General features: G+C 60.3%; 112 protein-coding genes, 5 tRNA genes, 1 other RNA gene and 1 pseudogene (1 of these 119 cut by a window edge). 69 read left to right on the top strand and 50 right to left on the bottom strand.

All coding sequences use genetic code 11. The features are described 5' to 3' along the window. On the top strand, nt 1-4 hold the 3' portion of the coding sequence (locus ACUY3D_RS06360; protein ID WP_420869348.1) for a TSUP family transporter. The gene continues 773 nt to the left of window position 1, outside the view; the window shows 4 of its 777 coding nt (coding positions 774-777); the start codon falls outside the window, past its left edge; the stop codon is at nt 2-4. Here ACUY3D_RS06360 and ACUY3D_RS06355 read toward each other — a convergent pair. From ACUY3D_RS06355 to ACUY3D_RS06345, 3 genes are read right to left on the bottom strand one after another with little or no spacing between them, the layout of a single operon-like run. Continuing rightward, on the bottom strand, nt 1-2,196 hold the full coding sequence (locus ACUY3D_RS06355) for an ATP-dependent RNA helicase (RefSeq protein ID WP_101736509.1): 2,196 nt from the start codon (nt 2,194-2,196) through the stop codon (nt 1-3). The two genes, ACUY3D_RS06360 and ACUY3D_RS06355, sit on opposite strands and share 4 nt — an antisense overlap. Before the next feature lie 7 nt (nt 2,197-2,203). Beyond that, a complete protein-coding gene (locus tag ACUY3D_RS06350) occupies nt 2,204-2,803 on the bottom strand; it encodes a sugar O-acetyltransferase (RefSeq protein WP_230307917.1) in 600 nt (199 codons plus the stop codon). 23 nt (nt 2,804-2,826) lie between these two features. Beyond that, nucleotides 2,827-3,969 carry a Fic family protein gene (locus tag ACUY3D_RS06345; RefSeq protein WP_070520323.1) on the bottom strand — a complete coding sequence of 381 codons (1,143 nt, stop codon included), beginning with the start codon at nt 3,967-3,969 and terminating at the stop codon, nt 2,827-2,829. A gap of 82 nt (nt 3,970-4,051) precedes the next feature. Between ACUY3D_RS06345 and ACUY3D_RS06340 the strand changes: the two genes are divergently transcribed. From ACUY3D_RS06340 to ACUY3D_RS06315, 6 genes are all read left to right on the top strand, one after another. Then, a complete protein-coding gene (locus ACUY3D_RS06340) occupies nt 4,052-4,588 on the top strand; it encodes an NADPH-dependent FMN reductase (RefSeq protein ID WP_070683127.1) in 537 nt (178 codons plus the stop codon). Between the two features lie 5 nt (nt 4,589-4,593). After that, complete coding sequence (locus tag ACUY3D_RS06335; RefSeq protein WP_070533472.1) at nt 4,594-5,286, top strand: SDR family oxidoreductase; 693 nt, start codon at nt 4,594-4,596, stop codon at nt 5,284-5,286. Nucleotides 5,287-5,366: 80 nt separating this feature from the next. Continuing rightward, the gene (locus ACUY3D_RS06330) at nt 5,367-6,014 is read left to right on the top strand and encodes a LysE family translocator (RefSeq protein WP_070564094.1); all 648 of its coding nucleotides are present in this window, start codon (nt 5,367-5,369) and stop codon (nt 6,012-6,014) included. A gap of 19 nt (nt 6,015-6,033) precedes the next feature. Then, complete coding sequence (locus ACUY3D_RS06325) at nt 6,034-6,312, top strand: RNA-binding S4 domain-containing protein (protein WP_046648682.1); 279 nt, start codon at nt 6,034-6,036, stop codon at nt 6,310-6,312. Next, nucleotides 6,312-7,016 carry a VOC family protein gene (locus ACUY3D_RS06320; protein WP_070520307.1) on the top strand — a complete coding sequence of 235 codons (705 nt, stop codon included), beginning with the start codon at nt 6,312-6,314 and terminating at the stop codon, nt 7,014-7,016. The genes ACUY3D_RS06325 and ACUY3D_RS06320 overlap by 1 nt, the downstream gene beginning before the upstream one ends. Further along, nucleotides 6,988-7,287 (top strand): MGMT family protein, encoded by a 300-nt coding sequence (locus ACUY3D_RS06315; RefSeq protein ID WP_070520303.1) that lies wholly within the window; start codon nt 6,988-6,990, stop codon nt 7,285-7,287. The genes ACUY3D_RS06320 and ACUY3D_RS06315 overlap by 29 nt, the downstream gene beginning before the upstream one ends. Nucleotides 7,288-7,334: 47 nt before the next feature. Here ACUY3D_RS06315 and ACUY3D_RS06310 read toward each other — a convergent pair whose 3' ends face one another. After that, entirely contained in the window at nt 7,335-8,642 is a 1,308-nt protein-coding gene (locus tag ACUY3D_RS06310) for an HNH endonuclease signature motif containing protein (RefSeq protein WP_257964770.1), read from the bottom strand. 277 nt (nt 8,643-8,919) lie between these two features. On the opposite strand from ACUY3D_RS06310, the gene ACUY3D_RS06305 reads away from it, so the two are divergent. Continuing rightward, nucleotides 8,920-9,693: a hypothetical protein gene (locus ACUY3D_RS06305; protein WP_101736506.1), complete on the top strand. Its 774-nt coding sequence runs from the start codon at nt 8,920-8,922 to the stop codon at nt 9,691-9,693. A gap of 101 nt (nt 9,694-9,794) precedes the next feature. After that, nucleotides 9,795-10,397 (top strand): zinc metalloprotease, encoded by a 603-nt coding sequence (locus ACUY3D_RS06300; protein ID WP_101736505.1) that lies wholly within the window; start codon nt 9,795-9,797, stop codon nt 10,395-10,397. Between the two features lies 1 nt (nt 10,398). Here ACUY3D_RS06300 and ACUY3D_RS06295 read toward each other — a convergent pair whose 3' ends face one another. Beyond that, entirely contained in the window at nt 10,399-11,241 is an 843-nt protein-coding gene (locus ACUY3D_RS06295; RefSeq protein WP_144676332.1) for a PrsW family glutamic-type intramembrane protease, read from the bottom strand. Further along, entirely contained in the window at nt 11,238-11,729 is a 492-nt protein-coding gene (locus ACUY3D_RS06290) for a hypothetical protein (RefSeq protein WP_144014649.1), read from the bottom strand. Before ACUY3D_RS06290 ends, ACUY3D_RS06295 begins: the two co-directional genes overlap by 4 nt. Nucleotides 11,730-11,771: 42 nt before the next feature. Here ACUY3D_RS06290 and ACUY3D_RS06285 point away from each other — a divergent pair, with 42 nt between their 5' ends. Then, complete coding sequence (locus tag ACUY3D_RS06285; protein ID WP_269948709.1) at nt 11,772-13,688, top strand: M13 family metallopeptidase; 1,917 nt, start codon at nt 11,772-11,774, stop codon at nt 13,686-13,688. A gap of 14 nt (nt 13,689-13,702) precedes the next feature. Next, a complete protein-coding gene (locus tag ACUY3D_RS06280) occupies nt 13,703-14,533 on the top strand; it encodes an alpha/beta hydrolase (RefSeq protein WP_269948710.1) in 831 nt (276 codons plus the stop codon). A gap of 2 nt (nt 14,534-14,535) precedes the next feature. Here the strand turns inward: ACUY3D_RS06280 and ACUY3D_RS06275 are convergent, their stop codons facing one another. From ACUY3D_RS06275 to ACUY3D_RS06255, 5 genes are all read right to left on the bottom strand, one after another. Then, on the bottom strand, nt 14,536-17,880 hold the full coding sequence (locus ACUY3D_RS06275) for an arabinosyltransferase domain-containing protein (RefSeq protein ID WP_070708106.1): 3,345 nt from the start codon (nt 17,878-17,880) through the stop codon (nt 14,536-14,538). Between the two features lie 31 nt (nt 17,881-17,911). Beyond that, a complete protein-coding gene (locus tag ACUY3D_RS06270; protein ID WP_070708107.1) occupies nt 17,912-19,864 on the bottom strand; it encodes a galactan 5-O-arabinofuranosyltransferase in 1,953 nt (650 codons plus the stop codon). Nucleotides 19,865-19,902: 38 nt separating this feature from the next. Then, nucleotides 19,903-20,661 (bottom strand): decaprenylphospho-beta-D-erythro-pentofuranosid-2-ulose 2-reductase, encoded by a 759-nt coding sequence (dprE2, locus tag ACUY3D_RS06265; RefSeq protein WP_070520274.1) that lies wholly within the window; start codon nt 20,659-20,661, stop codon nt 19,903-19,905. Between the two features lie 14 nt (nt 20,662-20,675). After that, nucleotides 20,676-22,079: a decaprenylphosphoryl-beta-D-ribose oxidase gene (dprE1, locus tag ACUY3D_RS06260; RefSeq protein ID WP_070561667.1), complete on the bottom strand. Its 1,404-nt coding sequence runs from the start codon at nt 22,077-22,079 to the stop codon at nt 20,676-20,678. Between the two features lie 148 nt (nt 22,080-22,227). Continuing rightward, nucleotides 22,228-22,506 carry a hypothetical protein gene (locus ACUY3D_RS06255; protein WP_070520269.1) on the bottom strand — a complete coding sequence of 93 codons (279 nt, stop codon included), beginning with the start codon at nt 22,504-22,506 and terminating at the stop codon, nt 22,228-22,230. Nucleotides 22,507-22,542: 36 nt separating this feature from the next. On the opposite strand from ACUY3D_RS06255, the gene ACUY3D_RS06250 reads away from it, so the two are divergent. Genes ACUY3D_RS06250 through ACUY3D_RS06235 form a run of 4 tightly spaced genes read left to right on the top strand, consistent with a single transcriptional unit; the run spans nt 22,543 to nt 24,732 of the window. Further along, nucleotides 22,543-22,965 (top strand): hypothetical protein, encoded by a 423-nt coding sequence (locus tag ACUY3D_RS06250; protein ID WP_070520265.1) that lies wholly within the window; start codon nt 22,543-22,545, stop codon nt 22,963-22,965. Nucleotides 22,966-22,985: 20 nt separating this feature from the next. Beyond that, nucleotides 22,986-23,852 (top strand): plasmid pRiA4b ORF-3 family protein, encoded by an 867-nt coding sequence (locus ACUY3D_RS06245; protein ID WP_269948711.1) that lies wholly within the window; start codon nt 22,986-22,988, stop codon nt 23,850-23,852. Between the two features lie 32 nt (nt 23,853-23,884). Next, entirely contained in the window at nt 23,885-24,274 is a 390-nt protein-coding gene (locus ACUY3D_RS06240; protein ID WP_070520260.1) for a GtrA family protein, read from the top strand. Between the two features lie 2 nt (nt 24,275-24,276). Continuing rightward, complete coding sequence (locus ACUY3D_RS06235) at nt 24,277-24,732, top strand: GtrA family protein (protein ID WP_144676344.1); 456 nt, start codon at nt 24,277-24,279, stop codon at nt 24,730-24,732. Here the strand turns inward: ACUY3D_RS06235 and glfT1 are convergent. The 3 genes from glfT1 to ACUY3D_RS06220 all read right to left on the bottom strand — a co-directional run bounded on the left by glfT1 (nt 24,729) and on the right by ACUY3D_RS06220 (nt 26,666). Next, nucleotides 24,729-25,634, bottom strand: a complete 906-nt coding sequence (gene glfT1, locus ACUY3D_RS06230) for a galactofuranosyltransferase GlfT1 (protein ID WP_154762307.1) — start codon at nt 25,632-25,634, stop codon at nt 24,729-24,731. The genes ACUY3D_RS06235 and glfT1 overlap by 4 nt on opposite strands. Before the next feature lie 60 nt (nt 25,635-25,694). Next, nucleotides 25,695-26,141, bottom strand: a complete 447-nt coding sequence (locus tag ACUY3D_RS06225; protein WP_154762308.1) for a hypothetical protein — start codon at nt 26,139-26,141, stop codon at nt 25,695-25,697. Between the two features lie 138 nt (nt 26,142-26,279). Then, on the bottom strand, nt 26,280-26,666 hold the full coding sequence (locus tag ACUY3D_RS06220; protein WP_230307919.1) for a hypothetical protein: 387 nt from the start codon (nt 26,664-26,666) through the stop codon (nt 26,280-26,282). A 278-nt stretch (nt 26,667-26,944) separates the two neighbouring features. On the opposite strand from ACUY3D_RS06220, the gene ACUY3D_RS06215 reads away from it, so the two are divergent. The 3 genes from ACUY3D_RS06215 to ACUY3D_RS06205 all read left to right on the top strand — a co-directional run bounded on the left by ACUY3D_RS06215 (nt 26,945) and on the right by ACUY3D_RS06205 (nt 28,507). Continuing rightward, the gene (locus ACUY3D_RS06215; protein WP_154762309.1) at nt 26,945-27,538 is read left to right on the top strand and encodes a GNAT family N-acetyltransferase; all 594 of its coding nucleotides are present in this window, start codon (nt 26,945-26,947) and stop codon (nt 27,536-27,538) included. A gap of 77 nt (nt 27,539-27,615) precedes the next feature. Then, nucleotides 27,616-27,840 carry a hypothetical protein gene (locus tag ACUY3D_RS06210; RefSeq protein WP_448240628.1) on the top strand — a complete coding sequence of 75 codons (225 nt, stop codon included), beginning with the start codon at nt 27,616-27,618 and terminating at the stop codon, nt 27,838-27,840. Between the two features lie 19 nt (nt 27,841-27,859). Next, nucleotides 27,860-28,507: a Fic family protein gene (locus ACUY3D_RS06205; RefSeq protein ID WP_448240627.1), complete on the top strand. Its 648-nt coding sequence runs from the start codon at nt 27,860-27,862 to the stop codon at nt 28,505-28,507. On the opposite strand, the gene wzt is transcribed toward ACUY3D_RS06205, so the two are convergent. Further along, nucleotides 28,504-29,301: a galactan export ABC transporter ATP-binding subunit Wzt/RfbE gene (gene wzt, locus ACUY3D_RS06200; RefSeq protein WP_070561654.1), complete on the bottom strand. Its 798-nt coding sequence runs from the start codon at nt 29,299-29,301 to the stop codon at nt 28,504-28,506. The two genes, ACUY3D_RS06205 and wzt, sit on opposite strands and share 4 nt — an antisense overlap. Nucleotides 29,302-29,313: 12 nt before the next feature. Further along, nucleotides 29,314-30,165, bottom strand: a complete 852-nt coding sequence (gene wzm / locus ACUY3D_RS06195) for a galactan export ABC transporter permease subunit Wzm/RfbD (RefSeq protein ID WP_144676503.1) — start codon at nt 30,163-30,165, stop codon at nt 29,314-29,316. A 196-nt stretch (nt 30,166-30,361) separates the two neighbouring features. Here wzm and ACUY3D_RS06190 point away from each other — a divergent pair, with 196 nt between their 5' ends. Further along, nucleotides 30,362-31,573, top strand: coding sequence for an aminotransferase class V-fold PLP-dependent enzyme (locus ACUY3D_RS06190; protein ID WP_070520243.1), 1,212 nt, complete (start codon nt 30,362-30,364; stop codon nt 31,571-31,573). Here ACUY3D_RS06190 and ACUY3D_RS06185 read toward each other — a convergent pair. After that, nucleotides 31,570-32,526 (bottom strand): NAD(P)H-quinone oxidoreductase, encoded by a 957-nt coding sequence (locus ACUY3D_RS06185; RefSeq protein WP_070596283.1) that lies wholly within the window; start codon nt 32,524-32,526, stop codon nt 31,570-31,572. The genes ACUY3D_RS06190 and ACUY3D_RS06185 overlap by 4 nt on opposite strands. Nucleotides 32,527-32,541: 15 nt before the next feature. Next, nucleotides 32,542-33,438 carry an NAD(P)/FAD-dependent oxidoreductase gene (locus ACUY3D_RS06180; RefSeq protein ID WP_448240625.1) on the bottom strand — a complete coding sequence of 299 codons (897 nt, stop codon included), beginning with the start codon at nt 33,436-33,438 and terminating at the stop codon, nt 32,542-32,544. Nucleotides 33,439-33,591: 153 nt separating this feature from the next. Between ACUY3D_RS06180 and ACUY3D_RS06175 the strand changes: the two genes are divergently transcribed. The 3 genes from ACUY3D_RS06175 (at nt 33,592) to ACUY3D_RS06165 (ending at nt 35,071) form a co-directional block, all read left to right on the top strand. Further along, nucleotides 33,592-33,679: transfer RNA gene (locus ACUY3D_RS06175), tRNA-Ser, on the top strand. Between the two features lie 885 nt (nt 33,680-34,564). Further along, nucleotides 34,565-34,816 carry a type II toxin-antitoxin system Phd/YefM family antitoxin gene (locus ACUY3D_RS06170; RefSeq protein WP_070818031.1) on the top strand — a complete coding sequence of 84 codons (252 nt, stop codon included), beginning with the start codon at nt 34,565-34,567 and terminating at the stop codon, nt 34,814-34,816. Continuing rightward, nucleotides 34,817-35,071, top strand: a complete 255-nt coding sequence (locus ACUY3D_RS06165; protein WP_070596290.1) for a Txe/YoeB family addiction module toxin — start codon at nt 34,817-34,819, stop codon at nt 35,069-35,071. It abuts the gene before it with no gap. Here the strand turns inward: ACUY3D_RS06165 and ACUY3D_RS06160 are convergent. Then, entirely contained in the window at nt 35,040-35,807 is a 768-nt protein-coding gene (locus ACUY3D_RS06160) for an NAD-dependent deacylase (protein WP_154762314.1), read from the bottom strand. The two genes, ACUY3D_RS06165 and ACUY3D_RS06160, sit on opposite strands and share 32 nt — an antisense overlap. A 4-nt stretch (nt 35,808-35,811) precedes the next feature. Further along, on the bottom strand, nt 35,812-36,543 hold the full coding sequence (locus ACUY3D_RS06155; protein WP_448240622.1) for a DUF1648 domain-containing protein: 732 nt from the start codon (nt 36,541-36,543) through the stop codon (nt 35,812-35,814). A 724-nt stretch (nt 36,544-37,267) separates the two neighbouring features. Here ACUY3D_RS06155 and ACUY3D_RS06150 point away from each other — a divergent pair. Then, a complete protein-coding gene (locus ACUY3D_RS06150) occupies nt 37,268-37,582 on the top strand; it encodes a DUF4288 domain-containing protein (RefSeq protein ID WP_042528787.1) in 315 nt (104 codons plus the stop codon). On the opposite strand, the gene ACUY3D_RS06145 is transcribed toward ACUY3D_RS06150, so the two are convergent. Genes ACUY3D_RS06145 through ACUY3D_RS06120 form a run of 6 tightly spaced genes read right to left on the bottom strand, consistent with a single transcriptional unit; the run spans nt 37,579 to nt 41,121 of the window. Continuing rightward, on the bottom strand, nt 37,579-37,842 hold the full coding sequence (locus ACUY3D_RS06145) for a type II toxin-antitoxin system RelE family toxin (RefSeq protein ID WP_083311434.1): 264 nt from the start codon (nt 37,840-37,842) through the stop codon (nt 37,579-37,581). The two genes, ACUY3D_RS06150 and ACUY3D_RS06145, sit on opposite strands and share 4 nt — an antisense overlap. Beyond that, the gene (gene relB, locus ACUY3D_RS06140; protein ID WP_042528789.1) at nt 37,826-38,062 is read right to left on the bottom strand and encodes a type II toxin-antitoxin system RelB family antitoxin; all 237 of its coding nucleotides are present in this window, start codon (nt 38,060-38,062) and stop codon (nt 37,826-37,828) included. The genes ACUY3D_RS06145 and relB overlap by 17 nt, the downstream gene beginning before the upstream one ends. A 33-nt stretch (nt 38,063-38,095) precedes the next feature. Beyond that, nucleotides 38,096-39,097: a ThiF family adenylyltransferase gene (locus ACUY3D_RS06135; RefSeq protein WP_448240620.1), complete on the bottom strand. Its 1,002-nt coding sequence runs from the start codon at nt 39,095-39,097 to the stop codon at nt 38,096-38,098. Beyond that, nucleotides 39,094-39,513 (bottom strand): molybdenum cofactor biosynthesis protein MoaE, encoded by a 420-nt coding sequence (locus tag ACUY3D_RS06130; protein WP_448240618.1) that lies wholly within the window; start codon nt 39,511-39,513, stop codon nt 39,094-39,096. Before ACUY3D_RS06130 ends, ACUY3D_RS06135 begins: the two co-directional genes overlap by 4 nt. Next, nucleotides 39,503-39,973 carry a MogA/MoaB family molybdenum cofactor biosynthesis protein gene (locus ACUY3D_RS06125; RefSeq protein WP_448240616.1) on the bottom strand — a complete coding sequence of 157 codons (471 nt, stop codon included), beginning with the start codon at nt 39,971-39,973 and terminating at the stop codon, nt 39,503-39,505. Before ACUY3D_RS06125 ends, ACUY3D_RS06130 begins: the two co-directional genes overlap by 11 nt. Next, on the bottom strand, nt 39,970-41,121 hold the full coding sequence (locus ACUY3D_RS06120) for a molybdopterin molybdotransferase MoeA (protein ID WP_448240614.1): 1,152 nt from the start codon (nt 41,119-41,121) through the stop codon (nt 39,970-39,972). Before ACUY3D_RS06120 ends, ACUY3D_RS06125 begins: the two co-directional genes overlap by 4 nt. 40 nt (nt 41,122-41,161) lie before the next feature. Here ACUY3D_RS06120 and ACUY3D_RS06115 point away from each other — a divergent pair, with 40 nt between their 5' ends. Further along, nucleotides 41,162-41,416, top strand: coding sequence for a MoaD/ThiS family protein (locus ACUY3D_RS06115; protein WP_070524618.1), 255 nt, complete (start codon nt 41,162-41,164; stop codon nt 41,414-41,416). Here the strand turns inward: ACUY3D_RS06115 and ACUY3D_RS06110 are convergent. Genes ACUY3D_RS06110 through ACUY3D_RS06095 form a run of 4 tightly spaced genes read right to left on the bottom strand, consistent with a single transcriptional unit; the run spans nt 41,413 to nt 45,960 of the window. Then, nucleotides 41,413-41,784 (bottom strand): phage holin family protein, encoded by a 372-nt coding sequence (locus ACUY3D_RS06110; protein ID WP_070624683.1) that lies wholly within the window; start codon nt 41,782-41,784, stop codon nt 41,413-41,415. The two genes, ACUY3D_RS06115 and ACUY3D_RS06110, sit on opposite strands and share 4 nt — an antisense overlap. Before the next feature lie 21 nt (nt 41,785-41,805). Then, a complete protein-coding gene (gene hisC / locus ACUY3D_RS06105) occupies nt 41,806-42,864 on the bottom strand; it encodes a histidinol-phosphate transaminase (protein ID WP_448240612.1) in 1,059 nt (352 codons plus the stop codon). 10 nt (nt 42,865-42,874) lie between these two features. Then, nucleotides 42,875-44,548, bottom strand: coding sequence for an alpha-keto acid decarboxylase family protein (locus ACUY3D_RS06100; RefSeq protein WP_070596316.1), 1,674 nt, complete (start codon nt 44,546-44,548; stop codon nt 42,875-42,877). 14 nt (nt 44,549-44,562) lie between these two features. Then, nucleotides 44,563-45,960, bottom strand: a complete 1,398-nt coding sequence (locus tag ACUY3D_RS06095; protein ID WP_257964769.1) for an amino acid permease — start codon at nt 45,958-45,960, stop codon at nt 44,563-44,565. Between the two features lie 113 nt (nt 45,961-46,073). Between ACUY3D_RS06095 and ACUY3D_RS06090 the strand changes: the two genes are divergently transcribed. From ACUY3D_RS06090 to ACUY3D_RS06075, 4 genes are all read left to right on the top strand, one after another. Continuing rightward, nucleotides 46,074-47,228, top strand: a complete 1,155-nt coding sequence (locus ACUY3D_RS06090) for a PucR family transcriptional regulator (protein ID WP_448240610.1) — start codon at nt 46,074-46,076, stop codon at nt 47,226-47,228. A 45-nt stretch (nt 47,229-47,273) separates the two neighbouring features. Beyond that, nucleotides 47,274-47,362, top strand: a tRNA-Ser gene (locus ACUY3D_RS06085). A gap of 137 nt (nt 47,363-47,499) precedes the next feature. Beyond that, nucleotides 47,500-47,847, top strand: coding sequence for a hypothetical protein (locus tag ACUY3D_RS06080; protein ID WP_448240609.1), 348 nt, complete (start codon nt 47,500-47,502; stop codon nt 47,845-47,847). A 284-nt stretch (nt 47,848-48,131) separates the two neighbouring features. Next, the gene (locus ACUY3D_RS06075; protein ID WP_448240607.1) at nt 48,132-48,527 is read left to right on the top strand and encodes an NUDIX hydrolase; all 396 of its coding nucleotides are present in this window, start codon (nt 48,132-48,134) and stop codon (nt 48,525-48,527) included. A gap of 579 nt (nt 48,528-49,106) precedes the next feature. On the opposite strand, the gene ACUY3D_RS06070 is transcribed toward ACUY3D_RS06075, so the two are convergent. The 4 genes from ACUY3D_RS06070 to ACUY3D_RS06055 all read right to left on the bottom strand — a co-directional run bounded on the left by ACUY3D_RS06070 (nt 49,107) and on the right by ACUY3D_RS06055 (nt 52,581). Further along, the gene (locus tag ACUY3D_RS06070; RefSeq protein ID WP_010188361.1) at nt 49,107-49,469 is read right to left on the bottom strand and encodes a DoxX family protein; all 363 of its coding nucleotides are present in this window, start codon (nt 49,467-49,469) and stop codon (nt 49,107-49,109) included. After that, nucleotides 49,466-50,041: a TetR/AcrR family transcriptional regulator gene (locus ACUY3D_RS06065; RefSeq protein WP_010188362.1), complete on the bottom strand. Its 576-nt coding sequence runs from the start codon at nt 50,039-50,041 to the stop codon at nt 49,466-49,468. The genes ACUY3D_RS06070 and ACUY3D_RS06065 overlap by 4 nt, the downstream gene beginning before the upstream one ends. Nucleotides 50,042-50,983: 942 nt before the next feature. Then, nucleotides 50,984-51,376, bottom strand: a complete 393-nt coding sequence (locus ACUY3D_RS06060) for an NUDIX hydrolase (RefSeq protein WP_070524603.1) — start codon at nt 51,374-51,376, stop codon at nt 50,984-50,986. A 20-nt stretch (nt 51,377-51,396) separates the two neighbouring features. Further along, complete coding sequence (locus ACUY3D_RS06055) at nt 51,397-52,581, bottom strand: Nramp family divalent metal transporter (protein ID WP_011272788.1); 1,185 nt, start codon at nt 52,579-52,581, stop codon at nt 51,397-51,399. Nucleotides 52,582-52,755: 174 nt separating this feature from the next. Here ACUY3D_RS06055 and ACUY3D_RS06050 point away from each other — a divergent pair, with 174 nt between their 5' ends. Both ACUY3D_RS06050 and ACUY3D_RS06045 read left to right on the top strand, forming a co-directional pair. Next, nucleotides 52,756-55,296, top strand: a complete 2,541-nt coding sequence (locus ACUY3D_RS06050) for a YhgE/Pip domain-containing protein (protein WP_070510739.1) — start codon at nt 52,756-52,758, stop codon at nt 55,294-55,296. After that, nucleotides 55,296-57,344 carry a YhgE/Pip domain-containing protein gene (locus ACUY3D_RS06045; protein ID WP_448240605.1) on the top strand — a complete coding sequence of 683 codons (2,049 nt, stop codon included), beginning with the start codon at nt 55,296-55,298 and terminating at the stop codon, nt 57,342-57,344. The genes ACUY3D_RS06050 and ACUY3D_RS06045 overlap by 1 nt, the downstream gene beginning before the upstream one ends. A 3-nt stretch (nt 57,345-57,347) precedes the next feature. Here the strand turns inward: ACUY3D_RS06045 and ACUY3D_RS06040 are convergent, their stop codons facing one another. Then, a complete protein-coding gene (locus ACUY3D_RS06040; RefSeq protein WP_154736227.1) occupies nt 57,348-58,691 on the bottom strand; it encodes an MFS transporter in 1,344 nt (447 codons plus the stop codon). Nucleotides 58,692-58,871: 180 nt separating this feature from the next. Here ACUY3D_RS06040 and ACUY3D_RS06035 point away from each other — a divergent pair, with 180 nt between their 5' ends. Genes ACUY3D_RS06035 through ACUY3D_RS06020 form a run of 4 tightly spaced genes read left to right on the top strand, consistent with a single transcriptional unit; the run spans nt 58,872 to nt 61,640 of the window. Further along, complete coding sequence (locus tag ACUY3D_RS06035) at nt 58,872-60,236, top strand: TrkH family potassium uptake protein (protein WP_269948985.1); 1,365 nt, start codon at nt 58,872-58,874, stop codon at nt 60,234-60,236. A 1-nt stretch (nt 60,237) separates the two neighbouring features. Next, on the top strand, nt 60,238-60,921 hold the full coding sequence (locus ACUY3D_RS06030) for a potassium channel family protein (protein ID WP_269948984.1): 684 nt from the start codon (nt 60,238-60,240) through the stop codon (nt 60,919-60,921). Nucleotides 60,922-60,981: 60 nt separating this feature from the next. Next, entirely contained in the window at nt 60,982-61,344 is a 363-nt protein-coding gene (locus ACUY3D_RS06025) for a YidH family protein (protein ID WP_070533393.1), read from the top strand. Then, the gene (locus tag ACUY3D_RS06020; RefSeq protein WP_269948983.1) at nt 61,341-61,640 is read left to right on the top strand and encodes a DUF202 domain-containing protein; all 300 of its coding nucleotides are present in this window, start codon (nt 61,341-61,343) and stop codon (nt 61,638-61,640) included. The genes ACUY3D_RS06025 and ACUY3D_RS06020 overlap by 4 nt, the downstream gene beginning before the upstream one ends. A gap of 126 nt (nt 61,641-61,766) precedes the next feature. On the opposite strand, the gene ACUY3D_RS06015 is transcribed toward ACUY3D_RS06020, so the two are convergent. Beyond that, entirely contained in the window at nt 61,767-62,522 is a 756-nt protein-coding gene (locus tag ACUY3D_RS06015; protein ID WP_269948982.1) for a DUF559 domain-containing protein, read from the bottom strand. A gap of 551 nt (nt 62,523-63,073) precedes the next feature. On the opposite strand from ACUY3D_RS06015, the gene ACUY3D_RS06010 reads away from it, so the two are divergent. The 3 genes from ACUY3D_RS06010 to ACUY3D_RS06000 all read left to right on the top strand — a co-directional run bounded on the left by ACUY3D_RS06010 (nt 63,074) and on the right by ACUY3D_RS06000 (nt 65,988). Next, nucleotides 63,074-64,648: an SLC13 family permease gene (locus ACUY3D_RS06010; protein WP_269948981.1), complete on the top strand. Its 1,575-nt coding sequence runs from the start codon at nt 63,074-63,076 to the stop codon at nt 64,646-64,648. 33 nt (nt 64,649-64,681) lie between these two features. After that, nucleotides 64,682-65,749, top strand: coding sequence for a GTP-binding protein (locus ACUY3D_RS06005; RefSeq protein ID WP_269948980.1), 1,068 nt, complete (start codon nt 64,682-64,684; stop codon nt 65,747-65,749). A gap of 166 nt (nt 65,750-65,915) precedes the next feature. Next, nucleotides 65,916-65,988, top strand: a tRNA-Arg gene (locus ACUY3D_RS06000). A gap of 368 nt (nt 65,989-66,356) precedes the next feature. Here ACUY3D_RS06000 and ACUY3D_RS05995 read toward each other — a convergent pair. The 5 genes from ACUY3D_RS05995 to ACUY3D_RS05975 form a co-directional block, all read right to left on the bottom strand. Continuing rightward, complete coding sequence (locus ACUY3D_RS05995; RefSeq protein ID WP_269948875.1) at nt 66,357-67,583, bottom strand: tyrosine-type recombinase/integrase; 1,227 nt, start codon at nt 67,581-67,583, stop codon at nt 66,357-66,359. A 100-nt stretch (nt 67,584-67,683) separates the two neighbouring features. Next, nucleotides 67,684-68,751 (bottom strand): RhuM family protein, encoded by a 1,068-nt coding sequence (locus tag ACUY3D_RS05990; protein ID WP_070624661.1) that lies wholly within the window; start codon nt 68,749-68,751, stop codon nt 67,684-67,686. Between the two features lie 28 nt (nt 68,752-68,779). After that, the gene (locus tag ACUY3D_RS05985) at nt 68,780-69,334 is read right to left on the bottom strand and encodes a hypothetical protein (protein ID WP_269948876.1); all 555 of its coding nucleotides are present in this window, start codon (nt 69,332-69,334) and stop codon (nt 68,780-68,782) included. Nucleotides 69,335-69,361: 27 nt separating this feature from the next. Next, a complete protein-coding gene (locus ACUY3D_RS05980; RefSeq protein ID WP_070624656.1) occupies nt 69,362-69,781 on the bottom strand; it encodes an ImmA/IrrE family metallo-endopeptidase in 420 nt (139 codons plus the stop codon). Between the two features lie 13 nt (nt 69,782-69,794). Next, on the bottom strand, nt 69,795-70,250 hold the full coding sequence (locus ACUY3D_RS05975; RefSeq protein WP_070624654.1) for a helix-turn-helix transcriptional regulator: 456 nt from the start codon (nt 70,248-70,250) through the stop codon (nt 69,795-69,797). Nucleotides 70,251-70,392: 142 nt separating this feature from the next. On the opposite strand from ACUY3D_RS05975, the gene ACUY3D_RS05970 reads away from it, so the two are divergent. After that, complete coding sequence (locus tag ACUY3D_RS05970; RefSeq protein ID WP_070624652.1) at nt 70,393-70,659, top strand: helix-turn-helix domain-containing protein; 267 nt, start codon at nt 70,393-70,395, stop codon at nt 70,657-70,659. A 228-nt stretch (nt 70,660-70,887) separates the two neighbouring features. Here the strand turns inward: ACUY3D_RS05970 and ACUY3D_RS05965 are convergent, their stop codons facing one another. After that, the gene (locus ACUY3D_RS05965; protein ID WP_141752608.1) at nt 70,888-71,535 is read right to left on the bottom strand and encodes a hypothetical protein; all 648 of its coding nucleotides are present in this window, start codon (nt 71,533-71,535) and stop codon (nt 70,888-70,890) included. Nucleotides 71,536-71,651: 116 nt separating this feature from the next. Between ACUY3D_RS05965 and ACUY3D_RS05960 the strand changes: the two genes are divergently transcribed. From ACUY3D_RS05960 to ACUY3D_RS05950, 3 genes are read left to right on the top strand one after another with little or no spacing between them, the layout of a single operon-like run. Further along, nucleotides 71,652-71,831, top strand: coding sequence for a hypothetical protein (locus ACUY3D_RS05960; protein WP_070624649.1), 180 nt, complete (start codon nt 71,652-71,654; stop codon nt 71,829-71,831). Nucleotides 71,832-71,840: 9 nt separating this feature from the next. Then, on the top strand, nt 71,841-72,176 hold the full coding sequence (locus tag ACUY3D_RS05955; RefSeq protein WP_269948877.1) for a hypothetical protein: 336 nt from the start codon (nt 71,841-71,843) through the stop codon (nt 72,174-72,176). A 59-nt stretch (nt 72,177-72,235) separates the two neighbouring features. Next, nucleotides 72,236-72,379 (top strand): hypothetical protein, encoded by a 144-nt coding sequence (locus ACUY3D_RS05950; RefSeq protein ID WP_168165081.1) that lies wholly within the window; start codon nt 72,236-72,238, stop codon nt 72,377-72,379. Here ACUY3D_RS05950 and ACUY3D_RS05945 read toward each other — a convergent pair. Continuing rightward, on the bottom strand, nt 72,376-72,624 hold the full coding sequence (locus ACUY3D_RS05945) for a hypothetical protein (RefSeq protein WP_141752607.1): 249 nt from the start codon (nt 72,622-72,624) through the stop codon (nt 72,376-72,378). The genes ACUY3D_RS05950 and ACUY3D_RS05945 overlap by 4 nt on opposite strands. Before the next feature lie 223 nt (nt 72,625-72,847). On the opposite strand from ACUY3D_RS05945, the gene ACUY3D_RS05940 reads away from it, so the two are divergent. From ACUY3D_RS05940 to ACUY3D_RS05920, 5 genes are all read left to right on the top strand, one after another. Further along, complete coding sequence (locus ACUY3D_RS05940) at nt 72,848-73,549, top strand: type 1 glutamine amidotransferase domain-containing protein (protein WP_269948878.1); 702 nt, start codon at nt 72,848-72,850, stop codon at nt 73,547-73,549. A gap of 51 nt (nt 73,550-73,600) precedes the next feature. Continuing rightward, the gene (locus tag ACUY3D_RS05935; protein ID WP_269948879.1) at nt 73,601-74,080 is read left to right on the top strand and encodes a hypothetical protein; all 480 of its coding nucleotides are present in this window, start codon (nt 73,601-73,603) and stop codon (nt 74,078-74,080) included. A gap of 116 nt (nt 74,081-74,196) precedes the next feature. Beyond that, complete coding sequence (locus tag ACUY3D_RS05930) at nt 74,197-75,102, top strand: DUF418 domain-containing protein (RefSeq protein WP_448240601.1); 906 nt, start codon at nt 74,197-74,199, stop codon at nt 75,100-75,102. Then, on the top strand, nt 75,102-76,241 hold the full coding sequence (locus ACUY3D_RS05925; protein ID WP_448240600.1) for a trypsin-like serine protease: 1,140 nt from the start codon (nt 75,102-75,104) through the stop codon (nt 76,239-76,241). Before ACUY3D_RS05930 ends, ACUY3D_RS05925 begins: the two co-directional genes overlap by 1 nt. Nucleotides 76,242-76,252: 11 nt before the next feature. Next, nucleotides 76,253-76,441, top strand: a complete 189-nt coding sequence (locus tag ACUY3D_RS05920; RefSeq protein WP_070533857.1) for a hypothetical protein — start codon at nt 76,253-76,255, stop codon at nt 76,439-76,441. A 436-nt stretch (nt 76,442-76,877) separates the two neighbouring features. Here ACUY3D_RS05920 and ACUY3D_RS05915 read toward each other — a convergent pair whose 3' ends face one another. Then, nucleotides 76,878-77,906, bottom strand: a complete 1,029-nt coding sequence (locus ACUY3D_RS05915; RefSeq protein ID WP_070562488.1) for a prephenate dehydrogenase — start codon at nt 77,904-77,906, stop codon at nt 76,878-76,880. Between the two features lie 39 nt (nt 77,907-77,945). Here ACUY3D_RS05915 and ACUY3D_RS05910 point away from each other — a divergent pair, with 39 nt between their 5' ends. The 4 genes from ACUY3D_RS05910 to ACUY3D_RS05895 all read left to right on the top strand — a co-directional run bounded on the left by ACUY3D_RS05910 (nt 77,946) and on the right by ACUY3D_RS05895 (nt 79,423). After that, complete coding sequence (locus ACUY3D_RS05910; protein ID WP_070524567.1) at nt 77,946-78,449, top strand: tRNA adenosine deaminase-associated protein; 504 nt, start codon at nt 77,946-77,948, stop codon at nt 78,447-78,449. A 34-nt stretch (nt 78,450-78,483) separates the two neighbouring features. Further along, nucleotides 78,484-78,927: a nucleoside deaminase gene (locus ACUY3D_RS05905; protein WP_070533877.1), complete on the top strand. Its 444-nt coding sequence runs from the start codon at nt 78,484-78,486 to the stop codon at nt 78,925-78,927. A gap of 116 nt (nt 78,928-79,043) precedes the next feature. Beyond that, on the top strand, nt 79,044-79,241 hold the full coding sequence (locus tag ACUY3D_RS05900; protein WP_046648854.1) for a CsbD family protein: 198 nt from the start codon (nt 79,044-79,046) through the stop codon (nt 79,239-79,241). Between the two features lie 91 nt (nt 79,242-79,332). Next, nucleotides 79,333-79,423: transfer RNA gene (locus ACUY3D_RS05895), tRNA-Ser, on the top strand. A 48-nt stretch (nt 79,424-79,471) separates the two neighbouring features. Here the strand turns inward: ACUY3D_RS05895 and ACUY3D_RS05890 are convergent. Then, the gene (locus ACUY3D_RS05890; protein ID WP_167595823.1) at nt 79,472-79,639 is read right to left on the bottom strand and encodes a hypothetical protein; all 168 of its coding nucleotides are present in this window, start codon (nt 79,637-79,639) and stop codon (nt 79,472-79,474) included. A gap of 109 nt (nt 79,640-79,748) precedes the next feature. Here ACUY3D_RS05890 and ACUY3D_RS05885 point away from each other — a divergent pair, with 109 nt between their 5' ends. From ACUY3D_RS05885 to tgt, 3 genes are all read left to right on the top strand, one after another. Further along, nucleotides 79,749-80,987, top strand: coding sequence for an MFS transporter (locus ACUY3D_RS05885; RefSeq protein ID WP_448240656.1), 1,239 nt, complete (start codon nt 79,749-79,751; stop codon nt 80,985-80,987). A gap of 154 nt (nt 80,988-81,141) precedes the next feature. Beyond that, nucleotides 81,142-83,574, top strand: coding sequence for an MMPL family transporter (locus ACUY3D_RS05880; RefSeq protein WP_070564227.1), 2,433 nt, complete (start codon nt 81,142-81,144; stop codon nt 83,572-83,574). A gap of 6 nt (nt 83,575-83,580) precedes the next feature. Next, nucleotides 83,581-84,864, top strand: coding sequence for a tRNA guanosine(34) transglycosylase Tgt (tgt, locus tag ACUY3D_RS05875; RefSeq protein WP_070533844.1), 1,284 nt, complete (start codon nt 83,581-83,583; stop codon nt 84,862-84,864). Here tgt and ACUY3D_RS05870 read toward each other — a convergent pair. From ACUY3D_RS05870 to ACUY3D_RS05860, 3 genes are all read right to left on the bottom strand, one after another. Continuing rightward, a complete protein-coding gene (locus ACUY3D_RS05870; protein WP_070564230.1) occupies nt 84,852-85,580 on the bottom strand; it encodes a sortase family protein in 729 nt (242 codons plus the stop codon). The two genes, tgt and ACUY3D_RS05870, sit on opposite strands and share 13 nt — an antisense overlap. Continuing rightward, entirely contained in the window at nt 85,573-85,737 is a 165-nt protein-coding gene (locus tag ACUY3D_RS05865) for a DUF6290 family protein (RefSeq protein ID WP_154762325.1), read from the bottom strand. Before ACUY3D_RS05865 ends, ACUY3D_RS05870 begins: the two co-directional genes overlap by 8 nt. Nucleotides 85,738-85,852: 115 nt before the next feature. Further along, the gene (locus ACUY3D_RS05860) at nt 85,853-86,587 is read right to left on the bottom strand and encodes a queuosine precursor transporter (protein WP_070564234.1); all 735 of its coding nucleotides are present in this window, start codon (nt 86,585-86,587) and stop codon (nt 85,853-85,855) included. Between the two features lie 439 nt (nt 86,588-87,026). Between ACUY3D_RS05860 and ACUY3D_RS05855 the strand changes: the two genes are divergently transcribed. The 9 genes from ACUY3D_RS05855 (at nt 87,027) to ACUY3D_RS05815 (ending at nt 103,797) form a co-directional block, all read left to right on the top strand. Next, entirely contained in the window at nt 87,027-87,662 is a 636-nt protein-coding gene (locus ACUY3D_RS05855) for a hypothetical protein (RefSeq protein ID WP_245168445.1), read from the top strand. Continuing rightward, a complete protein-coding gene (locus ACUY3D_RS05850; RefSeq protein ID WP_448240599.1) occupies nt 87,662-90,547 on the top strand; it encodes a VWA domain-containing protein in 2,886 nt (961 codons plus the stop codon). The genes ACUY3D_RS05855 and ACUY3D_RS05850 overlap by 1 nt, the downstream gene beginning before the upstream one ends. 70 nt (nt 90,548-90,617) lie before the next feature. Next, a complete protein-coding gene (locus tag ACUY3D_RS05845) occupies nt 90,618-94,283 on the top strand; it encodes a tubulin-like doman-containing protein (RefSeq protein ID WP_269948887.1) in 3,666 nt (1,221 codons plus the stop codon). Continuing rightward, complete coding sequence (locus tag ACUY3D_RS05840; RefSeq protein ID WP_269948888.1) at nt 94,283-97,120, top strand: hypothetical protein; 2,838 nt, start codon at nt 94,283-94,285, stop codon at nt 97,118-97,120. The genes ACUY3D_RS05845 and ACUY3D_RS05840 overlap by 1 nt, the downstream gene beginning before the upstream one ends. 23 nt (nt 97,121-97,143) lie before the next feature. Then, on the top strand, nt 97,144-99,579 hold the full coding sequence (locus tag ACUY3D_RS05835; RefSeq protein ID WP_448240597.1) for a SaeA-related protein: 2,436 nt from the start codon (nt 97,144-97,146) through the stop codon (nt 99,577-99,579). Nucleotides 99,580-99,581: 2 nt separating this feature from the next. Next, nucleotides 99,582-101,315, top strand: coding sequence for a GAP1-N2 domain-containing protein (locus ACUY3D_RS05830; protein ID WP_448240596.1), 1,734 nt, complete (start codon nt 99,582-99,584; stop codon nt 101,313-101,315). 18 nt (nt 101,316-101,333) lie between these two features. Next, on the top strand, nt 101,334-102,293 hold the full coding sequence (locus tag ACUY3D_RS05825; protein ID WP_448240594.1) for a hypothetical protein: 960 nt from the start codon (nt 101,334-101,336) through the stop codon (nt 102,291-102,293). Further along, nucleotides 102,293-103,303: a TRAFAC clade GTPase domain-containing protein gene (locus tag ACUY3D_RS05820; RefSeq protein ID WP_448240593.1), complete on the top strand. Its 1,011-nt coding sequence runs from the start codon at nt 102,293-102,295 to the stop codon at nt 103,301-103,303. Before ACUY3D_RS05825 ends, ACUY3D_RS05820 begins: the two co-directional genes overlap by 1 nt. Next, nucleotides 103,300-103,797 (top strand): hypothetical protein, encoded by a 498-nt coding sequence (locus ACUY3D_RS05815; protein ID WP_144676476.1) that lies wholly within the window; start codon nt 103,300-103,302, stop codon nt 103,795-103,797. Before ACUY3D_RS05820 ends, ACUY3D_RS05815 begins: the two co-directional genes overlap by 4 nt. A gap of 25 nt (nt 103,798-103,822) precedes the next feature. Here the strand turns inward: ACUY3D_RS05815 and ACUY3D_RS05810 are convergent, their stop codons facing one another. Next, nucleotides 103,823-105,154 carry a hypothetical protein gene (locus ACUY3D_RS05810; RefSeq protein ID WP_448240592.1) on the bottom strand — a complete coding sequence of 444 codons (1,332 nt, stop codon included), beginning with the start codon at nt 105,152-105,154 and terminating at the stop codon, nt 103,823-103,825. A 58-nt stretch (nt 105,155-105,212) separates the two neighbouring features. Here ACUY3D_RS05810 and gluQRS point away from each other — a divergent pair, with 58 nt between their 5' ends. The 6 genes and pseudogenes from gluQRS to ACUY3D_RS05780 all read left to right on the top strand — a co-directional run bounded on the left by gluQRS (nt 105,213) and on the right by ACUY3D_RS05780 (nt 109,890). After that, the gene (gluQRS, locus tag ACUY3D_RS05805; protein ID WP_101736527.1) at nt 105,213-106,145 is read left to right on the top strand and encodes a tRNA glutamyl-Q(34) synthetase GluQRS; all 933 of its coding nucleotides are present in this window, start codon (nt 105,213-105,215) and stop codon (nt 106,143-106,145) included. A 70-nt stretch (nt 106,146-106,215) separates the two neighbouring features. After that, nucleotides 106,216-107,787, top strand: coding sequence for a cation:proton antiporter (locus tag ACUY3D_RS05800; protein ID WP_070564255.1), 1,572 nt, complete (start codon nt 106,216-106,218; stop codon nt 107,785-107,787). Nucleotides 107,788-107,835: 48 nt separating this feature from the next. Further along, nucleotides 107,836-108,171 carry a hypothetical protein gene (locus ACUY3D_RS05795; RefSeq protein ID WP_046648840.1) on the top strand — a complete coding sequence of 112 codons (336 nt, stop codon included), beginning with the start codon at nt 107,836-107,838 and terminating at the stop codon, nt 108,169-108,171. Nucleotides 108,172-108,453: 282 nt separating this feature from the next. Next, entirely contained in the window at nt 108,454-108,819 is a 366-nt protein-coding gene (locus ACUY3D_RS05790; RefSeq protein WP_070524538.1) for a VOC family protein, read from the top strand. 216 nt (nt 108,820-109,035) lie between these two features. Continuing rightward, nucleotides 109,036-109,505 (top strand): annotated as a pseudogene (locus tag ACUY3D_RS05785) (transposase family protein); the annotation flags it as partial. A gap of 142 nt (nt 109,506-109,647) precedes the next feature. Then, nucleotides 109,648-109,890, top strand: a complete 243-nt coding sequence (locus ACUY3D_RS05780) for a hypothetical protein (protein ID WP_128081864.1) — start codon at nt 109,648-109,650, stop codon at nt 109,888-109,890. A 458-nt stretch (nt 109,891-110,348) separates the two neighbouring features. Here ACUY3D_RS05780 and ACUY3D_RS05775 read toward each other — a convergent pair. Next, nucleotides 110,349-110,437 (bottom strand) — tRNA-Ser (locus ACUY3D_RS05775). A gap of 167 nt (nt 110,438-110,604) precedes the next feature. Here ACUY3D_RS05775 and ffs point away from each other — a divergent pair. Further along, nucleotides 110,605-110,703: signal recognition particle sRNA small type (gene ffs / locus ACUY3D_RS05770), an RNA gene on the top strand. Nucleotides 110,704-110,854 lie beyond the last annotated feature (151 nt).

Below are 110,854 nucleotides of genomic sequence, written 5' to 3'. Positions count from 1 at the left end.
TTAAATCCGGTTCTTCGTCTTTGCGGTTGCTACCGCATTCCACGGGTCCTCGGGCCACGGGTGTTTGGGGTAGCGCCCGCGCATGTCGGCGCGCACCCCGGCATAGGGCCCGGACCAGAAGCTGGCCAAGTCATCGGTCACAGCAAGCGGCCGCCCGGCGGGAGACAGTAGATGGAATTGCACGCGGTGGCCGCAGTATTCGGGGGACTCCGCCAAACCAAAACACTCCTGCAACTTGATGGAAACCACCGGGCGCTCGCCGGACCAATCAATCTTTGCATCACGCCCGGACGGCACCGGCAAACGCTCCGGCGCGAGCTCGTCCAAGCGGCTGGCTTCGGGCCACGGAAGCAATCGTTGCAGCGCCGGATACATGTCTGGGCGCCCGCCAATCGCCAACTCATGCAGCTCCGGATCCAGCCACTCAAGGTTGGCATTGTCGATATCTGGCCAGGGCTCTCCGTAGGCCCGATACAGATGCCGCAGACGTTCCCGCAGGTTCTGGGCCTTCTCGCTGAAGTGGAACAAGCTTAAGCCCTGTCCGGACTTGCGCAGTGCCTCCACCGCCTCATCGCCGGAGACCTTCACTGGCGTCTCCGACAACACGATGGCACCTGCCGCACGCACGCGCACGCCGCGGACCTTGGAGCCGTCGAGAAACGCTCGCGTCTCCTCCGTGACGCCGACGATCTCGAGCGCATCCTTGTCCGCGATAGGCACTGCTTCACGAATGACGGCGTTACCGGATTGCGCCAACGACACCTCAGCCACCGCCAACCAGTCAGCTCCCTGTTCACCGTTGAGTAGCCGCGCGCGGGTACCGCTCGCTAACAAGTACTCCTTGTCACCCACGCGCTTAGCCACGAACTCTGGGAAAGCGGTAGCGACCACCACGCCTGGGTCCACCGGCCCCTTGTCGGGCACCAGGCGGGCAAGCCGCTTCGGGTCCGAATCATCCAGACGAGCAATCGTGCGTGCTGCCCCCGCACCGTACTTCAACAGTGCCGCGCCCCATCGCGGGTGCACCGGCAAAAGCGCCAACTCTTCAGTGGCATGAAGCAGATCTAGGGTGCGGTGGGCGTCGGCAAGCGCGGCCTTCGGCGGTTGATCAAGCAAGGGGAAGTCCGGTCCCGCGCCCCAACAGTCCATAAACAGCGCTGCCTGCGTGAGGTCCGCGGAAAGGATTTCTGGAATCACGTGCGGAGAAAAGTGCTGGTAATCCTCCTGCGAATAGCAACGGACGACGGTACCCGGCGCCTCACGCCCGGCACGTCCAGCGCGCTGATCGGCGCTGCTTTTCGACGTCGACACCGTCACCAACCCACTCATCCCGCGCTGCGCATCCCGCTTGGGAACGCGGGACAATCCAGCATCGATGACGGTGCGCACGCCCGGCACGGTCAGCGAGGACTCCGCAATAGACGTCGCCACCACGATGCGCTGTTCTCGCGTATACAGGGCCGCGTCCTGCTCCTGCGTGGTTTGGCGGCCGTGGAGTGGGAAAACGTTGTGGCCGCTCAAGGCATCACACACCAGGTTGACCTCGCGCACACCCGGCACAAAGACCAGAGTGGACTCGTGCTGCCGCGCGGCAACCTTGGCCACGCTTTTCCAAAAGTCTCGATCGCCCGCGGCACGTCCCGGAATCGGTTCATAGGAAATGTCGAGCGGGTACGTTACGGCCTCGGTGGAATGGATCGGCGCCCCTCCCATGAGCTGGGAGAAGCGAGAGGCGTCGACAGTCGCGGACATGGCAATGACCCGGAAATCATCGCGGAGCTGAGCCAACTCCAAGCACATGCCCAGCACCAGATCGGTATCGAGCTGGCGTTCATGCACCTCGTCGATGGCTACGGAATCAACACCAGTGAGTTCCGGATCCCGCAACAGTCGGCGTAACAAAACACCTGGGGTAACAAACTCGACGTCCGCGCCTTTGCGGGAATCACCGCGCACCGCATAGCCGATGCGCTGGCCTGACAACTCCTGCAAGCGGTTGGCCGCGGCACGCACCGCCACGCGGCGTGGTGCGGTGACGAGAACCTTGCCGTTTGCCTGGTTCGCCAACGCCGGCGGAACGAGCGTGGTCTTACCCGTGCCGGGCGGGGCCTGGACGACGACGTGGCCTTCGGAAGGAAGCGAATCAATAGTCTCTAGGACGGGGAGTCCTTTGCCGATCGCCTTGAGATCAAACATCGAGATCCTAGCGCTCCCACCTATCTTCGTTGTCCTCCAGCTTGCGCACCACACGTCCCGGTGAGCCCAAGACCAGCGAGTTATCCGGGATATCCTTAGTCACCAGCGTGCCCGCTCCCACGACGCAGTTCTTGCCGATTGTCACGCCCGGCAGCACAGTGACATTGGCACCAAACCACGTGTTATCGCCGACGCTGATAGGTTTCGCAATCTCCCAACCTTCTGCTCGCATCTCATGGTCGTTGACAGGATGCCCCACGGTAATAAGCGAGCAGTTCGGACCGATCATGACGTGATTTCCGAGGGTTACAGGCGCCTGCGCCAGGATCGTCGCGCCAAAGTTGATGAAGACGCCCTTTCCGATGGTCACATTGCAGCCATACTCCAAGTTGAGCGGGACGTGCAGCCCGGGAACCTCGGACTCGGGCGAAAGCAGCTCTCGCAAGATCTCCTTCGCGCGCTCTGGGTTGGTGTTGTGCAGCTCATTGAGCTCCTTGACCAGCAGGAAGCCGCGTCGATGTTCGGCGCTGACCTCCTCGTTGACACCGGGCATGAACCACTGCCCGCTGGTCATGCGCTCAAAGGATCCTTCGTCTGGGTGATGCATGTCAGCCATCCTATTCCCTCGTCTTAGTCTCGAGTCAGAACATCGAGAGCGGCACGGTGAAGGAAAACCTTGGAGCGGCCTTGTTGGATTTCTTCGAGGATTCCTAAATCTACGAGATGTGCCAGCCACGCGCTGGCAGTTTGGCGTTTGACGAAGCCCATCTCTACCACGTCAGTAATGCGTACATAGGGCTTGATAAGAATGAGCTCGGCCATCTCGAGGGGATGGTTAATCACGCCCGCAGAACGTATTCGTTGCGCAGTGTTTTCCTGGATAGCCCGAAGCTGGGTAATCATCGAGGAGGCGTCGGCAGCCGCTGCGTGAACGCCGCGGATCATAAAGAGAAGCCAGTCTTGCCATGCTCCCTTGGCTGTAACAGCGTTGAGATAGCGATAGTAGTCTGCTTTGTTGTCGACGATATACCCGGACAGGTATAAAACCGGCAGCTCAAGAAGATCTTCTTGAATGAGGTAGAGGACGTTAAGGATTCGTCCAGTGCGCCCATTGCCATCGTAGAAAGGATGGATTGCTTCAAATTGATAGTGAAGCAGTGCCATCTTTACGAGGGAATCAACGTCGTGGCTGCAATATATATAGTCCTCCCACGCTGCGAGATGGCCCTCGATAATCTCCTTTCCTTCAGGTGGGGTGTAGAGCCGCTCCTTCGTTACAGGGTTACCGATAAATGTGCCCGGAAGTGAACGCACCTCGGCCTGAGTATCTAGAAGGGTGCTGCATACGATTTTTGCCGTCTTCTCGGATAGAGGTCGCTGCGATAGCGAGGAAAGTCCAGCGTGGAGCGCGGCGTTATAGCGAAGAGCCTCCTTGGTGGCAGGAGTCGGCTCAGCATCGACGTGCCACGCCGCACGGAAGAGCTCGTCATTCGTGGTGACGATGTTCTCAATCTCGGAGGAAGCACGAGCCTCACGCAGTGGAATCGTTGAGGTGATGATCTCCGGGTTGGGAATGAGCTGGCAGGCCGTACGCAGTTCAGCCAGTTTTTCCTTAGCATCGATGATGGCCTTAAGCACGGGAACGGTTTCCACCACTTCTGCTGGTGGGAGGGGCGGAAGCCCATTGTAGGGGGTGTCCGGGCTATAGGTTGGCATGGTAAAAGAATAGACATGTTGAGCGGATATGTCGATTTTTTCTAGAATTTTCGACATATCTGGGTGACTTGTCGATTGCGTCGACATATCGGCGTACCCTCAGACGTTGACGCGTTAACAAATTAAGAAAGGTACTTTAATGGCGAAAATCGGCATCATCCTCGGCTCTACCCGCGACGACCGCGCCGGGCTGGCCATCGCCCAGTGGGTCACCGACCTCGCTCAGGGCCGCGACGTGGACTACGAGCTCATTGACCTCAAGGCTTTCGATGTCCCGATCCTCACCACCTCTGTCATTCCTATGGCGGCAAACAAAAACTACGAGGACCCGAATGTGCAGGCCTGGTCCGATGCTATCGATTCCTGCGATGCCTTTATCTTCGTCACCCCGGAGTACAACCACTCCGTGCCGGGCGCGTTCAAGAACGCCGTTGATTCCCTCGGTGCCGAGTGGGTAGGCAAGCCGATTGCTTACGTGGGCTACAGCTTCAGCGGCGGCATCCGCGCGGTAGAGGCGTGGCGCCTTATCATGGCGAACTTCTCCATGCCGCAGCTGCGCACTCAGTTGGATATCTCGCTAAATACCGACATGAAGGATGGCACCTTCACCCCGGCTGATTTCAAGAGTGGAATCGTCGAAAACATCTGCGCCGAGCTGGAAGAAGCCCTATCCTAGGGCGCATGGAAAAAGTGGCAGTCGTTACAGGAGCGTCTTCGGGGATTGGGGAGGCGTCGGCAAGAGCGTTGGCGGCTGACGGCTGGCGTGTCGTCGTCGGCGCGCGGCGCGTCGAGCGCCTTGAGGCCCTCGCGAACGACATCGGCGGCGAGGCATATGCCCTCGACGTAACCTCGGACGAGTCCGTGGCCGAGTTCGTTTCCCACCTCGACCGCATTGACCTCTTGGTCAACAACGCCGGTGGCGCTAAGGGCCTGGAGCCCCTCGTGGACACCACCATCGAGGATTGGCAGTGGATGTATGACGTCAACGTCCTTGGCACCGTTCGGATGATCCAGGCTCTCATGCCGAAGCTGCGGGGCGGGCTCATTATCAACATGGGATCCGTGGCCGGGTGGAACGTCTACGAGGGCGGTTCCGGTTACAACGCCGCCAAGCATGGCGTCCGCGTGATTTCTCGTGCACTGCGTATTGAAGAGCACGGCGTTCGCGTTACCGAACTTGACCCGGGCCGTGTAGCCACGGAGGAGTTTTCCCTCAATCGTTTTCGGGGTGACGCCAAACGTGCCGCACAAGTTTATGACGGCGAGCTCAACCTCACCGCAGAAGACATCGCTGAGGCAGTGCGTTGGGTGGCGTCCCTGCCGGAGCACGTCAACATTGACACCATGACTATTAAGCCGCGTACGCAAAGCTAATTTACCTGTTTCGCTGCAGGTGAGACGCCTCTTATAGTGGCATGTGTTAGTGAAAACGCATGTGAGTATGGGGGTGTTAGGTGGCTTTCAGCGCCATAGTGGCCTTGATGGGTGTGTGGTTCGCGGCGATGGCTTCGCCGGGGCCAGATGTGGTTCAGATTATTCGTTTGGGTGCGCGTTCCACGCGTGCAGCGGTGTGGGCCGCAATAGGTAGCACGACTGGCTTGATGATATGGACCGTTGCTTCGCTGGCGGGGCTTACCGCGCTGATTTCGGCCCATCCTGAAATCCTTGTGGCGCTGCAGATTGCCGGCGGTAGCTATCTGCTATGGATGGCATTTTCTGCAATAAGCAGCGGCATTAAAGAGCGTCGTGCTCCAGCAACCATGAATCCTCAACCGCGCGGGTTCACCCCGGACGGCATAATCAGACTCGGCACGGCGTACCGCATGGGCCTGGTCAGCGATCTTTCTAATCCCAAGGTGCTCATCTTCTTCGGCGCTATCTTCGCCAACTTCATCGATCCGGGCATGGGCTTGAGCGCGAATGCCACGGTTGGTTCTGTGCTGATTATTGAAAGCCTCATTATTTTTGTCGGCGTTGCGTTGTGCACCCGTGCGGTGGCGAAGTGGATGGCAAAGAACTCCGCCGGGGTAGATATCTTCAGCGGAGTCGTGTTTGCCCTGCTTGGCGTCATCATTCTGGCAGAGGGAATTCTTGCGCTTTGAGCTGGGTATGCTGGTCAACATGCTAGAAGTCTCAATTAAGGGAGAATCAATTAAGCTCGGTCAGTTCCTCAAACTGGCTTCCTTGGTCGCGACCGGGGGTGAGGCCAAAGAACTCATCGAGCAGGGTCAGGTCACCGTCAATGGGGAAGTAACTAAGCAGCGCGGAGCAACGCTGGCGCTTGGCGACGTCATCTGCGTCTCCGACACTTGCGCCCGCGTCGTCGAAGACGACGACGATTATTTTGATGAGGCTACCGCCGATGATGACTTCGACCCGGAGAAGTGGAGGAACCTTTAATGCCCGCTTTTGAAGCTGAAGTAGGAATGCCCTACTGGATTACTCTGGCCAGTTCTGATGTGAAGGCCTCCGAGAAGTTTTACTCGGCCGTGCTGGGCTGGGAATTCGAAGATGGCATCGCCCGTCTTCAAGGTCTGCCGATTGCAGAAATTGTTCCGGGCCAGGACACCTGGGCTACCTATTTCCTCTCCCGCGACTTGGAAGCCGATTGCGCCCGAGTAGAACAACTCGGCGGAAAAATCCTCGCTTTAGGTGCCCCGCTGGCGCTCGTACTCGACAAGTCCGGTGCCATGTTTGGCTTGACGCAGCCGGAGCTCGACCGCTTCGTCGCCGGCGGTGAGCCTGGCACCCCGGTGTGGCACGAGCTGACGGTCTCGGAGGATTTTCACTCAGCGCTGGACTTTTATGGTGAGCTCTTCGATTGGGAAATCCGTGGTGATGAGCATTATGCAGTTGCGGAGGAAGAAGGCGCTGCCTTCGCTGGGTTCTGGCATGCGGAAGGTTTGCCGAGTTTCTGGCAAACATACTTGGGTGTGCGGGACATCGACCAAGCAGCGAAGGCTGTTGTGGAGAATGGCGGGCAGGTTATCCGCGAGCCCCACGACTCACCATTCGGCCGATTGTGCCTGATTGAGGATTCCACGGGTGCGACGCTTACCTTGTGCGAGGTCGAGGATGCCCCCGAAGAACCCATCGAGCTCTAGGGTTGCGGAGGTCGTTCTCCGCATTCCGCCTGGCAACGTCTCCACCTACGGAGAGATCGCCAAAGTCGTAGGGGTCGGTGCGCGGTATGTGGGCTGGGTGATGTCGAAAAGCGCGGATCTGCCCTGGTGGCGGGTGGTCAACAGTACGGGCCGCGCCCATACCCCCGCCGCCCAAGCCCAGTGGGATGCCGAAGGTATTCCACACCGCGGCGACAGTGTGGTGCTCGCTGAATGCGGGCTGGATGCGGCGGACCTCAATTACCTCCTCTAAGCCGAGCACCAATGTGTTTCGTCGTTTTAAGCGACGAACCTAGTTATCTAGAAGGGGATTTCTTCATCTCCCTTGCCATAAGCGGTCTTCTTATTTGTGTTTGCTTGCTGTTCTTGGTCTAGCTCGGCTTTCAGCTCCTGAGCTTCCCGGTGCTTCCTAGCGCGGTAACCTTCAATATCTTGCGCAACGCTTCGCGCCCAGCGCTTGTTCTTTGGTGCTAGTGGCCCGGAAGGTTCCGTGATTGCCCAGGTTCCATCCTCAAAGAGCCAGACCACATCCCCGGTATCGGGGTCCAAAAAATAGAACGCCCGCCCATCGGTCTTCATGTTGTGGTGATGCTGGCACAACGCCACCATGTTGTCCGGATGCGTTGGCCCACCATCGGCGTAGTTAATACGGTGGTCTAACTGACACAGCCACGCCGGCATTCCGCAGCCAGCTGCACGGCATGTGCCATCGCGCCCTTCAACATATTTGCGAACCAACGTGGCTGGTCCGTAGCCATTAGTGGCTTCTGGCTTGGTGCTCAAGTCCCTTTTCGTTACGGCTTGTGCTGGGATTTTCTCTACCTGCCAGCCGTGCCCTTCTACATATACTGGCGCGTCTTCGACGTCACTCGCTTGATAAGTGTGGAGCACTACTCGGGCAGCTTCTGGTTCTACCTTTCCAGTCGTTAAAAGGATTAGTGCTTCTGCCATCGAGACTTCATGCTTTTCAGCAGCTGCCTTAATGGCCTCATGGATGATGATTCCAACGCTGCTATCCACCTCTAGTTCTATGGTGGCGCGTTGGTCGCGGGTGAGAATGGAATATCGATTCTTTGTGCGTTTATCCTCCACTGCGATGGAGTCGTCATGGACCTTGACAAGGTCACGCATGCGACGACGAATCTGCGACGTGGTGGGAAATACCTGATTTGGCTTCGTAGGTGTAAGCCAACGGGCCAACGCAGCGTCAATGGCGGCCACTACCTCAGTGGAAGGTTGGCCGAGTTTAGCCATGACCTGGTCGATGGCAATCAAGGCGGGTAAGTCCAGCAAAAAATCTGCATCTTGCAGGGCCTTGAGCTGGGGTAGCTCTTTCAATCGGTAAATCCCCATGATTATGCGAGCAACCGCCCCGGCCGCTTTGCCGGTCTTTAGCCCAAGGCGCATGCACGCTGTATCTGAGTCCTCGTCCAAGGCGGGAAGGATGCTAGACCAAAATTCGTAGTCTGCTTGGCGTATGGCTTTACCTCTCATGCAGACCGGGTCGTTCGGATTGGAATGAGAAAAATAGGAAACAACGGTTTCTGTAGCGGAAGACAATTCAACCCCCTCTTTTGTTAGAGATATTGAGAAGGACCGAACCCCCACTGTCCGAATCCCTTTTCGAAAAATGAGTTTATTCTGTACCGTTTGGAAAGTCTATACCCTGGCGGAAAGTTGTGATTAGAGAGGTGAATGTGCCTATTGATATTGCATTTACCCAGCCTTCCGCCGCTTTGAGCTTCGTTGGGAGGGGCTTGTTGGGTAAGAAGCTAATAAAATTACTGTTCGAACCCTAGCGTGGGGACGGGTGCGCGCTGAATCCCTTGGGCAGCGGCGCTTATGTACCAATCAAGCCTGTTGAAGCTGTGGCTTGAGTTAATCTATGAAAGTGCTTAAACTCCGCTCCCTTATTGCTGGTCTTGCGCTAGCGACCGTCGCTGCGCCATCCGCCCAGGCCCTGACGTTTGATCCTGGGAAGGTTCCGCCACGCACTCAAATGACCGTGCGCTATGCCGACGGAAACTCGGTTTCCACTGGAAATGGCCACGAGTCTCGTCCTGCGCTATCCCTCGCGAAGCTGTACCTAGGAATGTGGGTCCTGAAATATGGCGCGCCGGAGGATAAAGCGCGGGTGGAAAACATGGTTCGCTTCTCTGAGGATGGCACCGCTAGCGATCTGGAGCGGAAGTATCCGCAGGCCATACCTTCCATCATCGGGGAATATCGCTTGGGGGAGACCCATCACAACGGTTACTGGGGCAATACCACGACGTCGACGGAGGATCTCGCTCGCTTTATTGGGGTGATATTTGGCGACCCAGTTGCTGCACCGCTCATGAAAGGTATGGCGACGGCAGCGCCTGTGGCATTCGACGGATATCGTCAGGACTTCGGCACCGCGCGGATTCCAGGCATTATCGGAACGAAATTTGGGTGGTCAGATGACCGGCAGGTGCATGCGAGCGCCTCTTTCGGTCCTGGGTATAGTGTGGCGGCAAATACCTATGGATCTCCCGCGGATCTCACCGCAGATGTGCTCGGTGCGGTGGAGGTACAGCCGCAAGCGCCGAACTTGCCGACGCCCCCTCAGGACCTGCGCGATAGGGCGTGTGCGGAGCTGAAGCGCGCTGTGCCTAGTTCATCGCACGTGTGCTGATTGGCCACGGGTTTAGCTAAGTTTTACCTTTGCGGAAACTGAGAAATTAATATATTCTCGGCTACCAAATAAGCGGTTACTAACCCGAAAGGTAATTCCCTATGCGTAAGGCCCTGTCCATCGCGGCCATTGCTGTTGTGGCTTTGACCGTTGCCCCGTCAGCTTCGGCGAAGAGCGACCAAACTCGTTCGCTCATTTCCCCTGCTACATGCGCCTCCATCACTAAGTTGGCAAACGAAGGAAAGCCGGTTCCGGATCCGTCGATTCTGCACGATGCTGATTCCGTTCCTTCCTACTTCAAGAGCGGCGTGCTCAAGTACAAGGTGGCGGATAACTTCCCCTACCGCGAGCAGCTCGATGCCGCGGTAGCTGAGTGGAACGATGCTCTCGACGGCAAGGCTTCTCTGAAGGAAGTAGCGCCGTCCGAGGCCGATGATGACACCATCGCCATCATCTATAAGCCGGAGCCGAATGGTTACGTCCAGGGTACGGCCTACCCGGACCACGGGATGCTCTTCATCAAGGCGGCCACCGCTCAGTACCCAGAGGCGCTTCAGGGAACCATCGCTCACGAGCTCGGCCACATGATGGGGGCGGGCCACTCCTGCGCCCACGCCCTCATGGCCGGCGCAAACCAGAACCCCATTTCCTATCACGTAACTCCGCTTGACGCCGTGGCTGTCCTGCAGGGGCAGTTTGACTAATTCAGCGCAGGCTGGCTGAGCCGGGCGAGTGCGAGTAGGTATCGTCCGCCTTGGCTAGGCGGTGGGCGCGAAGCCCCAGGGTGATGACGATGGGGTAGAGAATGAGCGCGACCACGATGTACTGCGTGACCAGCTGCCATGTCTCATCCCACATGTAGTTCCACGCGAAGTGGAGACAGAAGGAAACAAAAAGCGCGCCCACGCCCACTCCGAGGCGCCACCACCACGTTTTGTGGGCGGCGTAAATGGCCCAGCCGATGCCAAAGCCTGCGATGGCCGTCAGTGACATGTGTAGGCCTGGGCCCGCCACAAGGCGGAGCCCCCACATCTGTAGCATGCCAATCCAATCAGACGTCGGGTGCATGACGGCGCCGAGAGAGGCGTAGAGGACGTTCTCAAAGACCTCGAAACCCCAGCCCACAAGCGCGCCGACGATGAAACCATGCCAAGGGCGGTTGAGCTGGCGGAAACTGAGTAATACAAAAACCACGCCCAGCGCCTTGGCGAACTCCTCCGGATAAGCTCCGGACCATGACATCATGGATTCTTCCCATCCCACGCCCTTGGTGAGGGAGCTGAACGGAAGTGCTGATAGGAGCGCCAAAGACACCGCGGTGCCGGCTCCCCACAGCACGCTGGCTGTGGCCCATCCCTTGGCAGGTCGCGCCCACATCGGGCTGAGGTGCCACAGATACAGCCCCAGCACCAAGAAAGCAAAGCCGATCAACAGGCTTATTAGGCCCGGCAGCGGGGCAACGAGGAAAGCACCAAACAGATTGATCAGAGCTGCAGGCAGGCAGATACCAATGATGACCCACAGCGCCACGCGGAAGATCTTGCTCACTTGAAGGCCTCCATAAACTGATCGGCGATTTCTTCTGGGTTTCCGTCTGAAAAGACGAGCTCGTAGTTGAGATCGTCCTTGGCCACGCTAAAGGCAACGACCGGGATGTATGTATACGTTCGCAGTACGAGGATGCCGTCTTGGTTTTCTACTTCTTCTTTCGGCATCGACCCGAAGGTCGTGGCGCGCACAGCTCGGCGCAGGGCCAGCTCGTCATCGTCGACATCAGAGGTGAGGTAGGCCTCGACCAAGGTATCGCCGCAATCCCACGCCTGGTTGGCCACGGAATCGTAGTTCACGCTGCATTCGACGCCGTCGATAGGCAGACGCCACTCAGGATCGTCGAGGACAACAGGCTCGGTTTCAGGATCGTGGTCCGGCAGCGCCAGGCTGAGGACGGCGGGCGTGCCGAGCACGAGGAGGGTCACCCCAAGCACAGCGAAAAACGGCCCCGTCATCTTCGCTGGCGGGAAACGATAAGAAGTCATGCACACCACACTAACGGGTACATCTGACATAGAGTGAAGTGCATGAAGGATCTGTATCAGTTTGTTAATGGCCCCTGGATCGAGTCCCACGTTATTCCCGATGACCGCGGTGTTGACGGGACTTTTCACGCGCTTCGCGACGAAGCCGAGGAACTCGTCCATGACATCGTTAAGGAAGACGAAGGCCGTCCGGGGATCGTGTATTCCTCCCACATGGACGTTGAGGGAGTGAACGCTGCGGGAACGGCGCCTTTGGCCGAAGATTTGGACAAGCTGGTGGCGGCGGACCCGGAAGAGCTGGCGCACAACCTGGGCGTGCTGGAGCGCGAGGGCGTCGGCGCCCCGGTTACCTTCTGGGTAGAAAAGGACTCCGGCTCCGAGGAGGCAGTGGCCTACATTATCCAGTCCGGCCTGGGCCTTCCAGATGAGGCTTATTACCGCGAGGAAGCCCACGCGGAGACGCTTGAGGCCTACGAGAAGCACGTCGCAGCGATGCTTGGATTCCTGGATCCGGCTCGCCTCTTCGGGCTGGGCGCGGAAGCGGCCGCTACGCGCATCGTGAATCTGGAAAAGGAAATTGCTGCAGGGCATTGGGATGTCGTGGCCTCGCGTGATGCGGTGAAGACGTATAACCCGGTGGACGTCGCCAAGCTGCCCAGCATCACCCGCGCCATCCTGAACGGTGGGGCACTGCCGGAGCACCGCGCGGTGGCCATGATGCCGTCGTATTTTGAGCACCTGGAGGGTCTGTTTACCGCCGGCCGCATGGCGGATTGGCAGCTGTGGGCCACGTGGCACATTCTGCTGTCGCGCGCGCCGTACCTTACTGAGGAGATCGGTAGGAAGAATTTCGAGTTCTACGGAACCAAGCTTTCCGGCGCTACCGAGCAGCGTGACCGCTGGAAGCGCGCCGTGGGCCTGGCAGAGAACATGGTGGGCCAGGAGATTGGCAAGGTCTTCGTGGACAAGCACTTCCCTCCATCCTCGAAGTCCGAGATGGATGAGCTGGTGGGGTACCTTACCTCCGCGTACCGCGAGAGGATTTCGCAGCTGGAGTGGATGACCCCGGCCACTCGTGAGCGCGCGCTGGAGAAGCTCTTGCAGTTCAAGGCCAAGATTGGTTATCCGGAGACCTGGCGTGACTATTCCGACCTAGAGTTTTCACCCAAGGGTGCGGACCTGGTGGCCAATGTGCGCGCAGGCAGCGCGTGGAGCCACGATTATGAGCTGGCCAAGATTGGCAAGCCGGCCGACCGCGACGAGTGGTTCGCAACCCCGCAGACGGTCAATGCCTTCTACAACCCAGTAGTTAATGACATCACCTTCCCGGCGGCGATTCTGCGCCCGCCGTTCTACAACCCGGACGCGGACGCGGCGGAGAACTTCGGTGCCATCGGCGCGGTGATTGGCCACGAGATTGGGCATGGCTTTGATGATCAGGGCTCGCAGTATGACGGCCAGGGCAACCTCAACTCCTGGTGGACGGATGAGGACCGCGCGGCCTTCGAGAAGCTGACCGCGAAGCTGGTGGACCAGTTCCAAGGGCAGGTGCCGAAGGTGCTGGAAGGCACCGATTCCGCAGGCGTCAACGGCAGTTTCACCCTGGGTGAGAACATCGGTGACCTGGGTGGACTGGGGATTGCTGTGGTGGCCTACAAGAACTACTGCGCCGACAAGGGCTTGGACATCAACGGCCAGGTCGCGCCCTTTGAGGCAGAGGGCGCTGAGCCGGAATTGGCAAAGCACGAGTACACCGGTCTGCAGCGCTTCTTCCTGGCGTGGGCGCGCGTGTGGCGCACTGCTATTCGTCCGGAGATGGCCACGCAGTACTTGGCCATTGACCCGCACTCGCCGGCGGAGTTCCGCTGCAACATCATCGCCGAGAACATCGACGAATTCTACGAGGCTTTTGATGTCGAGGGTGGACTGGTCCCAGAGGAGCGCGTCACCATCTGGTAGTACCCTTGGGGGCCATGAGTGAGTGGAATATCGGCGGCCAGGATCGCCAGCTAAGTCCAGAACAACAGCTCGAGCAGCTCTCCTCCTACATGGAGGTGCACTACCCGCTGCCGGATTTCCGCCCGCCGTGGGCCGGTGGAGGTTCGCCGGAGGCGGACCGCTATTGCGCGCTGCTGCCGGACCGTATCGTGCAGGCCTCCATGATGGTGCTGGGATCCGCGGTGGATCACTCGCTGCCCGGCACCGTTTTTACGGAAGGCGTGAGCGTTGAAGGCTCTGAGGTTGGAGCGATTTTTAGACCGTCCGAGCCGAATGGTCGCTGGGCGGTGTCGCTGCACTCCGGCGGCTGGTGGCGCGGTGACGGCAAGGCGCTAGAAATGCAATGGCGGCCCGAAGTTGCTGCCGCAGCGCAGTTGTCGGGCACGACGATCATTGATGTCGATTATCCGTTGGCGCCGGAGCACACCGTGGCGGAGATGGTTCAGTCGGTTCAGGCGGCCGTCGATTATGCGCGCGACCATAGGGCCAACCGCGTGACGGTGTGGGGATATTCCTCCGGTGGGGCGCTCGCAGCGCTGGTGCCTGCCGACGCCCTCCTCCTCACCTTCCCCGACTTTGGCGCGCTGGCCAAGCTGCCGGAGGAGATCCGTGGTGACTACGTCCTCGACGAGGCGGCGCTGCCAGCGGCATATTCCGACATCTTGGTCCAGACCGCGGCGCAGGACGAGATTGCTGAGCGCGTGGAGATCCCCGGTGCACAGACTGCGGAGTACGTGTCCATGCACCGTATTTCGACCCCGGCCGTGGCGCGTCAGCGCATTAAAGATTCGGCCGAGTTCCTGTAGTTCTACTGTTCGCCCTCGGGGCGAATCTTCATCTCGGAGTTCTTCCACAGGCCGGAGCGCTGGATGATTTCCTGGTCGATGTCCGCCTCGAGCGGGGCCTCGCCGCGGGAGTTGGTGCGCAGCTCATACTTTTCAATGGAGCCCCAGTCGCGCGCCCAATCGTTGTTGAGGTAGCTCGGGATCTCATAGGAGTAGTTCACTGCCTCCGCGGTTGCCAGCGCACCACCACCGGAGAAGGACTGGAAGTCCGTGAGGGAGGTTTGTGCGGCGGCGTCGGGAAGAATGCGGAACTGCGGGATCTCGGTCACGCCGGCGTAGTGGTCGAAGGTGCGCTGGCAGGGGAACTGCAGGGCCACGGACCAGTCGAGGAGCGCCGGGGTAGAGGAATCGAACTGGGAGTTGATGGTGGCAAGCTCCGGGACGCGCGGCGGTGTAAACGCCATCCAATCGTCCTCATCGGTGGAATCATCGACCGCGACGAGGCGCACAACGTTGGCCTCCTCTGGGAGCTCGTCTAGAGCAATGCGGAGGTTGCGCCATTTGGGGGTCGCGCCGACGTCGGAAAGCTCGGCCTCACCCTTGTTGGTGACCTTGCCATCCTTGAGCGTTCCGTACTCCAGGGTGAGCTCGGTGCCCTCCTGCTCCACTCCGTTGACGTCGTGGTGGTAAATCTTGCCGGCGGCAGCGACCGAGAGGACGGGGGTGTTTTCGCCAGGTTCCGGCAAGTTATACCACTGCGTGGTGATGGTGGCGGTCGAGCGCTGCGATTCATCGTAGGAGCCCATGACCGGGACCTTCCGGTAATCCAAGTTGAACGGCAGGTGCATCTCGGAGCCGTTGACACCCAGGGTTCCGCGCACGCCGCCGGCGGAGGAGTCGGTGACCTCGGTTGCCTTTTCCTCGGATTCGGTGAGATCCTTCTGTTCATTGGACGTCGCCGAGTCCTCACCGGTGGTGTTGGCAATAGCGCCTACCGACGCCGAGTTGAGGTTCTCCGGCTCAATATCTTCCTTGATCATATTGGGGCCGAAACCGAAGTTGTCCTCCTTCTTGTCAACGAGCGAGTCCTGGAATTCGCCCTCGACCGGAGTGAGGAAGGATTCATTGGTGTTGGTCTCCACCATGGTGGAATCCGCCAGCGAGCAGGTATCGCCGCGCAGGGAAGTCAGGTTGCCCTTGCCCACGGAGTAGGAATCCGCCTGGGCCACGTAGCCCTTGGCAAAGGAGGCACACGAGAAGGCCACGATGATAATGCAGGCCGCCGCAATCGGTGCGGACATGACACCCGCCCAGCGCGAGACCTTGGCGGCATTGGCGGCCTCGAATTCCTCGAGGGTGCCGGCGGTTTCGGCCTTGTTCTTGCGATAGCTGTGAACCAGGGACTGGTAGAGGCCAATCGCCAGGACCACCATGGCGATGGCCAGCACCACGGTGTTGGCCTCGATGCCCTTGAACTGCACGGTGCGGTCCCACCACGGGATGCCGAAGGAGGATACGTACCACCAGGCGTTCCAGCCGCCCAGGGAGATGGCCAGGAGGAAGATCACCGCGGCGATGGAGAAGGTCCGGGCACGCGGGGAGCGCATGGCAATCTGGGAAAGAACTACCGAGCCGAGCGCGGCGATGACGCCGGCGACACCGGCGTAAATGCCGAAGTGGTGCGTCCACTTCGTCGGCGTGAACATGAGGAAGAAGGCCGAGAGCGCCATGATGGCCAGCAGGCGCTTGGTGGGATCTGCCTCCGCACCGACGACGCGGTGGTCCTTGATGAAGGCATAGATGATGAGCGCCAAGCAGAAGAGCATGGTGAACATTGCAAAGCGGCGCGTCAGGGAGCCGTCCACGGAGGGCTCGAAGAGCGTGGAGTAGCGCACGAACTCCGAGTACCACGGCAGGGACGGGCCGACCGCGGAACGCACGCGAGTGGATTCGAGGACCGACGCTAGCGTTTGGTCCCCGAAGGCAGCGACCATGACAGCGGTGCCACAGGCAAGGAACGGGGCGATGAGAGCTGTCCAGCCGATCTGGGGAGCGCGCTTACCCATGATGCGGAACAGGGCGGGCAGGCAGACCAGGAAGATGCCCACTGCGGTGAGGCCGGTGGGGCCAGCGGCCAGGGTGATGGTGGCGATGATGGTGCCCACCGCTGCCGGAAGGAGGCGCTGGGTGGAGATGGCGCGCTCGAAAGAGGCCCACGTCAGCATGACGCCGAGGGCCACGATGGGCTCGGGGCGGATGCCGTTGTTATAGGGCAGCCAGAAAGCCAGGAACATGAACGCGGCGGTCCAGTGCGCCAGGCGGCGCTCGTTGACGCGAGCGCCGAAGCGCGGAAGCATCTCGCGCGACAAGATAAACCAGATGATGAGCGCTGAGATAAGCGCAGGCAGGCGCACGATGATAGACGCGCTGGAGAATTGCGCCAGCCATGCCACGAGGTCGTAGTACGGCGCACCGAACGGGGCCTCGGGGACGCCGTACCAGCGGTAGTAGTTCGCCATATAGGTCGCGTGATCGGAAACGCGTCCCATGGTGAGGATGAAGCCATCATCGGAGGTATTAGCACCGAAGATGTACCACCAGCCGAGAACAGCCGCCACGACGCCATCGAGCGGGCGGATCTGCTTCCAGGTTTCGGGCATGAAGCCACGGCGTTTGCCATCGAGGCGGTCGATTCGCCACAGGCAGACCAGGCTGATGACCACCATGGTCAGGCCCAGCCACATGGCGATGAGCTTGAGCGGTGTCGGGGAGGAGGTGAAGCGGGAGTTGATCTCCACGTGGATGCGGAGGTCGTCGCCAAGCTCGGCGAGGGCTTCCGGGGAATCGTCGATCTCGGTATAAACGCCGGTGACCTGAGGGCGGAGATCCTCCTCGGAGGTCTCTTTGTGCTTGCCCAAGGAGACGGTGGTGCCGTCACCGGTGGATTGGATGCGGAGCGTGGAGTCCTCAGGCAGCTTCGCCACCTGCTCGGCCGTGAGAGAGAAAATGACCTCATCGAGGCTGGTCACCGAGAGACCATCCTCGCCGGCGCGGACAAACATGCCGCGGTTGGAGGCCTTCTTGGACTCTGGGGGCACGGTGCCGTAAAGCAGGTCCTGGCCATCGCGCAGCTTATCGACGGCCTTCAGAGGGATCTCTGCATCGATCTCCTCCGGCGCCACCGAGATGAGCGGGGCGTTGATGGACTGCAGGGAGTCCTGCTGGGGCCAATCGAAGGAAGATTGGGTTTGGTTCACCGGCAGCAGCGGCGTGGCCACAAAGCACAGGAAACCGATGAATCCAGCGATGATGGCGGTGATCCGCAGGGACTGCGGTGCTCGCAGTGAAGAGGTATTCCGATCTGACACGGCGATCAGTCTACGTCACCGCCATGGCTTATTAAGATCTGGCCGCGACGACGAAGGGACCAATCTGTTTAGTGGTCCAGCCCTCTTCAAAGACCTCCGGGTTGAAGAACACCGCGCGGTAGCGCACGTTGGGCTGATTGGGGTAAATGTCTTCTGCCAAGTGCGTCTTGTATCCATCCCCGGGTTCTTCGATATCACCGCGGAAGATGAGCACGTCTGGGCCGCGCCACGGTGAGGACTCGAGGGAATGCGAGAATTCCTTCGGAGTCTGGTCCCAGGAATTGGAAGCCCACTCTTCAATCTGCAGGTTACGGGTGCTGAACTCTCCCAACGGGTTGGCATAGTTGCTGGTGAAGGCGTTAAATCCGTAGTAGGGGTTGTAGGCCATGAAGAGCTTTTCGTCCGTGAGGACGACGGTGTCGTCGGCCGCGTAGCCCTGGGCGTCGATGAACTCACGGATCTTTCCGTAATTAGCGGAAGAATCGCTGGTGTAGCGGTCCGCGCGCTCCCCGTAGCCGTCGGTATCGGTATAAGCGTGATCCAAGGCGGTCACGTTCGTCGCGGGGATCTGCTGCGCATAGTAAATACCGCCCAGCCCCATGATGATGGCAAAGACCAGGGTCACGCGCTTGCTGGTGGTCTCAGTAATGCCCGCCGGGTAGAGCGTGGGCAGGCCCATGAGGCGGACGTCGGCCAGCGCGAGAATGCCCGCCGTGGCGAAGAGCACCGCGACCATCAGCTCTAGGCGGAAGCCCAACAGCGTGCTGCCGGCAAGAGTCATGACCATGGAAGCCAAAGTCCACAGGTAGGTACCGACGAGCGCGGTGCCCATAGCTCGGATTTCGGGTTCGTCAACGCGCAGGATGAGATAAATAAGGCCAATAAGGCTGAGGGCGCCGATGACGGACAAGGAGAGGAAGGGCGCCGGGATTTGGGTGCCCTCCTCCGGCAGGTAGTGCTGCGCGGTGGATTCTAGCGGGGCGGTGGCGTGCAGGACGGCGTGCAGATATGGTGCCCAAGCAATCGCGGCGATGGCCAGGGAGCCGGCCGCGATGGCCGCGAGGCGCACGAGGGGAGTCCACGTACGATCGGCCACGCACGTGACGAGTGCAATGAGGCTGACGATGGTAAGCGCCACGGCTCCCGTGTACAGCGTGTAGAAGCAGGCGGAGATTCCGAGGTAGATGGCGATTGCGGCGGCGGAGAACCACGAGGAGCTGTAGAAAGCGTGCGAACACAGGACAGCTACCGCTGGTACGCCCATTGCGATGACCGCGGAATACGGTTCTTCAGCGCCGATGGTCAGGGTCACCGCTGTGGTGGTCAAGGCAATGGCGGTGGCCACAGGTAGGGAACCGGCAAGCCGCTGCCACAGAGGAACCAGGATGCACCCGGCTACGGCCAGGGAGATGAGGCTCCAGGGTTGGTAGACCTCCCAGCCGGGCATGTTGAGGATGTTGGCCAGCCGCCCGCCCAACCAGAACCAGCCCAACGGGTAGAAGGTGGGCAGGCCTTCGTAGTTCATGTCCGCATAGGAGCTGGCTTCCGTGACGCGGGTGAGGAACTGGGTGCGGAACACCTGATCGACCTGGACGCCGTCGAGCCAGAGGCGCGAGGCCGAAAGGGGCAGGCCGATGCTGGTTAGCGTGAGTAGCGCTGGGGAGATGTAGCACAGGGCGGTGGTCAGCCACGTCCGCCACCGGGGCCGCGGCGAGCTGCCAATGACCCACCACACGCATAACGCGCCCACCAGGAGGACGGTGAGCGCAGTTCCCGCAGTGCTCAGCGCACGGGTCACCATCGACGTACTGAACGCCGGGAGGGAGACCGTCTTAAAGGCAAAGAAGCCAAGAAGCGTGACAAGGCCGCCACCTAGAGCGGCGGCGGCGATACCCACGAGGGTGGCGCGACGCGATAGGCGGTCGACGTCATATTCCATGGTGGGGGACACGGCGGGAGACGACATGGTGGGAGACTCAGTCATGTAAGTAGTTTCCCACACGCCGTGGACTTAGCGGAACTTTAGAAAGGCAGCTTCCGGAAGATCGCCTGCGGGATGAACTTGAATCCCAAGGACACGTACTCAAACAGCGGGTGCACGAAGATGGACTGCTTACCGTCCAGGACCGCCTTGACGGTGGCCTTGGCCACGTCGGATACGTTGACGGTCAGTGGCGCTTCGCCGGCTTCCGCCGACATCTTGGTGCGGACCTGGCCCGGGCGGACCACGAGCACGTTGGCGCCGGAGCCGCGCAGGGCCTCACCGAGGTTGATGAAGAAGCCGTCCACGCCGGCCTTGGAGGCGCCGTAGACAAAGTTGGAGCGGCGCACGCGCATGCCGGCGACGGAGGAGATCGCCACGATGGTGCCGTGGCCCTGCTCCTTGAACTTCTGGCCGAGCAAGACGCCAAGGGAGACCGGTGCGGTGTAGTTGGTCTGGGCGGAGGCGACGGCCTTGGCCTGGTCCTGCCACAGTTCTTCCTGGTCACCGAGGGTGCCGAAGGCGATGATGGCGACGTCGACATCGCCGCGCTCAAAGGCGCGCTTGACGACGTCCCCGTGGCCCTCGAAGTCAGTCGCGTCAAAGTCGATGACCTCGACGTCGCCGCCGCGGGACTCGATGGTCGCGCGGGCATCCGCGATGCGCGGGGAGTCGGCGCGTGCCGCGAGGGTGACCTTGGCCGGGCCGCGCTCGAGGAATTCTTCGACGATGCCCAGGCCGATTTCGGAGGTGCCGCCGAGAAGGAGGATGTGTTGTGCTTGGCCTACTGCATTCAGCATGAGGTGATTCCTTTCTAGTGCAGCTCGAGGCGGCGGGACATATCGGAAGCGAAGACGCCGGTCGGGTCGATGTCGTTGCGGGTCTTGAGCCAGCCCTCGAGGCCCGGGTACATCTTGTGGAAGTTCTCCGCCGAGGTGCGGGACTCCTTGGCCAGGTAGAGGCGGCCGCCGAATTCCATGACGCGCTTATCCAGATCGTCGAGGAAGGCGCCCAGGCCCGGCTTGATGGGGAAATCCACGCAGACATTCCAGCCTGGCATCGGGTAGGACAGCGGGGCCTTGTTGCCGGGGCCGAAGAGCTTGAACACGTTGAGCGCGGAGTAGTGGCCGGAGCGCTGCATGTCCCGGATGATTTCCTTGAAGGGCTCGACGGCGTCGGTCGGCACCACGAACTGGTACTGCAGGAAGCCGTTGGAACCGTAGCCACGGTTCCACTCGCCGATGAGATCCAGCGGCTGGTAGAACTGCGTGAGGTTCTTGACCTGGTTACGCGCCGGGGCGCCCATGAGGTAGTAGGCCTCACCGATAGCCATGAGGGAGAGCTTGTTCATGGTGAAGTTCGGGAAGATATCCGGAACCGTCATCAGCTGCGGAGCATTGAACTTCAGCGGGTCCTTCGCCAGCTTCGGGGCGAGCTCCTCGAGCTGCTCCAAGGTGGCCAAAGAGCCGCGCGAAATGGTGGAGCGGCCCAGCTTCGGCTCCGGGGAGATGACGTCGAACCACGCGGAGGAGTACGTGTAGTTGTGCTCCGAGCCATCGGAGTGGAAGGCCACGGTCTCATCGAGGTTATCGGTGCGGTCGGTATCCGCGATGAAGTAGGCGGTTTCCGTCTTGGTCATCTTGATCTGCGCGCGCAGGATGATGCCGGTCAGGCCCATGCCGCCGACGGTGGCCCAGAACAGTTCGCTGTTCTCACCTTCCGGTTCCAGGTGGAGGACGCGGCCGTCGGCGACGAGCAGCTCCATGGAGGTGACGTGGTTACCAAAGGAACCGGCGGAGTGGTGGTTCTTGCCGTGGATGTCCGGGCCGATAGCGCCGCCGATGGTGACCTGGCGGGTACCCGGCAGGACAGGAACCCACAGGCCGTAGGGCAGAGCGGCCTTCATGAGCTGGTCAAGGGTGACGCCACCGTCGACGTCGACAATGCCCGACTCCGGATCGATGGAGTGGATCTTGTTGAGGGGTTGCATGTCGATGACGAGGCCACCGGCGTTTTGCGCGGGGTCACCGTAGGAACGGCCCATACCGCGGGCGATGACGCCGCGGCGCAGGTGGGCGGGCTTATCAGCGTTGTCCTCAGCCACCTGGGCGACGGCAGTCTTGATGACGTCGACGTCTGGGGTGGACAAAACGTGGGCGGTTGTCGCCGCCGTGCGGCCCCAACCGTGGAGGGACTTCTCAGTAGTATGCAGTTCCATCTCTTACTCTTTGATTCGATGTGATGGGTCGGTTCTCTACCCTACCTAGGTGACAGTGCCTGTGGCGTGAGTGAAAACGTGAGATTAGGTACAAAAGCCAAGTAAACGGAACATGTGTACTGTCCGGTTATGTGGTTTTAGTTCGGAATTAGTACAGATCCATAATCTCGCGGATCTCTTCCGGCAGCTCTTCCTGGGAGGTGATCTCCGGGCCGTCATACTCACGGAGGATCTCGTAGACTCTTGCCCTTGAGACGGAATCGAGGATGGGGAGTTCCTCGGCGATGAGCCGCGTCATGAAACCATTGAGCGGCAGCGAGGTGTGTTCGGTGGCCAGATAGTGGCCGTGGCGTTTGTCTTCCTCGGCGCGCTCATCTTGCGCTGCTCGCTGGGCCGGGGTGAGGTGCTCTTTTTTGGAGGAGTACATGCACGGTAGCCTACCGCCCGCCTAAAGTGGGGCGGTATGACTTCTCCCAAGCAAGACAATTATGCGCTGGATGACACCCTTGCCGGACGCATCACCCAGGCTGCGGCCGTGGGCATCATGACCGCGTTCCCTGACTGGATCAAGAATAAGACTGCGCTCGTTTTCGCCTACGTGCTGTCCTTCCTCGGATTCGGCGCGCTCGTGGCTATCACTAATGCAGAGAGCCATGAGGACCGCCCGGAGCCGGAGACCCCCGACGTTCCCGTGTGGGCCATCCCAGTTGCCTTCGCCATTCTTGTGCTGGGTGGATGGATCACTGTGAAGACTGAGCAAAGCGTGGTCCGGTTTATTCGCCGCCGTGGGGCGGCAAAACCCTGGACGGTATGGGGAGGAATTAGTGCTGCCATCGTCCTCATCCTTAGCGAGCTTGAAGCACGCGAGCTCACCGCGCGTAACTAAAAATGCGTATGGTGGGGCACATGAGCTCACAGGTCACAGATTTGGCGCAGGTCCGCGCCAATCGTGGTGAAACCCTCCTGTGCCAGGTATCCAATGTTCGCGCAGAAGCAGAGGTTCACCGCCAGATCGGTTTCTCTGACGCGCTCACGTTGGAAGAGCTCCACCACATTCTTGAAATCTGCTTCGGGCTGCCGCAAGAGGATTCACCGTGGCACTTCTTTGAGCACACAGATGCCCGCGGCCAGCGCATCGATCCGAGCCACACCGTGCGCGAATTCTTGAGCCGCGAAGGCGAGCAGGTTGATTACGCCTGGGGGCTGTGGGACTTCGAAATCGTTGTGGTGGAGACCTACCCGCGCGATAGCGGGACGCCGGAAGCCCTGTGCGTGGGCGGTTCCGGTTCTTTCCAGACTCCCTTTGATCTCACCGCCGTGAATGCGGAGCTCACGGGCCAGGAAACCATCGATGAGGTGTTGGATCTTGTCATTAGTCCCGTCCGCGCGCTGATTGAGAGAACCCGTCTCTACGACTTCGTTCCGCTCCTCCAAGCACTGGATCTGAAGCGGGATGTAAGCATTGATGCTCAGGCGTACCGCCAGCTGCGCACCTTGCCGCGCGAGGTGACGAACGAGGGCAAGGATGCTTTCTGGTCCATGGCTCTAGCGCTGTCCTGCATGGGCGGGCGCGAATTGACCGATTCCGTAGCGGAAACGTCCATGGCCGCTCTGGGGTGGGTCGATGATGATGGTGAGGAGCTGCGCGGCCCGGAAATTCGGGAGCTGTGCTCGGCTTCGCTGAGGGTTTTGTCATCCCTGGGCGCCTATGGCGAAGACGCCGTCGCGCCCGTAGACCGCCTGGACATTTACCGCGCCCTTGTCCGCGGGTAGAGTATTTCGCCGTGACTGAACCTACTTCTAGCATGAAGACCCAGCTCGTGCGCTTTGTGTCCGTTGGTGTTTTCACCGCGGCGATTGATTACGGCCTGACCCTCTTCCTTACTTATTTGGGTCTGCATCGTTCCCTGGCGAAGGCGATCGGTTGGGTCTTCGGCACCATCGCCGCCTATGTGGCGAATGCCCGGTGGACTTTTGGTGCTCAGGTTTCCGGCCGCACCGCCGGTGCCGTGGGCTTGCTGTACCTGTCCACCTTTGCAGTACAGAATTTCCTGTATTGGGTGCTCAACGCCCCACTGATCAGCTTGGGCTTTGAAGGCGCTGTCAAGGACACCATCGCCTTCGTCATCGCGCAGGGCGTGGCCACGGTGACCAACTTCGCCATTCAGCGCGCATTTATTTTTAAGGGCAAGTAACCATGCCTGATCGCGCCGAACGCCTTTCACAGTCGAATTCCCTGCAGGCGCAGGGCGCGAAGTTCGCGATCACGGGAGCCATTGCCGCGCTTATCGACGTCTCCCTGACCTGGCTCTTTCAAATTGGTTTAGGGTTATTCGGCGATGTGGCCTCAAGGACCGTTGGCTTTGCCGCCGGCACCTTCGTGGCTTATTTATTGAATCGACGGTGGACCTTCAACGCGCGGGCATCGAAGCGCCGCTTTGCTGCCGTGTTTGCCACCTACGCCATGACCTATGCGATCAACATTCTGTTGTATCGCTGGGCCTTCCCCTTTTTCGACCACACGCTGGACTGGCCTTCGTCCTGGGCGCTGGCAGTGGCTTTCGTGATTGCCCAGGGCACAGCAACGCTGATCAATTTCTTTGTGCAGCGGTGGGTGATTTTCCGCAGCACGCGCAAGTCTTTTGAGTTTTAGGGCCGGCGGAAATCTTCCTTACGGCCGCGGTTGTGCAGGCGCAGCCACTCCATAAAGCCCTTCACGTCATGCTGCTGAACTAGGAAGAACCAACCAAAGCGCGCGAATTCCTGGGGAAGAAGCTTGCGCATACCGCGTTGCCACAGCAGGTAGCCGCGGTTGCGGTAGGTAAAGAAACGCTTGAACTCGCCCTCCGGGTATTGCGTGTGCATCTTGCCGCCGAGGATGGGCTTGAACTCATCGGAGCCGTCTGGGTGTAGGTAGCTGGTGGTCAGCGCGGTGCCGAAACTCAAGCCTGAGTTGACCAGGCGGCGGTGGTACTCCACCTCATCGCCGCGGATGAATAGGCGGTAGTCCGGCACGCCGATGATTTCCATGGCCTCGGCGGAGATGAGTGCGCCGTTGAACAGGGAGGCGATGCCAGGGAGAAAATCACCCTCCAGCTCGCTCATGTAGCGGCGCCACACCAGGCCCTGGCGCAGGGGAAAGGCAAGCTTGGCGGGCTCGTTGATGTTGCACACGGCGGGGGAGACTTCGTGGAGGTTATTCTTATCGGCGACTCGGTAGAGCTCCTCCAGCACCTGGTGGTCGGCGGGGCGGCCGTCGTCATCGGCGCACCACACCGCATCCGCGCCGAGGGCCAACGCCGTCAGGAAGCCCAACGCGAAGCCTCCCGCACCGCCGAGGTTGGTTTCGGAAGGCACGTAGACGCCGCACTCGCCGGCCAGTTCGTGGAGGAGATCCTCTACTGCCTGCTCCGCACCGTTATCGACCACGATGACCCACTGCACCGGGTGTGTCTGGTTCACCACCTGCTCAAGGGAGGCGCGTAGCAGCTCCACGCGCTGGTGGGTGACGATCACAGCGGCCGTCGTTCCGGCCTGGGACAAGGTGGCAGTCATGGGTTCTATTGTGCCACCCGCATGTGGCGCTCAGGTGCGTGACATGGAGGTGGCAAAGGTTTAGGCGTTGAAGCCCGGAACCTTGATGAAGCCGGAGTTCACAGCATTGACGACGCCAGCAATGAGGCCCAGCACAATCGCGGCGATGGAGGTGCCAACGAGGATCTCAGCGGTGGTGCCCACCGGGTATTCCTTGGCGGTGTCATTCTTCAGGGAAGACATGGCAACATCCTTGGCGGAGCCGGCAGTCTCTAGGCCTTCCTTGATTTCTTCAAGGGTGCTGCTGCCTTCCTTGCTGCTGATAGCCTCAGCGCCCTTCTCGATGCCGTAATCCACGGAGGAGGCGAAGCCGTCACCACCGACGGCTTCCTTGAGTCCTTGCTTCAGGATGTAGCCAAACACCTCGCCCTCTGAGACCTCGGAGGAACCCTTCTCGGCGGCGGTAGCCGGGGCGATGGACAGGGACAGTGCAGTGGCGGCGGCAACGCCAGCGGCGAAACGCTTCATGGAGGTTCTCCTTAAGAGAAAAGTAGAGGCAGTGATAGCAAAGATAGTGATGAAGAAAAGGTACGCGATAATGCAAAAGCCCCAGCCCACAACGGACTGGAGCTAGAAGTTCAAAGCTAAAAGCTTGATGCGTTCAGATTAGAACGGAAGGGAAACGCCCGGGATGAGACCGTTCTGAACTGCGGTGTAAGCAGCGCCGAGGACGGCTACTGCAACGCCGGTTCCCCAAAGAATGTCGAAAGTGGTGCCTAGCTTCCAGCCGTTCGCCGCGTCAGACTTGAAGGAACTGAATAGTGGCGAGCGGTTTCCGTCAGCCTTGCTGTTCTCAGCGATCTCCTCTACGGAGGAAGTCATGCCGTCCTGACCAGCTGCTTCTTTCACGATGCTTCCGACAATGTAGCCAGTAGTGTAGGAGTCGTTGGAAGAACCATTCTGAGCATTCGGGTCACCGGCAGCAGAGGCAACACCAGTGGACAGGGACAGTGCGGTAGCAGCGGCAACAACGCCGGCGGCGATACGCTTCATGATAGGGCTCCTTAGAGTTAAGAGAGAACAGTGCCTGTGATTCAGGCTCTCGAAAATTATAGATTGAAAAGAACTGAGAAAAAGAAGAAATCGGAAAAGTTTCTATCATTATTCACCCATACAGGGGTATGCATTCTTCCAGCGCATGGGCCTAATGGAGGGTTTTGGCACAGGGCTAGATGCTTTTGATCGCAAAGCAATCGTGATCTTTTGCGGTCTAGAATTCGCTTTATTATCGCAGGTTATTGTAAGGATGCCGCACAAAGTACAGTGAACTCATGACCGTGAGAAGCGTTGAAGAAATGTGGGCTCCTTTTAGGCTTTCCATCCACGTAGGTGAGCTGACCCTGCGGGTGCTGCGTGATGATGACATCGCGGCCATCTATGGCGTTAGCGCTGCTGAGATTTTTGGGGAACCGCTTCCGGAGTACACGTTCCCGTGGCTGAGGCAGAAGCCTGACCCGAGCTTCCGGTGGGCGCACCGCGCGCAGATGTCCCCAGAAGAATGGTCTCTCGACTTCGGAGTGCACTTAGGCGGTGAGGTCATCGGCTCGGTGGATCTGCGGGCGAAGGATTTTTCCGAAAACCGCGAGGTGAAAACAGGATCCTGGATTTACCATCGCCTCCAAGGCCGCGGAATTGGTACGCAGATCCGCCATGCCGTTGCGGTTTTCTGTTTTGATTACCTCGGTGCACGCCGGTTGCGCTCTGAGTGGGAGCCAGGCAATGAGGCTTCCCAGGCAGTATCGCGAAAGCTGGGCTACACCATCGACGGCAACACGGCGGTGTTGTATGCGGAGGATTACCGGCCGGGGTCGGACGTAACGGTGGCCGGAATGAGCGAGGAGTTGCGCGAGCTTTTGAGGTTTTAGCTTCGCATATCGATGGATCTTTCCGTGAAAACGTGAACCTTCCTACTCTATTTCACGGAAACTTGTAGAATATTTGCATGCTCAACGCGCGGACCACCTCAAAAATCGACGCTCTTCTTGATCAGTATGCGGCGTTGCGGGAGGACGCCCCCGAGGCCGTCGCGGAGATTGCACGCGCAGAAGTGGCGGAGTCAGTGTATAACTCGAACGCCATTGAGAATTCCACGCTGACCTTGGAAGACACCGAGAACATCCTGTCAGGGTTTACTGCTGGGCCGCATGATTTGCGGGAAGCTTTTTAAGGCTAAAAACCTGGCGGATGTGACTGAGGAGCTTATTCGGGGCGTCGGTAAGCTCGATGCAAACCTCATTCTGCGATTGCATGGCATGTTGCTTCGCGGCATCAATGACGACTGGGCGGGGCGCTTTCGTCGAAGGGGGGAGTGGGCTCGCGTGGGCGCTCATATGGGGGCCAACTCTGAATACGTGGACAGGCTGGTGGACACAGCCATTGCCGAATACTACGAGGACACCAGCTTCTTTGTTGACCGAATCGCGCGGTTTCATGCGGAATTTGAAACCATCCATCCTTTTTCAGATGGCAATGGGCGCATCGGGCGCGTCATTATCAATCAACAGCTCTTGGAGCTAGGGGCGCCGCCCATCATCATTCCGAACAAGGGAAAAGAGCGCCATTATTACCCTGTGTTCCGTGGCTACCCAGTTAGTGGGGACTGCTCTGCGCTGAGCACGCTCATCGCGCAGCAACTCATCGAGTCCCTACACAAGCGCATAACGCTCATGACCGCGCCGAAGGTGATTCGCCTATCGGAATGGGCAAAGGCTAATGGCGTTTCTGGGTCCGCGGCCGCCAATAAGGCGGCGCGGGGTACCATCCCGGCCTTCCGACAGCGCGGAACGTGGATGATTGATGCGCAGTATGGCAGTGACAACAAACGCAGTGGCTAGGCGTTCTCCTCGTTGTCGAAGCGCTTGCGCAAGTCCCGCACGTACTGGCCCACCTCAGGGCCTTCGTACTCGCCGACGACCTCGGAGACCTCGCCCACCGAGCGAATCTGGCCGTGGTCGATCCACAGGGCGGTATCGCACAGCTGGGCCAGGAAGTCATTGGAGTGGGAGGCAAAGACCAGGATGCCGGAGCGCTTCACCAGGTCCTGAAGACGGACGCGGGCCTTGGCCATGAAGGCGGCGTCGACGGCGCCAATGCCTTCGTCGAGAAGCAGGATCTCCGGCTCAATGGAGGTCACCACGCCCAGCGCTAGGCGCACGCGCATACCGGTGGAGTAGGTGCGTAGCGGCATGGAGAGGTAATCACCCAGCTCAGAGAATTCCGCGATCTCATCCATCTTGGCCTTCATCTGCTTGATGGTCTGGCCCAGGAAGAGGCCGCGGATGATGATGTTGTCGTAGCCGGAGACCTCCGGGTCCATGCCCACGCCGAGGTCGAAGACGGGGGCCACGCGCCCGCGGACATCGGCGGCGCCGCGGGTGGGCTCGTAGATGCCGGAGAGCAGGCGCAGCAAGGTTGTTTTGCCCGCGCCGTTGTGGCCAACGAGGCCGACGCGATCGCCCTCGCGCAGGTGGAGGTTGATGTCCTTGAGTGCTTCCACCATGACCACGTTCTGGTCATTCTTGCCAATGGAGCCACCGGCCGTGGAGAGCATCGCCTTCTTGAGAGAGCGGGACTTGGCATCAAAGATGGGAAAGTCCACGCAAGCGTTATACGTATCAATGGAAACCATGGACGATCCTTTCTAGACCCAGTAGGAGACGCGGAAGCGCCACTGGCGCATGGCCAGGCCGGCGATGAGCAGGCCGGCGACGGTGCAGGCGATGACGATGAGCCAGTGATAACCGGCGACAGGCTCGCCAATCATGGGGGCGCGGATGATCTCCATGTAGTGATACAGCGGGTTGATCTCGGCGATGCGCGCGCGGCTGGCCACGGCACCTCCCTGATCCTTCAGGGTGTTGGTCATCCACACGATAGGCGTGACGTAGAAGAGCAGCTGGGTTAGAGCCTCCAGCAGCGGGGCAACGTCACGGAAGCGGGTGGCAATGATGCCGAAGAACATGGCCACCCACACGCCGTTCACCAGGAAGAGTGCCAGTGCCGGGATGAACAGGAAGAACTCCCAGCCCAAGTGGCGCGGGAAGATAAGAATGAGCAGCAGCCAGATGATGAGGTTGTGGCCCAAGAAGAGGGTTTGCCGCCAGACCAAGCGGTAGACGTGCACCGACAGTGGCGCGGGCAGCTGTTTGATTAGGCCCTCGTTGTCGATGAAGACCGTCGAGCCTTCTTTGATGGCGCCCGAAATGAAGTTCCACATAATCAGGCCCACGGTCACGTGGGGCAGGAACTCCGCCACGGGGATCTGGAAGAGCATGGAGTACAGCAGGCCAAGCGCCGCGGCCATCACGCCGGTCGCGATGGTGATCCAGAACGGACCCAGCACCGAGCGGCGGTAGCGCTGCTTGATGTCTTGGATGCCCAGCTTGAACCACAGCTCGCGCTGGCGAGCGCCTTGCAGGAGATCGGCGAAGGCCGCCGACATGGTCATGGAACGCGAGGCCGGCTCCTCGCCGGGTGCAGGCGCGGAGGTCATGCGGGCGACGTCGTCACGCAGGTTTTTCTTGTCTTGCACGCCCTTCACCCTAGCGCGCACGTCCCACAAACACCTACACACACGCCCGTAACCTGGGAAAACACGGGCGAGCTGGGAAAACCGAGGGTTAGGAAAGATTCAGGTGGGGCGTATAGAGTAGGGGGCGTTCATCCGCATCGGAAGGAAGGGTTGAAGCATGACGGAACAGTATGACGTCGCCAGCGTGCGAGGTCTTTACACTGGTCTGTCCGATGGTTGGACCTACCTGAACGCGCATGCCGCGCCGCAGATTGCGGAGCGCGTGGCCTCTGGTGTTGCCCGTTCTTTCCGCATGTCCGCCACGGTGAAGCCGCTGGAGGACGCCGTGGGTGCGCACTCGGCGCACAACGATCCGGGGGAGCTCCACGCGGCAGACATGTATGCCTCCGCGCGCCGGGCGGTGGCGGATCTCACGGGTGCCACGGCGGAACGGGTCATCCTGGGCCCGTCCTTGCCGGTGCTTTACCAGTCCTTGGGCGTTGCACTGCGCCCGCTGCTGCGCCGCCAGTCTTCGGTGGTGCTCTCCCGCTTTGATTCGCCGGAGATGACACGCGCGTTTGAGCACGTGGGTGCTGATATTCGGTGGGCGCAGCCGGATTTGGGTACGGGCGAGCTCCCAGCCTTCCAGTACGCCGATCTGGTTGATGGCTCGACGCGATTCGTCGCTTTTTCCGCCGCGCACGAGCTGCTGGGCACGGTCACGCCGGCCTCGGACATAGTTGATGCGGTCCATGAGCGTTCGCGCGCATGGGCGCTTGTCGACGTCTCATCGATCGCCCCCTACCGTCTCCTCGACTTTGATGCGATTGGGGCAGACATTCTTGGTGTGGATGTGGGCGCGCTGGGTGGCCCGCAGATGGCGGCGCTGGTCTTCCGCGATACCGCGATGTTCCGCCGCCTCGATGAGATTGTCGTTGGTCCGGTCTCCGCGGGCTTGGCGGGTGGCGTTGGGCCCTTGGTGGATCATCTGGCAGAACTTGCCGGCGGGGAGCGCGGTTCGCGCCGCGTGCGCCTGACGCGTTCGATGGAAGCCCTCGCGGGTTACATGGAGGATCTCACGGGGGATCTCTATAGCTTGTTGGGCACGCTGCCGGCCGTTCACATCCTGGGCGTGACGGGTGAGGCGGCTGCCGACGCCTCCGATGATCGCCTCCCGCGCCTGACCTTCGCCGTGCGCGACGTGCCTGCGGATGTGATCCACCGCCGGCTCTTCGACAATGGCTTGGTTACTACCATCGCCCCGCACACCCCGCTGCTCACGGAGATGGGCGTGGAAGAGGTCGGCGGTGCCGTCACGGTCTCGTTGAGTCCGTTTAGCACGTACCACGACGTTGAGCACTTGACCCGCGTGGTCGCGTCCCTGGCTTAGACCTCGAGGACAAGCTTGCCCGTGACCTCGCCGGAGTCGAGGGCTTGGTGGGCTTCGGAGGCGTCGGCAAGCGCGTAGGTAGCGTGCAAATGGTGCTTGACGCTGCCGTTCTCCAGCCAAGGCCAGACGTTCTTAACGGTATCCGCAACGATGGCGGCCTTGCCCTCCAGCGAGCGGGAGCGCAGCGTGGTGCCCTGCAGGGTCAGGCGCTTGTTAAGGAGGATGCCCATGTTGAGCTCGGCCTTTGTGCCGCCCTGCATGCCGATGGTGACCATGTGGCCGCCCTTAGCTAGCGCGATGAGGTTCTTTTTGAGGTACTTCGCACCCATGATGTCGAGGATGACATCGCACTGGTTCTTCAGTTCCTCGGCGAAGTCCTGCTCGTTGTAGTTGATGAGGATATCCGCGCCGAGTTCCTTGCAGGTCTCGAGCTTTTCGTCCGAGCCAGCCGTCACCGCGACGGTGGCGCCGAGGTTTTTCGCCACCTGGATGGCGAAGGTGCCAATGCCGCCCGCGCCGCCGTGGATGAGGATGGTCTGGCCCTTATTTAGTTTCGCCTCCATCGCGATGTTCGACCACACGGTGCAGGCCACCTCGATGACGGATGCGGCCTCGGCAAAGGAATAGCCGCTGGGGATGGGCAGCAGCTGGCCTTGCGGTACGGCGACGTATTCGGCGTAGCCGCCGCCGGCCAGCAGTGCGCCGACCTTGGATCCAACCTCGATGTCGGTGTCGCCTGCGTCGACGACTTCGCCTGCGACTTCGAGGCCGATAATCTCCGAAGCGCCCGGCGGCGGCGGGTAGTGCCCGCGGGCCTGGAGCAGATCGGCGCGGTTTACGCCGGCGGCTTTGACTTTAACGAGGACTTCGCCGTCTTGGAGTTGTGGTTTATTGGTCTCCCCCAACTCCAGCGAGTGTGGGTCTTCCAGATTGGTCTGAATGATGGCTTTCATGCCACACCACCGTACTTAAGTCCAATCATCCTCGACGAGAAACGCGTTGACCGCGATGGCTGCGGCGTTGGCCTCGCCCATCGCTACCGCCACCTGTGCTGGAGGGTTAACCACGTTGCCCACGGCCCAGATGCGCGGGTGGCTGGTGACACCGGCTGGGCCCACCTTGATGAGGCTTCCGCCCATCGCAGCCGGCGGGCTGCGGCGCTCAAGGTTGAGGTCAGTGAGGAACTCATCGTGTGGGCGGGGAATGGGCATGTAAAACAGCGCATCGACGGCATGTTCGCTGTCTCCAACCAGGACCTTTCCATCTTGGAAGGAGGTGACGGGGCCGTCGACAAGCGCAATGCCCCGCCGAGTCAGGTCCGCGCGCTGCTCCTCGGTGAGCTCCATGCCGTTGGTGAAGAAGGTGATGTCCTTGGACCACTGGCGCAGGAGTGCCGCATGGTGCAGGGAGAACTCGCCGATGCAGAGAACGCCGAGCTTCTTGTCCGCCACCTCGAACCCGTGGCAATAAGGACAGTGAAGGACTGTATCTCCCCAGTTTTCTTCGAGGCCCGGGATGTTTGGATGTACGTCGTCCACGCCGCTGGCGACGATGATGGAGCGGGCCGCGACGGTCTCCCCGTTGCTCAACGTGGCGGTGAGCGTGCGGTCATTATCGGTAACGGAATCTACGGTGGCGTTCGCGATTGTTACGCCGTAGCTGCGCAGCTGCTCTTTGCCGCGCTCCTGGAACTCAAGGGGTGGCGTGCCCTCGAGGGCGATGACACCGTGGATTTCGTGGGCGAAGCGGTTGCGGGGAGTGGCGGAATCAACAACGAGGACACTGCGGCGGGCGCGGACCATGACCAGCGCTGCCTGAAGGCCGGCTGCGCCACCGCCGATGATGAGGGAATCGACTGTCTGCATGGGCCCGAGTAAACCAGAGCAAGGTGCGTGCGGCAATGGTTTTCGGTAGGTTGTGTCGGGCGCTTTGCACAACGTGATGAGGCGAATTCTTCTCCCGCGGCGGAGTCTAGTACTCTGAACGTGTCGCGCGCGGTGCATGCTGACGCGTGACGAGGAGGCGTGGCAGAGCGGCCGAATGCACTGGTCTTGAAAACCAGCGTGGGGAAACTCACCGCGGGTTCAAATCCCGCCGCCTCCGCCAAAAGCTTTCGTATTTTTAGCAGTGGCGCTGGGCTATTCTAGTTCCATGGCCAATCGGCAAATATTCCTCCGCCCAGAGTACAGCCACCCAAGCTCGCTGTGGCCGTCTAAAGAACTCATAGTTTCTGGGGCCAATAGAATCGGATTCTATCTTCCTGAAGACTTAGGAATTGAGTCCGATCTGGGACGCGAAATCCTTGAGTGGACGGAGGAGTTTCAGCAGAATTTCCTCGAGAAACCCGATAGCTTTCGCCAGCGTCCGCGTTGGAAGGACCAATTCGATAGATTTCGATGGTACGACGCGGGATGGCGTATTACTCACCAATTAAGGGAGCTTTTTCCATCGGTACAGATTGTTCCCCAGTTCGCTCAATTCGTTTTCTCCGTTAATGAGCGAAGAGAAAATGTAGGGAAGAAGCCCTTATGCCTCCCCGGAGAACAACTCACAGGGTTTGTATCCATTAGGGATGTGAGGAATGACGATTAAGCGAAGTTATCGCTCTACGGCGTCAGGCATTGTCTCCGTTGTTCATCGCTGCAGTCACCCAGCTCAGAACGCATCCCACTAGTAGGAACCCGCTGATCTGCAGGTGGGTGGCCCAGTTTCCGCCGCTAGGCAAGGCGAGAAAAATTGAAAATGCAACTGCGGCAAGGCAGTGGATGGCTAACCGGCTATGTGCGCCTAGACGTCGTTGTGGCCAGGCTTTCCCGATGGCCCAGCTCACTGCTGTGAGAATGACATAAAAGACGATTCCCGCTAAGGCTCCTGGAACAAGGTAGAGCATGGATTCATCTCCTTTGGAGGAGGAAAAGATTGTAGCGACGAACAGAGCACCTTACAAGTGTTCTGGTACCGTATTGTTGTACCACAACGTGGAGGTTGGACATGTCGATTAGTGCTTCGGAAGCTCGCCGTACTCTTTTCCCCCTGATTGAGAAGGTAAATCAGGATAGGGATGCCGTAGAGATCGTGTCCCGCAATGGGAACGCTGTCTTGATGTCAGCGGACGACTATTCGGCGTGGGTGGAGACTGCTTACCTTTTCCGATCTCCAGCTAATGCCCGCCGGCTATTGGAGTCTTACGAGCAAGCGCTTAATGGAAAAGCGGAAGAACACGACATCAATCTGGATGCGTAAATGCTTTTGTCATGGACCCCGCACGCGTGGGATGACTACCTGTACTGGGAGCGCAAGGATCGGAAAGTCCTCAAGCGGGTCAACCAACTCTTGAAGGACATGATGCGGGACCCTTTTGAAGGAATCGGAAAACCGGAACCGTTAAAGTACGGAATTCCGAATGCGTGGTCGCGGCGAATCACGGACGAGCACAGGATTGTCTATCTAGTCGAAGACGGCGAGCTTAGGATCCTGCAGGCTCGCTATCACTACTGATTCGCCCCGCCAAGATGCGAGGTAGCGCCTCCGCTGCGGTGGCGGTGACCACCACGCTGGCAAGCGGCGAGAGGTCGGTGGGCTGCGGGGTGACTTCCACGATCGGGATGCCGCGTGCGTGGGCAATCTGTGGCAGGCCGGCGGCGGGGTAGACCACGCCGGAGGTACCCACGATGAGCAGCGCGTCCGCGGTGGACATGCGGCGCTCGGCCTCAGCCCATTCGTCGTCGGGCAGGGCCTCGCCGAACCACACCACGCCCGGGCGCACGAGCCCGCCGCACACGGGGCACTCGGGTGGCGTGATGCTCTCGACCGGTTCGTTCGGCAGTGCAATGTCCTCGTCATAAGGCGTATCGCAGTCGGTGCAGCGGAAGGAGAACAAGGAGCCGTGTAGGTGAACCACGTCTTGGCTTCCTGCACGCTCGTGCAGGTTATCGATGTTCTGTGTGGTCACCGTCATGCCGCGTGCGGCAGCAATCGCGCGGTGCCCGGCGTTGGGCTCGGCCCGCTGCGCAAGCTGTGCGCGCCACAGATACCAGGCGAACATGGGCTTTGGCTCGGTTCGCCATGCGCTTATCGACGCCATCGCCACCGGATCCACATTCTCCCAAATCCCCGTCTGCGCATCGCGGTACGTGGTGATGCCGCTATCCGCGCTCATGCCCGCGCCGGTGAACACCTCGACGTGGGTGGCATCAGAAAGAATCGAGTGTGCGCGCTCAAACAGGTGCTCCATATGCCTAGAGTACGTCGATGAGCACGCAGAATGCTATGGATGCAGTGAGGGCGATGCCCATGCGCCACAGGTAGCGCCGGCCCGGTTCGTGCGCGGTGTTGATCTGCAGCTTCGATGGATTCGTGGGGAAGACTGCCATGCACATGGGGTCTGTGGGCTCGTTGTAGACGCCCATGCCACCGGCAAAGCGAAGCTCTTCGTTGCGAACCTGTTCATCATGGTCGGTGGGTATGGCTTTCACGGCTTTTGCGGATGTCAGCGTTAACCGGACGCCCTGGATCATGACGAACACGGTGAAGGCTATCCACGCGACCACGAGGAGAAAGCCTGAGAATGGGATATCCGGAATGACGGTGCAGACCGCAGTGAGGCACACACAGGCCGTCATGGTGAGGACCGTCTGGGCAATGAACGTGGAGGTCTTTCCAGTGAGCAGCTCCGCGCGCTGTGCCGTGGCCTCGGAGAACGGAAGAGCTGACTCTGCCGGAACATCCATTGTTTTTCGTGCCAGCGAGATCGGCGGCACGCACAGCGGCAGCGCAATGGCGAACACAACGCCGATCCACACGAGGACCGTTGCGTTGAGGAAGGACTTCGGTTCGAAGCGGTCCGGATTGCCCGAGCCATCGAAGTGGACCGGGATGGGATCGGGGACCGAGTCCCAGCGCAGCAGTATGTACACCAGCGTGAGAGCACACACCACAGTGGTAGCGACGTAATACTGGCGGCTTCTCATGCCAGTGAGTTTACAAGGTGACCGGTTGTTGACTGCGCTGCGGGAGTCGTTCTCGTACATGGTTCCAGTCGAAAGGTTCGCTTGGGGGCAAGTAAACCATCTGCGCCTAGGTAGATGGTTCGTTTGGGGGGAAACAAACCATCTGACTAGAACCTTGTGAAGGGAACCCTTTGTGGGGCAAGTAGTTCGGACTCTTGGGGGTTGATTGGTCGCTGAAGGGAGCTGTAAATGGTCCCTTCAAATTGGTCTCTTTACTTTGGTCCTTTCACTGAGCAAAAGGACCATCTGGGCACAAGAAACTGGCTGTAAAAGGTCCTTTTGCAGTGAGTAGGGACCAGAGTATGGGGACCAAACTAAAAGGACCATGTGGCAGGGGCGTAGAGAAGGTGGAGCCGCCAGCTGTTGGGGTAGAGAATCTCACGGCCAGTGGCGTGAAGCTAGTCGGCCACGCCCTGCTCGGCCTCTAGGTCATCCAGAGAGATGGTCTTTAGGTCGCCACGGCGGGCGGCAGTGGCCTCGGACTCGAGCTCGGAGATGTGCTCTTGCCAGGCGTCGATGCCGCCGCGCAGCGAGTAGACGTTGCTGAAGCCGTGGGTGCGGAATGGGTCTTCATTGGTAATGAGCTTAAAGGGCGACCGGGTGAGTTTTCCGCGTTACATGGTCTGGGTGAGCAGGTAGAGTCGAGTCCAAGCTGACCAAGAACCGGAAAGGACAGTAGCCGGCAATGGAACCTTATGTTGGAATTGTCGTGATGGAGCTTGCTAAAAAGTCCAGTTCATCTGCCCAAAGCTTCTTCCGCGAGGACTTTTATATTGTGTATGCGGAGTCGGACGAGAAGGCTCGAGAACGCGTTGAAGCGATGGCGAACGAGCAGGCCGATGGTGAGGACGTGAAGGTACGGCACATCGTGGATGTCGCGCCAGCCCTCTATGGTTATGTAGACCGCGATTGTGATCTCTACTCGCGGCACTTTGCGAACCTGGAGGACTACGAGCGTTTCGAGATGAAGCTCGGCGGAACCGACCCGCTGGCTGATTAATCGTAGACTTCGCGTCGGTGACCTAAGTCAACAACGGTGACCGTGACTGTGTTTTCGTATATTGCCGCGATAACGCGGTAGTCCCCGACTCGCCAGCGCCACAGGCCGGATTTATCCCCCACGAGACCCTTGCCGCGCGAGCGCGGGTCTTCGAGTTCTGCCACTTCGCGAAGAAACCTGCTGACTCTCTTCTGCGTTGGCTTGTCTAACTTTCGGAAGGCTTTCGCACCGCGCGGCGTGAAGCTAATTCTCCACGCCACATTCAGCCTCTAGGTCTTCAAGAGAAATGGTCTCTAGCTCGCCACGGCGTGCGGCCTCGGCCTCGGCTTCGAGCGCATAGACGTATTCCAACTGGTCCAAGTAAGCGTCAAGTGCCTTTCGGAGGTAAAACGCGCCAGAACGTCCAGTCTTGGACGCCAAAGAGTCAAGGCGCTCCTTTTGCTCTGCGTCAATACGCAAACTGATAACTGAACTACTCATGTAAACATGATTACACGAGGTGAAGTCCCATGTCTAGACCCCATCGCGATGAGATTCCTGCCAGGCGTCGATGCCGCCGCGCAGCGAGTAGACGTTGCTGAAGCCGCGGGCGCGCAGGGCTTCGACGGCCTGGGCGGAGCGCAGGCCGCTGGCGCAGTAGAGGACGGCGAGGTCGGCGGGGTCTAGGGGCGGGTTGTGGCCGGCGAGGATCTCATCGAGCGGGAGATGCTGCGAGCCGGGGATGAGGGAGGCGGCGCGCTCGGGGGAGGTGCGGACGTCGATAAGCGTGGCGTCCTCCGGGATGACGCGGATGTCCGTGGGGTTGTCGGGGCGCGCCGGGATGGCGCCGTTCGCGCGCACGGGGATGTATTCCCAGGTCCCGGCGAGGGAATCGTAGTAGCCCAGCGTGCCGATGAGCGGGGTGCCGATGCCCGTGAGGAGCTTGAGCGCCTCCACCGCTAGGGCGGAGCCGGCCACGCCGACGACCGGTCCCAGCACGCCGGCCTGCGAGCAGGAGGGCACCTGCGGATCGGTGGGGAAGAGGTCCTCGTAGACCGGGCCGTGGCCAGCGTGGAAGACGGTGAGCTGCGCGTCGTAGCCCAGAAGCGAGGCCCACACGTGCGGAATGCCCAGCTCATGGGCGGCCCAGGAGGCAAGGTGACGGGAGTAGAAGTTATCGGTTCCGTCGATGATGAGGTCAGCGCCGCGCAGCTGGTCTAAGGCGGTATCGGGCGTGAGGCGTGAGAACTGCTCGACGGTGCACTCCGGGTTGAGGGCGTTCAAGGCCGCAGCGGCGGATTCGGTCTTGGGCTGGCCCACGGTTGCTGTGCTGTGGATGACTTGGCGGTGCAGGTTGGAGAGGGAGACGGTGTCGTCGTCGAAAAGCAGGATGCGTCCCACACCGGCCCCGGCCAGGTAGAGCAGGGCAGGCGATCCCAGGCCGCCGGCGCCGATGACGGCGACGGTGGAAGAGCGAAGCCGTTCCTGTGTAGAGGTTCCCCACAGGGTTTCCTGGCGTGCGTAGCGTGAACTCATTCCAGGCCTACCCACGTGGTGGTGTCATCGGTGTGGAGCTGTTCTTTCCAGATGGGGACTTCTGCCTTGACGCGGTCGGCGCAGGTCGACGCCGCTTCGAAGGCGTCCTTGCGGTGCGCGGAGGCGGCGGCGACGATGAATGCGGATTCGCCGATTTCTAGTGCTCCAGTGCGGTGCGCGCACCAGAGGCGGACGGCAGGGAAGGCGGCGGCGACCTCGCCGGCGACGCGTTCGATTTCCTGTTGGGCGGTTGGATGCGCGGTGTAGGTCAGGAGTTTCACACCCCGGCCGGAATCGTGGTTGCGCACGATGCCGTCGAATAAAACGACAGCACCTGTTTCCGCGGTGGCGATGTCGGGGGCCGTGATGGGCTCAGCGCTGATGTGCGCGCCGAGGAGACCGAAATCAGTGCTCATTGATGCCTTCCAGCTGGTTGATGATGTGGTTAAGAACTGGTTCGAGGACCGCGCAGCCGTCCTTGGCCGCACCCGTGGAGCCGGGCAGGGCCATGGCGAAAGTGGACCCGGTGACTCCGGCAACCGTGCGGGAGAGCGCCGCGGTGGGGATGGCCGCCGAGTGCGCGTAGAAGGCGTGGGCCAGGCCGGGCAGTTCGCGGTCAAGATGTGGGGTGAGTGCTTCGACGGTGCGGTCATCCGGCGTGATGCCCGTGCCGCCGGAGGTGAGGATTACGGAGGGTGCATCGGCGAAGGCAGTGGTAAGCGCAGAGTCGATGTCGGCGTCCGCGACGACAAGGGGCTGCGGGGTATCGAAGCCCTGCTCACGCAGGAAGTTCACCAGGATAGGGCCGGAGCGGTCCTCGTACTCGCCGGCGGCGGCGCGGGTGGAGGCAACGATAACGAGTGCGCGTCGGGTCATGAGAGTGGGAACACCTCCACGAGGTCGCCGGCTGAAAGCTGCGTGTTAGCCGGGATACGGATGAGGGCAGTAGCACCGATGGCCTGGGACATCAGGTGGGAGCTGGTGCCGCCGAGGAAGGAGGCTTGGGCGATGCCGTCGGAGATGCTGATGGTTCCACGTCGGAATTGCTCGCGGTTGTTGAGGCCTTCGGCGGGCTCAGTAAGGTGTGCTCTAAATGGAGCGGGAGCGTGGCCGATAACGGGCGCTAAGTAGAGGCGGAAACTCACCAGCGTGGAGATGGGGTTGCCCGGGAAACAGACAACGGGGACCTCCCCCAAACGCGACAGACCCTGCGGGCCGCCGGGCTGCTGCGCCACGTGGCCGAACCAGCCGTCCTCTTCGAAGATCTGGCGGATTACCTCAAACTTTCCGTGGGAGATGCCGCCGGAGGTGACGATGACATCGGGGCGGTGGGTAATGACTGCTTCGGCGAGGTCCGCGCGAAGGGCAGAAGGATTGTCGTTTGTGCGCACGAAGCCGGCTACCTCGATGCCATACTGCGCGGCCAAGGCCGCGAGCATCGGTGCATTGGAATCGGGGATGGTGGCCTCGCCCGCGCCACCGATTTCCGCACCACCGGTGCAGATGAGGATGCGGGCGGGCGCGAAGGTGAGGACCTCGGTGAGGCCCTGGGAGGCGAGGGTGGCGATGGAGGGGGCGTCGAGAAGCGCGTGCTCGTTGATGAGGGTCGTGCCTGCCTGGACATCGGAGCCCGCGCGGCGGATGAACTGTTCGGGGGCTGCCGGCACGGTGACCGTGGCGCCCTCTTCCGGGAAGTGCGGGGGCTCGCAGTGCTCGACGGGGACGATGGTGGCAGTGCCCTCAGGGACCTTCGCGCCGGTCATGATGGGGAGGGCGGTGCCTTGCGGGAGTGAGCCTGGGGGATCACCCGCCGCGATGGTGCGGCCGACGGTGAAGGCGCCGCCGTGTGTAGTCGGAAGCGCATAGCCATCCATCTGTGAATTATCGAAAGGTGGAAGGTTGTGCTCCGCGCGGTACGTCGCAGCGGCGCGGCGGCCGAAGGCGCTGCTCAGGGGTGTGGACACCACCCGGGGCTGCGGAAGGGCCGCGCGGACGGCGGCGAGGTGTTCCTCATAGGTGCGCATCGAGTTCCTTCCTGTCACGGAGGCTGGCATAGTGGCAACCATGGTTGATATACACTACTTTGCCGCAGCCCGCGCCGCCGCAGGGCGCGCGCAAGACACGGCGCAGGCGGCGACCTTGGGGGAGCTGTTGGACGTGTTGCGTGCTCGTCATACCGGCAGCACCGAGGCCGGCATGAGCTTTGCGGAGGTGCTGGAGCGCTGCACCTTCCTGGTGGATGGCGCGAGCGCAAAGGAAGACGCCGTGCTTGCCGACGCCTCCCGCGTCGATGTCCTCCCGCCTTTTGCTGGGGGTTAATTGCGGACCCGCAGAGGGCTGGTGAAGAAGTTCACCACGCTGGAGACAATCGCAAGCACAATCGCGCCGATGATGGCAGCACCCCAGCCGTCGATGACGAGTGAGTCCATGAGCGCGCTGACGAGGAGCAGGACCGCGCCGTTGATGACGAGCGCGAAGAGGCCCAGTGTCAGGCAAGTCAGCGGTGCGCCGAGAAAGCGGAGAATCGGGGTGACGACCTCGTTGACGATGATGAAGACCGCCGCGATGAGCAGGAAATTCTGGGTGGTCGCAGGAACGATGTCGATTCCGGGGACAATCGCTACCACGGCCCAGAAGGCCACCGCGACGGCAATGACGTTGAGTGCAAAATTGATAAATGTCTTCACAACTGCACTCTAACGCGGAAACTAGCCCTCTGCACCGAAGGCCGCGTCCCACGCCTTGAGCAGCGTTTTAGTTTCCTCCGCCGTGGTGACGGTGATGCGCACGCCCTCGGGGAAGGCACGGACCAGGACGTCATTCTCCGCGAGCTGTGCGGCGACCTCCTGCGGGGAGCCCAGCTTCGCAATGCTGTCGGCGGCGAACCAGATGTGGTTGGCCTGGGACTCCGGAACGCCAAAGTCCGCGAAGTGCTTAACCAGGCGGTCGCGCTGCTCAACGGTCTCATCGGTGCGCTCACGCAGCTCCTTCTGAGCGGCCAGCGAGGCCGCTGCACCAACCTGCGCCACCGAGTTCACGGAGAAGGGGATGGCCACCTTGCTCAGTGCCTCGATGATCTCGGCGTTGCCGAAGGCATAGCCCAAACGGATGCCGGCCAGGCCATAGGCCTTGGAGAAGGTGCGCAGGCCAATGACGTTGTCGTGGGTGTGGACATAGTCGGTGGCCAGCGGGACGGCATCGTTGCGGTTGTATTCGATGTAGGCCTCATCGAGCGCCACGATGACGTCCTTCGGGACCTTGGCCAGGAAGGCGTCGAACTCCTCCTTGGTGATGATGGAACCGGTGGGGTTATTCGGGTTGCATACGAAGATCAGGCGGGTCTTGTCCGTGATGGCAGCCGCCATGGCCTCCAAGTCCACGCGGTGGTCCGCGGTGAGCGGAACCTTGACCGGGGTGGCGCCCACGACCTGCGCGAAGATGGGATAAGCCTCAAAGGAGCGCCAGGGGAAGACAATCTCATCACCGGGCACCGAGGTGATCTGCACCAGCTGCTGGCAAATGGCGGAGGAACCCGCGCCGGTGGTGACCTGCTCAGGGCTAACGCCAAGGTTTTCGGCGAGTGCCTTGCGGATTTCCACCGCACCCATATCCGGGTAGCGGTTAACGTGCGCGACGGCAGTCTCCATGGCCTTGAGCGCGCCGGGCAGCGGCTCCTGGGTTGCCTCATTGGAGGAGAGCTTCAAGGCGTGCTCGGCATTCTTGCCGGGGACGTAGACGGGCAGGGAGGAAAGGTCTGGTCGAATCATGTTCTCCACCTTAGGCGTTGCGGGGGCCGCGGGGCCCGAAGTCGAAATCTGCAGTTTGCGGGCCGAAGGCCTGAAGTCCCTTCGGCGCGTCGAAAGCGTCGAGGCGCACCTCAAGGAAGGCGCCGCGCTCCGGGTGGGCGGCGATATCCTCCAGGGCCTTGGCCAATTCGCCTTCGGTCGAGGCCACGTAGGACTCCATCGTGGTGTCCTTCATGAACACCTTCGGCAGCGCTGTGTAATCCCACATTTGGATCTCGTTGTACTCGCGCTCCATGCCCAGGATGTAGCGCTCGATGGTGTAGCCATCGTTGTTGACCAGCACGATGATGGGCTTGAGGTCCTGGCGCACGATGGTGGAGAGCTCCTGGGCGGTGAGCTGGAAGGAGCCATCACCGATGAAGAGGACGTGGCGGCGCTCCGGGTTAGCCAGCTGCGAGCCCAGCACGCATGGCAGGGTAAAGCCGATGGAACCCCAGATGGTGGAGTTAATGTACTGCACGCCCTCGGGCATGCGCTGCTGGCCCAAACCGATATTGGAGGTGCCGGCCTCGGCGATGACCACGTCATCTTCCTGGATGAAGCCGAGCATCTGCGGCCAGATGCGCTCCTGGGTCAGCGGGGCATCCGGGTTCGGCTCGAAGGGCTCGGGTTCGAAAGCCGCGCTTGTCGATGCCCCGGCTTCCGGGATGCGGTCGAGGAGGACGTCGAGAAGCTCCAGCGTATTAATGCCCACGAAGTATTCGCCGTCAGCGTTGAGGTGCTGGTCGCCGAAGTTATAGACGCGGGCATCGGCCAGGTTGTGGGTGAAGGAGCCGGAGTTGACCTCGATGAAGCGCGGGTTTGTGGTGACCAGGAAGTCGGATTTTTCGATGCGCTCCTGCACGCCCGGCGCCGAGGCCGCGCCGTTATAGGTGCCGATGAAGAGCGGGTGGCGCTCGGACAAGATGGCCTTGCCGGAGGAGAGCTGGGAGTAGGGCAGCTGGGCCTTGTCGATGATGGCGCGGAATTTCTCAGTGAAACCGTGGCGGTTGGTGTCCTGGTCGATGAGGATGATCGGGTCCTTGGCCTTCGCGAGGTGCTCCAGCACGTAATCCGCAGCGGCGTTCAGGCGCTCCGGATCGGAGGGGGCGAGCTCGGTGGAGAAAGGCTCGTCGGGGACCTCGATGCTCAGGTGCGTGATATCGGAAGGAATCTGGATGTGCACCGGGCGCTTCTCGCGCAGGCAGGTGTGCAGGGCACGGTCGAATTCCTCGACCACGTTCATGGGGGACACACGCGTGGCCACCTCGGTGAAGGGTGCAAAGGAATCCAGCATGTTGGCAAAGTCGCCGTCGGCAAGCGAGTGGTGCAGGTTCCAGCGGAACTCGGTCGCATACTGCGGCGGCGCGCCCGCCAGCGACACCAGCGGGACGTGCTCGGCACGTGCACCCGCGATGCCGTTGAGGGCGGAAAGCTCGCCCACGCCATAGGTGGTGAGCAGGCAGCCCACGCCTTTCTGGCGGGCATAGCCGTCGGCGGCATAAGCGGCGTTGAGCTCGTTGCAAGCGCCGACGAAGCGGATGCCCTCGGAGGCCTCGATCTGCTCGAGGAAGCTCAGGTTGAAGTCACCGGGCACACCGATGATTTCAGTAATGCCGATGGCCTTGAGGCGGTCCAGGATGAAATCACCAATGGTGGTCTGCATGATGAGGGTCCTTTCTATTTATTTCGGGCGTCGTGGCGCTTCTTGCCCAGCCAGATGAGGGCCAAGGCCACAATCCAACAGGGTAGGACAATGGCGCCGGTGCGGTAGTCCGGCAGCATGAACATCAAAACGATGACGAGAGCGAAGAAGGCCAAGCACAGGTAGTTGGCGATGGGGTAGAGGGGTGCGCGGAAGGCGGCGTTCGGGCAGCGCTTGCGGAAGTTCAGGTGTGCTACGGCAATGGCGGACCAGGAGATGAGCTCCGCGCCGACGATGATGGCGAGGAGAACGATCAGGATCTTGCCCTCGAAGAGGAAGTTAAGTAGCACGGCCGAGCCCATGAGCAGGGCGTTGAAAAGCAGAGCGCGAACCGGCACGCCCTTGGCGCTGACGGAATTGAAGAAGGGCGGGGCTTGGCCGCCGCGGGAGAGATCCCGCAACATACGCGCGCCGGAGAAGGTCATGGTGTTGAACACGGAGACGGCAGCGACGAGCACGATGAGGTTAAGGCCCGTGGCCGCGGCACTAATTCCCAGGGTGCTCAGCGCGCGCACGAAGGGCGAGGTGGAGGTATCGAGCTCATTCCACGGGGCGAGCAGCACGATGATGCCGATGCCGCCGACGTAGAAGATGAGAATGCGCCAGATCACGTTGTTGATGGCCTTGGGCAGGCTCTTGGCGGGATCTTGGGCCTCGCCCGCGGCGGTACCGATGGAGATGATGCCACCGAAGGAGAAAATCACCGCGACGAGGGAGAAGAGCACACCGGCGGCACCGTTAGGGAAGAAGCCTCCGTGCTCGGTGATATTGCTCAAGCCGAGGGCGGGCTCCGGGGTAAGGCCGAAGACGATGGCCGCGCCGACGACGATCATGAGGATGAGTGCGACGACCTTGATGAGGGAGAGCCAGAACTCCGCCTCGGCGAAGGCGCCGACGTGCACCAGGTTGATGGCGGTGACGATGACGAGCGCGACGAGGGCGGTGAGCCAGTGCGGGATGCCGGGGAACCAGAAGTCCATGATGGTGCCCGCGGCGGTGAGCTCCACCATGCCGACGACGATGGTGGTAAACCACCAGTTCCAGCCGGTAACAAAGCCGGCGATGGGCCCGATGTATTCGCGGGCGTAGGCGCTGAAGGAGCCGGCGACGGGGTGCTCCACGGCCATCTCACCGAGCATGCGCATGATGAGGAAGATGATGAAGCCGCCGATGGCGTAGGCGGCGATAACGCCGGGACCAGCCTCCTGGATGGAGGCACCGGAGCCCAAGAAGAGGCCCGTGCCGATGCATGAGCCGAAGGCGATCATTTGCAGGTGGCGCGATTTCATGCCGCGCTGCAGGCCGTCGTCTGCACTGGTGTTATCGCTGGCGACAACGTCCTGTGCCCTGACGGAATTGTTGGTTGTGGTCATGTAGACGCCCTTCATGAACGTATATGTGTGACGTGGGTCATTTAGCTGTAGGAGATTATTGCGCAGCACAGTTTTGTTTGTCACTAGACAATATTCGGAAGTATCTTTGACATATGTCAAAAGTGACACCCCCGCAGCTGACGAGCATCCAGGATATCGTCGACGAATGCGCCCAGATCCTGCAGCGCTCCGTTGAGGTGACCACCCCCGCCATCGCGGTGATTGCGGCTAGTGCGCAAATCGGTGCCATCGATAAGAACCGGGCGGCCTCTATTCTTAATCGCACCCCGCCCCCGGAGCCCATCCCGTGGATGCTCAGCTTCGGCATCCAGGAGGCGACCCTACCGGTGCGCCTGCCTGCTAATCCGCGTTATGACATGCTGCCCCGCGTGGTCATTCCCTTGCGTCACGAGGACAGGCTGGTGGGCTACCTGTGGATCATCGATGAGCCCGCGCTGGGCGACGCCCCCTTGGCCCGCCTGGACTCTTTGCTTGCGCCCCTTGCCAGGCTTATCGACGAACGCGATGCTCCCCTCGCCGCCCGCGCCCAACAGCTCGGGGAGCTGGCCCGCGAGGTGCTCACCGGTGTTCCGGCCGCGCTGGCGGGTGCCCGGGAGCGCGATCTCCTGCCCTCCGATGGTGAGCTGACCGTGCATCGCGTGCTGGTGGAAGGCGACCAGCGTGCGGTGGCCGTGGAACTTGCCCGCCCGTTGGTGCGCCGGCCTTTCTTGGTTGCGGATTCCCACGATTCCCTCGTGCTCGTTGAGTGCTGCCGCGATGGCAAGGACACCGAGGCCCTCATGGAGGAGCTGCAGAGTGCCGCGCTTGTTGCCGGCGCTGAGGTTGTGGCGCGCGGCTCAGCGCCGACGGCCCCGCAGGCGCGACTCATGGCGGACGTGGCCAAACTCTGCGGCCAGGATTCGCTGCGCTGGGAGGAGGCCGGTGCGTGGCGGCTGCTGCGCGGGTGGGAGCTGACCCAAGCAACGGTGGTGGAGATGAGCCCGGATGCCGCCGTGCTTCTCGACGACCCTCGCAACTCCTACTGGCAGACCCTGCTGACCTACTTTGAGCATTCCCGCAACGTCTCTGCGACCGCCGCTGCACTCTACATTCACCGCGCCACGCTGCACTATCGCCTCGACCGCGTCCGTGAGATTCTCGGGCCCGGCGTGCTGGATGATGGCTGGCGCTGCGCGGCTCTCTACGTTGCCCTTAAGCTGCATGCGGCGCTTCAGGGAAAGAATAGGGAAGCCCCATTTTGTCCCTAGGGGAAGCGCTCAGGTAGAGTGATGGACGATTCATTGCGAATCGCTGGAGACGTGCCAGAGCGGCCGAATGGGGCTCCCTGCTAAGGAGTTGACTTACTTGCGTAGGTCCGGAGGTTCAAATCCTCTCGTCTCCGCAAACTACAGAACCCGAGTCATCGTTTCACCGGTGGCTCGGGATTTTACGTTTTCAGTTCCTTCGTATGCCGACAGCCCGTGAGCAGGGAACTTAGAATGAAGGCGCTGACCTTAATCTGTGCTGGCTGGGAGCGTCATGGAGTTACTAAAAGAGCCAATTTGGGATGTGGAAAGTAACGCGAACATCGATCCCGATGAGAGCTTTGTTCGAATTAGGCTGCATGAAGTCAGCGTTGTAGCTGAATTTACTATTGCCGAGCTGTGTAGTTTCTTTGGAATTAACGGTTTCGATTGCTTGCAGCGACAATTCAAGGCTTGGTATGGCTTGAACGCTTTCGCGTGGGATTCAAAAGGTAAAGTTCACTGTGAACAGATCCCTTTCTCCGAATATTTTGCTCTTTCCAAAATTCATGAGTGCTATTCCCCGCAGCCACTTCCCGAAGCAACGAACGGTGTAGTGAGGTGGGGGATGAAAAAGAAGTAATTATCGGGCGAATGTGCTTGATGGCGAAATGGGGGCAGGGTGGTTCCGAAGAATTATTGGTCACCTAGTTCAGCACTTACGTCCTGTGGCTGCGAGGCACTCTAAAACCGGAAGGGCCGCTTTAGCGCAAGCTTCTTCTGTAGGATACCCATTCGTGCTTTCGGTAATATTGGTAACGGGAATTTGCTCAGCTACAGATTTTTTGTCCCCAAAAGTATTCAATAACGTGATCTAAGGAGAAAAATGATCGACTCTCAAACTGGATGGTTTTTGTTCACGCTAGTGTGAAGGTTATTCCAGTCCTCGGCGGTAAGGTGCTATTGGGGCTTAATCCTAGGGGGGATTGGGAGCTACTCGGAGGCTGGCCGGACAGGGGAGACTTATCGCTTCGCGAGACAGCTCAGCGCGAGTTGAAAGAAGAGGCAAATTTAGAGACTCTCCCCGATACCCTAGTAGATGCGTTTCTTCTAAGAGATCCGAAAGTGGAAAATCCGGTTGCGATTATCGCATATGGGGTCACCGTGTCATTGAATGAAGGGATTGATATTAGTGAAAGCATCGAGCATGAAAAGCTAGGTTTATTTGGAAAGGATGAGATTTCGGGTTTGCAAAATTTCTTGCCGGAATATAAGACCGTGATTTTGAAATATCTGGAGATGGGTGGAAATAACAAAAGCTAGTCAATATAAACAGAGGCTCGACAGAGATCCTTCCGAAGGTCTTAAGCGAAAGCTATCGGCTGATGAGGTGATGAAGTTGACGAACGAACTTGGAGACTGGCGTTCGTTTACTGCAGTCCCAGAGAAAATTAGAGAGTATTCTGAGGAACCAAGTTTTCGTGCTGCGTTGTCTGCCTTTTCAGATATGGATAGTGGAAATAAGCGTCAAACTTTACAGGGGATTTGCCAAGTTACCATTGAGCCTGATGGCAGAGTTTTAGGTGCCTGTTGCCACAACATCCAGGAGCTCAATTGTTTCATGCCGATTCAGAGCACTACTTAGCCACTGTTGAGCGGGTTCATGTTGTGGTGCTGCGGAGTGGAAGGCATGAACGAGAATGTTGACATCAGGAATGATCATCGAGCGCCGCCCACACGGCTTCCTTGTCGCTGAGATCAACTAGAGCTGGTCCGCCGCAATCGAAGGAGGGGAGGTTTATCGTGGTGCACATACCTTTAGGGTAAAAAGCATCAAGTCATCAATCAAGGGGTGCAATGATGCATCTGCCTTCAGGAAGCCGTGAAAGGTTGACTGGTGTCTTAATTCAGTGCGAGCGTCAGGATCAGTACTCCGATGGAGAGTGCGAGCATGCCTAAGCAGTTGATCCAGAATGCGCTACCGAGGAAGTGGGCGCGGACATGGGCTGCTGCGGCTGCGCAGAAGTATGCGATGACGCCAACCATGGTTGCAATTCCTACGCCGGGGAACCAGAGGCCGGCAATGAGTCCTGCGGCGGCGAGATACTTGATGACAATGAGCGCCCACCACCAGTCCTTGGGGAGTTTGACGCCGCTGAGGCAGGCTTCGATAAAGGGGACTGGTTTGAGGGAGAGGGCGGCGTCGCCAAGCAGGATGGCAGCCAGTAGCAGGGAGGGCCAAGCGGGGGAGGATTCTAGGATCATTGGGTTACTCCGAATGCGGTGTTGAGGCGTTCGATGGATGAGGCGGCTTGGGAGGTGAGTTGTTCGGTGTCGTAGAGGCCCGCGGCCCACCCGATGAGAAAGCCGAGGTAGACGTTGTATAGCAGGTTGGAGTACTCGGCTGCATCGTCACTGTTGAGTCTGGAGCCAAGGCGCAGGGTGATTTCATCGGTCAGGAGTGTTTTGAGCGCGGTGAGTGCTTCGCCTTGATTTCCTTGTTGGATGAGTGCCGCGCCGAACGCACGGGAGAGTTCTTCGTGGCCGGTGAACATCTGGAGGAATGGCTTGAGGACATCGAGGAGGCTATCGGATTGCCCCCGAATCTCGTCGTGGAGCTCTGAAATGTGTTGGCCAATGGTGCGGATGAGCAGCGTTTGTTTGTCGCCGACTCCCATGACGGTTCCCACGCTGACGCCAGCCTCGGATGCGATGGTCCGGATGCTGGTGGTGGCGTAGCCCTGGGTGAGGAAGAGATCGTAGGCGGTGGCCAGGACCTTGCTGTCGGTGCCAGCTTTGGCGGCCGAACGCGATGGGTGAACGTGTTCAGTGAACATGTTCAAAAGGGTAGCTCTTGATGGCTTCGGGGTCAATGACGCCGAAGTGTTGACAGTTGGCGCTAGGCCAGCGCGGGGAAGACGCGGTCGCGCAACAGATGCGCAAGTTCGCGGTCGGGTGCAGCTGGGTTGACCCAGGCGGTGTCGCCGATTTCGGCGGCGGCGTGGGGCTCGTCGGTGGTGACGGTGCGTGTGCAGGTGAAGATGGTGCCGACAATGACAGAAGCAGCAGGTAGGCCGAAGCCTAAAGGAGGCTAAATGTCAGCAGGGCGAATTGCGGCAAGATACGCCCTCTTGCGGGCTCTCGCAAGGATTTTTGGGGAAGTGTATACGTTCGTCTACGGTTTCCATTTTTTGCTTCCAAATTTGTCTACCACATGTAACTCTAGGGGGTGTCCGAGTTCTCGGCCATCTTCTCGCGAAAGGGATAAGGGCATGTATTGCCCCAAGAAATGTGCGCCTCTGGTAGTGCTGATTGCGGCAGTATCAGTTCTCGCTCCAGTTAAAGCACTTCCTCAGCGGGTTGGTTTTTGAAAACTATCGTTGCACTAAATGGCGAAGGTTTTAGGGTAGCGTGCTTGGAATTTCGCCATATGGACGTTGCTGAACTGTCTGGAGAGCAGTCAAAGAGAATCTACCGGTTAGGGAGAATAATTTATGTGGAAAAAATCTTGGCCACTATTGGCGTTATTCTGATGACGCTTTCCGTTTATGTTCAATAGCCGTATGCTGTCACGATTGCTCTAGCAGTTTTGGTCATTGTCCTTGTGTTTCTTCCCAGCGGGAAGAAGTAAATGCCTGAGTAGGGGTGGGTATTTCAGCGGACCTGCCTCTGTCTTATTTTGATGAGCCGAGAAAATGGGCGCGGAGGTGCGCTGCTACAGATGCGTAGAAACAGGCGATGCGGCCTGTGGCTTCGAGATGCAATTTACGAAAACGTACCTACCCAGCCAGCGCGGGGAAGACGCGGTCACGCAACAGGTGCGCAAGCTCGCGGTCGGGTGCTGTTGGGTTGACCCAGGCGGTGTCCCCGATTTCGGCGGCGGCGTGGGGTTCGTCGGTGGTGACGGTGCGGGTGTAGGTGAAGATGGTGCCGACGACGACCTCGCCCGGTTCGTTGGCGGCGGGAGCGTCGAAGGTGCCGAGTTTGTTGAGGCTCTCGGCGTCGAGGGTGAGGCCTACTTCTTCGGCAACTTCGCGCAGGGCGGCGTCGACAAGCGCCTCGCCCGCCTCGGGCTTGCCGCCGGGCAGTTGGTACTTGGTGGAGGACTTCTTGCGCACGGTAAGCACGTGGCCTTGTGGGTTGCGGATGACGACGGCTGCTACTTCAATCATGGCTGCTGATTGTAGGCGGCCTAGAGCAGCGGCAGGAGCACGAGGGCGAGATTGAGTGCGATGACCAGCGCGGCAAGCGTCCAGCCCACGGCCATAGACCAGGGTTTCGCGGCGAACTCACCCATGACGTCCCGGGAGCCGGCATAGCGGAAAAGCGGGATGATGGCGAAGGGGATGCCCAGGGAAAGAAGTGCCTGGCTGACCACCAGTGCCATAGTGGGGTCGACCCCGCAGCCGATGATGACCAGCGCCGGGATGAGCGTGACCAGGCGGCGGACTAGTAGGGGGACCTTGATGTGAAGCAGGCCGTCCATGATTTCGGAGCCGGCGTAGGCGCCCACTGACGTCGAGGCGAGGCCGCTGGCCAGCAGGCCGATGGCGAAGAGAACGCCGGCCAGCGGGCCGAGGTGGCTGGCAATCGCCGTGTGGGCCCCGGAGATGGTCTCTGTGCCGTCCACGCCGTAGAGGGCCGAGCCCGCCAGGACCAGCAGGCCCACGTTGACGAGCCCGGCGATGGACAGCGCCACGGCGATGTCCGCGCGGGTGCCGGCCAGCACGTGGGGGATTTCCAGGTCGGGGTAGCGCTGCTTGGTCAGGGAGGAGTGTAGGTAAATGGCGTGCGGCATGACGGTGGCGCCCAACATGGAGGCGGCCAGCAGGATGCTGTCCTTGCCCTCTAGGCGGGGGATGAGGCCGCCGGCCACGTCGGCGGGGTCGGGCGGGGCGATGGCGAGGCCGGCAAGGAAGCCGATGCAGATGACCAGGAGCAGGCCGATGACAAGCCCCTCGAACCACTGGTTCTTCTTCTGGAAGATGAGGAGAATGATGGAGACCGCGCCGATGATGAGCGCGCCCGCGAACAGGGGGAGGTTGAAGAGGAGTTGCAGGGCAATGGCGCCGCCGATGACTTCGGCGAGGTCGGTGGCCGCGGCGATGAGCTCGGCCTGGGCCCACATGCCTAGGCGCGCGCGGCGGGAGAGACGCTCGCCCATGATTTCCGGCAGGGAGCGGTGGGTGACTAGGCCCAGTTTGGCGGAGTGGTACTGGATGAACATGGCCATGAGGTTGGCCACGACGAGTACCCACACCAGGAGGTAGCCGTAGTGGGAGCCGGCGCTGATGTTGGCGGCTACGTTGCCGGGGTCGACGTAAGCCACTGCAGCAACGAAGGCGGGGCCGGTGAGGCTGATTAAGGTCTTACGCATAGGCATCTCCATACCAAAAGTTCAACTACTTGAAGTCTAGTTTTCATCGCCATATGTTCAAGCCAGGGGTTTGATCCGGCAAACCATGTTAAAGTTTATTTGTTAATTATTTAAATTACTTTATGTATTTTGGCTGGTTAGAGACAGGGAGGTGCAACGGGTACACTGCCTTCAGTGCGCCAAAGTTGGAAGATTTTTATCAGAGATGTAGCCAGGCTTGGCCGCGTCCCCAGGGCGTGGATCATTCTCATCGGGCTCGTCATCACCCCCGCGTTGTATTCATGGGTGAACATCGCGGCTTTTCGTGACCCTTATGGCCATACCAACAACATCAAGGTGGCCGTGGTCAACGAGGATAAGGGTGCTAACAATGAGCTGACGGGGAAGATAGATGTCGGCAGTGAGGTCATTGAGAAACTCAAAAAGAATGACCAGCTAGGCTGGCAATTCCTCGAGCGCGACGAAGCCGAGAAAGCCCTTTTAGAAGGAGACGTGTATGCCTCGGTGACGATTCCGGAGGACTTTAGCGAGAACCTCGTGAGCATGCTCGACGGGAAGTTCACGCAGCCGCAGCTGGTTTACCGCGTCAACGAGAAGAACAACGCCATCGCCGTGAAGATCACGGATACCGGTGCCAAAGGTCTGGACAAGCAGATTACGGCAGCCTTCAAGGAGCAGGTGGCCACGGTTGCGGCGGAAAACGTTAAGGACACCGGTACCGACTTCGAGCGAAAAATCACGCGCGCGATGAACAACACCAGCTCCGCGTTCGGGGAGACCGCGCAGGAGATTGACGGCAACCGCGAGAACCTTGCGCGGATCCAGGGAAAGCTTGACGCCGCTGCTGATTCCACGTTGGGAGCTAAGTCTACGGTGGCCAATGTGAGTGCTGCGCTGGGCGACGCCCAAACAGCCCTCGCCGAGGTCTCCTCCCTAGTCGAGCAGGCCCAAGGGGGCATCGGTGACTTCACCGACCAGACCACAGGTGCCTTCGTCAGTGGCGCAAGTGCGGTGGCGGACGGTACCGCCCAGGCGCAGGAATCCATTGCGGATGTCACAGCTGGCCTGAACCAGGCCGGTGACCGTTTCGATTACGCCACGCAGCGAGCGAACACTGCCATTGACGCGAGCGCAGAATCGATTGCGCAGCTTAAAGCCCTGCGCGATTCCGCAACGCTCTCACCGCAGGTGGCCAAGGAAATTGATGACGCGATCCAGCGCCTTGATGAGGGTAATGAATCCAACCGCCAGTTGGTGGGAAACCTCAGCGCGCTGAGCAAGGATACTCAGACCGCGGCGGACAATGTGCAGGCTAGTGCGGAGGCCATCAACCAGGCAGCGGCCGATACTAAGGCCACCTCGCAAACGCTGCGCGATACCGTGACGACGGCCGTGCCGGAGATCAACCGCGCCATGAGCAGCCTGAGCTCCACGGCGAGTGCTTTGAGCTCCACCCTGGAAGCCCAGAAGGGCACCATGCAGGAGGCAGACGGTCTCCTAGATGGTGTGGCCCAGCAGCTGCGGGCCACGAAGGACACCTTGTCCGATTTCGATGCCAACCTCCTTGCCCTACAGGACAGTTTGCGCGCTATGCAGGGTGATGTGGGTTCGCTGCGTGCTGCGATGAACTCCAAAGTCGTTCAAGATGTCACCGGGCTGGATGCGGAAGAAATCGGTAAGTTCTTTGCCGAGCCCATCGAGCTGAAGACCGAAACCGTGTACCCGGTGGACAGCTACGGCTCCGCCATGGCGGCGCTGTTTACCAACCTCTCCCTGTGGATCGGCGCCTTTGTCCTCATGGTTATCTTCCGGGTCGAGGTGGATAAGGAAGGATTCCACCGCGTCACGGTGGGCCAGGCCTACCTAGGCCGCTTCCTCCTCATGGCCTTGATGGTCATCATCCAGGCCATCACGGTGACCGTCGGTGACCTGCTCATCGGCGTGCAGACCGTGAACGCGCCTGCCTTCATCCTGACGGGCGTGCTCGTGGGGCTGGCCTACTTGAGCATTATCTATGGGTTGTCGACGTCGCTGGGGCACCTCGGCCGCGGCCTCTGCGTGGTCTTTGTCATTATCCAGATTCCGGGTGCTTCGGGCCTGTACCCGATTGAGCTGTTGCCCAACTTCTTCCACACCATCTACCCACTACTGCCATTCACGTACGGCATCGATGCCATGCGTGAAACCATCGGTGGGTTCTACGGCAACCACTATTTCAAGAACATGGGCGTGCTTGCCTTCATGTTCATTCTGTTCTTCGTCTTCGGCCTGTTGCTGCGTAAGGCTTTGGCGCACTTCAACGTCATCTTTAACCGCGAGCTGCGGGATACCGAGCTCTTTGACTATGAAAATGTGCAGGTTGTCGGCTCCGGCTACCGCATCGCGGACGTCATCCAGGCGTTGGATAGCCGCAGTGGTCTGAAGAAAGATTTGGACCGCCGCGCGCATGACTGGGGCTACTGGCTCAAGCTGGTGGCCATCGCCGGTGTTATCGGAGTGGTGATCCTCATCGTCGTCTCGGGTCTCTTGCCCGACCAGAAGCCGCTGCTTCTGGCTATTTGGACGGCATGGTGCTTCCTCATCATTATCGCCGCGGTCACCCTGGACTACCTACGCATCAGTCTGAAGCAGTCCGCAGAGCTGGTGACGTTGGATGAGGATGACATCAAACATCCGGCTCGCATCGGGGCCGACTCCACGGAGGGGGATAACTAATGCGTGGAACACTCGATCTTTTCGTCAACGACATGCGCACCGCATGCCGCAACGTGATGAGCACGGTGATGCTCGTGGGCCTCGTCGTTATCCCGATGCTGTTCACCTGGTTTAACGTTCTGGCCAGCTGGGATCCCTTCGATAACACCAGCCAGCTCAAGGTGGCGGTGGCTAGCAAGGACACCGGCTATAAAAGCGATCTGTTGCCGGTGCCCATCAACGTCGGCGACCAGGTGCTCAATGAGCTACGTGCAAACGAGCAGCTGGATTGGGTTGTGACGACTTCCGATGAGGCGATTGAAGGTACCAAGTCCGGTGAGTATTACGCAGCCATCGTGCTGCCGGAAGATTTCAGTACCGACATGATGAACTTCTACACGGATGGATCCAAGCCCGCCGACTTGTCCTTCTATACGAATGAGAAGAAGAATGCGCTGGCGCCGAAGATCACTGGTCAGGGTGCAGAAGGCGTGTCGGCTCAGGTGGCCGAGGCCTTCACCACGACGGTCGGTGACGTCTCCTTCGATCTGGTCACCTCACTCTCCGACTTCTTGAGCCAGGGCGATACCAAGGCTGTGTTGGACCGGATGCAGGCGCGCGCGGATGGTGTGCAGACCCAGCTGGACATGGCCGCGCGTACCGCGCGTTCCCTCGCGGGCCTGGTGGATACCGCGGTTCCGCTCATGGAAAGCGCCCAGCGCATTGCGGACTCGGCAGACCTGGAGCTGCCGGAGATCCAGTCTTCCTCACTCAATGTTTCCACCGACGCCCTGCAGCAATCCCTCGATGCCACCAGCGCCAGTTATGACGTGGTACGCCAACGCATTGATGCGCTTTACGACGACGCCTCCGCCTCCCGCGCCGACCGTGTCGCCACGCTCAATACCTTAGCCGGCCAGGTAGAAGGCACGATTACCCAGTACCAGAACCTGCACGGACACATCGAGGCCTTGCCGCTTCCTGCGGGGGATAAGGAGAAGGCGCTCAGCCGTATCGAGGAGGCCATCGACGCGCAGCGCACTCTCCACGCGCGCCTTACAGCAACCGCTAACGCTCCCGAACCCACGAAGCCGGATCTCTCCAGCATCGATGATGCGAAGAAGTCAGTGGAGGGAATCTCCACCTCTGGCCTGCGTGAATCCCTGCGCGCGTTGCAGGATTCCTTGGGCCAGGTGAGCGCGGATCTGGATACCGCGAAGGCCCCCGTCACCATTGATTCCTCTTCTTTGACGGACGCGCGGGATGCGGTGCAGAAGCTCGCCTCCGGTCTGCAGGACAAGGCCAACAAGTTCGCTGACCTGAAGAAAGACATCGACTCCGCTGCGGCGTCCGGTGACTTGAAGAAGTTGGCGGACATCATCGGTTCCGATCCGGATGCCTTGGCGCATGCGATTGCGGCGCCGGTGGACGTCGACAGGCAAGCGGTCTACCCGGTCAAGAGCTTCGGCGCCGGCATGACGCCGATGTACACGGCGCTGGCGCTGTGGGTTGGTGCGCTGCTGACTGCGGTGAGCGTGCGCACGGATGTGGTGGATAAGGATACATATTCGCCGATGCAGCGCTTCTTCGGCCGCTTCGGAATGTTCGCCGCGGTTGGCCTCGTGCAGTCGACGATGCTGATTCTAGGCCTCATCTTCTTCGTGGGCATTGAGCCCGCGCACCCGATTCTCATGCTGTTGGCGGGCTGGGTTAGCTCGCTCATCTTTATGCTGATTTGCTACACCTTCGTGGTCTCCTTCGCCAACGCGGGCAAGGCCCTAGCGGTGCTCATGCTGGTGGTCCAAGTATCGTCGTCGGGCGGTGCCTACCCCTTGCAGGTGCTCCCGGACTGGTTCCAGAACATTAGCCCGTGGTTGCCGGCGACCTATACCATCCGTGCTTTCCGCGCGGCCATCGCCGGCACTTACCACGGTGATTACTGGCTGGCGTTGCTGTGCCTGCTGCTCTTTGCCGTACCGATGCTTGTTCTGGGCGTGGTCTTCCACAAGCCGTTGGAGAAGTTCACCAACGGCTGGGTGGAGACCTTGGACAAGACCAAGCTGATGTAGCGCCTATTTCTTGGCGTAGGCGCTGCTTTCGGGGTTGTCGATTGTGGAGTGAGTGCGGCTGTCGTGCAGGAAGAGCATGGCAACCACACCCAGCGCCGCCATGACAGTGACATAAATGGGGAAGGCGTTGGCGTGGCCGGCGTTCTTCAGCCCTAGAGCGACGTATTCGGCCGAACCGCCGAAAAGCGAGTTGCCCACGGCATAGGTGAATCCCACGCCGAGACCGCGGATGTAGGTGGGGAACATCTCGGCTTTGAGAATTCCGGAGATAGAGGTGTAGCCGCTTTCGAAGACGAAGATGAGGATGATGACCGCGCCGGCGCCAATCAAAGTGGATTGGGCTTCTAGCAGCATGAAGGCGGGGATGGTGCCGACGGTGGATGCCACACCGAAAATGAGGATGGTGTTCTTGCGGCCGATCTTGTCAGAAAGCAAGCCTGTCAGCGGTTGCAGGATCATAAAGACGAAGAGGCATACTGTCATCGTCCGGGCAACGTCGCCTTTGGCAAAGCCGCCCGTATTGATGAGGAACTTCTGCATGTATGTGGTGTAGGTGTAGAAGGTCAGCGAGCCGATTGCGGTAATACCGAGGACGACCCAGAACGAGCGAGGATGCTGCATGAGCTGGCGAAGGGTTCCGGCGCCCTCCTCACTGCGTTCAGTGCTCGACGTCGTTTCTTCAAGGCCATTGCGCAGCCAGAGGCTCACCACAGCGGCGAGTGCACCAATTACGAAAGGCAGGCGCCACCACCCATTTGTGATTGCTTCTTCTCCCAGCGTGGAGGTCATGATGACGGCGAGGAGGCTGGCCAGCAACTGTCCGCCGATGAGCGTGACGTATTGGAAGGAGGAGTAGAAGCCGCGTCGTCCGGAGGATGCAATCTCCGACATGTAAGTGGCCGTTGCTCCGTACTCACCACCCACGGAGAGTCCCTGGATGCAGCGCACGATGAGCATCAGCACTGGGGCCCAGGCGCCAACGGTCGCCGCGGTGGGCAAGGCCGCAAAGAGGAGGGAGCCGGCGCACATCATGATGATGGCGATCAGCATTGAGCGCTTGCGGCCATAGCGGTCGGCGATGCGCCCGAAGATGTAACCGCCGATAGGGCGCATGAGGAACCCGACAAAGAAGACGCCCGCAGACTTCATGAGCGCACCGGTTTCACCAGTGCCGCTGAAGAACTGGTCTGCAAAATAGACGCTGAAGAAGGCGTAGATATAAAAATCAAACCATTCCACAAGGTTGCCGCTGGATGCGGCGAGAATAGCCTTGATGGTTGGCCATTCGATTCTTGGTTTGGCAGCTTCAGCGCCGTCCGCCGTGTGTGTGGTCGCTTTATGATCCATGGTGGCCTCGCTTTCGTATCCGGGTAAAGGGCCGATTCGTTCCTAATATCTGTCGTTCGATTGTCTAATGGGAAACTACCTTTCGGGCAGTTATTACAAAAGATATAACTATAAAATTGCCGGCGAATTCACAGGGAATGGGGGTGATTTAAGAGGGCGCGAAGCGTAGTGTGAACCGCTGTGAAACGCGGTCATTTCCTGGGCCCGGCTCGGCTCACCGCCGTGGGCTTTATCTTGCTCATCCTCGTGGGAACGCTGCTGCTGATGCTGCCGATTTCCGCCAATGTTCCGCAGTGGACCCCGTTCCTGCCGGCGCTGTTTACGGCGACCTCGGCGGTCTCTTTGACGGGTCTGGTGGTGGAGGACACCGGCACCTACTGGACCTCCTTCGGCCAAGCGGTCATCATCGCGCTTATCCAGTTGGGCGGCCTTGGCATCATGAGTTTGGCGTCGCTGTCGGGCATGCTGTTGACCGGCCGTATCAGCTTCAAAGCCCGCCGGACCATGGCTGCGGAAGGCCGCGCCGTGGCCTCCGGCGGCATTCGCCGCGCGCTCTTGCTTACCGTGGTCATGACCCTGATCTGCGAGGCCATCGTCGCCGTGTTCATCGGCGTGCGCCTAGCCACCGAGCATGGTGTAGCACCTGGGCGTGCAGCGTGGGAAGGAGTGTTTCATGCCATTTCGGCCTTCAATAACGCAGGGTTTAGTACCTATTCAGACAGCGTTATCTCCTTCGCTGCTGATGGCTGGATTCTTCTTCCCCTTGCCTTCGCCCTGATCATCGGTGGCTTGGGTTATCCCATGCTGGCGGAGTTCGTGCGACGGGCCCGCGCACGGCTAACGCGCTGGCGCGGCGGCACGCCCCGCATTCACCGCATGTCCATGACCGCCCGGATGACGCTGGGCGCCACAGCGTTTTTGTTGCTTAGTGGCACCGTGGTCTTCTTCCTCTCTGAGGGCTCCGGTGTGCTGAACGGGATGCCGTTGGGCCAGAAGCTCATCAACGCCTTCTTCATGAGCGCTTCGCCCCGGACGGCAGGTTTTAACGCTATTGATTACGGTGAGGCGCACCCGTTGACGTTGATGGTGACGGACATCTTGATGTTTATCGGCGGTGGCTCCGCCGGTACTGCGGGCGGCATCAAGGTCACCACCACATGCGTTCTGGGCGCCGCGATGATCTCGGAATTCTTGGGCCGGGAGGACACCTCCATCGGGCACCGGCGCCTGCCGCTGTCCACCTTCCGCCAAGCCCTCGCGCTCACGGCCGCCGGAATGGTGGTCGTGGCCCTCGGCGTGGCAACGCTGCGCATCTGGGACCCCGAGTTCACCGCGGACCAGGTCACATTCGAAGTCATGTCTGCCTTCGCCACCGTGGGTTTGTCCACGGGTATTACCGCAAGTTTGTCCGCACCATCACAGCTCATGCTGTGCCTCATCATGTACGTTGGCCGCGTAGGCCCCACCACCTTCGTGGCGGCACTGGCCGCCCGGACTATTAGCCTGCGCTACCGCTACCCAGAAGAAAGGCCGTTCATTGGCTAACATGTTCAGCGCCCTGCGGCGCGAGAAGACGTCCATCAATATTCCGCCGGTCGTCGTCATTGGCATGGGGCGGTTCGGTTCTTCCCTGGCCCGTGAATTGATGGAGCATGGCGTGGAGGTTCTTGGCATCGATGCCGAGGAGAAGCACGTGCGCGAGCACGCCGCGTACCTCACCGAGGCGGTGACCGCCGATACTACCGACGCCGAGGCCCTTCGCCAGCTCGGCGTCGATGAGGTAGAGCGCGTGGTCGTGGCCATCGGTTCGGATCTGGAGGATTCCATCCTTACCGCCTCCAACCTCGTGGAGCTCGGGGTGAGCGATATCTGGGCCAAGGCCGATTCAGATGCTCATGCCCGCATCCTGCGCCAACTCGGAGTGCACCACGTGATTCGCCCAGAGCGCGATACGGGCCGCCGCGTGGCGCACTTGTTGGGCGGGCGTTTTGAGGATTTCGCGGAGATCGCCACCGATTATGGCGTGACGGCGATGACCCCGCCGGCGTCGATAAGCAAGGGCCCTCTCAACCTCCACCAGGTGTGGGAGGAGCACAACGTCCAGCTCATCTCCCGCTGTCAGGGGCCTGGCCAGTGGCGCCCGCTTGACGACGGCACCGAGCTCACCCACCGCGACCTCATCGTCGTCGCCGGTAGTCCTGCAGATCTTGAGGCCTTCTCGCAGTCCTAGGCGCCGCGCGTGGGGTGCCTCGTACTGTGGAGTGAGGCGTGGGGCGCTACAGTGGCGCCTATGACGAAGGCACGTTTCCCGGGCTCGGTGTATGGAACAGGGGAGGAACCCGACCCGCGCTTCAGCATGGCTAATGAGCGCACGTTCTTGGCCTGGATCCGCACGTCCTTGGCCTTTATCGCCGGTGGCGTGGCGCTGGAGACCTTCGAGTTGCCGCTGAACACCACGCTGACTCGCGTCGTCTCCGTCATCATGCTGATCGTGGCCATCGTCCTGCCGGCGGTGGCGTGGTTTCACTGGGGTGCCTCCGAGCGCGCGATGCGCCATGCGCGTCCGCTCCCGGCAAGCCCGGCGTTGGCGTTGATTGTTGGCGTGGTGATCCTTATTGGCCTGATGATTCTGGTGGGCGAGCTGCTAGCGTGAGCGAGCTTTTTGATCCTGGCCTCCAACCCGAGCGCACCCGCTTAGCCTGGCAGCGCACGGGTCTAGCCGGCCTCATCGCGGGTTTGCTCGTCGTGCGTTCCGTTGCGCCATGGGCCGCCGTGATTGTTGGAGTAGTGGTGGCTGTGGTGTTGTGGTTGGCTACCGCCAAGCTTCGCGACGCCGATGAGATCCTCGCCCGGGCCGAATCACCCGCCCTGCCCGGGGCCCCGGCGCTTGCCGCCGTTGCGCTGGGAACGATGCTCCTCGGAGCGGTTGCTTTCTTCGCGCTGTGGTAGCTCGGCTTAGACTTCCACAACCGCAAACCCCCAGACCTCGATCCCGAAACTCCCTGGTGGGCGGTGGGGCGTCGGCAAGCGCTTGGCAGCGCCCACCTGCAGGTTGCGGGATCGAGGTCTGGGGATCTAGCGGAGGTTCCTAGGGCCAGCAGCTAAGTGCCGTGCGATGGTGTTAATGAAGTCGTCTGGAGCTTCGCGCAATTCTTGGGGTGAGAAGCGTAAGACGACAAAGCCCTGGTTGAGGAGTGCCTTTTGGCGTTGGTGCTCGGCCCGAATCACCTCATCCAGCTCGTTCTCGTATTTCACGTTGCCGTCGATCTCAATGAGGAGCCAGTCATTGATCGCGAGGTCGGCGTAGTACTGATTGACTCGGTATTGGGCGCGCAGGCTGCGAACCGCGGGAAGGTCCGCGTCGAGGATAAGAGCCCGCGCGTAGGACTCCCAGGGGGATTCGGAGCTGTTGACGCTATGTTCCACGGCCCGGCGTGCATTCGCGACTCCTTTCACGCGGCCCATGTCGCCGAGCACCCAGTTGAGGGTGTCCTTTGATACCCGTCGTGACCTTACGTAGTCTGCGGCGACGAGTCCTTCGAGGAACCCATCGAATCGTGCGATGTCAATCGCCGTACGTGCGAGAGAAGTGACCCGAATGCCGTGGACTTCTGTGACTTGATTGTTGAGTTTCGTTTGCTTGTAGCGGAAGTACTGACGCTTGGACCTTTGGGGAACGGAGTTTGAGGGGACTGTCGCGAAATACTCGCTCGGCGTTGTGAGCGTAGGGATGCCGTGGATACGAGCAGCCGCCTTGCCCAACAGGGTTGCCCGCGGTGCGGCACGCGCATGGGCATAGACCTCAGCGGTCTCCCGCTCCCAGGGCTTCAAGTGCAGCCATCGGTGCAGGGGAATGACATAGCACCACGCGAGCTTATGGAATTTCCTCGCGTGAATTTTGCCCCACCGGGGGTCGTCGTTGGTGAGCGTGCGCAGATCGACCATATGGGTGTCTATGTAGTGAAAGATGCCTAGGTTGTTCATGGCTTACTTTTAGCGCATTGGCGTGGATCGCGCGCGGCGAGCGGTATGCAGCGCTAAAGCCCCAGACCTCGAGCCCGAAACTCCCTGGTGGGTGGTGGGGCGTCGGCAAGCGCTTGGCGACGCCCACCTGCAGGTTGCGGGATCGAGGTCTGGGGATCTGTGGAGGAGGGGGAATTGGGCGGGGAGTGCCCACAGATTGGTGAGCAAACTTTGCAGTTGTTCTGCAATAGAGTTTGCTAACAGGGGTGATTTTATGGCGCTAGCGGGGGTAATGATCGGAAAGTGTTTGTTGGCAGTCTGTGACCTCGATAACCTGAAGTTGTAGGCCCATTCGGCGATCCTAATAACTCTCTCTCGGCTGAATGGGGGGCTGGTTAACCAGGAAAAGGAGGGGGCAGATGACTACCCCGCAAACTCACGTCTCAACATCGCACACGGAGGGCGAAGACGACCACGGCGTTGATACGCGCGAATGGCGTCGCATGGCTATTGGCCTTATCCTCGGGCTCGTTTTGGCTGCTCTCGTGTGGTTTATTTTCCCGAGCAACGCCGTCGATACGGTGCTGCAATCGCCTGGCGCTAAGGATGACACGGAATACACCCAGAGCGCGCTGCGCGCCGTAGCGGCCGTGACCATTCTCATGGGTGTGTGGTGGATGACGGAGGCCATCCCGCTGGCCGCCACCGCGCTTTTGCCGCTGGTCATCTTCCCGCTGGCCGGTGTGGGCAGCATTAAGGATGTGGGCGCGCCCTATGCCTCATCCACCATCTTCTTGTTCATGGGTGGCTTCCTCATCGCCCTGGCCCTGCAGCGCTGGAACTTGCACCGCCGCATGGCGCTATTCGTGGTCAAGGTCGTCGGTACCTCGCCCAAGCAGCTGATCCTCGGCTTCATGCTGGCCACCGGCTTTTTGTCCATGTGGGTGTCCAACACCGCTACCGCAGTGGTCATGCTGCCGATTGGTATTTCCGTGCTTTCGCTGACTGCCGACGCCGTCGGTGGCATGGCTAACCAGAAGAAGTTCGCCACCGCGCTCATGCTGGGTATTGCGTACGCGGCGTCGATTGGCTCGCTCGGCACCCTCATCGGCACCCCGCCGAATACCCTGCTGATGGGCTACATGAAGGAAACTCACGGCATCGTCCTCGGCTTTGGCAAGTGGATGATGGTGGGCATGCCGCTGGCATTCATCTTCCTGTTCATTGCCTGGTTCATGCTGATTACCGTGTTCAAGCCGGAGATGGACAAGATTCCAGGCGGCCGCGAGCTCATTGATTCCGAGATTGAAAAGCTTGGCCCATGGACCGGCCCGCAGGTCATGACGGGCATCATCTTCCTGGGCGCGGCCTTGGCATGGGTTATCATCCCGTTCTTCGTGGATAAGGAATCGAACTACGATGACGCCATCGTGGGTATCGCTGCTGGCCTGCTGCTGTTCATCATCCCGGCCGATGCAAAGACCGGTGTGCGCCTTCTGGACTGGAAGACTGCAAATGAAATGCCGTGGGATGTTCTCCTGCTCTTCGGCGGCGGCCTGTCTCTGTCCTCGATGTTCAACAAGTCCGGCCTGTCCCTATGGATTGGTGAGATGGCCAAGGGGCTGGGTGGTCTGCCGACCATCCTGCTGATCGCTTCGGTGGCCCTGCTTGTGCTCTTCCTGACGGAGATCACCTCCAACACTGCAACGGCTGCGACCTTCCTGCCGATTATGGGCGGCGTGGCCGTGGGTATCGGCCTGACCCAGAATGGCGACATCAACGTTCTGTTGCTCACCATCCCGGTGGCGCTGGCCGCAACCTGTGCCTTCATGCTGCCGGTGGCGACCCCGCCGAACGCTATCGCCTATGGCTCCGGCTACGTCAAGATCGGCGACATGATCAAGGGCGGCATCGGCCTCAACCTCATTGGCTGCGTGCTCATCACCATCACCGTTTACCTCCTTGCCGTTCCGGTCTTTGGGTTGGTCCTGTAACCTTCCAATAATGAAAAACGTTATCATTATGGGATGGCTACACCCGTTACCGTGCTGTCCGGATTTTTAGGCAGCGGAAAGACCACCCTTCTCAACCACCTGCTTGCTAACCGCGAGGGGCGCAAGCTGGCGGTTGTTGTCAATGACTTCTCCGAGGTCAACATCGATGCCGCCCTCGTCGCCGGCGAGGGCCATCTTGAACGCGGTGAGGACCGCTTCGTCGAGCTCTCCAACGGCTGCATTTGTTGCACGTTGCGCGAGGACCTTATCGAGTCCGTCGGCAAGCTGGCCCGTTCCGGCCGCTTCGACCAGATTGTTATCGAGTCCACCGGCATCTCTGAGCCCATGCCTGTTGCCGCCACTTTCGAGTGGGAGTTTGAAGATGGCACCACGCTTGCCGACGTCGCCCCGATCGACACCATGGTCTCCCTTGTGGACGCCTCTACGTTCCTTTTCCAATTGCGCCGCGGCTGCAGCTTGGTTTCTGAGAATATTGAGGCCACACCCGGCGACGACCGGACCATTGCCGATTTGCTCGTGGACCAAGTCGAGTTCGCCGATCTCATCCTCATCACCAAGACCGACCTGGTGGAGGCCTCCGAAACCGAGCGTGTCATCGCCACCGTGCGTGCCATGAACCCCCGCGCCCGCGTCGTGCCGGTGACCAACGGTGTCATTGATCCCGCGTTGGTTCTCGACGCCCACCTTTACGACGCCGCCACCGCCGCGACCTACCATGGCTACGCGGAGGAGCTGGCTAACCCGCACACCCCCGAAACCGAGGAATATGGCATTTCTTCGGTGGTCTTCCGCGCTGACCGTCCTTTCAACCGCGAGCGCCTGCTCAAGGCCTTGCGTGCTAGCACCGGCCTCGTGCGTTCGAAGGGCTATTGCTGGATTGATACCGATCTGCGCGTGGCCCACGCCTGGCAGCAGGCTGGTCCCAACCTGCAGATCATGCCGGCCTCCATGTGGGCGGCCAATGGCGTCACTCCCGGCACCGAGCTCGTGCTCATTGGCGTCGACTTCGACCACGAGTCCACTCTGCAGGCTTTCCGTGACGCCGTGCTTTCCGACGCCGAAGTGGCCACCCTCGTCTAGCCTCTCCTTAAGGTGAACACGGGGTGAATTGCTATGCCCATTTCTTGGGTAGAAAACATGCATTGACATCGGGATTTGTCAGTTTTCTGGAGTGTGGGTATAGTTATTCCTCGTTGCACAGCAGAGCACAAACGCTCCGGCGTCAAGCACTGCAAACCAACGGACTGCGCCCGTAGCTCAACGGATAGAGCATCTGACTACGGATCAGAAGGTTGGGGGTTCGAATCCCTCCGGGCGCACAAACTAAACCCCCAGGTTAAGCCATTAAAACCAGGCTAGAGCCTGGGGGTTTATTCGTATTTCTGGGGACTCCCCACATGTTGCGAGTTGTTGCAGGTCATTGGTTCGCGTTAATTCTGTGTGTGAACGAAATGTGATCGCCATGTGAACGGCTGATCGCCGCCATAATCACGGGGCATCACGGTCACCCGTAGGGTTATTTACAGGTGTTGACCGCAGGTCCAATCCTTTCTAGGGAATAGGGAAACATGGTTCGCGCATAGCCATGGGGCCCGCGGCCAACGCCAGGACTCAACATCATCCGCACACGCATAAACCCCGCCAAGTCGCTGACTTCTTGGCGGGGTTTATGTGTGGGCGCGCCGGGCTACACGACGCGGAACATCGAGCGCCGGCGCTCGGCCTCCGAGGCGTCTTTCATCCGCTCGCTTATCGCCCTGGACTCGCGCTCCGCGGCCATCTTCGACTCGATGGCGTCGGGAATCGCGTCCAGGCCTTCCTCCCACAGGTGCGCGTAGGTATCCAGGGGCATAGCCGCCGAGGCGTGGCCAAGCATGAGCTGGACCGTCTTCACGTCGGCGCCCGCGGCGATGGCCAGGGACGCCGCGGTGTGCCGCAGCTCGTAGGTATCCAGCCCCTCGATTCCCGTGTACTGCAGCATGTTGAACCAGACGGTCCTCCAGCGTGACGTGGTCCACACGTGGCCACGCTCGTCGGGCACCAGCCACGCCTCGGGGTCCTTGCCCTCGGCCGCGGCCATGAGCTCGCGCAGCAGCGACCCACCGATGGGCACGTCGCGGTGCTTGCGCGTCTTGGTCTGGTCCGGGCGCCCCAGGTCGTCCACGTCGCGGCGAATCATCAAGCGCGCGCGGTCGTAGTCCAGGTCCTTAACCTTCAACGCCTTCGCCTCGCCCGGCCGCAGGCCCGTCATGACGAGCACCCGCAGTAGCAGCCGCGCGGCATCCGTCGGCGCCGCATCCATGAGCGCGTCCACCTCGTGGACTTTCAAGTAGCGCCGCTCCGACGGCCCCGGCTTCTTGGCCACGGCCTTCTCCAACGGATTCGACGCCACCGCGCCGCGCTCCTTGGCCAAGTCCATGAGCCCACGCATGACCACGCCCACCTTGTACTTCTGCGCGTCCCCGAGCAGCCGCGGCTCCTGGCCGTCCTTGACCGTCTTGGTATTCACCAACGTCGCGATCCACGCCGTCACCGTCGAACGCTGCACCGAAGCACACGCCTCACCGCCCCACGTCGGCCGCACATGGGTCTGCCACACCGACAGGTAGTCGCGCCGCGTCTTCTCGGAGATACCGGCCTTCGAGGCGTACCAAGGCTCCCACAGGTCCTCGAAGGTGATCGCCTTCTTCTCCTTGGTGATCCAGGTCCCTTCGTCCTGGCCCACCTCCACCCGCGAGCGATGCAACTCCGCGGCATCCTGGGTCACAAACGACTCCGAGGTCCACTCACCGGCTTCTTGCCAGCGCACCTGCCAACGCTTGCCGACGCCCCACCGCGCACTCGGCACCTTCTTCGGCGCGCCGGGGCTTTTGTCGGGGTTCTTCTTTGTCCAGAGGTCCACAATGTAGGCCATGGGATAGACTTCTTCCTTGTCAGGGCGAATCGCTTAGCGGTTCACCTGTCTGGGGCCTCTCTCCCGTCTGTCGCCAAACTTGCCGGGGGAGGGGCCTAATTTATTGATCTAGTGTGCGAGGTTGCAGACGTGCGCGGTCTCTGAGAATTCGGGACTCGATATGTTTGAGCTCATCGATAATCTGTGATTCGATCGCATCATTTTCTTTTGCACGTCGCCGTGAGTCGTAGATTGTGTACCGCTCGCCTGCGAGCCGCTTAGCCTCTGTCATACTGATTCGTCCACGGTCTTGAAGAGGCTCGTATTCATTGAATGCAATAAAGTCATCTGTTTTCTGCATCCAGTCTGCAAGGCGAACTACTTTCCGTCGCTTAGCCTGGCTTTCGGCGTAGTCGAGGAATTGGCTAACTAGGAGGTTCAAGTTTTCCAGCTCATCTGGAAGCAGGTAATTCTTGGCGGAAGTAATGTCGCCCTTGCGTACCTTTTTGCCTCTAAAGGATGTAAGTCCGAGGTTGTCTGCGTGGGGGTCGCATCTTGTTGCAATGATTTCTGAGGCAGTAAGACCTGTAATCGCGTAATGCAACTTATTTTGAATAGCTGCGAAGAACGTTTTTGATTTTTCGGACTTGGGATCGTAGTCCTCGGCGAGCGAAAAAAGCTCCCGAACTTCGGCATAAAAGCGCCGCTCGGACGACCGGATGTCCCGGATTCGCTCAAGTAACTCGTCGAAGTAATCGGCCCCGCGAGGATCCTTGAGCTTTTCGTCATTGAGGACGAAGCCCTTGATTAGGTATTCCTTGAGTACGGATGTCGCCCAGGTTCTGAATTGGATTCCTCGTGGTCCACGGACTCGGTAGCCAACCGCGATTATGGCATCGAGATTGTAGTGATTGAGAAGGCGAGTTATGTCGCGGTCCCCCTCAGATTGAACTCTTTCAAATTTTGTAAGAGTTCGGTCCCTGGTTATTTCACCTTCTTCGTAGATGTTCCTGAGGTGTCTACTGATTGTGGCCACACTGACATCGAAAAGCAATGCCATTTCTTCCTGTGTCATCCAGACCGTTCCCTCGCGAAGACGGAGATGAACTTCTGTGCGCTCATCTTCCGTCGTGTAGACGACAAACTCGCCTAGAGCATCTTCTTCACGTTGGACTGGGGGATTAGTCATGATTGTCTCCAACTCCTTTTTCTTTGGTCTAGCAGGGGCCGTATTCAGACGGGAATCGCTGGCACAGCGGCGGCAACTGTTGGTCTGGGCCGTACCCGTCGCCGCTGTTGGGGTCGTAGGTGGGCGTGTTGGTCATGGGGATATCGACGCCGCCGTTGCAGGCGGGGTACTCGGGGTGCGCGGCGCACATCTCGGCCTCGTTGGCGTAGGTCGGCGCGCTGTCGATGCCGGCATTTCCTTCGGCCTCGGCCGCTGCGGCGCCGCCCATCTGCTGCCAGCACCAGTCGGAGTAGGCGGTTGTGCCATCGGACCACAGCGCGGGACCTGGCGTGCCTTCGAGGCACTGGACTACGTAGGGTTCTTCGTCGGCTGCTGCGGTGGTTGCTTGCGCGTTCGACTCGGGTGCCTTCGTGCTCGTCGCTGCTGCGCTCGTGGAGGTCGGCGTGGCCGACGTGCTGGACGTGGCGGCCGCCGAGGTTGAGGTGGTCGCGCTCGTGGAGGTAGCCGGGGTGCTGTCGCCAGAGTTTGAACATCCGGCCACGAGTAGCGCGGCCGTGGCGATGGAGGCGAATAGCTTCTTCATGGGTGGTTCCTTGTGATTGCTGAGAGGTTAGAGAATCATGCAGCTGTATGGGCTGTGGGTTGGGATTCGGCCGGCTTCGTAGAGTTGCATCCAGATTCGTAATAGTCGTGGGGTAATTCCTAGCTCGGCGGCGATGGCGCTTGGTGCTCCGCCGTTGTCTGCGGCGGCGTCTTCGACTAGGTCGACGTCGATAAGTTTCCGTGCGGCCCATTCATCTGCGAGGCGTTCGGCCCGCGCGGTGGAGCAATCATCACCGTTGGCCGCGTGGCCAAGCTCGTGGCCGATGGCGCACGTGCGAGTGGCAGGGTCCAGCCCCGTTCTCACGATGATGGTTCGGGTGGCCTGGTGGTAACAGGCGTTGTACCTGGCGTCGAGCTTGCCTGTCTCTACTAGCTCGACACCTGCCTGGGCTAGCAGGTCGTGTAGGCGCTCCTCTATAGGGGACATAGGGGATTCCTTTCTAGGGCTGGTGTTCCTCTAGTGGCTCCGTTGCCTCCTGGGCGGCTACGGGTTCGAGGCCAGCATTGATTCGGTCGATTAGGTCATCCTTGCCACGGTCGTCCAAATCGTAGACCTTGCTCTGGACATTCCCTTTAGCATCGGAGCCGTGAACCAATCGGTGCAGGACTTCATCGGTCAATTGGTGGTCGTTTGCTTCTGTTAGAAGCACACCTCCGACCCTTACCTGTCGTAGCTTGGCCTCGTCCTCGGAAATCAAGCCGGACTCTACGAGGGCTTCCAACACATTCGCGCCGTAAGCCCGAGCGAGTTTCACAGCGAACTCTGGGTCGGCCTTGGCGCCTTTCTTCCATCGCGAGAACGCCGACTTGTCGAACCGGGCCTTCTCGGCCGCGTCCTTGAACGAGTCATTCCCGATTAGTTGAGTTACGTACTTCCACCAGCGAGTTTCTTCCATAACGTAAACACTAATTGCGCACGCGCAATTGTGCAAGTAGTGGGCCAATGCAACTTACAGTTGCGCATAAACTTCCAACGGTGTAAGTGCAGTTGTGTTCGAGCAATCAATGGTTGTAGCAACACATACTAGGAGGTGAAAAGTGGAAACTATCAACACTGTCCGAGTGAACCAAGAGTGGCTCGAAGCTCAGATAAAGGAAAACGGCGGTGCCTCAAACTTCGCCAAAATCCTCGGAGTTACCCCCTCAACCGTTAGCCGACAGCTCAACATGAAGGCCGAGGCGAGCCCCCGATTCATCGGCGCGGTGCTTGCCAAAATCGCGGTCCCGTTCGTTGACGCCTTCGATGTTACTGAGGAATCCGTCCGCGTTCACCGCTCGCGCATCGTCAAGACGGTCGCCGTTTAGGCGCGCCGGGCCCATGAAGTGATTGGAAGTTAGAAAACAATGAGCACTAACAATAAGAAAGCCCCCGTCGGGGCAACGCCAGGGGAAACCGCTCGAAAGATCGTGCTGAATGTGGAAACGGCAGAGGCCGTATTAGCTCGCCGTGAACGAGAGCAGGGAACTACGTGCTCCACGCAGGTGAAAGTTGCTAATGATTCGGACGAGTTCACGAATCCTTGGGAGCTGTCTTTAGACGAGACTCATTACGCAGTCCGGGTGCTCAATGATGCGCTCGAGCTGCTTGCCGAGCGGAGTGCGCCACTGGATAGTCACGGTGACGTCGAACTTGAGCGGGAAATGTATCGGGGCAATGCCTACCGAGAAACTGGGGCCGAGGCCGGTGGCGGCGAGTTTAGCTTGTCGCGCTCGGTAAGCCTGCTGTTCGGCGTCGAATTCCGCTTTGTTGCGGCGGAGCTTTTCGAGAAGTTCCGGCAGCGAGATGCGGATGTCCTCGCCGGGGGCCAGGTCGACGGTCGGGTGCGTGAGGTGCTCCCCGTCTACGACAACCGTGGCGACGACGTTCAGGGCTTTATCTTGGCCCGTGTTGGTGAGCCGGCAGGTGCTCGGGTCTACCCAGTCGTCCTTCCAGCTCACGTTATTGACTTCAGTGTCGCGAGCCTCGGCCCTGCTGCTTATCGCATTCGCTTCCTCTGCGAGCTCACGCGCATCTACCGCGATGCTGTTGGACTCCTTAGCGACAGCGAGGGATTCCACCGCCTTTTGCTCACTTCGCTGGGCAATCTCGTTAGCGCGCTTCGAATCCAACTTGGACCAAGCTGCCAAGCCAACGCCGACCAGCCCAGTGACACCACTTAGCACGGTGAATAACGAACTCACATCCATAAGCAAAGAATACCCACCACCTAGCTAGGGAAAACACCTAGCGCAGTGGACCACCACATGCTCCTACGGCAGGGGATACCGCAGGAGCACCAACCTCTAGGGAAACCACCATGAAATTCGATACCACCCGCGACTGCGGCTTGGGCATGCGTACGCCGGCCATCTCGTTCGCTGCACTATTCCACCGCCACACCGGTCGCGACTACGAGCCCGCACCACGCGACTACCGCGGCCGCCACCACAAGCCCACCGAGGACCAGGCCCAGCGCCCCGTCCTGCTTATCCGATAGGAGACCACCATGCCGCTATTGAAATCTGCCGACGTTGACGAAGAAAGGAAAGGAGCCCACAAGATGGATGCCTTGAGTTGGGAGGAGCTGCAGTCGCGCTCGATCCGCGACATGATGCGCAGCGGTATTGATGTGCGTTGTCGCACTGAGTTTGGTTTCGAGCCGGGCTGGCAAGACCAGGCGGAATGCTTCACCGAAATGATTATTGACGGCATTTACGGACAGGGATATCGGACAGCGCGTGAAGTGCCGTCTGAGGCCTTCGCATCGCTGGTTATGTCGAGTTGTATGAGCTTGACCGCGGCCCAAAAAGCTGTGTTGGAACAGGCCCTGCTGGTGCCGTAGCGGATAGCAACTCTCCTGTGGCAGGGGATACCGCAGGAGGGAATCAAGAGAGGAAAACTATGAGTAATCACGAAGAAACCTCCGGCGCTGCAACGCCGGAGGAACTGGCTGAAAAGTCGATCGCCTTCTCCAAAGCAGCCATCGAATACGCAAAGAAAATAATCGAAGAACTGCAGAAAATTGGCGACGACGAGCCTGGTTAGAACGGCTTTTCTCCGTACTTCTGCTCAAACGCAGTAACTGCGGCGTTGAGAGCATCTTCGGCAGAGCTGTGTGTGGTCTTGGCTTGCTGGTAGAACTCTTCAGCCTTGTCGAACTTCTCGGCGGCTGCCTTCTTGGATGCCTCGGCCTGATCCAGGTTGAAACGGGCCTTACTGACAGAGATAGCCGCCTGGTCAAACATCGACTTCGCCAGCTGCAATTGGGCTCGTTCTTGTTCCTTACTCATCTTCACTTCACCTCACTTTCCAGGGAAATGTCCCTGCAGAAAGTGAACCACATTGTTAACCCCACAGCAGTGGAAAATCAGCACAAAACGAAAGGAGCCCCGGATGTGCCCCGGAGCCTTAACCGGGCGTTCCGCAGTCGCGCTCCCGCACTAACGGCGCAGATTCGAGTTTTCTGACATAGTGGGGCGCCTAAGCAAAACCGTGATGTGAAGGAGATTAAGAATGACTAGCGTATTGTTCGTCGTCAGTGCGGCAGATGGCTGGACCCAGAAGGACGGTTCTGTTCACCCGACTGGGTACTGGGCCGAAGAACTTGCCGTTCCACACCGCCTGTTTAGCAATGCCGGCTGGGAAATCACCGTGGCAACCCCCAACGCAGTCGCTCCGACGCTGGATGAGATGAGCCTTGGTGAAGGAGCCGGTGACCCCGCGGAGCTTCAGAACATTCGTTCATACCTTGAGTCCATCAAGGAGGAGCTCGATAATCCAAGGGCCCTAGCGGATGTTAACGAGGAAGACTATGACTTGGTCTTTTACCCGGGTGGCCACGGCCCTATGGAGGACTTGGCAGTCGACGCCGTCTCTGGTGCATTGTTGAAGCGGCGCCTTGCGTCCGGCGCGCCCCTCGCACTGCTGTGCCATGCGCCGGCCGCAATCCTGGCGGCCAAGAACGATGACGGCACCAACGCCTTCGCCGGCAAGCAGGTGACTGGCTTCTCCAACACGGAGGAAGAGTCCACCGGGCTCGCAGAGAACGCGAAGTGGCTTCTGGAAGATGAGCTCGTTGATGCTGGCATGAAGTACGGCAAGGCTGCTGAAGACTGGAGCTCCCATGTTGTGGTGGACGGCAATCTGTACACCGGCCAGAACCCGCAGTCTTCGGCCGATCTGGCTAAGCGTCTATTGGAGGACCTGGGTAAGTAATTACTAGAGGATCGCACGGTGGGCCCGCCGGTGGCGGATATAATGATGCCCATGATTCAAGCGATTCTCTCCGCTATCCTGCTTTTCATTTCCTCCCTCTTCTCGGGTGCAGGCTCCTCGGAGCTGCCGGGAAGCTCAGGCATAACGGAAGCTGGATCCTCACAGCGCAACATTATTACCAGCACGCCCGCAGGCCTGGTCACCGCCAATGCACAGCAGATGGACTTCGTGGAGAATTCTGAGTGGAAGTCCGCGGAACAGCCGGAATCTTTTTATGTGAACTTCAGGGATCAGGTCATGGAGTTCTCCTGCGATATCGCCGGTTTCCACTTTGAAAGCAATGAGGCTGGTCAGATAGATATCACGTGGGATTTGATATCGGATCACGTCTGCTTTGGCCCACAATCGGACGGGGCCATCATGAAACTTCTTGCGAGCCCAGTAATGGTGAAGGTGGATCCTGCTGCCTCCGTAACGCCGCAGCGCATCTACCTTGTGAACGGGGACCAAGCCATCACGCTCATTCGCTGAGACGCATATCACGCAGCGCTGAGTGAAATGCAGAGTTGAAAACGAACACAAATAAAAAGACCGGCTAGAGCCACTGGTCGGTCTTTAAACGTTTTCAACTGCAAGGAGATGAATAGGTGTCAGCGCGCGCCCGAATAGTGGGCCTCGATATTGCTCGTTCCTTGGCCATCATCGGGATGATTATTCTGCACATGGCCAATCTGGTCTGGGGCGCCAAAGTGGTGCTCTCTGGGCTGCCGGCGGCGGGCTTTGCCATCATTGCAGGTACCACGATGATGATTCTTGCCCGCGACTACTCGCTGCGGGTCTTCCTCAAGCTGGTCGCCCGCGGCCTGATAGTCATGCTCATCGGCGTGGCCTTGCTTCCCGTGGGCGGTGAGATTCAGGTGGTGCTCGTCGTGATGGGCGCAGCCATGGCTCTCACCGCGTGGGTGCCGCCGCTCGCCACTGGCTGGAAGGTCCTGTTCTTCGCGCTGGCCACCGCGGGCGCCACGGTGCTCTACGCTCCCTATACCCTCCCGCAGGTTTACCCCCTCGTGGCATTCCTGGCGTACATGGTGGCAGGCATGCTGCTTTACGACGTCTACCTCACCCGCCCCACCCGCACCCAGATCGTCACGAGCGCGGTGGCCGTCGTCGTTACCGGCATCGGCCTGTGGCAGCGCTTTAACCCTGACATCGCCGGCTGGCTGCGCTTTACCGGGCATACAGGTGTGCTCGGTGAAATCCTTCTCTCCGTGGCGGTCACTGCGGTGGTGCTGCATCTGTGCCTGATCATCGGCCGCCAGCTGCCGCGCTTGACCTTCCCCTTCGCGGCATTGGGCTCGATGTCGTTAACCATCTATATCCTGCACATTCTCACCGCACGCTACTGGCAAGCACACGTCTCGCTGCACAACACCATGGCGGCACTGGGCTTTGTGCTCGCGTTCCTGCTGCTGAGCGCGCTGTGGAAGAAGTTCTGTGGAAAGGGTCCGGCCGAGAGGGTCGTGGCTTGGGCAATCAAGGAGGTGGCCGCGTAATGGTGGCACGAAAGATAACTGCTGTTGTGGCCAGCGCTCTGGTCGTGGGGCTAGGCGCTGCGCCGGCCATGGCCTTGGAATTCGCCCAGCCCGCACCTCACTCGGAGGAAAGCGCTGCCGTGGCTGCGCTGCGTATGGGCAAGATCGGAAACTTCGGCGATTGCACCGGCACGCTGGTGGCTGAGCAGTGGGTGCTGACCGCCCGCCACTGCTTGGAGTCCGTCAACAACGAGGGCTCGCAGGCCCGCTTTGGCCAGGGCAAGGAAACCCGTGTGTATGACGTGGACTCCTGGGCTGTTTCGCCGACTATCGACGCCGGCCTCATGCACCTGACCGAGCCCGTCGAGGGCGTCAAGCCCGCCAAGCTCGCGGATGCGGTCCCCACCGCCGGCGAGAAGGGGCACTTCTACGGCTGGAGCAGCAGCTCCCGCATGGCCCGCAAAGGCCAGCTACCGATAGCCGAGATGGAAGTAGGCGAACTGCTCTCCGGCGGCACCCCGCCGGCAAGCCCAGATGAATCCGGCGAGAAGATGACGCCGGTGGCTCCGGGCGAAATGGCGACTGCTCCGGGTGATTCCGGGGCCATGGCTCCTGGTGACATGGCAGTGCCTGCTCCCGGTGGAATGGTCGCTCCCGCCCCTGGTTCGTCCGACGCGCCCCAGGTAATGAAGGGCGGCGACATGCCAGAGATCGCCGTTGGACCCGACGGCGCGGAAAGCATTCCCGCCGGTGAGCTTGGGGGAGTGGGCCCGATGATTGCGGCTGCCATCATGGACGTGAAGTCCCTTAATGGTGAGGGCATGCAGGGCGGCGACTCGGGCGGGCCGTTCTTCGTAGGCGGTCGCCTCGTCGGCGTGGCCACGGCGGGAACGTCGAACGCGGATCCGGATCTGCCTTCCCCAACAGCGGCGATTACGTCCGTGGTCGAAGTCCGCGATTGGATCGAGGACGTCACCAGCGGCCGCGATAACGACGGCGTCCTCAACGCTGATAATTCCCCGAAACCGCCGGCAACGATGCAGGTCAGCGCGCCCGTCGCGTGGCCAGCAGGCATTGCTGCGGTAGTGGGCCTCATTGCGATAGCCATCTTTTCGCGATTGATTCGTCGCAAGTCTGGTGCTGGGAGGCGGACCAACTAGGCTGTTTCTTCATGAAGGAGAAACTCGTTCCGTGTCTGATTGCCGGTGCCATCCTTGGTGTGGTGCTGTGGCTGGCCTCCGGCATGCTGTGGTTGTTGCCGGTGGGCCTCGTGGTAGGCCTAGCGGGTTACCCGCTGCTTGGCATCACACGCGATGAGTCCCAAGCCCGCAAGCGCCGTGACGACACCTTCCGCGACTAAGCGTCCCGCACCGCCCCACGCCACCGCACTACGCCGCCCGACGCCGCCACGCACGCTCCCCACGGTCGGTCGCTAGATGGCACCCCACAAACCGTCACCAAATGGCGCCCCAGAAAAGGCATCCGCTAGAAGGCATCTTTGGGGCCAAAAACGCCATCTGCACGCCCCAAAAGGCGTTTTCAGGCGAGAAGACGCCTTTTGACAGACGCCATCTGCAAGATGCCTTTTGAAAACTGACCCATGCCCAGCAGCACGCAAAAGGCTTCACTCAGAAGTCCCTAGTCAAAAGGTTCCTCTGGGGGCAAGTAAACCATCTTTAACCAGGTAGAAGGTTCGTTTGGGGGCAAAGAAACCTTTTGACTGGAACCAGGTGAGGGGAACCCGTTGAGAACCGCCTGCTAGAGCAGAAGGTCAGGGCTGGAAGCTCGCCAACGGGTTAGAAAATTTCGATGCGTCCGCCCAAAGACTCCGTTTGGCGCAGCTGTGCCACCCAGTTCGGCGCACCCGGGTGCATGCGCAAGACCGGGCGGGAGGAGATCTTCACCGGGGAGACCGATTCCTTGCGAGCACCGGAGCGGGCTTCGATGCGGGTGCGGGCGCGGAAGCCAGCGTCGGCAAGCGCGGCGATGGAAGGCTGATCCGAGGCCAGCGATTCGCGCGCATCCTGCAGCAACTCAAGGGCTTCGTCGAGGGCCTGGACCAGCGCAGTCGAGTTGGTCTCGCACATCTGGCGCACCAGGTCCGGGCGAGTACCCGCCACGCGGGTGCCGTCCTTGAAGGAGCCAGCCGCCAAGGATTGGGCCAGGATGCCGCCATTATCGCCGACCACCGCGAGGGTCTCCGCCAACACGTGCGGCAGGTGCGAGATGCGGGCGACCGCGGCATCGTGGTTAGCCACGCGCACCGGAACTGCCTCCGCGTGAACCATCTGGGTCATGCGGACCACGTCCGCAAAAATGTTCTCCCACTCGGCGGGGATGCGCTCGCCGCGCGCCTCGCACTCGGCGGCATAGTCATAGGTGATAACCCAGGCAGCGCGGTTGAACAGCCCGGTGTGGGAGTTCTCCCAGCCGGACTTGGAGGTCCCGGCCATGGGGTGGCCGCCCACATAGCGCGACTCCATGTTGCGCTGCACAATGAGCTGGCGCACCTCGGTCTTGACCGAGACCACGTCCGTCAAGCCGCAGCTCGGGGCGTGTTCCTGAATGGAGTCGAGGACCGAGGCAACCGCATCCATGGGCACCGCGACGACGATAAGAGCGTTGTCTTCCTCTGCCCGGTGCAGGATGGCCGGCAGATCATCGGTGACGTCGTAGCCCTGTTTAATGGCCGTTCGGGCACCAGAGGTGGAGTGGTTGTAGCCGTACACGGAATGGCGTGCAGCAGCTAGGTCACGCAGGAGGGAACCTCCAATGAGACCGAGGCCGATAATGCAGACGGGGCGTTGAACATCTTGAGAACTCACGGTGACAATTGTGGCACAACCCGACTAATCTGACGAGGTATGAGCCACGACGATCTGTCCTTTGCCATCACCGTTGCCAGTGCCGAAGGCGGCTGGGTGATTCGCCCTTTCAAGGATGACTTCACCGACGTCAACACCTCCATCAAAGCGGTGCGCAACCTGCGTTCCGAGGGGGCGGCATTCGCGCTGCTGTGCGTGGAAGATGATTATTTCGTCGTCGTGCGCCCGGTTCCGGGGGATGTGCGCATGCTGCTTTCCGACGCCACCTACGCCTCCGAAGACGACTTCGCCGCGGATTTCCTGGACTTGCGCGATATCGATATCCCGGATTTGGACGAGGACGAGTGGGAGGACGCCGACCCCTACGGTGACGGCGATTTCGATATCTTCGCTGACCTCGGCCTCGATGAGAACCAGTTGGGCTACATCATCGATAACGATGAGGACTGGCCTTCTGACATGCTCCTGCGCATCGCCGGCGAGCTGGGCTTTGGCGATGAGCTAGAGGATTTCATCGACGGCCTTGACTCGGATGATTCTTAAACCAGCGGAGGGGCTGGTGCGCGCGGAGGCCCGCATGCGCCGCGCCTTAGAGGTCGCGCGCACGACGCCGGCGGGGGATATCCCTGTGGGTGCCGTGCTTTACGACGCCTCCGGAAAAGAACTCGCCACCGGCGTTAACCGCCGCGAGCAGCTAAATGACCCCACCGCACACGCAGAGGTGGAAGCCATCCGCCAAGCGGTGCGTGTGCATGGCGATGGTTGGCGTCTGGAGGGCTGCGAGCTGGTTGTCACCCTGGAGCCCTGCGCGATGTGCGCGGGCGCGATCCAGGCTTCCCGGGTGTCCTCGGTGGTCTTTGGTGCTTATGAACCGAAGACGGGGGCGTGTGGATCGCTTGTCGACGTCCTCCGTGCCCCCGGCGCCCTCCACGTTCCCGAGGTACGCGGCGGTGTGCTGGAGGAGGAGTGCGCGGAGCTGCTCACGGGCTTCTTCGGGGGTCTTCGCGGCAGCGGCGCTTAGCCCCTGAGCGGGTTAGTGGCCCCGGAGCCGCCTTCCAGTTCGGGTGTAGGCTTGGTGGCCCACGTGAGAGAAGTAGAGAGTCCCACGTGAGAGAAGTAGAGAGTAAGGAGAAAACCATGGGTGATTTCGAGAACAAGAAGGACGAGTTCGTTGGCAAGGCTAAGGAAGCCGCTGGCGGCCTGACCGATAACGAGAAGCTGGAGAACGAGGGCAAGGCCGACCAGGTCACCTCCGAGGCTAAGCAGAAGGCTTCCGACGCCGTTGAGGGCGTCAAGGATAAGGCCAACGAGGTTATCGGTAACCTCAAGGACTAATTCCTAGCCTCATCTAGCTGAATCGCTGTCCGCGCCGCGTGGTGTGGGCAGCGATTTTGTCGCTCGGGATGACTCCCGTAATCTGGAACGCGGTGGCGTGTCCGAGCGGCCGAAGGTGATCGCCTCGAAAGCGATTGTTGGGTAACCCCCAACCGCGGGTTCAAATCCCGCCGCCACCGCCAGATCCGGCACTCCAGTTTTTAGCTCTGGGGTGCCGGTCTTTTTGTGTTTTAGAAGCCGGCCCGCCCTCTATCAACATCTCTTTGGAAATCTAGCGCGGCTTGGCGTGCCTCGGGGTCGTGGTCTTCCGTGCGTTTGTGAATCCGCCGGCTCATCATGCCTGCTGGGATAGAAATGAGAAGGATGGCCGCGATGGCAACGATGACGAAAGTAGACATGGGGGTCTCCTAGAGCACTTCAGCGGATAAAACTCTGGTGGGGCAGGGGGTGTCCTGACTCTCTATGCGGGAATACTATGATGTGTAACACTATAAGACGTTGAGGTTGATGAATAGTCTTTCTTTCAGATCTACGTTCTCGCTCGTCTTCGCAGCCGCTGTCGTTTCCGGGTTAGGTGACGGCCTCATCCCGATTGCTTTTGCGCTTCAGGCACACCGAGTAGATCCGTCGGGGCGCGGCTTGACGGTGGTGCTTATCGCGCTGTGGGCGGGCCGCTTCGTCAGTTCTTTAGTGGTCCGAAAGCTGCCGCCACCTCACCGGCCAGTGGCCTGGATGCAGGGTAGTGATGTCGTTCGGATGTTGGCGCAGTGGGGACTCGTGGCGTGGGTGGTTGCTCGCGGCGATTCTATTGCTGCGTTCGCGCTCTCAAGCTGTGTGTACGGTTGTGCCTCGTCATTCTTTGGGCCAGCAAGGTTTAGCCTCTTGTCGCAGCTGTTTTCCGATGAGCAGCGCACCCGCGTCAACGGAACCCTGTCGATGCTTGGTGATGTGCTGTTTATCGCCGGCCCCCTCATCGGTACAGCGGCAGTGCTCACCTTGGGATTTAACACGGTATTGCTTATCGACGGCGCCACTTTCCTCGTGGCCATGCTCTTTGTTCTTCCGTTTCTCTCAGTACGCAGCGAACCAGCAGGAGAAAGCTCTAATAGCGCAGCGGCTGAACCAGGACCGGACAGTGCAGGTTCATCGACTTCGAACAAACCTCTTGCGTCCCCAACGCTTCCGAGCTGGGTGCGGGTAGGACTCGGTACTTGGCTGGTCGCGGCAGTGGTCAACGGCTTCCTGGGAAGTGCTGGACCTACATGGATTATGAATACTTTCGACGAAAAGTCGTGGGGATTTATGGCAACTGCGCTTGCGGTCGGTTCGCCGCTTGGCTCAGCCGCAACAATTCTGAAGGCATTAGATCGGGTGCGTTTTAGCACCTTGCAAATCCTGATGCTGATTCTTCTGGCCGGGCAGATCCTGGCTTTGGCATTCTCCTCTGTCTTCGTGCTCATCGCAGCAGTTGGTGCCGCTGCGTCCTTGATGATGACTGCTGCAGGAATTGCGTGGGATTCACTCGGGCAGTCTTTGGGGGATGATGGTCTGGTGCATCAGTTCGCTACAAAGGATCAGCTGGTCTTTACCGCCGGTACCCCGCTTGGAATGATTCTTTTCGCAGTTCTTTCTTCTCATCCTGGTGTTGCGGCGGTTGCCTTGGCAGTTGCGTTGGTAGTTGCAGCAGTTGCGTCGTTCTTGCCCGTGGCGCGTTCGCCGCGAACTGCAGATATGGCTCAGGCGTAGCGGAGATTGCTTAACTCTCGGCCACGTGGTGGTGCTTTGCTGGGGCGCGTGATGTCGTTAGGGCTTCACAGCCCAACTGGTTAAACTGGTGCACATTCGTGTCCACCACCAAAGCTTCCGCGAGCAATAATCGCGCATGTGAAGGGGAATTTCCGTGGCAAAGCTGCTTTACCACCTAGGCCGCTGGTCTTACATCAATCGATGGAAGGTCATCATCGCCTGGATCTTCATCGTGGCGGCCGCGGGCGGAGCGACCTTGAGCTTGATGAAGCCGATGACCACGGAGTACTCCATCAGCGGCACGCCCGCTATTGATGCCACCCGCCGTGCGGTGGAGCTCTTCCCGGAGAACGGTAACCCGGCCAATGCGCCGTCGGTCAACCTCGTCTTCAAGGCCCCGGAAGGGCAGAAGCTCAGCGATCCGCAGAATAAAGAAGCTGTCGAGGATGTGGTGCACCACATTGCTGAGGGCTTGGACATCCCGGAGGGCAGCCAGCAGCGCTGGGGTAACCCGCTTGAGGTATCGCCAGCACTTCAGCAGCAGGTCATCGAGCAGTTCACCTCCATGGGTTTGCCGGAGGAGACCGCGCGGGCGGATGCCGACAACCTGGCCATGGTCAATGCCGATGAGACGATTGCCTACACCACCTTCGACTTTGATGCGGAAAGCCCCTATTCGGTGGACCCCGCGGATAAAGACGTGGTCCATGAGGCCATGGATATCGGCCGCGCGGCGGGGCTGGAAGTAGAGGCCGGCGGCGCGGGCTTCGGTGATGAGATCCAGGTCAATTCGATTTCTGAGGTCATCGGCCTGGCCGTGGCGTTTATCGTCCTGATTATTACCTTCGGTTCGCTGGCCTCCGCGGGCATGCCACTTATCTCTGCGGTCGTGGGCGTGGGCCTGGGTGCGATGGGTGTCATGATCGCTACCCACTGGATTGAGCTCAACAACCTCACCCCGGTGCTGGCCGTCATGATTGGCCTGGCCGTGGGCATCGACTATGCGCTGTTCATCATGTCGCGCTACCGGCAGGAGCGCTCCCGCATGGATGGGCCGGATGCCGCCGGCATGGCCGTTGGCACGGCGGGTTCCTCGGTTGTCTTTGCCGGCGCGACGGTCTTCATCGCGCTCTTCGCGCTGCTCGTGGCGCGCATTAGCTTCCTCACCGCCATGGGCCTGGCCGCTGCGGGCACGGTCTTCATGGCAGTGCTCGTCGCGCTGACCTTGGTGCCCGCGATGCTGGGCCTGCTCGGTGATAAGGCCTTCGCCGGGCGCATCCCCGGCGTGGCCGGCAACCCCACGAAGCGCCGCCCGCGCCGCACGAAAGCAACGATGGGCAACCGTTGGGTGCGCACGGTGCAGCGCGCCCCTGGCATCGTCATGGCCTTGGTGGTGCTCGGCCTCGGAGCTTTGACCGCCCCGGTCCTGCACATGGAGCTGGCCCTGCCAGCGGATACCACCTCCAACCCGGATACCACCCAGCGCAAGGCGGCGGACCTGCTCTCCGAAGGCTTTGGCCCCGGCATCAACGGCCCCTTCCTGGTGATCGTGGATGGCGCCAATGCCAACCCGGAATCCGCGGCGCTACAGCCCTATATCCAGGGCCAAGAAGGCGAAGAAGATGAGCAGAAGAAGGCCGCGCTTTCCTCCTTCATCTATTCCGTACAGCGCCTGAACCAGGTGGGCGGCGTTAAGCACGCCCAGCTCGTCGGCGTGAGCAAAGACATGAAGTCCGCGCAGATCATGGTCAGCCCCACCACTGCACCGACGGATGAGGCCACGATCGGCACCGCCTCCGCCTTGCGCACGGCTAGCGCGGAGCTGGAGGATGCCACCGGCGCCGAGATCGGCATGACGGGCCTGACCGCGGTGCAGCTCGATATCACCGAGCGCCTTGAAGGGGCCATGGGGCCATACCTCGCCATCGTGGTGGGCCTGGCCATTATCTTGCTCTTGGCGGTGTTCCGCTCCATCTTGGTCCCGTTGGTCGCGGGCCTGGGCTTCCTGCTTTCCGTCGGCGGCGCTTTCGGCCTGACCGTGCTTGTGTGGCAGGACGGCCTCACCGGCCTGGTGCCCGCGCCGGGCCCGCTGATTTCCTTCATGCCCATCTTCCTCATCGGCGTGACCTTCGGCCTGGCCATGGACTATCAGGTCTTCCTGGTCACCCGCATGCGCGAGCATTTCTCCCGCTTCCCGCAGGGCAGCGGCGGGCAGTACAGCAAGTACAACGCCAACGACGAGGCCACCATCGCCGGCTTTACCGCCGGTGCCCGCGTGGTCACCGCCGCGGCCATCATCATGATTTCCGTCTTCGTGGCGTTTATCAGCCAGCCCCTGCCCTTCATCCAGATTTTCGGCTTCGCGCTGGCGGCGGGCGTGCTTTTCGATGCCTTCTTAGTCCGCATGTCGCTTGTCCCCGCCACGATGTTCCTCATGGGTCACACCACCTGGTGGATGCCGAAGTGGCTGGACAAGCTGATCCCGCAGCTGGACATCGAGGGCACCGCACTCGAGGAAGAATGGGAGCGCAAACACGCGGCAGCATCCCGTGAAGCAGAGGATAAGGCAGCGCAGCCCGTAGAATAGTTCCCTATGACTCACCCTAAGCCGCAGCTTGAGACCGATCTTTCCTTCGACGTGAAGAAGGAGCTGGACTTGAGCGGTCCAGCACAACCGGGAAAGCACGGCCGCACCGGCGTTATCCATACCCCGCACGGTGATATCCAAACCCCGGCCTTCATCCCGGTGGCCACCAAGGCCACGGTGAAAACGCTGACCCCGGAACAGATCCGGGCCACCGGCGCCCAAGCCATCCTGTCCAACGCCTATCACCTTTACCTGCAGCCGGGCCACGACATCGTGGATGAGGCCGGTGGCGTGGCTACCTTCGAGAACTGGCACGGGCCGACCTATACCGACTCGGGCGGATTCCAGGTCATGTCCCTGGGCGTGGGGTTCAAGAAGGTCCTGGCCATGGACGTGGCGGAGCTGACGGATTCTGATATCCGTGCGGCGAAGAAGGAACGCATGGCACAAGTGGATGAGGACGGTGTGGACTTTAAGTCCGTCATCGACGGCTCCTCCCACCGCTTTACCCCGGAGGTCTCCATGCAGATTCAGCATGGCCTGGGCGCGGACATCATGTTTGCCTTCGATGAGCTCACCACCCTGGTGGATACCCGCACGTACCAGGAGGAATCCGTGGAGCGCACGCGCCGCTGGGCGCAGCGCTGCCTGGATGAGCACGACCGCTTGACGCTTGCTCGCGGTCCGCAGAAGCCGCGCCAGTCCCTGTGGGGCGTGGTGCAGGGTGCGCAATATGAGGACCTGCGACGCCAGGCCGCGCGCGGGCTGGTGGAGCTTTCCGATCGCGCCGAGGCGAATGGCCGTCGCGGCTTCGGAGGCTTCGGCATCGGTGGCGCGTTGGAGAAGGAGAATCTGGGAACGATTGTGGGCTGGGTGTGCGATGAGCTGCCCGTCGATAAGCCCCGGCACCTGCTGGGCATTTCCGAGCCGGATGATTTGTTCACCGCGGTGGAGGCGGGTGCGGATACCTTCGACTGCGTGGCGCCGACCCGCCTGGCGCGCCGCGGTGGCGTCTACACCCTCGATGGACGCCTCAACCTCACTAATGCGCGTTTCAAGCGCGACTTTGCTGGCGTGGACGAGGAATTCGGCGGTTACGTCTCGGAGAACTATTCCCGTGCCTACATCCACCACCTGCTCAAGGCCAAGGAATTCCTAGCGGGCACGCTGTGCACCATCCACAACCTGGAGTTCATGATCCGCTTGGTGGATAACATCCGGGCGTCGATCGACGGCGGCTATTACGAGGCCTACCGCGATGAATTCCTGGGGCGCTATTACGCCAAGTGACCGGTGACGATGACGTTGTACTCCAAGTCAGTAGCGCCGTCGACAGCGCAGGCAATGAGTACGATGCGCCCGGGAACCTCGGTATTCATCAGGTCCGCGTCGCTTCCTAGCTGTTCCTTGCCCACCAGGAAAGCGTTATCGACAACCCATTCGCGCCCGGCACCACCCTCAGAGGTCATGCGGATGTGGGAGCCGTTGAGGATGGGCGTCGCAAAGCGCTGCACGTGCGCCCCGTCGAGGCCCTCCACAGTGGTGGGGTTGCTCAGGTCCACGTCGGCGGTGACCACCTCGGAGAAGGGGTTGAACACCAGTTTCTGCTGGCCCCAGGCATGGCCCAAGACGTAGGTGGTGCCCTGTTCTGCTGTGGCGGGTGACTCACCCCAGTCTTGCACCCAGCGCACCATGGTCTCCTGTGGCCCAGCGGGGTTGAGGGGCAGGACGAAGGGCATCGAGTCATAGGTCGCGCCCGTGATGGTGGCCGGGCCATCCATCTCAAACGTGCCGGTCAGTGCGGGTGCTGGGCCCTCATTGAGCGGGGGAGGGGTGGGCGCTGCGCTTGGCGACGCCTTACTGCTCACCGTCGTCGTTTCCGGTGCCGCGTGGCTCGTCGTTGCGGACGACGTGGTGACTTCCTCTGTACCCGAGCACGCCACAAGGTTGAAGGCTGTGGCCAGGCCAAGGATGGGGAGGAGGGAAGTTTGTAGATGCTTATGCATCGTCGATGTCCTTTAAGACCTCATCAAGATTAAACCGCTCGCCAGAATCCTCTGCCATTGCTGTGCGCAGTTCCTGAAGGTCGTAGTAGTCTTCGACCCGTTCCAAAAGTGCTGCACGGGCTGAAGCAGATTTCGGACGGCCTTCACATGCAGCCATTTATTCTCCTTTGCTCTTGTGAATGCATCGTATTACGCAAGTTGGGTGAAGGGAAGAGAGAAATAGACCCCCTCAGCACAGTGCGTGCCAAGGGGGAATTCGGGACGGGTCGCTGCTACTTAGACGGCGCTGTCGTAGGGGTGTCGGCCTCGGCGATAGGTGCGTAATCCTCGCGGCGCTTAACCCAGGAGATAACCAGCGTGGTCAGCGGAAGCATGATGACCTCGCAGGCGGTCTTCCAGAGGAAGCCCACGATGACGTAGTTCAGGAAGCCACTGAAGGAATCGATGCCGATGACGGGCGCTGCGATGGCGCAGAACAGCAGAGTATCGCCGAATTCGCCGACGACGGTGGAAGCAACAAGGCGGCCAATGAGGCCCTTTTCGCCGGTGCGGGCCTTCATCTTCACCAAGGTGAAGGAATTGAGCAGCTGGCCCACGAGGTATCCGGCCAGGGAGGCGGCGAGAATCTGCGGCACGAGGCCGAGGGTTGCTTCGAAAGCTTCTTGGCCTTCGTAGAAGTCAGCCGCGGGCAGCCAAATCGCAATGTAGAAGGAAACCGCGGCCAAAAGAGCCATGGCAAAACCGATATAAACGGCGCGGCGGGTGGATTTGAAGCCGTAGCATTCGGAGAGGACATCGCCCACGATGTAGGCGAGAGGGAAGAGGAAGAAGGCACCATCGGTGATGAGTGGGCCGAGTTGGACGCCCTTCGTGGCGTTGATGTTCGAGATGAGGAAGGTAACGACGAACACCGAGACCAGCCACGGGTACAAAGTGGAATGTACCGGGATGAATCGGATGCTCTCGCCACCGTTTGTGGTGGTTGCGGTTGCCGATTGAGTTGTCATGGCACAGCATTTTTCCACGAAACTAGGGGAACTAGAAATAGGGAGTTTAATTCGGTTCACGCGGGGAGCACTCCCTTGCCCGGCGGTTCCTTGGGAAAAGGCAGCGGAACGGGTTGTTTCTTTGCCGTGGTTCCAGCGCTTCGCCCATCAAAATCTGCAAACTGGGCAGAAAAAATGCACGTAGTATGGCATTCTTTTGCTTGCAGTGTTTTCGTGTTCCCTGAACGTTTCCTGTCTATTGTGCCGCGGTGCGTGCTCGAAGAGATTCGGGGCGTTCGAAGTCCGAGGTTCGTGACGGGCATGTCGTGTCAGGGGGTGCGGCTACCTTGGTTTCTAGTCCTTAGAGCTTTCCGGCTGATCTGCTACCTTCTGCGTCTCTAGATGGGGGAGGCACCAGGTTTGCCGGTGGCCCAACTTCGTACAAGGGAAGGTCATCGATATGACGTTTGGTTCCCCAGGCTCCTCACCACAGTTTGGCGGGCGCCCGCCCCAAGGTGCTAGCCAGCCAGGTGCAGGATCCGCGCCTAGTTCTGGCTCCGGGTTTGGATCGCCCACTGGGGCTGGGGGCTTCGGCGGTTTTGGCGCCCCGAATCCTTCCCAGAATCCTGCGCAGAAGCCCTCTCCGGGTTTTAACTCCGGTTCGAGCGCGGGCGGCTCCTTTGGCGCGCCGGGCTCGCCGGATGGTTTCGGTGATTCCTCGCCCGCGCCGGATTACCGCCGTCAGGTGGCAACACCGACGAGCCCAACGAAGGGGCCGTGGCCGATGCTCATTGCCGCTGGCGTATCCGCGGTCATCGCGCTGATCCTGTTGATTCTTGCGCCGCTGCTTGCCGCTCCGACGGAGGGCCTTTTCTTTGGCCTGGCAATCGGGGGATGGCTCTTGGCTGGAATCGTGTCCTTCATCCTCTTGGGCCTGTACACGCTGAAGAACACGCAGCGCCAGGCTGAGACCTTTTATATTGAGGATACGACGCAAACCTTGCTCTACCGCGTCATTATGGGTGGAAGCTTTGTTCTTGTCATTGTCGCTGCGGTGGAAATCGCCTTCTACGTAGGAAAGGCGGTTGGCGCCTAATGAAGAAACTCACTCGTGCACTTGCCCTATCCGCGGCGGTGACAATCGCTGGATTCGGTGGCAGCTTAGGCGCGGTAGCGCAGGATGCTCCGCCGCCTCCGGAAGCTCCTGAGGCCCCAGAAGCCCCAGAAGCTCAGCCGGAAGAGCACCCTGAGGGAATCGGTTCCGAATCCTCGCTCTCTGAGGTTTCGCAGAAGAACCTGTCCGATTTCGGCTCCTGTATTGCCAGCGAGAAGTCTGCGGACCTGCTTTTTGTTCTTGACCAATCAGCGTCGTTGGTGGGCTATGAAGGCTCTCAGCCGACGGACGCCGATGCCTTCCGCGTCGATGCCACGGGGGACATCGTCAAGCAGCTGGCTAACCTCGGGGAAGATAACGGCGCAGACATCAACGTGAAACTCGCCGGCTTTGGTTCTGACTATTACAGCGATCCGGCCGAGTACGGCGGGTGGACCAATGTCTCCGGAAACGGTGATGCCCTGCAGAGCGAATTGGACAAGTTCCGCAAGGAGGACCGCGTAGCGGACCTCGAAACCAACTACGGCGCAGCTTATAAAGGCGCGTTGAAGGAACTGGCGTCTCACCAAGGAAGTAGCTGCCGCGGCATCGTGTTCTTTACCGATGGCAAGTACTACACCGACGCCGAGGCCAACGATCTCCAGGGTGCACAGGACAAGCTGTGTGAGGTCAATTCCTCTGTCACCGCCTTCCGTAACTCCAATATCCGCCTCTTTAACGTGGGACTCGTTCCGGCGGCGGAAGCCCAGGACCAGGTCCGCCAGCTCACCCGCATGGCGGAGGGTGAAGACTGCGGCCAGGGTGCCCCGAACGGTGCATTCTTCGACGCGGGTGAGGACCCGGCAGCGCTGTTCGCGGCCTTCCGTAACCTCATCCCCACCTCGGGTGGCGTGACCAAGGACGGCAACTTCAAAGACCAGTTTGATTTCGTCCTCGATGACTCCGTATCCCCTGTGCGTTTGTCGGCGGTACCGAAGAACTCGGTGGGTGAGGACGATCTCATCCCAACTCTGACTGGCCCCGATGGCGAAACCGTGGAACTCAAGCCGGATACCACGAAGGTTGCCGGTGCGAAGGTCTCCGTGACGGAGAACAACAAGCTGCCGGGCATGGTCGATATCGCGATGGAAAAGGACGGCGATTCCTGGGCAGGAGCGTGGACTTTTGGCTACAAGGTGGCTGAGGGGACCGAAGGCGAGTACCTCGCATCCGTTGTCATGGTGCCGGGCCTTAACCTGGACCTCAAGACGGAAGATGGCGCCAAGGTAGAAGGCGGCATCAACTCTGACCAGGTTTTGAAGGGACAGTTGGTTGATGGCCACGGCGAGCCCCGTGCGCTGGAGGGCCAGGGAACCCTCCATGCGGAGTTCGTGCCGGAGGATGGTTCCCCGGTTACCCTCGTGGACAATGCCCCCATCACCGATGGGCAACCAGTAGACATTCCGCTGGAGAAGGTGGAAAACGCAGCATCCGGTCAGCTCGTGACCCGCGTGGAAATCACCACTAAGGACACAGGTGAGCGCCCGGGTTCGAAGCTGGACCCCATCAACGCGGAAACGCCGCTGACGGTTACCCCGGTCAATATGCCGACGGTGGGCTCGGCGCAGACGATCACCATGACGGAGAAAGAAGTTACTGTCGACGTCCCGGTGACCGGCCCCGGCAAGGTGTGGGTAGCAGACCAGACCGTGGATTCCGCTGACGGGATGCTGCCCTCGGGAGTTCCTGCCGTTGCGGTGAGCTCCAAGCACAACTCGGAGGATTCCGCGCTGGAGCTCTCCAGGGACGAAAAGGCGACCATCCCGGTGACGTTGAGCGTTGAAGAGATGGCGGACGGCCCGCTGCGCGTGGATCCGGTGATCAACCTGCAGTCTGCTGAGGATAACCAGCAAATGGAGCTGCCGCTGACGCTGCAGGGTTCCATGACTGCGCCACTGAGCAAGTCCGCTTTCGGCCTCTCCTTTGTCCTCGCGGTGTTGCTTGCACTGCTGATTCCGCTGGCCATCTTGTACCTCATGAAGTGGGTTAGCGGCCGTATTCCGGAAAAGCCCCGAATGTTTGCGAAGACCATCCCGGTACGCCGCGAGGGTGCTAACCTCGTGCGAACCGACAATGGCCGCCCGTTCGCGGTGTCCAAGGAGGAGTTCCAGGGCGCTGTTCCGGTAGAGACCACCGGACGCTCTGCTCGCTTGGGCAGCAACGATGTCAAGGTAAAGATGGGGCTGAGCCCGTTTACCGCCGCCCACGTGGAGGTCCAGCGCGATGGCACCATTTCCGGCAAGGGCAAGAAGTCCGGCTGCCGGGCAGTTCTGCCGCTTGCGGTGCAGAACACGTGGTTCTTCGTGGGCAACGAGAAGGACCGCGATTCCGGTGAGATTGTCATGACCATCGATACGCTGGCCCAGGCCAGCGCGTATGACGAGATGTCGAAGGAGATCAGCCGCCAGGCCCTGCAACTCTTTGGCCAGGTCGAATTCCCTGCCGAGAAGCCCGACAAGGCACAGACACCGCCGCAGTCCGGCCAACCGGGGCAGCCGGTCCAGCAGAACCAGCCTGGCTCCCAGCCGCCGAGCGGTCCGCCGCCGCAACGTGGACCGCAGCAGGGTGCTCCGCAACCTGGTGGATTCGGCCAGTCCCAGCCTTCCGGCCCGTCACTTCACGGCCAGCAAGGGCGTGCGAACGGGCCGGGACGCCCCGGCTTCGGCGGAACGCCAAATGTTGGCGGTGGCACCGGGTTTGGCGGTGGCACTGGCTTTGGTGGGGACTCTGGCTTTGGGCAACCAGGCCAGCAGCGCCCGGGTAATCCTGGTAACCCTGGTACCAACGGCGGCTGGCCCCCAAGCCCGGGATTCGGCTCCCAGGGCTAAGCCGGTAGAGCAGTACACAACAGCCATAAACAGCACAGAAGCGAACCTCCCCTTCGAAAGGTAGTTAAAGATGAAGAAGTTCCTCGTCGTCGGTTGCGGTGGCTCCGGCGCCAAGACACTGGCGTTCATGATGGATCAGCTCAAGGCCGAGCTGCGAAGCATTGACCCGGACATGACCGAGCTGCCCAAGGCATGGCAGTTCGTCAACATCGACGTGCCGCTCGAAGAGGAGGCTGGACCGCAGAAGCTGCCGAATGTTACCCAGAACGGTGGTCACTACGTAGGCATTGGTGCCCGCCAGAACTACAACTCCTTCGACGAAGGCGTGTCCAGCACCTTGGGGCGCGCTGGCAAGCTCGGTGAGATTGCAACGTGGGCCACCCGCAATCCTTCCACCAACGACGTGAAGCTGGCTGACGGTGCCGGCCAGTACCGCGCGATTGGCCGTATGCTGACGCTGCCGAATCTCAAGAAGATCCGCCAGTCCCTCAAGGAAGCGGTGGATGAGATGTTCACGCAGGAGGCGATCCAGGAGCTCAACCGCCTTAACTACAAACAGACCAAGCTGGATTCTGATACCGGTGATTCCCAGCCGGTTGTCCTCGTTGTCTCCTCCATGGCGGGTGGCGCGGGCGCCTCGATGTTCTTGGACGTGTGCCGCGTGCTCACCACCATCCCGAACGTGAACCCGCAGGGCACTCTCATCTTCATGTACACCCCGGAGATCTTCGCCGATAACAAGGCGGATGACATGGCCGGCGCGTGGCCGAACTCGCTGGCCATGTTCGGTGAGGTTGTTGCCGCGCAGATGGGTAATTCCTATGAGCATGACCGCGCCATCTTCGAGGCTTTTGACATGGGCACCCCGCCGGAGGGGCAGACCTTTGGCCGTATTTTCCCCATTGGTTCCAAGATGGGCACCACCAGCGCTCGCTTCGGCGATGGTTCCGCCATGTCCATCTACCGCGGCCTGGGCCGCGCGTTGGCGGGGCTGATGGCTTCCACCAAGGCCAGCGATAACCTTGTGTCTTACGCGCTGACCAATACTCCGGCCGGTGACGGCGGCCGCCGCTTCTTCGGCTGGGATCGCCCAGACGGAACGCCGTGGGGGCGCCTGCCCTGGGGTTCGCTGGGTTATGCCCAGGTTTCGATGGGCCGCGACCGCTTTGCCGAATACTCTTCCCAGCGTCTTGCCCGCAGCGCCTTCGAGCGCCTCTTCAACGGGCACCTCGACCCGCAGAACCCCGAGGCCGGCGAGATGCAGATTGCTAAGAAGTTGGAAGAGCGGCTGCCCAAGGCCTTTAGCTCTATGACGCTTGAGCCCTCCTGGGCACAAGGCGGCCAGATTGATAGCGGCAGCGTGTGGAATTGGCTCAACAGCGTCTTTGGCGGCCAGGCCCAGCAGGCCGCGGATAGTGCTGCGAAGCACCTGCAGAACTTCATTCCGGTGGGCCAGGGCCGTAACGTCAACGAATGGCGTGAAGAGTTCGAGGGCAACATGGCCGATCCTCGCAATGAACAGGCCATCGCATCTGTGCTGAACAATGCCGCCTATGACATTGTTTACCGCTACGCCAACTTCTTCAGCGATGGTGTCCTCGCCACCGTGGAGTCGGAGCTCGCTGCGGTGGGCGTGCCCTATGTGCGCGAGATGCTCTCCAAGATCACGGACGTGCTCACCAACTCCGACCGCCTCCTGCCGCGCCTGTCTGAGTACTCCGGCTACTACCAGAACACCCGCGTGCTGGCGAAGCCAGAAGGCGCGGACCCTATCCTCAGCCCGTTGACCGGCAAGGGCCAGATGACGGACCCGACTCCTACGGTCAATGCTCTGATGGGCCTGTACTTCAACCAGTTCTACAGCTACGCCCTCATGGCCATTGCTCACCTGCTCAAGGATGTCCTGCAGGACTACGCCGATGAGAACCTCTTCCACCTCAAGCGCGAGCTGGGAGATGCCCACGCGGTGCTGGAGAAGGCAGTGTCGAAGCGCCCGGAGACGAACAAGCTGGCCGACGTCCGCACTGACGAAGTCAACTCGTGGCCAACGGAGCTCGATGAGGTCGTGGAAACCCGCTTTAAGGGCGCCGAGAACGAAATCATGCTGACCGACGTCAACAGCTTCATCTCGGACTACCGTGACCAGATGCTGCGTACCATCCAGGGACAGCAGTCCACCTCGGATGTCACCAACTACGAGCAGGCTTATCCTTTTGCGGTTCGTGCGGTCATCCGCGGTGAATGGGAATCACTCGATGCGGCCCAGGCGCCGAATGACACCCTGGCCCCGCAGAAGCGCACCAATGATGCTTACTCCAACCGTGCTGGCTGGGTGTCCAAGTACCTCTCGCGCCACCCGCAAAGCGGTGAATCCCGCGAATCCCAGCGCGCGCACTACCGCGCCAAGATTCGCCCAACTGATTTGCTGGAGCGCTCGCGCCAGTGGATTAATCGCCGTGATTATGAGTTCCAGAAGTTCAACTCGGTGGATCTGCGCCGCTACCTCACCCTTACCCCGGATATCAACGAGGTCGAGCACGCGCAGCGTCAGCGCCGGTTCGTCGAGGCATTCCAGCTTGCGCTGAGCTATGCCCGCCCCTTGGCTGCCGTCAACGATGACATGGTTCAGCGTATCCACGGCAAGTCCGTGCAGTACACCTACTCCTTCTCCGATATCCCGTTTGCGGAGCTGGGCTCTGCGGAGACCGGCATCGCCTCCCAGCTGGAGTCGGTGCTCAGCCGCCCGGAGATTGACGGGCCTTCCACGGTGGCTCTGCGCAACTCGCTGAACATGTCGGACCATGTGCAGCACATCGAGATCTTCGGTTCCTACCCCAACTACTCGCCGATCGTCTTCTCCTCCATGTTTAACTACATCGCCAAGGACATCGAGAAGCAGGATAATTTCGACGGTTCCTGGTGGTCGGAGCGCCGCACCCGACCGCTGCCAGCAGCCCTGCCGCTGACGAAGACGGAGCGCCAGGCCATGGTGGCCGGCTGGATCATCGGACGCATTACCGGCCGCGTTTACATCTCCAACGCCGATGCAGCCAACGCAGCGGCCCACATCTTCGATGACACGGATGGCGGCGTGAATGGATGGGTTGATTTCCCAGATCCGCTGCTTATCTCGCCGCGCCGCATGATCAAGAAGTCTGACTGGATGCCTTCGGTTCTGGAGTCCATCTTCATCGCCTACGCGAAGGTGCAGGAAACCGGACACTATGGTTTTGCCTCTTCGCTCTACCCATACCAGCTGTTGCGCGGGCTTTTCGACGACGGCCTAGACTTCGCCCACTCCGGTGCGTCCACGCACCCGGTGGTCCACCGCCTCGCGCAGTTCTTGGCATCCGGTGAAGCCCCGAACCGTGGTGTTATGGGTACCTCCATCCAGGACCGCTACGAATCCTTCGTGGAGGAGCTGGATAAGTTCGCCCGCGGCGCAGATCACTTCGTGCCGGGCCACACCAACTCCTTGCCGGGACAGGGACGTAAGGAAAAGCCCTTTGCGGAGGTACGCTCCCGCGAAGTCGCCTCGCATACGCCGTACTACCGTGACTTGGCGCTAGACGTCATCGAGATGGTCCCGGTCATCCGCAACTACCTGAATCAGGCCAAAACGGTGGCGGAGAACCCCGTCGCCCAGCCTGCCCCGCAGGTGCGCAGCTCCGATTCTGGCTTTGGCCAGGACCTCGCTCCGGAATTCAACCTCAACGACCTGGATGACACCTTCTAATGACGAACGTAATTATTTTCGGACACGGCGCCACCGCGGATGACATCCGCTCCCGCCTTTGTGACTTGCGTGCGGTCGGCCTGCTGCAGGACTTCCTCTGGATCGACTATGCCCACCCCACGAGCGGAGCTGTTGTGCGCTCCTTTACGGAGGAGGGCACGGCGCGCTTGTCGACGCTCGACGAGGCCCTCCGCAGCTTCAGCGGGGACGTCCTCCTCGCCACGATTGACCCGATGGATGCGGAACAACCGCAGGACGTCGACAAGCTCACGGAGTGGGTCGGGGCCGTCGACCAGCGCCTGATTCAGGCCTCCAACCTGCGCGTGCGCCTGTTGTTGTCAGCCCTTCCGCGCGAGAGCGTGGACATCGCGCCGCTGCAGGGCTGGAGCAACCTCGTGCTCTCCCCAGAAGAGGGCGGGACCCCAGCCTCCTCGCGCATTCGCCCGATCAAGCGCACCGCAGATGGCTTCGAGCTTGCCCAGTTCGCAGCCCCGGCCGTAGCCAGCATCTTTGGTTTATGGCGCGGGATGCCCGAACCGGCCGTGTTGGATCCAGAAACTCATCGCGTCATCGAAACAGGCGACCGGCAGCGCTTCCGTCTGGTGCGCGCCTTCCACCGCACCATCGATGCCAGTGATATCGAGGACAAGGTCAGGAAGGCCGTTTTCGATCCCAGTCAGCGCTTGCCGCAGCCGCAGGTCAATAACATTTCGCGCGCCGTGCACTACGCCAATCCGGAACAGCTGACGGATCAGTGCGCTCAGATGTTCATCAACCAGGAGATTTCCCCGTTGGTGAGCGCTCCGACCGCTTATGAGGAGCTGCAATCTCACAAGGTCAGCGGCTGGGCGGCGCTGAAGGATAATCTGCGCCTGTACTGGTCTACTGTGGTGGGCAAGCCGCAGGATTGGGTCGAGGGCCAGCGCGGTGCGATGAACAAGAACGCCGCCACCTTCCTGCAGAAGATGCTCTATGGCCAAGACTCCAGCGTGGAGGTTGTCTTGGCTGGGCACTCCGGCAAGGGCAGTGGCGCAACGAGCGTCGACGAGCTGCGCCAAGCCAGTGAGCACACCATGCGAGTCGCCCGGGAGCAGCACTTTTCCTTGGGCCAGGAACCGCAGCTCTCGCGCACGTGGGAGGCCTACCACGACTACGCACTGGGGCTTGTCGACGGTTCCTGGCGCGACAGCATCGATACCAAGGGCCTGCGCAATAACCAGGGCAACATGTACATCGTGCAGTACGGTGGCCAGTCCGTGCAGGATGTCAGCGCTTCTTTTGAGGGCTTCCATCCGCTCATGACCAGCACGTTGGGCTATACGCACGAGTCCCAAGCAACCGTCGCGCCTTTCGATCCGGTAGGCGCTGAGCGTTTTGCCGCCGACATCGAGTACACCAGCCAGCAGACCCGCAATGAAGCGGTCAGCCGCAAGAAGCACGAGTTTGCCTCCTGGCGAGCGAAGAACAGCACCACCTTCGCGTGGAAGGTAGGCCAGGGCCTCTGGGATAAGCTGGGGCACGCCCAGCAGAAGTACCGCGACGCGCACGCCAAGGCGCGCGAGCTGCAAGAACTGGCCAATAGTTTCCAAGCGCGTGATTTCAACGCGGAGAACAAAGCACTGACCCGGAAGCTGCGCACGATGTGGATCGTCCTCTTCGTGGTGCTTGCCCTGATGACCTACATGGTGGCTGGCCGCTATAACCCGGACTTGCCGCTGGGTGAGTACCTGCAGTGGTTCGACTGGCCGTGGTACGTCGTGGGCATCATCGTGGTTGTTCTTCTTTTCCTCGTGTGTTCTTGGGCGGTCTTTACCAAGGCACAGCGTGAGATCTTCGACTACGTGCAGCGGCGAAAGCTGCTGAACCGCAACCAAGAGATCGCCGCGCAGAATCTGGCCACGGCCTCTGCGGAGATCTCCCGCATCTCCAACGCCTATAACCAGTTCCTGAGCTGGTCGGCGCTGCTGGGCCGCGCGATTTACGCGCCCTTTGGGCGTAAGGAAACGTCGAGCGATCACCTGCGGACGCCGCAGTCGGGTCTTCCGGAGAATGCCCGCATTGCCCAGGCCGTGCTCAACCGTGACGATGCCGTGCGCATGACGGATGAAATCCGCTCCCATATTTTCCAAGCGGAGTGGGCACACCGTTCGCTTAAGTCACTGCTCGATGACATGAATGACACCTTTGAGCGCAACCGCACCGGCCACTCGGCTGTGGCCCTCAATGAGATGTGGGGAATGGCTGGCCTCGGCTCCAGCACTGCGTTGGATAACCTGTCCCGCAGCCTTGACCACCCCTACATGCAGGACCGCGATCACAAGCAGCAGGAATGGCAGAAGGTCATCACGGATCCGCGCATGACCCGCAGCCTGCAGCAATACCTCAGCCGTGTCACCTTCCGCGAGGAAGGCGGCAGTCGCGTTCAGAGCACCGCCGAGTTCCTCGACGGCATGAACCAGGAAAAGGGAGCCCTCCAGGCTTTTAGCTCCACTGCGCTCACTAATGCTGGCGGCGCTGAAGGGTATACCGAAATCGATGGCTCCCGCACGCGCATCGTCGAGGTAGACAGCCAGACCGCGCTGACCAGCCAGCTTTCGCGCTCTGTGACGGTGGTGCAGTACGGAAAGATCACTGACTTCAAGTACCTGATTCCCGACGCGGCGTCGAATGCCCCGTCCTTTGTGAATCCTGCGGATCTTTCACTCGACGACCTAGATGACATGGACCACATGGGCTTTAGATCGCCGGTGCAGGGAGATAACCAAGGGCCGACTACGCAGCCGCCGTTTGGTCGGCCGGAGGCACCGGACCTCTCAGACCTCGACGAAACTTTCTGACGAGACCTCCTTAAGGAACGTTGATGACACACAACCCGAAACCTTCGATCACGGATATGCCGCTGAGCGAGCTTAAGTCCCTGCACCAGCTCAAGCGCGTGAACGCCGATGATGTGCGCGCGGCCGTATCGGCGCCGTTTAGGCAGTTCGCCGAACAGATTGCCGCCGCGTATAACGGCGAAGAGGTGGCCCACCCAGAGCTGAGCGCACAGGCGCGCAACGCCGCAGTGGCCCAGGAAGAACGTGCCGCGCAGGAACGTGCCGCGCAAGAACGCGCGGCACAGGAAAAGGTAGCGCAGGAACGTGCGGCACAGGAAAAGGCAGCGCGAGCCGAAGAACAAGCCCGCCAGCGGGAACAGGCACAACGTGCCGCTGCAGCTAGTACCGCAGCAGGTGGCGTGGCGCAGGCAGGCTCCGCGCCTCAACCAGAACCGGCACAGCCAGCGGCACAGCCGCATGATTTCTTTGCCGAGTGGGAGGCACTGCAGGCCGAGGAAGAACAGAAGACCCAGGTCAACGAAGAGGACTACATCACTATCCCGGGCTTTGGGATTAAGGCGGAGTATCAGTTCCGCCAAGACCCGAACTGGGAAGCTCCCGGCATCGAATTTGAAGTTGAGGTGCCGCAAGAGGACGCGCTGGCGCAGGATTCTCACGAGGACTTTGGCTATGGCATCGAACCAGAACCGGAGCCGGAGGACAACGACCTTCGCCATCCGGTGCGCCTGTGGTGGCCCGAGCTTGAGCACTCGCCGGATGAGGTGGTGTTCTACCGGGTAGTCGCCGATGATTCAGAAATGGTGGCCTCCCCGGATGCCGGTGACACCCTCGTTTACACAAAAGGAACTGCCTACCGTGACCACACCCCGGGCGAGGCAGGTCTGCGCCACTACGCGGTGTGGGCGTATAAGGGACGGGATCTTCGCGAGCTCATCAATAGCCAACCGGTATTCATGGGAGACACGGGCGTGGTCTTCCCACCGGTGAACGTCCAGGTATCCACCATCAAGGGAGCCATCCAGGTGTCCTGGGACCTGCTACCGGGGCACTCGAGCGCCATGGTTTATGCCTGCCGGGACAGCGAGAAGGAAAAGCTCTCCCCGCGCTTCGAACAAGACGTGGATAGCAGCGGGCGCAAGGCCACCATTCCGGTGCAGGAAGCCGGGCAGACCGTCGTCATCTCGTTGCTGGGCCAAGCGGAGTTCCACGGCGCTACCGAGCAGAGCCAGGACGAAGTTGCCGTCCAGCGCTCCGTGAAACTTGCCAGCGAGCTGGAGAAGCTGGAGCTCTCACGCTGTGAGCGCCGCAGCGAATACGGACAAGACAGCATCGAAGTTGATTGGTACTCGCCCAAGACCGGCGAGGTAAAGATCTATCTGACACCCAACGCCCCGCAGGCGGACCTTCGCACGTCCGCGGTGCCAAAGACGTACGTCGAAAGTGCGCTATCGAGCGCCATCAGTGAGACCCGTGGAGTGTCTGAACCGGGCTCTTTCCAAACCACCACGGTGCCGTGGCCGCCGGATTGGTACGAGGTCTACATCACCCCGGTGAACTTTAACGACGCGGATGCCTGGGTGGGCGAATCCAAAGTGCTGCAGCGCGTGCAGTCCATTGAGGATGACCAGTTCCGTCTCATCGAGCGCGTGGACAGCCAGCTCATTACATTTGATTGGCCGAAGGGCGCGACGGCAGTGGAGTACTCCACTAATCGCGAGCACGATCAGATCCGCGAGGAGGATTACGACCTTCAAGGAGGAATCCGCCTGCACCTCGATCAGCACGGCGATACCGTGCGCCTGAAGCCTTATGCAGTCTTCGCGGGCAAACGCACTGAGGGCGATGAACGCGTGATTCAGTACGAGGGCCTGCGCCCAGTTACCTATGACTTCGAGGTTGATTACGCTCAGGGCCAGATCGGGGTGTTCCTCTGGAGCTTGGGCAATGGCGACAAGCGCCAGTTCTCCTGCCAGGTGGTCTACCGTGCTGACCGCCTGCCACTCTTCCCCGAAGACGGCGAGGCACTCGGCATTGTGGAGACCAACCTGCAGAGCACCACACACGTGGCTCAAGGACTGGGCCCGATGCGCGGGCAGTACCCAGATTTCACGGTGTCAGTTGGCGAGCGAATTCAACGTAGGGGATTCATCCGTCTGTTCGCCGTCGAGGGCTTTGATAGCCAGGTCGATACCTCTTTCGACAGTTTCGGCGGTGAGGACGTCTTTAGTAGTTTCTCGGAGAGCTACAGCGATGCCTCCTCCACGTTGAGTGCATTGGATAAAGCCGTGGTGGTGGAAGGCGATGTGTCTTACAAGTTGATGCTGCCCCCACCCGTGCAGAACCAAGCTCCCAGCTATGACCCGCAGTACGGCCAACAAGGATATGAGCCCAACGCTTATGACCAGCACAACTATGGCCAGGATTATTCTCAAGACCAGTACTTCCAAGGAGGCCAGTAGTTATGGGCGGTGCCTTTAGCTATGCATCTTTTTCCCGCGCCAATGGCCGTGCCGGTGGTTGGGGAGTGGGTCAGAAGGCCGGCGATATTACCCAGGAGGAGCTGGCTGAGCTGGTGTCCTTCGTGCCGACTTCGCTCAACAACGGCACGACGATACCGGATTTCCCTTCTGCCCAGCAGCGCGCGGAGCTGGTCCGCCGCACAGCGGTTTTTGCTCTCACTCCTGAGGCGGAAAAGTGGGTCACTATGGTCTCCGTCCCCGCAGGCCTAGATGCGACAGGCCGCGGCGGAAACGTCTTCACCTACACGTCCATTTCGCGCACGGGCACTCCGCCGGCGCCGGCGACGGTCCTGTTTTCTCCCGATATCCCAGCGCCTTTTTCCATCTACGAGGTGGACAAAGTCCAGATTCCGGCCAAGATCTCGGCGCGCGGTCCGTTGCACTCGGATGTGTTGCTGGAGGAGTTTCTGGATGGCGAATTCCGCTATCCAGAGAAGCTGCCCGCACCGTTCAAAGCCGTGACCCCGAACCCGAACCCCACCTTCAACCGTGCGTTGGTCACCGCCATGGCGAAGGTTTTGAATTCCCGCAACGGCCTGGTCATTCTCGTGGCCCCTGATAACCAGGCAGCGCTGTGGATCGCCGCCACCGCCCGCGAGGTGGGGGAGGATGGTTTCGGATTCTCCACTTTTGAGAAGGCCGCCGCCATCAACGAGTTTCCGCTGAGTACGTCCACCATGCTCGTGGTACCGCCCAGCGAGAAGCAGCGTCTTAAGGAAACCGCGATCCCCGGCAATCCAGTCGTGTTTGCACTTGATGAGGCCCTGCCCGATGTCAGCGCGTACGAAGCACGTGCTGCGGAAGAAACTGAGGCCGTGGCCCCGGAGTCGCAGCACGAGCAGGCCGAGCAGCGCACGGGTGCAGCACAGGAACCGGAAGAGAGCGCTGCAACAGCCAGCAAGCCTGAGAAGAGTGCAGCACTCAGCTTCGACGACTCCTGGGGCGAAGACCCAGCTGATTTTGGAGCGCCTATCCCAGACGCCTCGCCTTTTGCGGCCCCGGGTCATGGCCCTGCGGGTATTCCGCCGAATCCCCTCGATACCCCCGCGCCGAGTACGTCGCAGGAGAACCCTTTCGCCACGACAGTAGAAACGGCGCCGTCGCCAAGTGCAGAAGCCGCACCAGCAGCTGAAGAAGCACATCCGCTGCCGGCAGCGGCATCGGGTGGCAACGCCAATGTTCCTGGGCTCAGCGCCGAGGAATGGCATAGGCTCAAGGATTTCGATCCGCGCTGGTGGATCGAGCACTTAGATACCAACCGCGGACGCGCCATCCAGTTGGCTTACCTCGACAGAAACTCGTTGGGTGAGGGGCTGGACAAGTTACTGATGTCCGCAATCGTTGCCTCTTGGGTGTTCTATTTCCCGCGGGACTTCAACCTCCTGGCAGAGGATGCGCTGCGGCTCTGGGAGGACCGCGAGCTCGAGCACATCGCGCACCTCACCGCAATGCACTTTGCGGGAACATTCGTGCCGGAGCATTGCGAGCGCTATGCCACGGGGCGCGTCGCCATGTTGCTGGACCGCACGACACAGTTGCTCGCGGAGCGCTCGGCGCGCGCGCAGCAGCAACCCGCCCCATCGCACTTTGCACAGCACACAGCGTGGCAGCACCGTGGAGCAGCTCACGGAGGACTAGGCGAACACGGTCGAAACACGGGATTCCACGGAAGGTAAGAGAAGGGAAGAAGCGTCATGGCTAAATACACACTGCGGGACGGAGAGTCCCGCCGCATCGGCTCAGACGGCATCCTGCGCGTTGAAGCCTTCGAGATGGGAACTGGCGGCGCCTCGATGGAGCTGGCGATTATGGGAGAAGGCGTTGATGCCGTGCGCGTCCACGACCTCTCCATCATGGTGCACTCCCTGCCTGAGCGCGCCACCATCGTCGTGCGCCCCAAGCGGAATGGGACCTTCGGCCTGCGCAGCGAGGTCCGCCTGACGGTAAGCAACGCCGGTGATTCGGTGACGTTCCCGCGCGTGCTTATCGACGCCGCCGAGGACTCCGCCGAACGCCTCGCCGAGGTCACCCCGGAATCTGGGAGCTACCTCTTGGAAGCATTCGGCACGACCGAGGGCACCGGAATCACAGATTCCGCCCGCGAGGTGCGCTCCAAGATGCGCCGCGCGGAGCTGGATGTCGCTGGCCTCGATGATGTCACCGTGGTCATCGATGGCTCTGCCTCCATGCAGGTCAACGTCACTCCGAAGATCATTGAAGCGGCCGCTAAGTACATCGATGCGCTCTCCGATGCTTTCCGGCACTTCCGCGCCACTGACGGGCAGGACAGCATCGAGACCCATAAGGTGGATGAGCTCACCCGTTTCATCGCGGGTGTGATTGATAGTGGAGCGGAGCGCGTAGGCCAGCGGCCGTGGCGCTTGCCGCCTCTCACCTCAACGTCCTCGCTGGTCATCTACGTCACCGATTCTCCCGTGGCCTCCATGCTGGAGACCCAGGTGCCCACCGTTGTGCTCATCACCAGTGCCATCGGCCGCCAGGAGCTCGAGCTCGCGCGCATCAACGGGACTCCGGCTCATGTGGCGTATGCGGTGATCGACGGGGACGTCGTCAAGCAGCTCGAATCCGGCGCCAACACTGAGCTTTCGGAATTGACTGACCGCGTCACCGCCATGCTGAAAGAGAGGAACTAATGAGCCAGGCACGTTGCCCGTGGACCTTTAAACCGCTCGAGGATGGTGTGACGGTGAGTCCGTACACCAACCGGGAGTTGCCGCAGGGATGGACCGACGCCGTGACACATTGCGTGGCCATGGCGGGCGCGCGTAACTCCGGTAAGTCGCTGTACACCGCGGTGATGATCAAGCAGCTCAAGCAGCTGGCGCACAAACACAACCGCTCCGTGCAAGCGGCGGATGAATCCACCCGGGAGCGCTACGCGGAGGTGTATGAGAAGCCGCTCTTTGAGGAGATGCGGGCCATGGATCCCACGCCGAGCGCGGTGGCTACCGACGCCTACCAGCGTGATCCGCTGATTTTTGAGCTCGGCAAGTGGCCCGATGAACAGGGCTTTGAGCGAATGAATTTCTTGGTCTTCCGCGACGTTGCGGGCGAGGACCTGGAGAACCCGCCGGAGAACGAAGCCGACCGCGAAAACCTTGCGTTCTTCTCCCACGCGGATTTGGTGATCTTCCTCTTTGACCCGCTGCGCGTGCAGCAGATTCAGGACTTTATCCACGGGCTGATCCCCAATATTGGTGAGCTCGGTGCGGATTCCTTGCGGGTCCTGGATAACCTGCTGGCGTTGCTCGACACGGATACTCCGCCGCCGCTGGCCGTGACAATCTCGAAGTTCGACACGGTTCAGAAACTTGAGCAGGTGGATGACGTGCGCTGGAAGAAGCTCATGGCCAACCGCGGCTCCGCCTTCCGCCGGGATACCGGGTGGAATTTCCGCGATTCGGACCGCTGGATGGTTCACCTCGAAGCCGAATCGTTGTTGCGCTTCTTGGGTGCCAACGACCTCATCAACAAGATCTATTCGGCAGCGCCGAGTGGCGGTAGTTTCTTCGTGACCTCCGCGTTGGGTGAGGCCCCGACGGGCCGCCAGCTAGCCCGCAGCGGCATTGCGCCCTATCGCGTTCTGGATCCTATTCGCTGGTTGCTGAGTCAACGCGGCGTCTTTGCTGAGGATGTGTCATGACCTTCGGCAACCCGCAGTCTCCAGGAACCCCACAGCCGGGCTCGCCTGCCGCACCCGCGCCGGACTATCGCTATGGACAGGTCAGCGACACCGTCCGCCAGGCCCGCCGCGCGGCCGATATGAAGGCGCAATGGGCACCGTGGCCGTTGAAGATCGCAGCGGTGCTGGAGGTCTTCATCACGAGCTACACCGTCTACAACATCTGCCGGCTCATCGCCTTTGAAAACAGCCCGGCGGCGGTAACCCGCACGGACCAGCTTTCCACCGAGCTGGGCGTGTTACTTGCCGTACTGGTTCTCTTGGTGTGTGCCCTCACCACCTATGTGCTGCATGCACAGCAGTCCGCGCGAGTTGCGTTGACCGTTATCAGCGCCATCGTGGTGCTGCTCATTCCGGCAAGTTGGGTCATGCCCGCGTCGATCGCTTCGGCGGTGGTCATTGTGCTGCTGTGGCTACCGGCGAACCGGCAGTGGTTCGGCGGCCAGGCGCGATGAGGCTAGGCCTCGTGCATCGCGGGGCCTAGGCCTTCTTGCGTAGCTCCTCGAGCGCGCGGACATTGTGGGCCTTTTCAAACAGGTTGTACGCCAAGAAGTACATGCTGCGAGCGAGGTCGGCCTTGCCGGTGGAGGCGTGGCGATCACCTAGGAGCTCGGCGACTTCCGCGAGGGCGTTGTGCTCCGAAGGCGTCGTGGCCTCGGTGTCAGGGTGCCGGTCTAAGAAATTGAGCAGAACCTGGGTGGATTTATACATGTCCTGCGCCTGCAAAAGCAGGCTTTCAGAATAAAGGACGGTCCACTTGGCCGATACGGGCAGGCTCTGGAGCTTGAGCGAATCTACGTAGCGGGAGGCCAGGATGTCATAGGCTTCCTCAGGGGCGCGGTGTTGCACGTCGAGGGTCACGGTCTTGAGGATCGAACGGAGCTCGCCGTCGAGGTCCCCGTAGCACTGATACTCGCGGGCAGCAGCGGCGAAGCAGGCCACGCGCTGCTCCACATCCGCAGCGGAGTGCTGTGCAGCATCGCTGTAAAAGCGGGCCAGCATCGGTGCCGGGAGCTGCTGGTATTCCTCATCCGCGCGCGCGTTGGACAGGATGGTGAAGGAATGCGCAGCAACGCGCTCGCAGTCGGCGGCAGAGCCGGATGCCCACAGCGCGCCCACGGCGGATTCGAGGATGGTACGGAGGATATCCCCCATCGTGGCCCCTGCGCCGTCGAATTCTCCTGCGGTCACGGCGTCGTTGATAGCCACGAATTCAGCAGCGTGTGTTTTCGCTTCGCCGCTCTTGGCGGATTCTAGGCGCTCTTGGAGCTCGGCCAGCGAGACGCTGTTGCCGAAGCTCGAGGATGGGCTATTGGCGTCGGCTGAAGCATCCACGCTGGCGGGGGCGGACTCGGAGAAGTCCTTGTGGCTTGCTGCGATGCGGGCGGCGGCAATCTCATTCAACGCCGTGTCATCGCCAGCCGCGGCTGCCTTGGCGGCGAACTTCTCTGCTTCCTCGGTGTCGTTGTGATCCATCCATGCGCAGGCGACGCGGGTATAGCCTGCGGCCACCAGCGATGGTTGTCCGGTCAGCGCACCGAGTGCGGCAATGGTGAAGGAATCGTCGACGTTCTTGATGGTGCCGGCGGCCACACGGAGGGTCTCCCGGGCCTCCAAATAGCGGGCGGCGGGAATGGCATCTTCCAGGCTGCCTAGGAAAGTATCATCTGCGAGTACTCGGCTAATCTGCTCATCAATGTGGGTGGACTCATCGGTGGGAAGAGAAAGCCCGGGAGCCTGGGCGCGCGCATAGGCGAGCATTTTTTCGGCGTCGGCAGAATCAAGCAGGGGATACGTCGCATCAGAAGCCATGGGGGAGAGTCTAGTAGAGGACTCCGGTGCGCGCGGGGCTCCTCGTAGACTGGTGGCCATGGATTCTCTTAGCCCCGCCGGACGTTACGCCCCGAGCCCGTCCGGCGATCTTCACCTGGGTAACCTGCGTACGGCGTTGCTGGCCTGGCTCTACGCTCGGAGTAGCGGGCGCCGCTTCCTTGTGCGCGTGGAGGACATTGACACGCAGCGCTCCTCGCGGGAGGCGGCGCAGCGCCAGCTGGAGGACCTCGCCGCGCTCGGCCTGGACTGGGACGGGGAAGTCATCTACCAGCAGGATCGCTACGCGGCTTATGAGGAGGCCCTGGCGCAGCTTCCTACCTACGAGTGCTATTGCTCGCGCAAGGACATCCAGGAAGCCTCCCGCGCGCCGCATGCCATCCCTGGGCAGTACCCGGGGACGTGCCGCGAGCTTAGCGACGATCAGCGGGCCGCCAAACGCGCCGAACTCGCCGCCCAAAACCGCGTGCCAGCCATACGCCTGCGTGCCGACGCTTCCTCCTTCACCATCCACGACGCCCTCGCCGGCGAGTACACCGGGGAGGTGGATGACTTCATCCTGCGCCGCGGCGGCCAGCCCCCGGCGGATCCGAACCAGGGCATGGACTGGGCCTATAACCTGGCGGTTGTTGTCGACGATGCCTTCCAAGGCGTCGATCAGATCGTGCGCGGCGATGACTTGCTGTCTTCTGCCCCGCGTCAGGCATACTTGGCGCATAAGCTGGGCTATCCGGAGCCGGAGTTCGTTCACGTGCCGCTCGTGCTCAACGCTGAGGGCGTGCGTTTGTCCAAGCGCGATGGGGCGGTGACCCTGCGTCAGCTGCTCGAGGGGCACGGTAGGGATGCGGGGGACGTCGTCAAGCTCTTGGCCCAATCCTTAGGGTATGAGGCCTCTTCCGTGCAGGAGCTGTGCGAACAGTTTCAGCCGGAGAAGCTATCGCGGGAGGCCTTCGTCTGGGATGGCGCTGTGTAACTGCTCTCCCTCGCCGGCCACGCAACGGTAGTCTGAGAACAGAAAAACTTAAACGGGGAAAGAAGCGCGTATGGAAGTTTTATTTGTCCTTATTGGCCTGATGCTGTTGACCGTTATTGTCATGGCGGTGGGGGACAAGATCGGGCTTCCCTGGCCAGCGCTTCTGACCATCCTTACGGCGGTGGCGGTTTCGGTATACGCCACTTTTTCGAATGGCACATTCGAGTTCGCCGTACCCGCCGACCTCATTCTTCCGATCTTCTTGCCGCCATTGCTGTGGGCGCTGGCAAGGAGAACATCGTGGGGTGTTATTCGTGAGCAGTGGATGACCATCCTGGCTCTGTCCGTGCTGCTCGTGGTGGCTACGACCCTTGCGGTGGGATTCACCGCTCGCGCATTCATGCCGGGCTTGGGGCTAGCTGCCGCCATCCTTATCGGCGCCGCGATTGCCCCGCCGGATCCGGTGGCCGTCGAGGCCGTGGCAGAACCTGCCGGTATCCCACGGCGCATCATTTCCGTGCTGCAGATCGAAGGCCTGTTTAATGATGCCGCGTCTATTGTGGCCTTCCACCTCGCCCTGGAAGCCGTGACGAGTTCGGGTGAGATGCACGCCGGGGAAGCGGTGACGCGTTTCCTCTACTCCGCGGCTGTAGCCGCCATCCTCGGGCTCGTCGTGGGGCGCGTGTCTTCGTGGTTCGTCGGCGCGGTTCACGAGGTTGTCGCTCGCAACGCCTTGACGTGGGTGATTCCTTTTGCCGTGTATATCGCTGCGGAGGAGCTCGGCGCCTCCGGTGTCATCGCGGTGGTGATTGCCGCGGTGGAACTGCACTCCCGCGCACCGATTCAGGCGGAGGACCGCCTCTCCGGCCAGTCATTCTGGGAGACCGTCGAGCTGCTTTTCACGGGCGTGGCTTTCGGCCTCATTGGCTTGACCGTGTTCAGCGCCATCGACGCCGCGGGCGCGGACCTCTGGCACGCGGTCATCATCGGCGTCATCCTGTCCGTTGTTGCTTTCCTCGTGCGCTTGGTGTGGATGTACGCCTTCTATCTCATTAATAGGCGCCGCGGGAAGCCACGCCTGGCGCCGCTGCGCCTGCAAGAAGTGCTGCTTATGACGTGGTCCGGCATGCGCGGTTTGGTGACTCTTGCGCTGGTTCTGTCTGTTCCGAGTGGATTGAGCTTCTACAACGAGTTGACCGTTATCGCCCTCGTGGTGCTGCTCATGACCATGGTGATTCCCGGCCTGTTGCTGCCGTGGCTTATGCGTCAGCTCGACCTCACCACGTATTCGCAGGCAGCCACGGATAAGATGCGCGCGACCATTACCTCCCGCGCGCGTAAAGCCGGCATTGCTGCGATGCGCGCGAAGTATGAGGAACTGGACCCCGACACTGCGGCAAATATTGCCCAATGGTTTGAGGACCGCCTCGGCGAAGACGAGGATGGTGAGGACGCTACAACTCGTCTGCGCATGGCCATCGAGGCCCGTGAGGTGGCCCTCGCGGCACGGCGAACAGCCCTCGCCGGCGCCCAACAAGAGTTACTACGCCTGCGCCGCGATAGGGAATTCAACCCGATGATTGTGGACGAAGTGCTTGCCGACGTCGACCGGATGTCCCTCGGCGCAAAGAAACACAGTTGAGAGGAGTGCTGATCCGTGACTAAGAATGAGGGCGAGAGGAGCGAATCAATGGACGCCTATGAGTACGCCCAGCTGGAAGACGGCCTGGATTACCTCTACGACTTCTTCGACGCTGACTTGGAGGAGCGCGTGCGCGCCGGGCGTGAGCTGCTGCCAGAAGGCATGGAAGACATCTTGGGCGACCACACCTTGGAAGACTACGTCTGGCTGTGGATCAAAGAACCTGGCCCCCGCGGTTTCCGCCAGTTCTTGCGCGATGGCGGCTATGGCGAGGCCGAGGTGAAGGAGGCTTTCCTGCTCGCCCGCACGGAATGGGGCATGAACACCCCGCCGCACGTGGAGTGGCTCAAGGAAGACGGTTTCGCGGCCCCCGAGTTCGAGTAGGGGCGGTTGACCATGGGCGTTCGATGGAGGTGCCCAGCTCGAGTGCCCAGCCGCAAAGGAACCAAAGTACTGGCACCTTATGCGAAACTCCGCATGCAATCACCTGGGGTTTTCCATCCTGGGCCCCGCAAATGGTGCCTTTGCTTTGGTTCCTTTGCGTGAAGGCTCCAAGCCACCGCATGAAGAATCCAATAGCCTCGATTTCTAATACCGCACACGGGCAAAGGGCATTTGGAATAATCGCGACTAATCTTTGGCCCAGCGAGAAAGGTTATGCCAATCATGCGATTCGATCATTTGACGATCTTGACCCGCAATATCGAAGCCTCATGGGAGTTCTACCATCAACTTCCAAACTCCGAAGCAAAGCCATTGTCTGCTGAAGAAGGATATTTTGAAGTGTCGTTTGATGGCAGCGTAATTGGCGTATTCGATTCTTCAGTTTTTGCTTCAGCCACTAACACTAGTCCGGCAACCCCCGGCGGAGCAGTAATCCAATTCTCTGTCGAGGACGTCGACGAGTATTGGGGTCAACTTCCAGATTCCTATCGCGAGGCTTCTGCCTCACCCAAGAAAATGCCATGGGGTTCTTATTCCGCCTACATTTCGGATCCAGACGGAAACATTCTGGAGTTCTATACGTGGTGAAATCAGTTTGCTGCTTCGCAGAAATCGGCTTCTGAGAATTAACGGCTTAAGGGACTTTTCGTGTGGATAAACCGATACGGATTCCCAAGGCAGCCTGGGATAATACGGTGATCTTGATTTTGAATCGGTTCCAACAGCCTGATCGGTGAAATCGACATCGGATAGCCATAGACCTGTGGTGGGAGGACTGCTGCTGGTGCGGTAATGCCAATTCATATGGCTAATAGGAATCGGCTGTCGTGCGATATGTGCGGCCACTTTCTGGTTAAGAACAACAAAACTGCGGCAGGACCCCAAGGCCGGCTATGCCCTCAGTGCAACGTTTTCATCGATTAACACCCGCGCACACCAGTGAGATTCGGCATTTTAAAATCTTTATTGACTGGGTCCTTTCTGGGGAATCCGCAGACCACTTGGCCAAACGCCTTGGGATAACAAGGCGGGCTTTGACCCGGTGGTTTAAGCTGCTGTGGTTTATCATCGTGCCAACAGCAGCAGATCCCTATCGTGTCTATGACCAGGTCTTTATCGACGGCACCTACTTTCACAAGAAATGCCTGCTGGTAGCCTGCACCGAAACGCACGTCATCGCCCGACATTGGTGCCTGCGTGAAAGCTCAAACGAGTACCTGAAACTGCTCGACAAAATCGCGGAATCGTACATCGTTACCACCGACGGGTCGGGGGAGTGAACCTTTGCTGATCGGGTGGTTGAGTTCCACAGTGCCGAGTAATGGCATACACCTATTTTCCCTTTCATGCACTCTTCAAGCCATAGAACCCGAGAAGAGTATACGAAAGTTCCAAATTTAGGTGGGGGGATCAATTGTGAGTAAAGAATTGTTATTCTCATGGGGATTCCTGCCTTCGGGCGATGACGGAAGTTGTAAGGAAGATGCGGAAATGAAACTATTTAAAGTCTTTACCCTTGTCATTCTCATTGCAGGCGCTTTGTTGTGTATAGCGGGCTTATTTTGGGAAACTCGGCTTACTAATCTTGGGCTTCCTATGGCCCTTCTAGGAATAGCTCTTTCAGTTGCTGCATCAGCTAAAAGGAGGAGTAAAGAGTAATAGGGATATGCTCAGTCTAGGTTTGTCATATAGAAAGACGCCGACTCATTGAAGACTGAGGTAGCGCCTTGCCGGTTGTTGTCTGTCAGCTCAAGCAAGTAGAAGCCCCTAGCGGCAAGGCGTAGGCGATTTCGGAAGAGATACCATGCGACAGCACGGTCGACATGGTCACAAATGTTCCACCCATTCCTGGCTACCTCTTAGCCAAACAGCTCATGGGATATCTCGCTGTCCGCAGTCGTATCGACAATAGTCGCCTACGACTGCGGGAAACTCGGCCTACGTGGTTAAGAAGAAGACCACGCGCAACCCTAGGATTTGCAATACCAGCCGAAGAAATGGCCGAACTCCTAGGCTATGCCAACGAAATCTAAAACCGTGTATCCGCGACCACTAGAATCTGCCACCTGCGCATGAGGAGAAGTCCCCTGGATGATGACATCCAGGGGACTTCCCAATGGCGGAGGATAGGGGATTTGAACCCCTGAGGGATGTGACTCCCGCACGCGTTCCAGGCGTGTGACATAGGCCGCTAGTCGAATCCTCCGCTGGAAAACATTACATGAGCCCCCTAATGAAGCAAAATCGCCAGGTCAGGGCGGAAAACTTAAGAATTTAGTGGCTTGAGTTGGGGAGTGCGCTTGGAAGAGGAGTGGGGAGTTGGGGGGCGGGGGAGCGGTTTGGCGTCGACAAGCAAGGCGCGCTAGGCTAGACCGCAGGATTCCGCGTGGCGTCCATCCTCTGAACTCCCCCAGGGCAGGAATGCAGCAAGGGTCAGGAGGCTCTGGCGGGTGCGCGGGGTCCCCTTTTTGTATGTATGCCTTCACACGGGGGATGTGGCCTAAACGACAAAACGTGTTGTTTTCCGGCGTGTCGAGTTAAACGACAGATTGTGTTGGTGGGGGTTGGGGTTTAGCGTATGTGACCTTTGCGTATTCCCATAGAGTGGTTGTAGGCAGTGTCG

This window comes from Corynebacterium guaraldiae (assembly GCF_053480195.1).
This window is presented reverse-complemented; position numbering and strand designations above follow the sequence as displayed.

Coding starts and splice junctions, on each gene's coding strand:
- ACUY3D_RS05980 (WP_070624656.1), bottom strand. CDS start 69,781: ATGTCCCCTATAGAGGAGCGCCTACACGACCTGCTAGCCCAGGCAGGT.
- ACUY3D_RS06170 (WP_070818031.1), top strand. CDS start 34,565: ATGTCGATTAGTGCTTCGGAAGCTCGCCGTACTCTTTTCCCCCTGATT.
- ACUY3D_RS05795 (WP_046648840.1), top strand. CDS start 107,836: ATGGACGCCTATGAGTACGCCCAGCTGGAAGACGGCCTGGATTACCTC.
- ACUY3D_RS06315 (WP_070520303.1), top strand. CDS start 6,988: ATGCCCCCGAAGAACCCATCGAGCTCTAGGGTTGCGGAGGTCGTTCTC.
- ACUY3D_RS06285 (WP_269948709.1), top strand. CDS start 11,772: ATGAAGGATCTGTATCAGTTTGTTAATGGCCCCTGGATCGAGTCCCAC.
- ACUY3D_RS05950 (WP_168165081.1), top strand. CDS start 72,236: ATGAGTAATCACGAAGAAACCTCCGGCGCTGCAACGCCGGAGGAACTG.
- gluQRS (WP_101736527.1), top strand. CDS start 105,213: ATGGATTCTCTTAGCCCCGCCGGACGTTACGCCCCGAGCCCGTCCGGC.
- tgt (WP_070533844.1), top strand. CDS start 83,581: ATGACTCACCCTAAGCCGCAGCTTGAGACCGATCTTTCCTTCGACGTG.
- ACUY3D_RS06210 (WP_448240628.1), top strand. CDS start 27,616: ATGCTCAACGCGCGGACCACCTCAAAAATCGACGCTCTTCTTGATCAG.
- ACUY3D_RS06095 (WP_257964769.1), bottom strand. CDS start 45,960: ATGACCACAACCAACAATTCCGTCAGGGCACAGGACGTTGTCGCCAGC.
- ACUY3D_RS06290 (WP_144014649.1), bottom strand. CDS start 11,729: ATGACTTCTTATCGTTTCCCGCCAGCGAAGATGACGGGGCCGTTTTTC.
- ACUY3D_RS06160 (WP_154762314.1), bottom strand. CDS start 35,807: ATGGAGCACCTGTTTGAGCGCGCACACTCGATTCTTTCTGATGCCACC.
- ACUY3D_RS06240 (WP_070520260.1), top strand. CDS start 23,885: ATGAAGACCCAGCTCGTGCGCTTTGTGTCCGTTGGTGTTTTCACCGCG.
- ACUY3D_RS06155 (WP_448240622.1), bottom strand. CDS start 36,543: ATGAGAAGCCGCCAGTATTACGTCGCTACCACTGTGGTGTGTGCTCTC.
- ACUY3D_RS05855 (WP_245168445.1), top strand. CDS start 87,027: ATGACGTTTGGTTCCCCAGGCTCCTCACCACAGTTTGGCGGGCGCCCG.
- ACUY3D_RS06090 (WP_448240610.1), top strand. CDS start 46,074: ATGTCAAAAGTGACACCCCCGCAGCTGACGAGCATCCAGGATATCGTC.
- ACUY3D_RS06350 (WP_230307917.1), bottom strand. CDS start 2,803: ATGCATCACCCAGACGAAGGATCCTTTGAGCGCATGACCAGCGGGCAG.
- ACUY3D_RS06115 (WP_070524618.1), top strand. CDS start 41,162: ATGGTTGATATACACTACTTTGCCGCAGCCCGCGCCGCCGCAGGGCGC.
- ACUY3D_RS06335 (WP_070533472.1), top strand. CDS start 4,594: ATGGAAAAAGTGGCAGTCGTTACAGGAGCGTCTTCGGGGATTGGGGAG.
- wzt (WP_070561654.1), bottom strand. CDS start 29,301: ATGGTTTCCATTGATACGTATAACGCTTGCGTGGACTTTCCCATCTTT.
- ACUY3D_RS06340 (WP_070683127.1), top strand. CDS start 4,052: ATGGCGAAAATCGGCATCATCCTCGGCTCTACCCGCGACGACCGCGCC.
- ACUY3D_RS06065 (WP_010188362.1), bottom strand. CDS start 50,041: ATGTTCACTGAACACGTTCACCCATCGCGTTCGGCCGCCAAAGCTGGC.
- ACUY3D_RS06125 (WP_448240616.1), bottom strand. CDS start 39,973: ATGACCCGACGCGCACTCGTTATCGTTGCCTCCACCCGCGCCGCCGCC.
- ACUY3D_RS06220 (WP_230307919.1), bottom strand. CDS start 26,666: ATGAAGCGTATCGCCGCCGGCGTTGTTGCCGCTGCTACCGCACTGTCC.
- ACUY3D_RS06270 (WP_070708107.1), bottom strand. CDS start 19,864: ATGACTGAGTCTCCCACCATGTCGTCTCCCGCCGTGTCCCCCACCATG.
- ACUY3D_RS05975 (WP_070624654.1), bottom strand. CDS start 70,250: ATGGAAGAAACTCGCTGGTGGAAGTACGTAACTCAACTAATCGGGAAT.
- ACUY3D_RS05920 (WP_070533857.1), top strand. CDS start 76,253: ATGAAGGAGAAACTCGTTCCGTGTCTGATTGCCGGTGCCATCCTTGGT.
- ACUY3D_RS05870 (WP_070564230.1), bottom strand. CDS start 85,580: ATGCATAAGCATCTACAAACTTCCCTCCTCCCCATCCTTGGCCTGGCC.
- ACUY3D_RS06300 (WP_101736505.1), top strand. CDS start 9,795: ATGCGTAAGGCCCTGTCCATCGCGGCCATTGCTGTTGTGGCTTTGACC.
- ACUY3D_RS05995 (WP_269948875.1), bottom strand. CDS start 67,583: ATGGCCTACATTGTGGACCTCTGGACAAAGAAGAACCCCGACAAAAGC.
- ACUY3D_RS06355 (WP_101736509.1), bottom strand. CDS start 2,196: ATGTTTGATCTCAAGGCGATCGGCAAAGGACTCCCCGTCCTAGAGACT.
- ACUY3D_RS05850 (WP_448240599.1), top strand. CDS start 87,662: ATGAAGAAACTCACTCGTGCACTTGCCCTATCCGCGGCGGTGACAATC.
- ACUY3D_RS05900 (WP_046648854.1), top strand. CDS start 79,044: ATGGGTGATTTCGAGAACAAGAAGGACGAGTTCGTTGGCAAGGCTAAG.
- ACUY3D_RS05990 (WP_070624661.1), bottom strand. CDS start 68,751: ATGACTAATCCCCCAGTCCAACGTGAAGAAGATGCTCTAGGCGAGTTT.
- ACUY3D_RS05835 (WP_448240597.1), top strand. CDS start 97,144: ATGACACACAACCCGAAACCTTCGATCACGGATATGCCGCTGAGCGAG.
- ACUY3D_RS06165 (WP_070596290.1), top strand. CDS start 34,817: ATGCTTTTGTCATGGACCCCGCACGCGTGGGATGACTACCTGTACTGG.
- ACUY3D_RS06215 (WP_154762309.1), top strand. CDS start 26,945: ATGACCGTGAGAAGCGTTGAAGAAATGTGGGCTCCTTTTAGGCTTTCC.
- ACUY3D_RS05910 (WP_070524567.1), top strand. CDS start 77,946: ATGAGCCACGACGATCTGTCCTTTGCCATCACCGTTGCCAGTGCCGAA.
- ACUY3D_RS05885 (WP_448240656.1), top strand. CDS start 79,749: ATGAATAGTCTTTCTTTCAGATCTACGTTCTCGCTCGTCTTCGCAGCC.
- ACUY3D_RS06185 (WP_070596283.1), bottom strand. CDS start 32,526: ATGAAAGCCATCATTCAGACCAATCTGGAAGACCCACACTCGCTGGAG.
- ACUY3D_RS06320 (WP_070520307.1), top strand. CDS start 6,312: ATGCCCGCTTTTGAAGCTGAAGTAGGAATGCCCTACTGGATTACTCTG.
- ACUY3D_RS05790 (WP_070524538.1), top strand. CDS start 108,454: ATGCGATTCGATCATTTGACGATCTTGACCCGCAATATCGAAGCCTCA.
- dprE2 (WP_070520274.1), bottom strand. CDS start 20,661: ATGCTGAATGCAGTAGGCCAAGCACAACACATCCTCCTTCTCGGCGGC.
- ACUY3D_RS06280 (WP_269948710.1), top strand. CDS start 13,703: ATGAGTGAGTGGAATATCGGCGGCCAGGATCGCCAGCTAAGTCCAGAA.
- ACUY3D_RS05935 (WP_269948879.1), top strand. CDS start 73,601: ATGATTCAAGCGATTCTCTCCGCTATCCTGCTTTTCATTTCCTCCCTC.
- ACUY3D_RS05845 (WP_269948887.1), top strand. CDS start 90,618: ATGAAGAAGTTCCTCGTCGTCGGTTGCGGTGGCTCCGGCGCCAAGACA.
- ACUY3D_RS06255 (WP_070520269.1), bottom strand. CDS start 22,506: ATGTACTCCTCCAAAAAAGAGCACCTCACCCCGGCCCAGCGAGCAGCG.
- ACUY3D_RS05905 (WP_070533877.1), top strand. CDS start 78,484: ATGCGCCGCGCCTTAGAGGTCGCGCGCACGACGCCGGCGGGGGATATC.
- ACUY3D_RS05840 (WP_269948888.1), top strand. CDS start 94,283: ATGACGAACGTAATTATTTTCGGACACGGCGCCACCGCGGATGACATC.
- ACUY3D_RS05815 (WP_144676476.1), top strand. CDS start 103,300: ATGACCTTCGGCAACCCGCAGTCTCCAGGAACCCCACAGCCGGGCTCG.
- ACUY3D_RS06010 (WP_269948981.1), top strand. CDS start 63,074: ATGACTACCCCGCAAACTCACGTCTCAACATCGCACACGGAGGGCGAA.
- ACUY3D_RS05955 (WP_269948877.1), top strand. CDS start 71,841: ATGCCGCTATTGAAATCTGCCGACGTTGACGAAGAAAGGAAAGGAGCC.
- ACUY3D_RS05945 (WP_141752607.1), bottom strand. CDS start 72,624: ATGAGTAAGGAACAAGAACGAGCCCAATTGCAGCTGGCGAAGTCGATG.
- ACUY3D_RS06190 (WP_070520243.1), top strand. CDS start 30,362: ATGACGGAACAGTATGACGTCGCCAGCGTGCGAGGTCTTTACACTGGT.
- ACUY3D_RS06245 (WP_269948711.1), top strand. CDS start 22,986: ATGAGCTCACAGGTCACAGATTTGGCGCAGGTCCGCGCCAATCGTGGT.
- ACUY3D_RS06005 (WP_269948980.1), top strand. CDS start 64,682: ATGGCTACACCCGTTACCGTGCTGTCCGGATTTTTAGGCAGCGGAAAG.
- ACUY3D_RS06150 (WP_042528787.1), top strand. CDS start 37,268: ATGGAACCTTATGTTGGAATTGTCGTGATGGAGCTTGCTAAAAAGTCC.
- ACUY3D_RS05940 (WP_269948878.1), top strand. CDS start 72,848: ATGACTAGCGTATTGTTCGTCGTCAGTGCGGCAGATGGCTGGACCCAG.
- ACUY3D_RS06080 (WP_448240609.1), top strand. CDS start 47,500: ATGGAGTTACTAAAAGAGCCAATTTGGGATGTGGAAAGTAACGCGAAC.
- ACUY3D_RS06225 (WP_154762308.1), bottom strand. CDS start 26,141: ATGAAGCGTTTCGCCGCTGGCGTTGCCGCCGCCACTGCACTGTCCCTG.
- ACUY3D_RS06250 (WP_070520265.1), top strand. CDS start 22,543: ATGACTTCTCCCAAGCAAGACAATTATGCGCTGGATGACACCCTTGCC.
- ACUY3D_RS05830 (WP_448240596.1), top strand. CDS start 99,582: ATGGGCGGTGCCTTTAGCTATGCATCTTTTTCCCGCGCCAATGGCCGT.
- ACUY3D_RS06025 (WP_070533393.1), top strand. CDS start 60,982: ATGACGAAGGCACGTTTCCCGGGCTCGGTGTATGGAACAGGGGAGGAA.
- wzm (WP_144676503.1), bottom strand. CDS start 30,165: ATGACCTCCGCGCCTGCACCCGGCGAGGAGCCGGCCTCGCGTTCCATG.
- ACUY3D_RS05985 (WP_269948876.1), bottom strand. CDS start 69,334: ATGAAGAAGCTATTCGCCTCCATCGCCACGGCCGCGCTACTCGTGGCC.
- ACUY3D_RS05865 (WP_154762325.1), bottom strand. CDS start 85,737: ATGGCTGCATGTGAAGGCCGTCCGAAATCTGCTTCAGCCCGTGCAGCA.
- ACUY3D_RS06135 (WP_448240620.1), bottom strand. CDS start 39,097: ATGAGTTCACGCTACGCACGCCAGGAAACCCTGTGGGGAACCTCTACA.
- ACUY3D_RS06045 (WP_448240605.1), top strand. CDS start 55,296: ATGCGTGGAACACTCGATCTTTTCGTCAACGACATGCGCACCGCATGC.
- ACUY3D_RS06325 (WP_046648682.1), top strand. CDS start 6,034: ATGCTAGAAGTCTCAATTAAGGGAGAATCAATTAAGCTCGGTCAGTTC.
- ACUY3D_RS05810 (WP_448240592.1), bottom strand. CDS start 105,154: ATGGCTTCTGATGCGACGTATCCCCTGCTTGATTCTGCCGACGCCGAA.
- ACUY3D_RS05825 (WP_448240594.1), top strand. CDS start 101,334: ATGGCTAAATACACACTGCGGGACGGAGAGTCCCGCCGCATCGGCTCA.
- dprE1 (WP_070561667.1), bottom strand. CDS start 22,079: ATGGAACTGCATACTACTGAGAAGTCCCTCCACGGTTGGGGCCGCACG.
- ACUY3D_RS06120 (WP_448240614.1), bottom strand. CDS start 41,121: ATGCGCACCTATGAGGAACACCTCGCCGCCGTCCGCGCGGCCCTTCCG.
- ACUY3D_RS06070 (WP_010188361.1), bottom strand. CDS start 49,469: ATGATCCTAGAATCCTCCCCCGCTTGGCCCTCCCTGCTACTGGCTGCC.
- ACUY3D_RS06040 (WP_154736227.1), bottom strand. CDS start 58,691: ATGGATCATAAAGCGACCACACACACGGCGGACGGCGCTGAAGCTGCC.
- hisC (WP_448240612.1), bottom strand. CDS start 42,864: ATGATTCGACCAGACCTTTCCTCCCTGCCCGTCTACGTCCCCGGCAAG.
- ACUY3D_RS05860 (WP_070564234.1), bottom strand. CDS start 86,587: ATGACAACTCAATCGGCAACCGCAACCACCACAAACGGTGGCGAGAGC.
- ACUY3D_RS06235 (WP_144676344.1), top strand. CDS start 24,277: ATGCCTGATCGCGCCGAACGCCTTTCACAGTCGAATTCCCTGCAGGCG.
- ACUY3D_RS06060 (WP_070524603.1), bottom strand. CDS start 51,376: ATGATTGAAGTAGCAGCCGTCGTCATCCGCAACCCACAAGGCCACGTG.
- ACUY3D_RS05925 (WP_448240600.1), top strand. CDS start 75,102: ATGGTGGCACGAAAGATAACTGCTGTTGTGGCCAGCGCTCTGGTCGTG.
- ACUY3D_RS06180 (WP_448240625.1), bottom strand. CDS start 33,438: ATGCAGACAGTCGATTCCCTCATCATCGGCGGTGGCGCAGCCGGCCTT.
- ACUY3D_RS06305 (WP_101736506.1), top strand. CDS start 8,920: ATGAAAGTGCTTAAACTCCGCTCCCTTATTGCTGGTCTTGCGCTAGCG.
- ACUY3D_RS06030 (WP_269948984.1), top strand. CDS start 60,238: ATGTTCAGCGCCCTGCGGCGCGAGAAGACGTCCATCAATATTCCGCCG.
- ACUY3D_RS05820 (WP_448240593.1), top strand. CDS start 102,293: ATGAGCCAGGCACGTTGCCCGTGGACCTTTAAACCGCTCGAGGATGGT.
- ACUY3D_RS05800 (WP_070564255.1), top strand. CDS start 106,216: ATGGAAGTTTTATTTGTCCTTATTGGCCTGATGCTGTTGACCGTTATT.
- ACUY3D_RS06055 (WP_011272788.1), bottom strand. CDS start 52,581: ATGCGTAAGACCTTAATCAGCCTCACCGGCCCCGCCTTCGTTGCTGCA.
- ACUY3D_RS06100 (WP_070596316.1), bottom strand. CDS start 44,548: ATGCAGACCACCATTGGTGATTTCATCCTGGACCGCCTCAAGGCCATC.
- ACUY3D_RS05890 (WP_167595823.1), bottom strand. CDS start 79,639: ATGTCTACTTTCGTCATCGTTGCCATCGCGGCCATCCTTCTCATTTCT.
- ACUY3D_RS05960 (WP_070624649.1), top strand. CDS start 71,652: ATGAAATTCGATACCACCCGCGACTGCGGCTTGGGCATGCGTACGCCG.
- glfT1 (WP_154762307.1), bottom strand. CDS start 25,634: ATGACTGCCACCTTGTCCCAGGCCGGAACGACGGCCGCTGTGATCGTC.
- relB (WP_042528789.1), bottom strand. CDS start 38,062: ATGAGTAGTTCAGTTATCAGTTTGCGTATTGACGCAGAGCAAAAGGAG.
- ACUY3D_RS06130 (WP_448240618.1), bottom strand. CDS start 39,513: ATGAGCACTGATTTCGGTCTCCTCGGCGCGCACATCAGCGCTGAGCCC.
- ACUY3D_RS06345 (WP_070520323.1), bottom strand. CDS start 3,969: ATGTCGAAAATTCTAGAAAAAATCGACATATCCGCTCAACATGTCTAT.